Raw genomic sequence first — 112,733 nt, forward strand, 5'->3', positions numbered from 1 at the left:
CACCTACCAGCAGTGGGTCCATGACTACAATCACCACAGACCCCACAGCGGCATCGGAAACACCCCACCCATCAACCGCGTTCACAAGGTCTCTGGGAGTTACAGCTAGTCGTCCTGGCCGAGGGTGCCGAGGTAGAGGCCGATCACCTTGGGGTCGTTCAGCAGCTCGCGGCCGGTGCCCGTGTAGGCGTCGCGGCCCTGGTCGAGCACGTAGCCGCGGTCGCAGATCTGCAGGCAGCGGCGGGCGTTCTGCTCCACCATGATCGTGGTCACACCGGCCTTGTTGATCTCCTTGACCCGCAGGAACGCCTCGTCCTGGCGCACGGGGGAGAGGCCGGCACTCGGCTCGTCGAGCAGCAGCACGTGCGGGCCCATCATCAGCGCCCGCGACATGGCCACCATCTGGCGTTCGCCGCCGGACAGCGATCCGGCGCGCTGCTGGAGCCGCTTCCCGAGCTCCGGGAAGATCTCCGTGACGAACTGCAGCCGCTCGTCCAGGCCCTTCGGTTTCAGGAACATGCCCATCTCCAGGTTCTCCTGGATCGTGAGCGTGGGGAAGACGTTGTTCGTCTGAGGCACGAAACCGACGCCCTTGGCCACGAGCTTGTTGGCCTTGAGGTTGGTGATGTTCTCGCCGCGAAGCAGGATCTCACCTTCCCTCACCTTGACCTGGCCGAAGATCGACTTGAGCAACGTGGACTTGCCGGCGCCGTTCGGGCCGATGATCCCGATCAGTTCGCCGTCGTAGGCGGTCAGGGAGCAGGCGTTGAGAATGTTGACGCCCGGCAGGTAGCCGGCCGTCACCGTCTTGACCTCGACGACGGGCTGCCCGCTGGGGGTGTAGGCCGGCGCGGCGGCAGGGCTAGTGTTCGTCAATCGAGCAGCTCCTTAATGGCTTCGACACGTTCTTCTTCGGCGGCCGGATCCTCGCCGAGGTCCTCGTCGTGGTGCTGGCCCAGGTAGGCGTCGATCACGGCGGGGTTGCGCATCACCTCGTGCGGGTCACCCTCGGCGACCACGCGGCCCTCGGCCATCACGATGACCCAGTCGGCGATGTGGCGCACCATGTGCATGTCGTGTTCCACGAAGAGAACCGTCATGCCCTCCGCCTTCAGGTTCAGGATGTGGTCCAGCAGCGACTGCGTCAGCGCCGGGTTCACCCCGGCCATCGGCTCGTCGAGCATCACCAGGCTCGGCTCGCTCATCAGCGCCCGTGCCATCTCGAGAAGCTTGCGCTGCCCGCCGGAGAGGCTGGCGGCGTAGTCGTCCTTCTTGGAGTCGAGCTTGAACCGTTCGAGGATATCGAGGGCCCGCACCCTGTTCGCCTCCTCCTGCTTGCTCCAGAAGAAGGGGAAGACCGCCCGGAACAGGTTCTCGCCGGCCTGGCCCTTGGCGCCGAGCAGCATGTTGTCCATGACGGTCAGCAGGCCGAGCGCCTTGGTGAGCTGGAAGGTGCGCACCTGGCCCATCCGTGCCACCTTGAACGCGGGCATCCCCGACAGAGGGCGGCCCTCGAAGGTCCATGACCCGGTGTCGGGCTTATCGAAGCCCGTCAGCAGGTTGAACAGGGTGGTTTTGCCGGCTCCGTTGGGCCCGATCAGCGCCGTGATGGCGCCGCGCGGGATCTCGACGTGGTCGACGTCGACGGCCTTGAGACCGCCGAAGGTGCGGCTCACGCCGTCCGCGACCAGGATCGGATCGCGCTTCTTGCAGCCCGGTGCGGCCTCGCCGATGTGCAGGTCGGTCGACTTGACCGGCTTGTTGCTGGGAACTGTGTTATTTGACAAAGGCCAACTCCTTCTTGTTTCCGAAGATGCCTTGCGGTCTGAAGATGACTATAAGCATGATCGCCACTCCCACCAGGATGAAGCGCAGCTGGCCCGCCTGGATGCTGGTGATGAACGGAATCCAGCCTGCCTCCACCGCACGGGCGATGAACCCGGAGAAGAAGGACAGCAGAACCCAGAAGACCATCGAGCCGATGACCGGCCCGAGGATCGTGGACGCGCCGCCGAGGAGGAGTATCGCGTAGATGAAGAACGTCAGTGACGTCTGGTAGTTCGACGGAACCACGGCACGGGGGAGCACGAAGATCATGCCCGCGATCGTGCCGAATGCGCCGCCGAGAATCAGAGACTGCATCTTGTAGGAGTAGACGTTCTTGCCGAGCGCGCGCACGGCATCCTCGTCTTCACGGATTCCCTTGATCACGCGACCCCAGGGGCTGCGCATGATCTGCCACGTGAACAGGCAGGCGAGGGCCACGATCGACCAGGCCACGATCCGCAGCCACCAGTCGTACTCGTTGTACTCGAACGGGCCGAAGCCGTAGCGCCCCTCCGGGATCGGGTTGAGGCCCGCAAAACCGCCCTTATACCCGCTCAGCCCGTTCGCGGAGCCGGTGAAGGACTGGAACGTGTTGGTCGTGAACAGGAGGCGCACGATCTCGGCCGCCGCGATCGTCACGATCGCGAGGTAGTCCGCCCGGAGGCGCAGGGTCGGTATACCCAGGATCAGGGCGAAGATGACGGATGCGCCGATCCCCACCAGCACGGCACCCCAGACGGGGAAGCCGAAGCTGAGGGTGGAGATGGCGAAGCCGTAGGCGCCCAGGGCCATGAAGCCGGCCTGGCCGAAGTTCAGGAGGCCGGTGTATCCGAAGTGGATCGCCAGCCCGAGCGCCGCGAGGGCGTAGGCGGCGGTGGTCGGGCTGATCAGCTCGACGGCTGCGTTGCTAAAGATTGCTCCCCAGTCGATCATCGGATGCCCTTCTAGCCAATTCTCTCTTTGCGACCCAGGATGCCTTGCGGCCGAAGCAGCAGCACCAGGATCAACACGACAAGTGCACCGACGTATTTAAGGTCGGAGGGAAGCCACAGCGTCGACAGTTCGACGAACAGGCCGACGATGATCGAACCGATCAGGGCGCCGAAGGCGGTGCCGAGACCGCCGAGGGTCACGGCCGCGAAGACGAGCAGCAGGATCTGGAAACCCATGTCCCAGCTGACACCCGGCCGGAAGTAGGCCCACAGGATGCCGCTGAGGCCGGCGAGGGCTCCACCGACCACCCAGACGATCCGGATGACGCCGTCGACGTCGATCCCGCTGGCGGAGGCCAGGCTGGGATTGTCGGAGACCGCGCGGGTGGCCTTGCCGATGCGGGTGCGCAGCAGGAAGTAGGAGACGGCCAACAGCACCACGATGCTGATGCCCATGCTGGCCAGGTCGATCATCGAGAGCCGGATCGGTCCCAGCTTCATGTCAGCCAGGCCGGAGCCCGGAAGCTGGCTCGTTCCGCCGCCGACGAAGATCTGGAACACGTACCGCAGGGCGAGCGAGAGCCCGATGCTCACGATCATCAGCGGGATCAGACCCACGCCCTTGCGGCGCAGCGGTTTCCAGATCACCGCGTCGAGGCTCCAGCCGAGACCTGCGCTCAGCACGACGGCGATGATGATCGCCAGCCAGATCGGCACGCCCAGCGTGACCGAGAAGAGCAGGGCCATCAGCGCGCCGAAGGTGATCATCTCGGCATGGGCGAAGTTGCTCAGCCCGGTGGTGCCGAAGATCAGGGACAACCCGATCGCCGCGAGGGCCAAGAGCAGGCCGAAGTTCAGCCCGTTGACGAAGCGGTTGACGAACTGGTCGAAGAAGCTGACCGTGGTGCGCGTGCCCTCGCCGAGGAAGAAGTTCACCGACTTCACCTTCGTGAGCGCGAACTCCGCCTCAATCACGTTGCCGCCCTTGGCAACGACGACACCCTTCGGAAGGGTCTCCTCATCGAGGCTGACCGTGTACGTGGCCTTCTCGGGCACGCCGACTTTCCACTTGCCCTCGGCGTCCGTTTCCACGGATGCCTCATAACCGCCGCCTTCGACGGTGATCAGCACGTTGTCGAGCGGTTTCTGGTCGAACTGCACGTTGCCAGTGAGCACGAACTCGTACTCGTCGGTTCCGACCTCGTCGGCGTGAGCCGGACCGGCGGAGACTGTGGCGAACGTGGACATCGTCAAGGCTGCGAAGAGCAGGCCGAGGAAGATCACCAGCATTCTGGGTGAGAATCTGCGAACAGCTTCAGGGGAATTCACTGCACCTCCATGGGGGCACCGTTGGGTCTGTCACCGAGCGTGCCCCGGGTCTCACCTACCAACATCTTTGTTGACAGTAAGTGACGATTATGTCCCATATGTGACGACGGCGGTCGGAACTGCCCAGATTCTCTTCCGAGGAATGCGTGGAGCGCGACGTCGCTTAACATTGACAAGACCGGTGATCGACTTGGATTGCCGGATTTTCTCCACTTTCCTGCATCTGTAAAAGGGGTTTCATGGATCAGCCAGATCCGTTCGGTTTCACCGGGCTCACCTACGACGACGTCCTGCTTCTTCCGGGGCATACCGACGTCATTCCCAGTGAAGCCGAGACCCTGTCTCGGTTGACGCGCCGAATCAGCGTGGCCACGCCGCTGCTGTCCAGCGCGATGGACACCGTCACGGAGACCCGGATGGCCATCGCGATGGCCCGTGAGGGCGGCCTCGGCGTGCTGCACCGCAACCTCTCGATAGTCGACCAGGCCGAGCAGGTCGACCTCGTCAAACGCAGCGAATCCGGCATGATTACCAATCCGGTAACAACTTCGCCCGACGCCACTGTTGCGGAGGTCGACGCCCTCTGCGGGCAGTACCGCATCAGCGGTCTTCCGGTCATCGACGCCGACGGCGTGCTCGTGGGAATCATCACCAACCGGGACATGCGGTTCGTTTCCAACATCAAAAAGCACACGACGCTCGTGCGCGAGGTGATGACGAAAGGCCCTCTGATCACGGGCAAGGTCGGCATGGCGCCGATGGACGCCGTCGCCATCTTCGCCACCCACAAGATCGAGAAGCTTCCCCTCGTCGACGACCACGGCCGCCTCACCGGCCTGATCACGGTCAAGGACTTCGACAAGAGCGAGGAATACCCCTTCGCCACCAAGGACGACGCCGGACGTCTGCGCGTCGGCGCGGCCATCGGCTTCTTCGGCGACGCCTGGCAGCGCGCCACCGCACTGCTGGACGCGGGCGTCGACGTTCTCGTGGTCGACACCGCCAACGGCGACAGCGCCGGGGTGCTCGAGATCATCCGTCGCCTGAAGTCCGACCCCGCGTTCGAGGCGGTCGACGTGATCGGCGGCAACGTGGCCACCCGCTCCGGCGCCCAGGCCCTCATCGACGCGGGCGCGGACGCGATCAAGGTCGGCGTCGGCCCCGGCTCGATCTGCACCACCCGCATCGTCGCCGGCGTGGGCGTGCCGCAGGTCACCGCCGTCTACCAGGCGTCGCTTGCGGCCAGAGAGACCGGCATCCCGGTGATCGCCGACGGCGGGCTGCAGTACTCGGGCGACATCGCCAAGGCACTGGTCGCCGGCGCGGACACCGTCATGCTCGGTTCCCTGCTCGCCGGTTGTGACGAGAGCCCCGGCGAGCTCGTCTTCGTCAACGGCAAGCAGTTCAAGACCTACCGCGGCATGGGTTCGCTCGGCGCGTTGCAGAGCCGCGGCACGAAGACTTCCTACTCCAAGGACCGCTACTTCCAGTCGGATGTCCCCTCCGACGACAAGCTCATCCCGGAGGGCATCGAGGGCCAGGTGCCGTATCGCGGACCGGTGTCCGCCGTGGCTTACCAATTGATCGGCGGCCTGCGCCAGTCCATGTTCTATGTGGGCGCGCGCACGATCGACGAGCTCAAGCAGAAGGGCAAGTTCGTTCGGATCACCGCCGCCGGGCTGAAGGAGTCGCACCCGCACGACGTGCAGATCGTGGTCGAGGCTCCCAACTACCGCCGTTAGCGCGCTGCGGCCAGCCGGGAGACGGCTTCCGCGAGTACCTCGGGTGAACAGCCGAAGTTGAGGCGCGCGAAGCCCCGGCCGGGTTCGCCGAACATCGGGCCGGGGCTGAGCGCGACCCGCGCCCGCTCGAGTGCGACCAGGGCCGGGTCGTCACCCCAGTCCAGGCTCCGCAGGTCGAGCCAGGCCAGATAGCCGGCCTCGGGCGGCCGGTAGCCGACTCCGGGCAGCTGCGCGTCGAGCAGTGCGGTGAGCCGGTGGCGGTTGCCGTCGAGAGATTCGAGCACCCCGTCCAACCACGGCTCCCCGTCGCGGAACGCCGCGATGCCGGCGATCAGCCCGAACTGGCTTGTGCGCCAGGACACCTCCTGGGGCAGGGCGGCGAGCCCGCCGCGCATCCTCTCGCCGGCGGTGACGATTAGCGCGCATTTGAGGCCGGCCAGGTTCCAGGCCTTGCTCGCGCTCGTCACGCAGACGCCGTGGTCGGCGGCCTCGGGGGAGACGGTCAGGTAGGGCGTGAAGGCGGCGTCGGAGTAGGTCAGCGGGGCGTGCACCTCATCGCTGACGACGGTGACGCCGTAGCGGGCGGCGAGCCCGGCCAGCGCCGCCAGGTCCTCGACGGTGTGCGGATGACCGATCGGGTTGTGCGGGTTGCAGAGCAGCACGCAGCGCACTCCGGCCGCAAAGGCGCGTTCGAGGCCGTCCAGGTCGAGGGTCCAGCCGGTCTGGCCGTCGAGGAGCGGCACGGCGTGCACCACCCCGCCCGCCTCGGGTACGAGGTCGAAGAACGGCGGGTAGACCGGGGGAGTGATCACCACCCGGTCGCCGGGCCTGATCAGCATCCGCAGGGTCTCCACGATCGCCACGCTGACATCGGTCGTGGTGGTCACCTGCTCGGGGTCGACCGGCCAGTCCCAGCGGCGGCCGGCGAAACCCGCGAAGGCGGCGCCCAGCTCGGTGTCGGGTGCGACATAGCCGGTGTCGCCGTGGCGCACTGCCGCGGCGAGCGCCTCCCGGACGGGTTCGGCGAGCGGGAAATCGGACTCGGCGACGAAGAGCGGCAGTACATCGGCGGGGAAACTGCGCCATTTCCTGCTGGTGCGCTCGCGCAGGAGGGACAGTGGGTCGGCGGTGACGTCCATCACCTCAGGATGCACCCCGCGGCATCCGTCGTCGAGGAGCCTCGCGGCACCTAAACTGGAACCATGGAAATCGAGATCGGCCGCTCCAAGCGCGCCCGCCGCGTATATGCCTTCGACGACATCGCGATTGTGCCCAGCCGGCGCACCCGCGACCCGGAGGATGTGTCGGTCAACTGGACCATCGACGCGTACCAGTTCTCGATCCCGTTCCTCGCGGCTCCGATGGACTCCGTGGTGTCCCCGAAGACGGCCATCATGATGGGCCAGCTCGGCGGCGTCGGTGTGCTCGACCTCGAGGGTCTCTGGACCCGCTACGACGACCCTGAGCCGCTTCTCGCGGAGATCCGCGAGTTGCCCGCCGACCGGGCCACCGCCCGGATGCAGGAGATGTACTCCGAGCCGATCAAGCCCGAGCTCGTCACGGCGCGCCTCGCGGAGATCCGCGCGGCCGGCGTGACCGTGGCCGGCGCCCTGTCGCCGCAGCGCACGCAGGAGCTGTACGAGACCGTCGTCGCCGCCGGCGTCGACCTGTTCATCATCCGCGGCACCACCGTTTCGGCCGAGCACGTCTCGCAGAACCAGGAACCCCTCAACCTCAAGAAGTTCATCTATGAACTCGACGTGCCCGTGATCGTGGGCGGGGCGGCGACCTACACCGCGGCCCTGCACCTCATGCGCACCGGTGCGGCCGGCGTGCTCGTAGGCTTCGGCGGCGGCGCGGCCTCGACCACGCGCGCCTCCCTCGGCATCCACGCGCCCATGGCCACGGCCGTGGCCGATGTCGCCGGCGCGCGGCGGGACTACATGGACGAGTCCGGCGGACGCTACGTGCACGTCATCGCCGACGGCGGCCTCAACACCTCCGGTGACATCGTCAAGGCCATCGCCTGCGGCGCCGACGCCGTCATGCTCGGCACCGCGCTGGCCCGGGCGACGGATGCCCCCGGCGGCGGCTTCCACTGGGGTGCCGAGGTGCACCACTCGAAGCTGCCCCGCGGCAAGCGGGTCGAGGTGGGCGCCCTGGCGCCGCTCGAGACCATCCTCTACGGTCCGACTCCGATCGCAGACGGCACCGCGAACCTCGTCGGCGCGCTGCGCCGCTCGATGGCCACCACCGGCTACTCCGACCTGAAGGAATTCCAGCGCGTCGAGGTGGTCGTCGCCCCGTACCGGGTGAATTAGGCGGTTGTCGCGCCGCACCGAGTGAACTAGCGTCTGTGTACACACCACACCATCCGAAATGGGAGTGAGCACATGGCAACTGGCAACTCTGCGTCGCGATCCACGAAACTGGGTCCGGAAGAACGGGCCGCGGCCCTCGAACGGCTGAAGGGCAAGGAGCTCGACATCCTGGTGGTCGGTGGCGGCATCGTCGGCACCGGGGCCGCCCTGGACGCGGTCACCCGCGGCCTGAGCGTGGGCATCCTCGAGGCCAGGGACTGGGCCTCGGGAACGTCGAGCCGGTCGTCCAAGCTGGTGCACGGCGGCATCCGATATCTGGAGCAAGCCGACTTCCGGCTGGTGCGCGAGGCTCTGACCGAGCGTGGCCTGCTCCTGCAGCGCATCGCCCCGCACCTGGTGAAGCCGGTGCGGTTCCTCTACCCGCTCCGGAAGCGCGTCACCGAGCGTTTCTACGTGGGCGCCGGCATGCTGCTCTACGACCTCTTCTCCTACACCGGCGGGCGCGGCCCCGGTGTGCCGCACCACCGCCACCTGTCCAAGCGGCAGGTGAAGGGGCTCCTGCCGAGCCTGAACACCGACACGATCGTCGGCGGCATCACCTACTACGACGGCCAGGTCGACGACGCGCTCTACGTCGCCTCGCTCGTGCGCACGGCCTCGTTCTACGGCGCGCACGCGGCCAGCCGGGTGCGGGTCGAGGGATTCATCAAGGTCGGCGAGCGGGTGGTCGGCGTGCACGCCCACGACCTGCAGACCGGCGAGCGGTTCGAGGTGCGGGCCCGGCAGGTCGTGAACGCGACCGGAGTCTGGACAGACGACACGCAGCGCATGGTCGGTGAACGCGGCACGTTCAAGGTGCGGGCGTCGAAGGGCATCCACCTGGTCGTGCCGCGGGACCGGTTCCAGTCGGCCATGGGGCTGCTGCTGCGCACCGAGAAGAGCGTACTGTTCGTGATCCCCTGGGGACGGCACTGGCTGATCGGCACGACCGACACCGACTGGCACCTCGACAAGGCCCACCCTGCCGCCACCGCCGCGGACATCGACTACCTGCTCGAGCATGTGAACGCCGTGCTGCGGGTGCCGCTGACCAGGGAGGACGTCGAGGGGGTCTACGCGGGTCTCCGGCCGCTCCTGGCCGGCGAGTCGGAAAGCACGTCGAAGCTGTCCCGCGAACACCTCGTGGGTCATTCCGTGCCCGGACTCGTGGTGATCGCGGGCGGCAAATGGACCACCTATCGGGTGATGGCGAAGGATGCGATCGATGCGGCCGTCGACGCCTTCGACGAACGGGTCCCGGCCTCCACCACGGCGGACATCCCACTGCTCGGCGCCGAGGGCTATCAGGCCGCCTGGAACAAGCGCGGCCGGATCGCCCGGGCGTTCGGTCTGCACACCGTTCGCATCGAGCACCTGCTCAACCGGTACGGCACTCTGACCGACGAGTTGCTCGACCTGATCCGCACGACCCCGTCGCTCGCGGACCCGTTGCCGGGGGCCGACGACTACATCGAGGCGGAGGTCGTCTACGCGGCCTCGCATCTGGGTGCCCTGCACCTCGAGGACGTGCTGGCCCGCCGCACCCGCATCTCGATCGAGGCCTGGGACCGCGGCGTCTCGGCGGCGCCCGTGGCCGCCCGGCTGATGGCCGGGGTGCTCGGCTGGGACGAGGCCAGGGAAGAACGTGAGGTGGGCCACTACCTCAAGCGGGTGGCGGCGGAACTCGCGTCGCAGCAGCAGCCCGACGACGAGTCCGCCGACCGCGTGCGGCTCGAGGCTCCGGACATCGTCGCCACGAAGTAGCAGCCGCCGGCCGGCATCCGTCACATTCGCTCGGCGCGCGCGTGGCTAACTCAGGACATCCATTGCAGGGGTAACCGGGCCGCCACGAACGAGTGCGCAGCACGTGCGGATGCCCGGCCCGGGCGGTCGGATCTCCTGAGTTCGCCACGACACCCGAAGGAGGTGCCGCAGCGGAAGCATCCCACCCGGTGCGGGCGCTGCGGGCAGGGGGCACCCGAACTCGCTCCGGTAGACTGGGCTGACTGCCCATAAACCTCAGGAGTCGCACCATGGTTGACGTTCGGCGGGTCAAACTTCCCGGGGTGGGAGTGCTGCACACCTTCATCACGGATGACGGCGGCAAAGTGGGCGTCATCGCCCACCGCTCGGGGCACAGCGACCTCATCACCTTCGCGGACGACGAGGGTGGCCCCGATGCCGCCAAGGTGTCCCTACGCCTGAGCGAGGACGAGGCGCATACCCTCGCCGAGCTCCTCGGCGGCACCCAGATCACCGAGTCGCTCACGGCGCTCGACCAGATCCCGGGCCTGAGCATCGACTGGTTCACCGTGGACTACGAGGACCACATCGCCGGCCAGGCGTTGGGCAACCCCGCCGACCGCGGCATCGCCGGCCTGACCGTCGTGGCCGTCGTGCGCGGAGAGTCCGCCAACCCGGCACCCGCCCACGACTTCCGCGTTTTCCCCGGTGACACGCTCGTCGTCGCCGGCTCTCCCGAGAAGGTAGCGAAGGCTTTCGCGTTCTTCCGCACCGGCGAGGTTAAGGCCAAGTCCGTCGACGCGCCGCCCGGGGGGTAGTCCATGCATCTCGGCGAAGACCTCATCACTCTTGGCATCCTGCTCGTCGTTGCCTACCTCCTCGGCCGCGCCGGAAAGTTGATCGGGCTGCCGTCCATCCCGCTTTACATGATCGTCGGGCTCCTCGCCAGCCCGAACACCGGCTGGTTCCCGCTGGACTTCCAGTCGGCAGACATCGAACTGATCGCCATCTTCGGCCTGATCCTGCTTCTGTTCAGCCTGGGCCTCGAATTCGACCAGGAGGCGTTCTTCGGCGACGCCGGAAAACTCCTGATCTCCGGCGGATCCTACGTTCTGATCAACATGGGCGCCGGCTTCGCGTTCGGTCTGATGGTCGGCTGGGGCAGCCGGGAGGCCCTCGTGATCGCCGGCATGACCGGCACCTCCTCGAGCGCCATCATCACCAAGCTCCTGATCGAACTGCGCCGGCTGGCCAACAAGGAAACCCCGATGATCCTCGGCGTGACCGTCGTCGGCGACATCTTCATCGCCGTCTATCTGGCGATCGTCTCCGTCGTTCTCAGCGGCAAGACCGAGGTCTGGCCGATCGTGCTGCAACTGAGCATCGCCTTCCTCTTCCTGGTCGTGATGTTCTCCGTGGCCCGCTGGGGAGCCAAAGTCGTGTCCCGGCTGATGCGCACCAAGGACGACGAGCTGTTCACCATCCTCTTCTTCGGGCTCGCCGTGCTGTTCGCCGGGATCGGCGAGATCATCGGCGTGACGGATGCGATCGGTGCCTTCCTGATCGGGGTGGTGCTTGGCGCGAGTACATACCGCGGCCGGATCGAACGCGTCGCCGTGCCGCTCCGCGACGTGTTCGGGGCGTTCTTCTTCCTCAACTTCGGACTCGCGCTGAACGTGGCCGAATTCGGGTCGGTGATCACCATCGTCGTCGCGGCCGTGGGGATGACCTTCGTTCTCAGCCTGATCTCCGGCATGCTGATGGCGCGGCTGCACGGGATGGGCCCGCGGGAGGGACTCAACACCGCGGCCATCTTCGTCAACCGCGGCGAATTCACCCTGATCCTGGCGACCCTGTCGGTGACCGCGGGTCTCGATCAGCGGCTGCAGTCCTTCGCCGGGCTCTACGTGCTCACCATGGCGATCGTGGGACCGCTCTTCGCGGCGAACTCGGAGAAGATCGGCTCGGCCCTGCGGCGGCACCAGAATGCCGTTCCGGCGCGGAAACGCGCCCACGACGTGATGCTGGCCGAGGAAATCGCCCTGGTCGACGCGGCCACCGCCGCCGGAACCGGAACGGATGCCCAGCGGGCCGCCGACCGCCTCCTCGCCGACCACCGCAAACGCCCGGCCTCCGCCGCGCCTGCCGCTCGGCCTGCCACGACGCCTGCGGCAGCGCCGGTCGGCGTGCCGGGTGCCGACGCGGACGCGAACTCCGACGCCGACTCCGACTCCGACGAGCCGGGGTCCGCGGCCAGCGACTCGATGCTCGACTTCATCTCCGGCCGGCGTACGGCCGAAACCGGCCCGGCCGACAAGCCGGCGCGTGACACCGCTTCAGGGGACTACTCATGATCAAGACCATGCTCCGCCCGCGCTGGCTGCTCGCGCTGTTGCTGGCGCTCGCGATAGCCGCGGCCTTCGCGCTGCTCGGCCGGTGGCAGCTGGAACGCGCCATCGCGTCTGGCGAGGTCGTGGAGCGCAGCACCGAGACCGTGCTGCCGCTCAGTGACGCCGTCTCACCAGACGGTCCGCCGCGCGAGGCCGCGACCGGTCAGCTGGTCACCGTGGACGGCTCCTTCGTGCCGGGGGACGACGTGCTGATCAGCGAACGCCTCAACGGGGGCGAGCGCGGTTTCTGGATGGTGAGCCGGTTCGAGACGGTGGCAACGGCATCCGTGCCCGTCTCCACCATCGCCGTGGCTCGCGGCTGGTCCGCCACGGAGGCGGAGGTCCAGGCGGCGATCGACGAGCTCGCGGCCCAGGCCGCCGGGCAGCAGCAGACCGTGACCGGCCGGTTCGTACCCTCCGAGGCCCCGGCCGTGCCGGACTCGGAGCTGGACCCGCGCACCCAGGCCACGGTCTCCACCGCCGCTTTGATCAACCAGTGGACTGACTTCACCGACCAGTCCGTCTACGCCGGCTACATCGTCGACACGGATGCCGTCGCGGGCCTGACCGTGATCGACTCGCCGGTGCCCGGCAACGACGCGTCGGTCAACTGGCTGAACATCTTCTACGCCCTCGAGTGGGCCGTCTTCGCCGGGTTCGCGGTGTTCCTCTGGTACCGCCTGGTCCGGGACGACTGGGAGCGCCACCAGGAGCAGGCCGCCATCGACGCGGCGGAGGCCGTCTAGAATTGGCCTATGCCACTTGACCCCAAGCCTGCCGACATCCCCAAAATCCCCGGCGCGCTCCGGCTTTACAAGATCTCCTCGGTGATCACCGGTGTCTTCCTCCTGCTGCTCTGCGTCGAGGTCTTCCTGAAGTTCGTGCTTCAGCTCGAAATCGAAGTCGGCGGCCCGAACGGGATCATCGCCCTCGTGGCGCGGGACTCGGTGACCGCCTTCAACCTGAGCACCGGCATCCTGATCGTGCACGGCTGGCTGTACGTGCTCTACCTGTTCAGCGACTTCCAGCTGTGGAGCCTGATGCGCTGGTCATTCCCCAGGTTCCTGCTGATCGCACTCGGAGGCATCATTCCTACTCTGTCCTTCTTCCTCGAGGTGCGCGTCGCGCGCGAGGTCAACGCCTTCCTGGCGACGCACGCCGCCGTAGACTCGACTGCCGCGTCGGCCGAGGCCCGCCCGTGAGCGCCGCGGTGAGCGCGCAGACCGGGGCCCGCCCCGTTCTGGTGGTCGACTTCGGCGCCCAGTACGCGCAGCTGATCGCGCGCCGGGTGCGTGAGGCATCCGTCTACTCGGAGATCGTGGCCCACTCGATCTCCGCGGCCGAGGTCGCGGAGAAGAACCCGCTCGGAATCGTGCTCAGTGGCGGGCCGTCCAGCGTCTACGCCGAGGGTGCGCCCACCTTCGATCCGGCCATCTTCGATCTCGGCATCCCGATCCTGGGCATCTGCTATGGCTTCCAGGTGATGGCCACGACTCTCGGCGGCGAGGTGGCCCGCACCGGACTGAGTGAGTACGGCGCGACCCCGGTCAGCGTCACCGACAGCGGCAACGCGCTCCTGGCCGGCCAGCCGGCCGAGCAGACCGCGTGGATGAGCCACGGCGACTCCGTGTCGAAGGCCCCCGCGGGCTTCACCGTGCTGGCCTCCTCCGAGTCCACGCCCGTCGCCGCGTTCGCGAACGACGAGCGCCGGCTCTACGGCGTGCAATGGCACCCCGAGGTCAAGCACTCCGAATTCGGCCAGAACGTGCTCGAGAACTTCCTGCACCGCGCCGCGGGCATCCCCGCCGACTGGAACAGCGGCAACGTCATCGCCGAACAGGTGGCCCGCATCCAGGCCCAGGTCGGCACCGGAAAGGTCATCTGCGGGCTCTCCGGCGGAGTCGACTCCGCCGTGGCCGCCGCCCTCGTGCACAAGGCCATCGGCGACCAGCTCGTCTGCGTGTTCGTCGACCACGGCCTGCTGCGCCAGGACGAGCGCCGCCAGGTGGAGGAAGACTATGTCAAGGCCACCGGCGTGCGGTTGGTCACCGTCGACGTGCGGGAGCAGTTCCTGACGGCCCTCGAGGGCGTCAGCGACCCGGAGACCAAGCGCAAGATCATCGGCCGCGAGTTCATCCGCACCTTCGAGCAGGCCCAGGCGGAGCTGATCAGGGAAGCGGCGGCGACGGATGGCGACCCGATCCGCTTCCTTGTGCAGGGCACCCTGTACCCGGACGTGGTCGAGTCCGGCGGCGGTAGCGGCACGGCCAACATCAAGAGCCACCACAACGTCGGCGGCCTGCCGGAAGATCTGCAGTTCGAACTGATCGAACCGCTGCGCACACTGTTCAAGGACGAGGTGCGCGCGATCGGCGCCGAATTGGGGCTGCCGGCCGAGATCGTGCAGCGCCAGCCGTTCCCCGGACCCGGCCTCGGCATCCGTATCGTGGGCTCGATCACCCAGGACCGGCTTGACCTGCTGCGCCACGCAGATGCGATCGTGCGCGCCGAGCTGACCGCCGCCGGACTCGACCGTGAGATCTGGCAGTGCCCGGTGGTGCTGCTCGCCGACGTGCGCTCCGTGGGAGTGCAGGGCGACGGCCGAACCTACGGGCACCCGATCGTGCTGCGTCCGGTGTCGTCGGAAGATGCGATGACGGCCGACTGGACCCGTCTGCCCTACGACCTGCTGGCACGGATCTCGAACCGGATCACGAACGAGGTGGACGGGGTGAACCGCGTCGTGCTCGACGTGACTTCCAAGCCGCCGGGGACGATCGAATGGGAGTAGGCGCTGCGCGCTCCTCCATGTTGTGAAAGAAAACACCCTCGACTTGGTCGGGGGTGTTTTTCATTCGCGGGGAGTGGGCGAGCGCGGGGCGGGGAGGACGACAGAAGGGCCGCCCCGATGGGGCGGCCCTTCTATCGTGCGGTGGTGCGGGGGTGCTACTCGCGGGCGATGGCGAAGATGCGGAGCATCTCGACGTACAGCCAAACGACGGTCAGCATGATGCCGAAGGCACCGGTCCAGCCGTACTTGCGGGGGGCCCGGTTGTTGACGCCGCGCTGGATGAAGTCGAAGTCGAGCACCAGCGAGTACGCGGCCATGATCACGGCGAGGACGCCGATCAGGAGGCCGATCGGGATGCCGAAGATCTCGGCGCTGCGGAGGCCGAAAGCGTTGTCGGTCGCGCCGAAGACCATCATGCCGAAGTTGACTAGGGAGAACACGGCGTAGCCGACCATGGCGATCATGAAGACCTTGGTGGCCTTAGCCGAGGCACGGATCTTGCCGTTGGCGAAGAGGGCCAGGGTGACTCCGACGACGACGAGCGTGGCCAGCACGGCCTGGGTGACGACACCCGGGTAGATCTGCTCGAAGACGATCGAGATGCCACCGACGAAGAGACCCTGGGCCGCGGCGTAGGCGAGGATAAGGGGCGGCGACGGCTCCTTCTTGAACGCGTTGACCAGTCCGAGGACCAGACCCGCGATCGCGCCGACGATCAGCGGCAGGATCGTCACCGGGGTGACGATCCAGCCGATGGCCGCGGTGACCAGCAGCAGGGCGAAGCTGAGCACCGTCTTGCGGATGGTGTCGTCGTAGCTCATGCGGTCGGTGTCCTGCGAACCGGCGGAGGGCGCGTTGAACATGCCCTGCAGGTCGCTGTCGGAGAGCACCTTGCCACCTGCAGTGGCGCCGGGAGCGCCGAACGCGGCGTTTCGGGAGAATGCGGGGTTGGAGGATGCCATGGGTGCCGTAGCTCACAATCACGTGGGTAGGTAGCGGAGCCAGCACCGGTAAGTGCTGGACAGTTCCTAGATTCTATTCAGATCTGCTGGGGATCCGCCGTATTCCGGTTGCGACCCGCGGTGACCGAGGACGGTGCCCCGCGGACCAGCCGGCCAGCCACCAGGCGAGCCAGGACGCGGCCACCGTGGTGAGGAAGCCGACCAGGTAGCCGACCCAGTTCTGGTCGTAATTGTTCAGTGCGTCCTTGAGCAGGAAACTCATCGCGATCGGCGGGATCAGGGCCAGGTAGCTCAGAAGCGGGCGGTGCCGCACGAGCAGCCAGCAGGCCAGCAGGGCCGCGAAGACCCCGTTGAAATCGGCGCCGCCCAGCAGCAGGATGCTGCAGAGTAAGGCCGGTACCAGAACCGTGAGCCGCCGCCACAGCACCCCGGGCAGGATCAGCCAGCCCAGCACGTGCAGGGGCGGTCCGATGGCCAGGAAGAAGAGGCTGTAGGTGCTGGTGAAGTTCGTGGCGAGCACGCCGAGCACGACCAGGGTCAGCCCGGCGACGTAGCGGGCGCGGTAGCTGCCCCACCGGTGCAGGCGGGTCGGGGGAACGGTCCAGGGTGTCATCGCCTCGATTCTGGCAGTTGCACGCGTAGGGTTGGGAAATGCAGCCGATCGTGATCGGTCACCGCGGGGCGAGCGGTTACCGTCCAGAGCACACCCGTTCCGCCTACGAGCTGGCCGTCGCCCTCGGGGCGGATGCCGTCGAGCCCGACATCGTCGCCACCCGCGACGGCGTTCTGGTGGTGCGCCACGAGAACGAGATCGGGGCGACCACGGATGTCGCGGCGCACCCCGAGTTCGCCGGCCGCCGGACCAGCAAGGTGATCGACGGCATCCGTCTGACCGGCTGGTTCACCGAGGACTTCACGTGGGCCGAGCTGCGCACCCTGCGGGCCCGGGAACGCCTGCCCGAGGTGCGCAAGGCGAGCGCGACCTTCGATGACCGGTTCCCCCTGCTGCGTCTGCGGGACGTGTTCAAGCTGATGGACCGGCTCTCCGGGCGGGCGCGCCGGCCCATCGGCGTCGTCGCCGAGCTCAAACACGCCACCTACTTCGAGTCGATCGGACTGCCGCTCGACGAGCTGTTCACTGCCGAGGTCAACGACGCCGGCTGGAACGCCGGCGACGGCCGCCTCACCATCGAGAGCTTCGAGCGCAGCCTGCTTGACAAGGTCTACGCGCGCGGCATCTACGGCAAGCGCATCTTCCTGCTCGAGGCGCGCGGGAAACCCTACGACGAGGTCGCGCTCCTCGGGCCGAAAGCGCCCCACTACGCCGACTACCTCTCCGACACCGGGCTCTACGGGCTCAGCGGCAAGGTCGACGGGATCAGCGTGCCCAAATCGTTGATCCTGGCCACGGATGCCGACGGTCACGTGTCCGGCGCCTCCGACCTGGTCGACGCCGCCCACGCCGCGGACCTGGAGATCTACTGCTGGACCCTGCGCCCTGAGAACCGGTATCTCGCGAAGACGTTCCGCCGCGGGCGGCTGCGGGCCGACTTCGGCGACTGGCAGGCCGAGTTCCGCACCATCCTCGGAACCGGGATCGACGGGGTCTTCGCCGACCACCCCGACCTGGCGGTGCTCGTGCGGGACGAGCTGGCCGCCGAGGACTGACCTGCGCCCTCGGCCGGCACGCCGGGCCGGGTAGGGCCGTGCCGCGCCGTGCCGCGCCGTGCTAGGTCGTGCCCGGTAGGGCCGTGCCGCGCCGTGCCGGGTAGGGCCGGGTAGGGCCGTGCCGCGCCGTGCCGGGTAGGGCCGTGCCGCGCCGCGCCGTGCCGGGTCGTGTCGGGTCGTGCCGGGCCGCGCCGAGGCCCTGTCAGACGCAGCACCTAGAATTGTGAGCGATATGACGACCCTCTTCGACCCGGATCACACGCCCGCCCGCCAGGTTCCCTCCATGGTGCCCATCATCCTCGACGGTCAGGCTTCGGGCGACCGTGAGAGCCCGCTGCTGGAAGGGCTCAACCCGCAGCAACGGGAGGCCGTGCTCTACCGCGGCCCGGCGCTGCTGATCATCGCGGGCGCAGGGTCCGGCAAGACCAGCGTGCTCACCCGCCGGATCGCCAGCCTGCTGGAAAGCCGCGAGGCCTGGCCGAGTCAGATCCTCGCCATCACCTTCACCAACAAGGCCGCGGCGGAGATGCGCGAGCGGGTGCGGGCCATCCTCGGCCAGGGGGCCGACGGCATGTGGATCTCCACCTTCCACTCCTCCTGCGTGCGGATCCTGCGCCGCGAGGCGGAAAGCGCCGGCCTCTCCGCCACGTTCAGCATCTACGACTCGGCCGATTCCAAGGTCACGCTCAAGCGCATCATCAAGGCCCTCGACGCCGACACGCTCGGCTTCACGCCCGGCAACGCGTCTGCGAAGATCTCCAAGCTCAAGAACGAGCTCGCGGATGCCGACTCCTACGCCCGCAACGCGAACATGAGCGACCCGCAGGAGGTCATGTTCGTCGAGATCTTCCGGCAGTACACCCACCGCCTGCGCGCGGCCAACGCCCTTGACTTCGACGACCTGATCGGGGAGACGGTCTACCTGTTCCGCGCGTTCCCCAAGGTCGCGGCGCTCTACCGGCGCCGGTTCCGCCACATCCTGGTCGACGAATACCAGGACACCAACCACGCGCAGTACTCGCTCGTGCGTGAGCTGACCCGTCCCGTCGAGGCCGATCTGGCCGAGGAGATGGAGGCGACCGGCGTGCACGTGCGCAATCTGCGTGACGCGACCGGCGGCATCCCGGGTGCCTCGCTCACCGTGGTCGGCGACTCCGACCAATCGATCTACGCCTTCCGCGGCGCCGACACCCGCAACATCAGCGAGTTCGAACGCGACTTCCCGGGCACCCGGGTGATCCTGCTCGAGCAGAACTACCGCTCGACCCAGAACATCCTCTCGGCCGCCAACGCCGTGATCGGCCACAACTTCGACCGCAAAGACAAGAAACTGTGGAGCGCTGGCGGTGATGGCGAGAAGATCGTGGGCTACACGGCCTACTCCGGCCACGATGAGGCCCAGTTCGTGTCCGACGAGATCGAGGTGCTGCACCGGGCCGGCATGGCCTACCGCGACATGGCGGTGTTCTACCGCACTAACGCGCAGACGCGTGCGCTGGAAGAGATCCTGGTGCGGTCCGCGGTGCCCTACCGGGTCGTCGGCGGCACCAAGTTCTACGAGCGGGCCGAAATCAAGGATGCGCTGGCGTACCTGATATCCGTCGCCAACCCGAACGACGAGCTGGCCCTGCGGCGCATCCTGAACACCCCCAAGCGCGGGATCGGCCCGGCCACCGAAACGGCGTTGGCCGGCTTCGCGGAGGCGAACCAGATCAGCTTCCGGCAGGCCATGCGCGATTCCGCGTCGCTCGGGCTGGGCCCGAAGGTGACCGGGGCGATCCTGAAGCTGGCCACCCTGCTCGACGAGGCGGCGCTGAGGCTCGTGCCGGACAACCCGGCCGGCACGGCGAACGTGTCCGAGCTGCTGACCTTCCTGCTCGACGGCAGCGGGCTGCTCACCCTGCTGCGGAACAGCCGAGACCCGCAGGACGAGGCGCGCGCCGAGAATATCGAGGAGCTCGTCGCCCAGACCAAGGACTTCAACAAGGAGAACCCCGACTCGGGGTTGGTCGACTTCCTCACCCAGGTGTCGCTGGTGGCCGCCGCCGACGACCTCGACGACGCCTCCGGCACGGTGTCGCTGATGACGCTGCACACGGCGAAGGGTCTCGAATACGAGGCCGTGTTCCTGACCGGCGTCGAGGAGGGGCTGCTGCCTCACCAGATGTCGGCTAACGAGCCCGGCGGTCCGGCCGAGGAGCGGCGCCTGTTCTACGTGGGCATCACCCGTGCCCGGCAGAGGCTCTACCTCTCGCTGGCGATGACCCGGGCCCAGTTCGGCGACATCAACGTGGCCATGCCGAGCCGCTACCTGCAGGAGATCCCCGCCGACCTGATCGACTGGAAGCAGTCCCCGGGCATGGCGAACTCCCGCGGCGGCACCCAACCCCGGGCCTTGAACGCGAGACGTGACGGCTTCGGTGGCGGCTTCGCCAAGCGCGGTGAGGTGCAGGCGCTGCCACCCGCGCCGAAGAAGAAGACCGAGTGGGCCAGCCGGGTGCCGAGCCAGGTGCGCGACAACGGCGACCTCACCGTCGAAGCGGGCGACCGCATCCGTCACGTCGATTTCGGCGACGGTCGCGTCAACCAGGTCACCGGTGACGGCACCAAGCGCATCGCGCACGTGCAATTCGACACGGCGGGCGCAAAGAAGCTATTGATCAAGATCGCGCCGATCGAGAAGATCTAGTGGCGGGCCCGGCAAGCCGGCCGGAGACCCTGCTCGAACGGCTGAAGTCGTTGCGCGCCCTTGACCTCGAGGTGGCATCCCGGGCCAGCATCGCCGTCGTCGTGCCGCTGGTGGTGCTCGTGCTGGTGGGCCGGATCGACTGGGCGGCTTACGCGTCGTTCGGGGCGATGGCGTCGCTCTACGGCCGGAATGAGCCCTACCGGCTGCGCGCCCGCACGGTCAGCGTCGCCGCGGCCTTCCTGCTGGTCAGCGTCGCGGCGGGGCTCGCACTGAGCGTGACCGGGGCCTCTCTGCCGGTCCTGGTGCTCGGGCTGATGCTCGTGATCACGGCGGGGATCCTGCTGGCGTCGACGTTCGGCCTGTTCCCCGGCACGCCGATCTTCTTCGTGTTCGCCTACCTGGTTTGCGCGCAGGTGCCCGCACCGGCCCACGAGCTGCTGCCGCGACTGTTGGTGGCCGTCGCGAGCGCCGCTCTGGCCTGGCTTCTCACCATGTCCGGCTGGGCAGCTCGGCGCCTGGCCGGCGACCGCTTCGGCGACCTGTTCAAGCAACTGCCCCGCATGCCGCTGCTGCGCCCGGCCGCCTTCCGCGACGCCCAGGTGTGGTTCACCATTCTGCAGAACCTGGTCGGCGTGCTGCTGGCCGGCGGCCTCGCCCTCTCCGTGGGAATCGGGCACCCGTACTGGGCCGTGGTGAGCGTGGTCGCGGTGCTGCCGCCGCCCCGCGCCGCGCACTCCCTCTCCCGGGCCGGGCACCGCATCGTCGGAACCGTGCTCGGGGTGGCGGTGACCGCGCTGGTGCTGCTGCCCGGGCCATCCGTCTGGGTGCTGATCCTGGTGATCGCGATCGGCCAGTTCGGTGCGGAAATCCTGATCGGCAAGCACTATGGCGCCGCCCTGTTGTTCGTCACGCCGCTGGCGCTCACCGTGGCGCACCTGGCCGACCCGGTGGCCGTGCCGACGCTGCTGGTCGACCGGGTAGTGGAGACGGCGCTCGGCGGCGTGGTCGCGGTGCTGATCGTGCTCACGGTGCGCGGTCTGGCCCGGCGGCGTTCGCGCCGGCTCGCCTAGCCTCGGCCGTGCCTTTCATCGCCCCGGTCCAGCCGAACGCGGTGCAGCCGAACGCAGTGCAACCGAACCCATTGGAACGGCAGAGGTTGCTCTCGGCTTCTCGATAGCCGGTCGATTGGTACGTTCGCCAAGCTCCCCTGATCAGCATCGACACCCGCACCACCCCGAATCGTTGGCGGACCGCACCCGCGCTGGGCGTTCGCCTCGAATACCGGCGACGGATGCGGCTGGCCGACACCCTGCAGATACGCTGCACCGTCTCCGTCTCCGTCTCCGTCTCCGTCTCCGTCTCCGTCTCCGTCTCCGTCTCCGTCTCCGTCTCCGTCTCCGTCTCCGTCTCCGTCGCCCTCGTCATCGCCTTGTCGCTTGCGACCCGGGAGCGTAGCGTTGCCGCCGCGGGGATGCCCAGAGGGGCGGCTCCCATCGAACTGGAGGTGCCATCATGGCGAGCGACCCGAACGGACTCTGGCCGCGTCGAGCGGATGCCGCGAGCGACGGACTCGACGAGAATCGCGCGATCGATGACATCGAACTGACCCTCGAAGAGGAGGCGCCGATCATCGAGGAAGAAGACCCGGAGTGGATGGCCGACGCCGATCAGCGTGCGGTCAAACAGGGTGATGAGGACGAGGACCGCGAAGCCGAGGAGCCCGTCGAGCCCGAGCCTCGGGAATAGCCGAGGCGGTTCATCTCGGGCGGAGCACCGGGCCCGGCGTTGTACCAATTCGACGGAGATTCTCGTGAAAATCGTCAATTTCGGCGTGTTCAGGGCTGTTTTAGCCAAAATCTCCGTCGAATTCGTTCGGGACGGAGGCGCTTGCGAACCCCGGACACGACAGGCGCATGCTGGTGCTGGTGCTGGTGCTGGTGCTGGTGCTGGTGCTGGCGTGGCTACGCGACGGCGTGGGTGCGCGCCTGCCCGCGGCGGAGGAGCACGGCGATCCCGCGCCAGCCGAGCAGGAACACCCCGAGCACGACGGTCGTGACGACGACGAAGCTGAACTCCGTGCCCTGCCCGGTCACGGTGCGCAGCAGCATCCCGACGCCGACGGAGAAGAGCCAGATGCCGGTGCCCGTCCAGGCGATTTTCTGCGGGCTGCGCCAGGCGCGCATGACGAGCCAGCCCACGAGGAGGCCGCCGAGGAACGGCAGCCCGGTGAGCAAGGTGCCGAGGAGCCCCTCGCCGTGGCTGGCCCGGCCGATCAGCACGAAGATCAGCACCAGGGCGGCATCGAGCACTGCCGCGAGGAGGAGACCGGACCGACTGTTCTGCTGGATTGCCATGATTCCAGCCTACGTGTCACCGGTCGCACGGCGGCCCGGCGGCTGAGGTCGCGGCGCTGGGACCGCAGGCCGGGAACGCGGGCTGGGACCGCAGGGCGGGACTGCGGGCTGGGACCGCGGGCTGGGACCGCGGGCTGGGACCGCAGGGCGGGACTGCGGGCGGGGAACGCGGGCTGGGACCGCAGGGCGGGACTGCGGGCGGGGAACGCGGGCTGGGACCGCAGGGCGGGACTGCGGGCGGGGAACGCGGGCTGGGACCGCAGGGCGGGACTGCGGGCGGGGAACGCGGGCTGGGACCGCAGGGCGGGACTGCGGGCGGGGAACGCGGGCTGGGACCGCAGGGCGGGACTGCGGGCGGGGAACGCGGGCTGGGACCGCAGGGCGGGACTGCGGGCGGGGAACGCGGGCTGGGACCGCAGGGCGGGACTGCGGGCGGGGAACGCGGGCTGGGACCGCAGGGCGGGACTGCGGGCGGGGAACGCGGGCTGGGACCGCAGGGCGGGACTGCGGGCGGGGAACGCGGGCTGGGACCGCAGGGCGGGACTGCGGGCGGGGAACGCGGGCTGGGACCGCAGGGCGGGACTGCGGGCGGGGAACGCGGGCTGGGACCGCAGGGCGGGACTGCGGGCGGGGAACGCGGGCTGGGACCGCAGGGCGGGACTGCGGGCGGGGAACGCGGGCTGGGACCGCAGGGCGGGACTGCGGGCGGGGAACGCGGGCTGGGACCGCGGGCTGGGACCGCAGGCTCAGACCGCGGTGCCGATCAGGGAACCGATCGCCCAGGTGACGCCGAGCGCGAGCAGGCCGCCGATCAGTACCCGGGAAATCGCGCGGGCCTTCGGGCTGCCGCCGAGGTAGGAGCTCAGCCAGCCGGTGATGACCAGGGCGATCGCGACGGCGAGGAAGGTGGCCGGCAGTCGCCACTCCGGCGGCGGCAGCAGCACCGCCAGGAGCGGCAGGATCGCGCCGACCGTGAAGGCGATCGCGGAGGCGAAGGCGGCGTGCCACGGGTTCGACAACTCATCGGTGCCGATGTGCAGTTCCACCTCCAAGTGCGCTCCGAGGGCGTCGTGCGCGGTCAGCTCGAGCGCCACCTGGTTCGCCGTCTGCGCGGTGAGCCCCTTCGCCTCGTAGAGGCCGGCCAGTTCGGCGAGCTCCTGCTCGGGCATGGTCTCGAGTTCCCAGGTCTCCTTGGCGATCAGGGCGCGCTCGGTGTCGCGCTGGCTGCTCACCGAGACGTACTCGCCCAGGGCCATCGAGATCGCCCCGGCGAGCAGGGCCGCGACACCCGCGATCAGGATCGCCGAGGCATCCGTCGTCGCCGCCGCGACGCCGACCACCAGGGCCGCCACCGACACGATGCCGTCATTGGCTCCGAGCACTCCGGCCCGCAGCCAGTTCAGGCGCGAGGCGTGGTCGGCGGAATGGGGATCGACGCCGTGCTCGGGTTCAGTCATGACTGAATCCAAGCAGTCGGATGCGCGGCGCGCCAGCCGGACCCGATGGCGTCACGCGCGGCGCCGGCGTGTGCTCGGCGCCGACGTGTGTGCGATGCCGACGTGTTCGCGATGCCGGTGGGGACCGATAGAGTTTCACATGGTACTTATGTCTTGATGTCGAGCTATCTGCGGCGCGGGCATCCGTGCCCCTTGCCCCTCAAGACCTTGCAGGAACGCTACGAAGCGGATTGGAAGAGCAGCGTGGATCTTTACGAATATCAGGCACGAGACCTGTTTGAACAGTATGGAGTTCCGGTTCTTCCGGGCATCATCGCGGACACTCCGGAGGAGGTGCGTGCTGCGGCCGAGAAGCTGGGCGGCGTTGTCGTTGTCAAGGCCCAGGTCAAGGTCGGCGGACGCGGCAAGGCTGGCGGCGTGAAGGTGGCGAAGACCCCGGACGACGCTGAAGCCGCCGGGCGTGCCATCCTCGGACTCGACATCAAGGGCCACACCGTCAACCGGGTCATGGTTGCCGGTGGAGCCCGCATCGCTCAGGAATTCTACTTTTCCGTGCTGCTGGACCGCACCAACCGCTCCTACCTCTCGCTCGCGAGCTACGAAGGTGGCGTAGAGATCGAGATTCTCGCTGTTGAGAAGCCCGAAGCGCTCGCCTACACGGCCATCGACCCGATTGCCGGGATCGATCTGGACACGGCCCGTCAGATCGCGGTCGCCGCGAAGTTCCCGGCCGACCTCGTCGACAAGGTCGCCCCCGTCTTCGTGCAGCTTTACAACGTGTTCACGGGTGAGGACGCGACCCTGGTCGAGGTCAACCCGCTCGTGCTGACCGAAGAGGGCGACGTCATCGCCCTCGACGGCAAGGTCACGATCGACGAGAACGCCGGCTTCCGCCACCCGAAGCATGCCCTCCTCGAGGACGCCGCCGCCGCCGACCCGCTCGAGGCGAAGGCCAAGGCGAACGACCTGAACTACGTCAAGCTCGACGGCGAAGTGGGCATCATCGGCAACGGTGCCGGACTCGTCATGAGTACCCTGGACGTCGTCGCCTACGCCGGCGAGAACCACGGCGGCGTCAAGCCGGCCAACTTCCTCGACATCGGGGGCGGAGCATCCGCCGAGGTCATGGCCGCCGGCCTGGACGTCATCCTCGGTGACCCGCAGGTCAAGGCCGTGTTCGTCAACGTCTTCGGCGGCATCACCGCCTGTGACGCTGTCGCCAGGGGCATTGTGGGTGCGCTCGCCGAACTCGGCAGCGCAGCGAACAAGCCGCTCGTTGTGCGCCTCGACGGCAACAACGTCGAGGAAGGCCGTCGTATTCTCGCCGAGGCCAACCACCCGCTCGTCACACTGGCCGCCACCATGGACGAGGGCGCCGCCAAGGCCGCCGAACTCGCCCACGCCGCGAAGTAAGGGATTTTCGAACATGTCAATCTTCCTCAACAAGGACTCCAAGGTCATCGTGCAGGGCATCACCGGCGGTGAGGGCACCAAGCACACCGCCCTCATGCTCAAGGCCGGCACCCAGGTTGTCGGTGGCGTGAACGCGCGCAAGGCCGGCACCACGGTGCTGCACGGCGACGCGGAACTGCCCGTCTTCGGCACGGTCGCCGAGGCCATGGAAAAGACCGGGGCGGATGTCTCGATCGCCTTCGTGCCGCCGGCCTTCACCAAGGACGCCGTCATTGAAGCCATCGACGCCGGCATCCCGCTGCTCGTTATCATCACCGAGGGCGTGCCGGTGCAGGACTCGGCCGAGTTCTGGGCCTACAACATCGCCAAGGGCAACAAGACCCGCATCATCGGTCCGAACTGCCCCGGCATCATCACCCCCGGTGAGGCGCTCGTAGGCATCACGCCGGCGAACATCACCGGCAAGGGCCCGGTCGGCCTCGTCTCCAAGTCGGGCACCCTGACCTACCAGATGATGTACGAACTGCGCGACCTCGGCTTCTCCACCGCCATCGGCATCGGCGGCGACCCCATCATCGGCACCACGCACATCGACGCGCTCGAGGCGTTCGAGGCTGACCCCGAGACGCTCGCCATCGTCATGATCGGCGAGATCGGCGGCGACGCCGAGGAGAAGGCGGCCGAGTACATCAAGGCCCACGTCACCAAGCCCGTCATCGGCTACGTCGCCGGCTTCACCGCCCCTGAGGGCAAGACCATGGGCCACGCCGGCGCTATCGTCTCCAACGGAGCCGGAACCGCCCAGGGCAAGAAGGAGGCCCTCGAGGCCGCCGGGGTCAAAGTCGGCAAGACGCCGAGCGAGACCGCCACCCTGCTGCGCGAGGTTCTCGCGGCGCTGTAACCGGCACCGCTGCAACCGGCTCCGCTGCACGGTGGTGCCGCTGATCAGCGAGGCCACTGGCACCGAACGAAAGGGCCCGCCTCATCAGGCGGGCCCTTGTGCGTTGCCGGCTGCCGGCATCCGTGCCCGAACGAATTCGACGGAGATTCTGCTCTCAACCGCCCGATACGCCCGTTTTAGCCTGGACCCAAGCAAAATCTCCGTCGAATTCGTCAGTGTGCGGCGGGGGCCGGGGAGCGAGGGTGCGGGAAACGGTAGGCTCCGATCGGATGAAACGCATAACCACCGCTCTGCTTGCCGCGCTCGACGCGCTCATTGTCGTAGCCATCGGGATCGGCATCGCACTGGTTCCGCTCACGGTCCTGTGGGCAACGCAGTTCGGCCTGGACGTCAACTGGCTCGTCTTCTGGCGTGCCGCGGTCGACGTCTGGCTCGTCGGCAATGGGGTCGACCTGATCGTGCAGTTGGACCCGACCCTCGTCGCGGCCCTGAACCTTCCCGGCTCGGACGCCCCGTTCCCGATCACGATCGCGCTGCTGGGCTTCGCGTTGATGTCCGTGCTCTTCGGCCTTCGCACCGGCCACCGCGCGGCGGAAACACCCCATCGCTGGATCGGGGTGACAGGCGCCACCGTCAGCTACGCGCTCCTGACCGCCCTGCTCGTGCTGTCGGCAGGCACGGATGCCGTGCGCCCCGTGGCCGCGCAGGGTCTGCTTCTGCCGCCGCTGATCTTCGCGGCCGGGGTTCTGATCGGCGCGGGTCAGGGTCAGCTGGGCCGGCTGCTCGGCCGTATCCCCGGCCTGTCCGGCCGCCTTCCGGGAAAGAACAGCAACAGCAACAGCAACAGCAACAGCACCAGCACCAGCACCAGCACCAGCAACAGCACCGACAGCACCGCAGCCGCGCTGCTCCCGATCGCGGTGCGCCCGGCCGTCTCCGCGGCTGTGCGCAGCGGAACAGCCGCGGCCGCCGGCATCCTCTGCGTCGCCGGGATCGCCGTGTTCGTGTTGATCCTGACCCACTACGCCACCATCATCGGGCTCTACGAGACCGTGCAGGCCGGTGTTCTGGGTGGCATCGCGCTCACCCTGCTGCAACTGGCGTTGATCCCGAACCTGGTCATCTGGGCCGCGTCCTGGTTCGTCGGCCCCGGCATCGCGGTGGGCGTGGGCACCAGTGTGTCCCCGGTCGGAACCTCGCTCGGCACCGTTCCGGGTCTACCGATCCTCGGGGTGCTCCCGCAGGGCAGCCTGGCGTATGGGTTCGTCGGTCTGCTCGTGCCGCTGCTGGTCGGCTTCCTCGTCACCGTCGTCCTGAGGCAGCGGGCGGCAGCGGATGTCCCTCCGCCCTCGATCACCGAACGCCTGCTCACCGGCCTCGGCACCGGAGTCGTCGCTGGCGTGCTGCTCGGGCTGCTGGCCTGGTGGTCTGGCGGAGCTGTCGGCCCGGGCCGCCTCGTTCAGGTCGGCCCGAACCCGCTGCTGGTCGGTGCGCTGGCCGCCGCCCTGGTCGGCTTCGCCGCCTGCCTCGGCCTTCTGACTCCCGCGCCTCCCGTGCGCGCCAACGGCTCCGGGCGCACCGGCGCGAGCGGTGCGACGCCCAGCGCGACGCCCAGCAGGACAACCGGCACGACGCCGGGAGCGGTGTCGCGTGCCGTGCGCAGCGGGGCGAACGGTGCCGGACGTCTCCTCGGCCGGCTGCGCGACCTGCTCCCACGCCGGTAGGCTTCTCCCGTGCTGAACTTGGTCGTATTGATCTCCGGCGGGGGATCCAACCTTCGCTCCCTGCTCGAGGCCTGCCGGGATGCTGACTACCCGGCCCGCGTGGTGGCCATCGGCGCCGACCGCGACGCCGACGGGCTCGAGCTCGGCGAGGAATACGGCATCAGCACGTTCACGGTGCCGTTCACGTCGCATCCGTCCCGGGAGGCGTGGGGCGACGAGCTCCTCGCGCAGATCCAGCAGTGGGACGCCGACCTCGTCGTGCTCAGCGGCTTCATGCGCCTGCTGCCGCCCCGCGTCGTGGCCGCGTTGGCCCCGAACCTGCTCAACACGCATCCGGCCTACCTGCCCGAATTCCCCGGGGCGCATGGGGTGCGTGATGCCCTCGCCGCCGGGGTCGACGAAACCGGTGCGAGCCTGATCGTGGTCGACACCGGTGTCGACGACGGACCGATCATCGCGCAGGAACGAGTGCCGGTGCTGCCGGATGACACCCAGGCATCCCTGCACGACCGCATCAAAATCGTCGAGCGTCGCCTGCTGGTGCAGGCTGTGCTCGATATCGCCAACGGACACGTCGATCTCAAGGAGCATCCCCACATATGAGCGGTCCCACCAACGCCCAGAGTCTGTACCGCCACCGCGACGTCGTGCCCGTGCGGCGTGCCCTCATCTCGGTGAGCGACAAGACCGGTCTGGTCGAATTGGCCGCCGCCCTCGCGGTGACCGGCGTCGAAATCGTGTCGACCGGCTCGACCGCGGCCACCATCCGCGCCGCCGGCCACGACGTGACGGATGTCTCCACCGTCACCGGCTTCCCCGAATCCCTCGACGGCCGGGTCAAGACCCTGCACCCGGGAGTGCACGCCGGCATCCTCGCCGACCTGCGCCTCGAGGCCCACGAGGCCCAGCTCGCCGAACTCGGCATCGACGCGTTCCAGCTCGTCGTCGTGAACCTGTACCCGTTCGTCGAGACCGCCCTGTCGGGCGCGGCCCCGGCCGACGTGATCGAGCAGATCGACATCGGCGGACCGGCTCTCGTGCGTGCCGCAGCCAAGAACCACGCCAACGTCGCCATCGTGGTCGACCCCGACAACTACGACGAGATCATCGCCGCCGTCGAGGCCGGCGGCACCCCGCTGAAGCTGCGCCAGAAGCTGGCCTCGCTCGCCTTCGAGCACACCGCCGGCTACGACCTGAGCGTCTCGGCCTGGTTCACCGAGAACGTCTACGACCAGTGGCAGGACGATGCTGCGGCCCTGGACGAGGACATTCTCGAGGAGTTCGACGCCGTGATCGGCGATGCCCTCTCCGACGAGATGCCGTTCCCCGAGACTCTCGTCATCGAGGCCACCCGCAGCGCGGTGCTCCGCTACGGCGAGAACTCGCACCAGGCCGCGGCGCTCTACCTGGGCGAAGGCGGCCAGGGCATCGCGCAGGCCGTGCAGCGCCACGGTAAGGAGATGTCGTACAACAACTACGTCGACGCGGATGCCGCCGTGCGCGCCGCCTTCGACTTCGCCGAACCGGCCGTGGCCATCATCAAGCACGCCAACCCGTGCGGCATCGCCGTCGCCAACCCCAAGGCGCCCGACGCGATCGCCTCCGCGCACCACCGCGCGCACGACTGCGACCCGATCTCGGCGTTCGGCGGCGTCATCGCGGCCAACCGCACGGTCACCCTCGGCATGGCCGAGACCGTCAGCCAGATCTTCACCGAGGTGCTCGTCGCCCCGGGCTTCGAGCCGGCCGCGTTCGAGCTGCTCAGCGCCAAGAAGAACATCCGCCTGCTGGAACTGCCGGCCGACTACCACCGCTCCTCGCTCGAGCTGCGCCAGATCTCGGGCGGCCTGCTGGTGCAGGAGTCCGACACGTTCGACAACCTCGACTCGTCGATCTGGACCCTCGCGGCCGGCGACGAGGTCGACGCGGCCACCCGGGCGGACCTCGAGTTCGCGTGGAAGGCCTGCCGCTCCGTGAAGTCGAACGCCATCCTGCTGGCGCGCGGCGGGGCATCCGTCGGCGTGGGTATGGGCCAGGTCAACCGGGTCGACTCCTGCCACCTCGCCGTGCTGCGCGCCGGCGACCGTGCAGCCGGCTCGGTCGCGGCCTCGGACGCGTTCTTCCCGTTCGCGGACGGCCTGCAGGTGCTGCTTGAGGCGGGCGTGACGGCGGTCGTGCAGCCCGGCGGCTCGGTACGCGACGCCGAGGTCATCCAGGCGGCCGCGGATGCCGGCGTCAGCATGTACTTCACCGGAGAGCGCCACTTCTTCCACTAGGCGCCCCGGTGCCCTGTGCCCCTGTGCCTTGCCCTGTGCCCCTGTGCCCCTGTGCCTTGCCCTGTGCCCCTGTGGCTAACTCAGGAGATCTGCGGATGCCGTTGGTCGCCCGCCGCGGAATTCCGGGGCGGTAGCCATGCGGCATCCGTTTTCTCCTGAATTCGCCACGGACTCTGGCACGATTGAAGGGTCCGTGGCTTCGCCAGAACCGTCCCGGCCAGAAGGAGCGCCGTGCCCGATTTCGAGGGATTCATCCAGACCGACTACCTGATCGCCCTTGCGGTCGCGGTCGTGGCCGCCGTGGCCGTCACGGCGATCATCGCCCTGGTCTTCCGGGTGGTCGGCCGTAAGGAGGCCTGGGCCCGCACGCTCGTCGGCCTGGTCAGGGTGCCGTTCCGGCTGACGCTGCTCGTGGGCGCGATTTGGACGGTGAACACGCTGTTCCTGCAGACGTCCGAGGAGATCGAGCGCCTGGTCGACTTCATCTTCCGGGCCCTCTTCATCGGCGCGGCCACCTGGCTGGTCTGTGCGCTGCTCTACTTCTTCGAGGAGGTCGCCGCCGCCCGCTACCGCATCGACGTGCGCGACAACCGAGTTGCCCGGCGCGTGCGTACCCAGCTGCGGATGCTGCGCCGCATCGGCGTCGTGGTGATCATCATCTGCGCGATCGGCGCCGTGCTGCTCAGCATCCCCGGCGCGGCGACCCTGGGTGCGAGCCTGTTCGCCTCCGCCGGCCTGCTCAGCGTCGTGGCCGGCCTGGCCGCGCAGTCCACGCTCGCGAACGTGTTCGCCGGCATCCAACTGGCCTTCAACAACGCCCTGCGCGTCGACGACGTCGTCATCGTCGAGACCGAGTGGGGCAAGATCGAGGAGATCACCCTCACCTATGTGGTCGTACACATCTGGGACGACCGGCGCATGGTGCTGCCGTCGACCTACTTCACGACCAACCCGTTCCAGAACTGGACCCGCCACAACAGCGAACTGCTCGGCGCGGTCGAATTCGACCTCGACTGGCGTGTCGACCCGGCCGGCATGCGCGTGGAACTCGACCGCATCGTCGCACAGACCGAGCTCTGGGACGAACGCGTGGTCGTGCTCCAGGTGACGGATGCCGTGGGCGGCTTCGTGCGCGTGCGCGTGCTGGTCTCCGCCGCCGACGCTCCCACCCTGTTCGACCTCCGCTGCCTCGTGCGTGAAAACCTGATCGACTGGCTCAACACCCATAACCCGGAGGCGCTGCCGGTGGGCCGGATGGAGCTGCGACGGGAGTCCGCGCGCTCGAAGGCGCCCGCCCGCACCGAGCCGGCGCACCCCGTCACCGCGCCCATCGGGCTGTTCTCCGGCGACGAGAACGCCAAGGCGCGGGCGGCCGAGTTCACCGCGACCATCCCCGTGCAGAAGGGGTCGGCCGAGGAGCGCTGACCGGCCGATGGTCACGGCGCGCGCGTGCTGCGCCGAGCCGACCGACAGATCCCGGTGCCCGTGAGAGTGCCGATTCCGGTCGAGAGTGACCGGCGGAATGGACACTCTCGTCCGGAACGGCAACAGGAGGGCGATCGGGGGAGAGCCCTACACTGGCGGGATGGAAACTGCCGACTCCGAGACCTTGCCCGCCGCATCCGTTTCCGCGCCGGCATCCGATGCCGCGGGGCGGCGCGCGCTGGTGCGCCGACCGGCTCGGAACCTGGCCGAGGGACAGTTGACGCATATCGAGCGCAGCCCGATCGACCTGGCGCGCGCCGACGAGCAGTGGCTGGGCTATGTGGCGGCGCTGGCCGCCGCGGGGTGGGACACGGTCGAAGTCGAGCCGGCCCCCGACCTGCCCGACTCCGTCTTCATCGAGGACGCCGTCATCCTCTTCGGCGACCTGGCCGTCGTGGCCAAGCCCGGCGCCCTCAGCCGCCGCGGCGAGACCGAGGCCGCCGAGGCCGCCGTGCGGGCCCTGGGCCTCACCGTGTACCGCCTCGAACTGCCGGGAACCCTCGACGGCGGCGATGTGCTCAAGGTCGGCCGCACGGTCTACGTGGGCCGGAGTCTCCGCACGAACGCGGAGGGCATCCGTCAGTTGCGCGCCATCCTCGAACCCCGCGGTTACACGGTCGTCGCCGTGCCGATCACGAAGGTGCTGCACCTCAAGACCGCCGTCACGGCCCTGCCCGACGGCACCGTGATCGGCTACCGGCCGCTGATCGACGACCCCAGCGTGTTCCCGCGCTTCCTGCCGGTGCCCGAGCCGGAGGGTACCGCGGTCGTCGTGCTCGACCCCGGGACCGTGCTGATGTCGAGCGCGGCGCCGCGCTCGGCCGCGCTGTTCGCGGGTCTCGGCTACCAGGTGATCACCGTCGACATCTCCGAGTTCGAGAAGCTCGAGGGCTGCGTCACCTGCCTGAGCGTGCGGGTGCGCTGACACCCCCACCACCCCCGCGAGATGCGGACAAAACACCCTTGATTGCGCGGCGAGGGTGTTATGTCCGCAATTTTGCGGTTGCGCCCACGGCTCCGGAGCCGTATCCTGAAAGGCTGCCTGAACAGGGGGGGCACAGCTCAGACACGACGCGCTCAGGAGGCCGACATGACCAAGACAGCACCGCACCCGATCGCAAAGCCTGCGAACGACGGCGCCCGCCTTGGCGCAGCCATCCCGTTCAGGCGTTCCGCCTAGCGTCCTTCCCGCGCACACTCGCCCCGCCTCGCGCCTGACGCCTGGCCGTTGAAACCAGCGCCCCGCCGACCGCAGGCCGGCAGCACCGCTGCCCACCGGAAGCGAGAGCTTCCACCCCGCCGACCGACTCGTTCGTTATCGGCTTCCCGGCGCCCCGTGGCGCCGTTGCCCGGAAACAGACTGTTCAGGACTCACTCGTGACCACGCTCAGCGACCACAGCCATCCGCCCGATCCCGACCCCGCCGCGGGAACCGACCTGGTTCCCGCACCTCGGCGGAACACACTCCAGGTGCTGCTGCGCCTCTACCCGTTCGCCCGGCCGGCCCTGCCGCGGCTCGCGCTCGGCATGCTCGCCGCCCTGCTGGCGGCGCTCGTCGCGCTCGCCATCCCGCAGGTGCTCCAACGCCTCGTCGACGGGGCGCTGACCCGGCAGGATGCCGAGCAGATCTGGCCGGCCGTGATCGTCGTGCTCGCTCTCGGCGTGATCGAGGCGGTGCTGATCGCGCTGCGTCGCTGGTTCGTGCTCGGCCCCGGCACCCACATCGAGGCCCGGATGCGCAACGCGCTCTACGCCCGGCTGCAGGACCTCCCGGTCACGTTCCACGACAAGTGGCCGAGCGGCCAGCTGCTCTCCCGCGCCGTCAGCGACCTCAACCTGATTCGCCGGTGGATCTCGTTCGGGCTGGTGCTGCTCATCGTCAACGTGGTGACCATCGTGATCGGCGCCGTCATCCTGGTGTCGATGAACTGGATCCTCGGCCTCATCTTCCTCGTCTGCTCCGTTCCGCTGTGGATCGTCGGCTACCTGTTCGAGGAGAAGTACTCCGTCGTCGCGCGGCGCAGCCAGGATCAGGCCGGCGACCTTGCGACGGCGGTCGAGGAGTCGGTGCACGGCATCCGAGTGCTCAAGGCCTTCGGGCGCGGCAAATTCGCGTTGAAGAACTTCGCCGACCAGGCCGAGAGCCTGCGCGGCACCGAGATCGAAAAGGCGCGCGCCATCGCCGGCATCTGGCTGTGGCTGCTGATGATCCCGGACGTGGCCTTCGCCCTCTGCCTCGTGGCCGGCGTCTGGTTGGCCAGCCAGGGCGAGTTCAGCGTGGGTGGGCTCGTGGCCTTCTTCGCGACGGCCACCGTGCTGCGCTGGCCGATCGAGTCGGTCGGGTTCCTGCTCTCGATGACCTTCGACGCCCGCACGGCGACCGACCGGTTCTTCGACGTGCTCGACGCGCCGAACGCGATCACCGACCCCGAGCATCCGGTCACCATCGACTCGCCCCGTGGCCGGCTGGCGTTTGAGGACGTGCACTTCCGCTACCCCGACTCGCCCAGCCGCTTCCCGGACCTGCTCGACGGCGTGGACCTCGTGCTCGAACCGGGGGAGACCATGGCGCTGGTCGGCCTGACCGGCTCCGGCAAGTCCACCCTGACGGCGCTGACCACCCGCCTCTACGACGTGACTGCAGGGCAGGTGACCCTGGACGGTGTCGACGTGCGCCACCTCGGCCGCGAGGAGCTGCGCCGGCACCTGTCGATGGCCTTCGAGGATGCGACGCTGTTCTCGGCATCCGTGCGCGACAACGTGCTGCTCGGCCGCCCCGAGTGGGCCGAGCGCTCACCCGAAGCGGATGCCGCACTCGAGGAAGCGCTGATGGTCGCCCAGGCCGGCTTCGCCCACGACCTCCCGGAGGGTGTCGACACGCTCGTCGGCGAGGAGGGAATGAGCCTCTCCGGCGGCCAGCGGCAGCGGATCGCGCTGGCGCGTGCGGTGGCGGCCAAGCCGGCCGTGCTGGTGCTCGACGACCCGCTGTCGGCCCTCGACGTGGACACCGAGTCCCTCGTCGAGGCCGCCCTGCGCGAGGTGCTCTCCGCGACCACGGCGCTGATCGTGGCGCACCGGCCGTCGACCGTGATGCTGGCCGACCGGGTTGCGCTGCTCGAGAACGGGCGCGTCACCGCGGTCGGGCGCCACTCCGACCTGCTCCGCGAGAGCGAACACTACAAGTTCGTGATCTCGAGCCTGGAAGACGAAGAACGACGAGAGTCCGCACGAGAGGAGGTGGCGCGATGAGCGTCACCGGTGTCGAGGGGGAAGACCGCAGCAATTTCAGCGCCGTGGAGAGCAAGCAGATCCGGCGCCGTTCGCTGCGCCTGCTCGGGTCGCTGCTGCACCCGGTGCGCCTCCCGGTCGTCGCCGCGATGCTGATCGTGGTCGTCTCCACGGCCGCGCAGGTGGCCGGCCCGGCCCTGATCGCCTACGGGATCGACCAGGGTCTCCCCGCGCTGATGGAACAGGACTGGGTGCCGCTGGCCGCGACCGGGGTGGTGTACCTGGCCACCGGCGTCGTCGGTGCCATCCTGATCGCCTGGTACACGATCATGTCCGCCCGGATCAGCCAGGCGGTGCTGATCGACCTGCGCAAGCGGGTCTTCCTGCACACCCAGCGGCTCAGCCTCGAATTCCACGAGTCGTACACCTCGGGTCGCATCATCTCGCGGCAGACCAGCGACCTCGACGCCATCCGGGAGCTGCTGGACTCCGGCATCAACCAGCTCGTGCAGGGGCTGCTCTACATGGTGTTCACCGCGATCGCCCTGTTCCTGCTCGACGGCACGAGCGGGCTCGTGCTGTTGGCCTCGATCGTGCCGCTGGCCCTGCTCACCCGCTGGTTCCAGGTGCGCTCGCAGGCACTCTTCCGCCGGTCGAGAACGGCGTCGGCGAGTCTGATCGTGCAGTTCGTGGAGACCATGACCGGCATCCGTGCGGTCAAGGCCTTCCGGGCGGAGAAGCGCAACGAGAAGGTGTTCGGCGAACTGGTCGAGGACTACCGGAAGGTCAACTCGCGGGTCATCCAGCTGTTCGGCATCTTCGACCCGGGTCTCGTCCTGATCGGCAACGTGGCCGTCGCGGTCGTGCTGCTGGTCGGCGGGTTCCGCGTCGTCGACGGCCAGCTCGCTATCGGCGCGCTGCTCGCTGCGCTGCTCTACACCCGCCGGTTCTTCGACCCGATGGAGGAGATGGCGATGTTCTACAACTCCTACCAGTCGGCCGCCGCGGCGCTGGAGAAGATCTCCGGGGTGCTCGAGGAACACCCGGGGGTGCCGGACCCGGTGACGCCGGTGGACCTCTGGTCGTCGCAGGGGGCGGTCTCGTTCGAGGGCGTGCAGTTCGAGTATCAGGCCGACCGGGTCATTCTGCCGCGGTTCGATCTGGCCATTCCGGCCGGGCAGACCATCGCCCTGGTCGGTTCGACCGGAGCCGGCAAGTCCACCCTGGCCAAGCTGATGGCGCGCTTCTACGACCCCTCGACGGGCCAGGTGACCCTCGACGGCGTCGACCTGCGCGACCTGCACCCCAAGGACCTGCGCCGGGCGATCGTGATGGTCACCCAGGAGGCGTACCTGTTCAGCGGCTCGGTCGCCGACAACATCTCGATCGGCAAACCGGAGGCGACGCCCGCCGAGATCGTGGCGGCGGCGAAGGCGGTGGGTGCGCACGACTTCATCGCGGGGCTGCCGAACGGGTACGACACCGACGTGAACAAGCGCGGCGGGCGCGTTTCCGCCGGGCAGCGGCAGCTGATCTCGTTCGCACGGGCGTTCCTGGCCGACCCCGCGGTGCTGATCCTCGACGAAGCCACCTCGAGCCTGGATATCCCGAGCGAACGCCTGGTGCAGCAGGCCCTGCAGACCCTGCTCGGGGGGCGCACCGCCGTCATCATCGCGCACCGCCTGTCGACCGTGGCGATCGCCGACCGGGTGCTCGTGATGGAGCATGGGCGCGTCGTGGAGGACGGCACGCCCGACCAACTGATCGCCGGCACCGGACGGTTCGCGCAGCTGCACGCCGCCTGGCGCGACTCGCTGGTGTAGCCGCGGGTCGCATCCGCGTCACGCGGCGCAGGGCTCGCGGCGCAGGGTGCGCCTCGGCGACGACGGATGTCCGGCCGCGCCGGAACGGAAAAGCCCGGCACCTGGACCCCGCGGGTGCGGGCGACGGATGCCGGGCGATGCCGGGCGGGGGAACCGTGAGCGGTTAGGCGAACCCCCAGGCCTTCTCCTCGTCGCTGGAGGCGTCGGAGAGCGGCGTGCCCGACAGGGGGCGGTTGGAGGCCACCGGCCCGAGCGGGTGCTCGCTGGGATCCCGGGGGGTCACGGGAGCCTGCTTGAGCTCGACGAAGATTGCGTGCGACGGCGTGCTGCCGATGTTCAGGCCGGCGTGTTCCTGGGCCGGCAGCCACCGGGTCTCGCCGGCCGGCAGCTCGACGTCGACCTCGCGGCCCTCCGACGACAGGCGCCGGGCGTAGGCGTTGAGCGTGATCATGACGCTGTCGGGATGCGCGTGGGGCTTGGTCGCGTCGCCGGGAGCGTCGAGGAACTCGAGCACGCGAACGCGGTCGTTCTCGAGCAGTACTCGGTAGGCGCCCGGGTCGGTGATGAGGGGATCGAGGGAGGTCTGTGCGGCTGAGTTTTCGCTGTCCATGGAAAAACGCTAGCACCCGGAACAGCCCGGAACCTAGGGTTTCCGGGCAACCCAGCCGGAGAGCGTCAGGCGGGACTCCAGCGCGCCGCCGTGTAGTCGACGCGGTAGCCGTGCGGCCCAGTCTTCAGCGGTGTGCCCTCCGCCCGGTAGCGGGGGAGGGCGCGCTCCTCGTGCCCGATCGGCGGGTGTCCGCCGGCCCGGATCACCCGCCACCACGGCAGGTCGGCGCCGTGACGCGCCATGATCTGCCCGACCAGGCGGGCGCCGCGCGAGCCGAGCACGGCCGCGACGTCGCCGTAGGTCATCACCCGCCCGGGCGGGATCGACTCCACGATGCCGAGAACGTGCGTGACGAACGCTGGTTCGCGGGCGGCATCCGTCATCGGATCCCAGTCAGAGCTGCAGTGCGCCGATGGTCTCGCCGTAGACGGTCTGGCCGATGTCGCTGAAGCCGAGGTGGTGGAAGAACGACTCCGGGCCCTCCTCGCCGGGCTCCCAGATCACCGTGACGTGGTCGAAGCCGCGCTTGCGGGCCTCGTCGGCCAGGGCATCGGCGGCGAACTTGCCGACGCCCTGGCCCTGGGCCTCCGCGTCCACGTTGATGCGCCAGATGCAGGCGCGGAATTCCTCGTGCGGTGAGTCCGGGTCGAAGTTGCCGTGGATGAAACCGACGACGTCTCCATCGAGCACGACGACGCGCTGCCAGGCGGTGGCCGGGTTGATGACGGATGCCGCAACCGCATAGGACACGGGGGCGATGAACTGCTCCTGCCCCGGCTTCAGGCTCAGGCCGTTCGCCGCGACAATGTTTCGCGCGGACAGTTCTTCCAGTCGTAGTTCACCCATGCGAACAGGCTAACGTGCACCGGAGCCGGTGGGGTAGTCGGGCTTTCGGACGACACGGCGTGCGGGCGGCTGCAATTCGGGACATCCGGAAACTGTCTCGATGTCAAGATAGTTGCGACCCTCCACTAGAATCGACGTGGCTATTCTTGCCCCCCGATATTCTGAGGAGATTTCCATTGGCGAAGATCAAGGTTGAAGGCACTGTCGTCGAACTCGACGGGGACGAGATGACCCGCATCATCTGGCACGCGATCAAGGAGACCTTGATCCACCCGTATCTCGACATCGACCTCGAATATTACGACCTGTCGATCCAGAAGCGTGACGAGACGGACGACCAGATCACCATCGACTCGGCCCGCGCCATCCAGAAGCACGGCGTCGGCGTCAAGTGCGCGACCATCACGCCCGACGAGGCGCGCGTCGAGGAATTCGGCCTGAAGAAGATGTGGGCGTCGCCCAACGGCACCATCCGCAACATCCTCGGCGGCACCATCTTCCGCGAGCCCATCATCATCTCGAACATCCCGCGCCTGGTGCCGGGCTGGAACAAGCCGATCATCATCGGCCGGCACGCGTTCGGCGACCAGTACAAGGCCACCAACTTCCGTTTCGAGGGCGAGGGCACGCTTAGCATGACCTTCACCCCGAAGGACGGCTCGGCTCCGCAGGAGTTCGAGGTCTTCCAGGCCCCCGGCAGCGGTGTCGCCATGGGAATGTACAACCTCGACAACTCCATTCGCGACTTTGCCCGCGCCTCGCTGAACTACGGCCTCGAGCGCAAGTACCCGGTCTACCTGTCGACCAAGAACACGATCCTCAAGGCGTACGACGGTCGTTTCAAGGACATCTTCCAGGAGATCTTCGACGCCGAGTTCAAGGCCCGCTACGACGCGGCCGGCCTCACCTACGAGCACCGCCTCATCGATGACATGGTCGCTTCGGCCATGAAGTGGGAGGGTGGCTACGTCTGGGCCTGCAAGAACTACGACGGCGACGTGCAGTCCGACACCGTCGCGCAGGGCTTCGGCTCGCTGGGCCTGATGACCAGCGTGCTCTCCACGCCCGACGGCAAGGTCGTCGAGGCCGAGGCGGCGCACGGCACGGTGACGCGCCACTACCGTCAGCACCAGCAGGGCAAGCCCACTTCGACCAACCCGATCGCCTCGATCTACGCGTGGACGCGCGGCCTCGCGCACCGCGCCAAGCTCGACGGCAACCCGGCCCTCGCCGAGTTCGCGAACACGCTCGAAGACGTGGTCATCACGACCGTCGAGAGCGGCAAGATGACCAAGGACCTTGCGCTGCTCGTGGGCCCGGAGCAGGCCTTCCAGACGACCGAGGAGTTCCTCGCGGCCATCGCGGAGAACCTGCAGGCTCGCCTGGCGTAACCCGCAGAGAGGGGCGGCAGCCTCACCTTCGGGTGAGGGTGCCGCCTTTTTTGTGCGCGTTGCCGGGGTTTTTCTGGGCGCTGAGGGGAGGCTTTCCTTGCTGGCGGAGCCCGGCCAGCGAGGCAAGAATATGACCATGTCGTCTCTGGTTGCCGCCGTGCGCCGTTACCCGCTGGTCACCACGACCGTGCTGATCGGGCTCATCGGCGCGGTACTCGTCTCGTTCGGTCACACGGATGCCGTGCGCTGGCTGTTCAGCGGATTCGGCCTGCTGGTCGCCGGTTACGAAACGATCGGCATGGTGCGACGGCTGCGACGCGGCACCCTCGGTATCGACGTGCTCGCGATCATGGCCATCGTCGCCACGGTCCTGGTGGGCGAATACGTCGCCACCCTCATCATCGTATTGATGCTCACCGGGGGCGCTGCCCTGGAGGACTTCGCCGTGAACCGCGCCAAGCGCGAACTCGACGCCCTGCTCCGGCGGGCCCCGCAGATCGCGCACCGGCTCGTCGCCGCGAACGGTGCCGGTCCGAGCGACGACACCGGTGCCGCTGCAGTCACCGGCGCCGCTGCAGGCGCCATTGCCATTGCCATTGCCATTGCCGTTACCGGTACCGGTACCGGTTCCGGCTCCGGCAACGGTAACGGTGAGGTCGAGGACGTGCCCGCCACCGAGGTGCGGCCGGGTGACCTGCTCCTCGTGCGCCCGGCCGAGATCGTTCCCGTCGACGGAGAACTCGTCTCCGTCAGCGCTGCCTTCGATGAGTCGTCGCTCACCGGGGAAAGCCTCCCGGTGGAGCGCGAGAACGGGGACGCCGTGCTCAGCGGGTCAATCAACGGTCAGGCCGCCGCCACCATCCGGGCCACCGCGACTGCCGCGAACAGCCAGTACCAGCAGATCATCGCGCTGGTCGAGGAGGCCGCGGCCAGCAAGGCGCCGGTGGTTCGCCTGGCCGACCGCTACGCCGTGCCGTTCACGGCGGTGTCGCTCTCGATCGCTGCCCTGGCCTGGCTCCTCAGCGGTGACCCGGCCCGTTTCGCCGAGGTTCTGGTGGTCGCCACCCCCTGCCCGCTGCTGATCTCCGCGCCGGTCGCTTTCATGGGTGGCATGAGTCGTGCCGCCCGCAACGGCATCATCGTCAAGGGTGGCGGTGTGCTCGAGATGCTCTCCCGCGCCAGGACCGTCGTCTTCGACAAGACCGGAACCCTCACCCACGGCACACCGACCATCGCCCGGGTGCTTCCCGAACCCGGCTTCGACGAGGACGAGCTGCTCGCGCTCGCCGCATCGGCGGAGCAATACTCGTCGCACGTGCTCGCGGCATCCGTCATCGCGGAGGCCCGTGCCCGCCGGCTCGAGCTGACCGGTACGGAGACCGCGAACGAGGTTCCCGCGCACGGGGTGGTGGCCCGGCTGGGTTCCCACGAGGTCACGGTCGGCAAGCTGTCGTTCATCAGGGAGCAGGCGACGGATGCCGCGGCCGCCCCCCTCGAGGGCGGCGAGCTGGCCATCTACATCGCCGTCGACGGCCGCTTCGCCGGCAGCATCGTCGCCAGCGACAGACTGCGGGAGAACGCACCGCAGACACTGGCCGACTTCCGGGCCCTCGGACTGCGGGACACGGTCATGCTCACCGGGGATGCCCGGCCGGCCGCCGAGCACATCGCCGCGCTGGTGGGAATCTCGCAGGTGCAGGCGGACTGCCTGCCCGCCGACAAGGTCAATGCGGTGCGCGCCCTGGCCCGCCGCCCGGTGATCATGGTCGGCGACGGGGTGAACGACGCGCCCGTACTGGCCGTCGCCGACGTCGGCATTGCCATGGGAGCCCGCGGAGCCACGGCCGCCAGCGAGTCGGCCGACGTCGTCATCCTGATCGACGATCTGACCCGCGCCGCCCGCGCGGTCGCGATCGGACAGGACACCATCCGGATCGCGCTGCAGAGCATCTGGCTTGGAATCGTGATGAGCCTCGGCCTGATGCTCCTGGCCGCGTTCGGCTTCATCCCCGCCACCGCGGGGGCGCTCCTGCAGGAATTCGTCGACCTGGCCACGATCCTGAACGCGTTGCGGGCAATCGGCGGCCGCCGGGATGCCGCCGTGCAGGCCCGGGTCGCGGCCCGCACGCCGGCTCCAGCCGGCGCCCTGAGCTGCTGAGCTGCTGAGCCGCTGAGTCGCCGAGGTGCTGAGCCGCTGAGTCCGTGCCGTTCGCCGGTTGGGTCGGGTCACGCTTCCCGGATCGGCGCCGAGAGCGGCGGCGAGTACCTCTCGCCGCGCGACGGTGACGGCCACGGCTCACACACCGGTGGCACCGCGGCCGGCAACCACGCCGTCGCCGCGTCGGTCGGCGGCATCGACTTCGGCACCATCGCGGGGGTCGCGCCCGCGGCGAAGATCGCCGCGTACAAGGTCTGCTGGTCCGGCCCCGACCCGGTCAGCCAGGACGACGACGGATGCGCCACCAGCGACCTCCTGTCGGCGATCGACCAGGCCACGGCCGACGGTGTCGACGTGATCAACTTCTCGATCGGCGGCGGTGCGGCGCAGACCACGGTCTCCGCCACCGAGGTCGCCTTCCTGGGTGCGGCCTCGGCCGGCATCTTCGTGGCGGCCTCGGCCGGCAACTCCGGACCCGAAGCGTCCACGCTGGACAACGCGTCGCCGTGGATCACGACCGTGGCGGCCAGCACGATCCCGAGCTACGAGGCCACCGCCACCCTCGGCAGCGGTCCGGCATATGCCGGCGGCTCGATCACGGTCCCTGCGGCCGGCGTGACCGGTGCGCTGGTGCGCGGTGACCTCGTCGCCGCCCGACGCGGCACGGACCCGCTGCTCTGCGGGCCGGACTCGCTCGACCCGGCCAAGGTGGCCGGCGCTATCGTGTTCTGCCAGCGCGGCGTCTACGACCGGGTCGCCAAGTCCGCCGAGGTGAAGCGGGCGACCGTGACCCTCACGCCGGGCAACGCGCTCGGCACCACCCCGCCCGCCCCGCAGGTCGCCGGTTTCTCCTCGCGCGGACCGGTCCTGGCCGACGGCAGTGACATCATCAAGCCGGACGTCTCGGCACCCGGGGTCGCGATTCTGGCCGGCGGCGCCAACGCCGCGGGCGCGCCAGGCACGGACCAGTTCCTGTCCGGAACGTCGATGTCGTCGCCGCACGTCGCAGGGCTCGCCGCCCTCTACCTGGGCGAGAAGCCTGCGGACACCCCGGCCGAAGTGAAGTCGGCCTTCATGACCACCGCCTACGACACGGTCACCGCGTCCGGCATTGCCGTGACCGACCCGTTCGTTCAGGGTGCTGGCCAGGTCGATCCGACGACGTTCTTCACGCCGGGACTCGTCTACCTGAACGGGGAGAGCGACTGGAGGTCCTACATCAAGGGCGCCGGCTACACCTGGGAGGGCGACGGGGGTGTGGCCTCGGTCGACCCGTCGAACCTCAACCTGGCCTCGATCGGCATCGGCTTGCTCACTCGGCCGGAGACGATCACCCGCACGGTGACATCGACGCAGGCAGGCTCCGTCGACGCCTCGGTGTCGGGCCTCGCCGGCATCGACGTGGCCGTAGAGCCTTCCACGCTGACCTTCGGTGCGGCGGGGGAGACGCAGTCCTATACGGCGACATTCGCCCGAACGGATGCGCCCGTCGACACGTTCGCGACCGGCTCGCTCGACTGGACCAGCGGAGCGACGGTCGTGCACAGCCCGGTGGCGGTCAAGCCCGCCACGCTCGAGGCGCCGGTCGCCGCCGACGTAACCGGTGTGGCCGGATCCGTCGACATCAGCGTGACGACCTCGATTCGCTGGCCGACGCCGCCGACCTGGACCTCCTGGTCAACCGGCTGAGCGGCAAGGGCGGCACGCCGCTCGAAGGTGGCAGTCGGCCACGGCTGCGACGGACGAGCACGTCGACCTGCTGAACCCGACGGCCGGGTACTACCAGATCATCGTGTCGGTCTTCAGCGGCACCGACCGGTACGACCTGACCACTTTCACGGTCGCGCCGGGTACCGGCGCTGGGGCGTTCACCGTTGCCCCGAACCCTCTGCCGGGAGTGCAGGGCGTCGAGGCGACCTACACGGCCTCGTGGAGCGGCCTGGCCGCGGCCTCGGATTACCTCGGGCTGGTGCGCTACGGCGACAGCGGCTTCTCGACGGTCGTGGCGGTGGAGAACTAGCAGCCGGCGGGTTCGGAACGGCGGCAGAGGGTGACGGATGCGCGGCATCCGTCACCCTCGCGTCGTCGGCTCGACGAGGGTGCCCCTGCCCGCTGGGCCGCTCGTCCGGTGTGCCTGCCCGTGAACCAAATCGACGGAGATTTTCGACCAGAAGCGTGTTTCGGGCTGTTTTCGGGTCGTTGTGGGCAAAATCTCCGTCGAAGTCGTTAGGGGCCCAGGGGTGAGCGCGGGGCGGGCGGACTCCGGGCCAAGGCTTACCCTGAGGTAATGCGATTCGTGCGAATCCGCCGAGGCGGCGAGACCCCCGGCGTGAGCCGACCGCGGCTGTCCCGAGAGGTCTACGTGCTCGGCGTGATCGCGTTCTTCGTGATGGTGGGCTTCGGTGTCGTGGTGCCGGTGCTGCCCGTCTATGTGCGCAGCTTCGGGGTTGGCTACCTGGAAATCGGTGCCGTCGTCTCCGCCTTCGCGCTGATGCGCTTCGTGTCCAGCCCGTTCACCGGGCGCCTGATCGACTGGGCTGGCGAGCGGATGATCCTGGCCTCCGGTATCGGGATCGTCGCCGTCTCCAGTGGGCTGGTGGGCGTGGCCCAGAACTATCCGCAGCTGCTGCTCCTGCGCGGTGCCGGCGGCGTCGGTTCGGCCATGTTCACGGTGGCAGCCATGACCCTTCTGCTCGGCTCCACGGCGCCGGGATTCCGGGCCAGGGCCATCGGGTTCTATCAGGGCGGGTTCCTGCTCGGCGGGATGGCCGGCCCCGCACTCGGCGGACTCCTCGCAACGATCTCGCTCACCGCGCCCTTCTTCTTCTATGCCGGCACGCTTGGCGTTGCCGGCATTCTCGGGCTGGTGCTTCTGCGCCCGGTGCGGGGCGGGGTCGTCCCCGCGTCCGGCCCGCCGCCCGAGCGCATCCCGTTCCGAACGGTGCTGCGGGACACCCGGTTCCGCGCGGCGTGCATCGCCAACTTCGCCACCGGTTGGAACTCGTTCGGCGTGCGCAACGCGCTGATCCCCGTGTTGATCGTCGAGGTGCTGCGGGGCCCGACCGCCTGGACCGGCATCGCTTTCGCCGTCGCGGCCGTCGCCCAGACGGTCGCGCTCGCGCCGGCTGCGCGGTTCGTCGACACCGTTGGCCGCCGCCCGGCCATCATCGGGGCGTTCCTGGTCGCCGGCCTCACGATCCTCGCGGTCCCGTTCGCGCCGAACATCATCGTGCTCACCGCACTTCTCTGCCTCTACGGCGTGGCCTCGGCGTTCATGGGCACCGCTCCGGCCGCGTCCGTCGGTGATGCGGCCGGGGCCGGCGGCGGACGTCCCGTGTCGGTCTTCTCGATGTTCTCCGATCTGGGTGCCATCGTCGGACCGCTCGCCGCCGGGTTTCTCGTCGACAGCGTCTCCTATCCGGTGGCCTTCGGCGTCGGCGCCCTGCTGTTCTTCGTGACCTCCGCCTACGCGCTGCGGATGCCGCGGCAGACCCGCGCGGCATAGTCCGGGCGAGGGATTGTCTCGAATTCGGGTTCGAAAATACTTGCACAAAAAGTGACAAACTCTCGACTGTACGTGCGTCATGGGCTAAAATTGGAACATGATGAACCTCGCGGAAGACCTCAGGCAGGCGGCCGAGGCTGTGGCCCTGTTGGGCTCCTCGAGTACGGACTATGAGGCTCTGCCCGATGCCGCCCTGTTGGCTGGTCAGGGGCAGATCGCGTCGGCCCGACGGCTGCTCGACACCCGCGCCGCGTGGATGGCGGGCACCATCGCCCGCCGGTCCCGGCCGGAGCTTGGGCACTCCGGGTTGGCGGCGCGGCAGGGGTTCCTGTCCCCGGAGGCTTTGATCCAGAAGTGGACCGGGTCGTCGAAGGGCGACGCGTACAAACTGGTCGCGGTCGGCACGATGATGGCGGATGCGGAGGCGGCGGAGAAACTGGTCGAGGCGGCGGTCTCGTCGCCCGGTACGGATGCCGCCGTGGTCGCCGCGTTCGTCGCGAAGGTGCCGTGGCAGGCGCCGATCGCCCGGGCCGTCACGGCCGGGACCCTTTCCGTCGACGCGGCGGAGTCGATCCGCGCCGGGCTTGGCCAGATCGATGCCGCGGTGACCGCGGAAAAGCTCGCGGCGGCGCTTGAAGCCCTGTTGATCGAGGTGTCGTCGCTGAATGCGGACCAGGTCTTCAAACGTGCGAGGCGGATGCGTGACTCGCTCGACGAGGCCGGTATCGCCGCCCGGGAGAAGCAGGCCTATGACGACCGTTACCTGCGCGTGTACCGGCTGAATAACGGCAATGTGCGCCTGAATGGGCTGTTCTCGCCCGAAGATGGCGAGTTCGTGCTCTCCACCTTCGACTCCATCACCGGCCCCCGCCGTGGCGGGGTGCGCTTCGTGGACACGGAGCGGGCCGCTTGGGCCAAGAAAATGCAGGACGACCCCCGCAGCAACGAGCAGATCGCCGCGGACTCACTCGTGCAACTGCTCAAGATCGCCGGCGAGGCCGACCCGGGCCGGATGTTCGGCGGGCGCCGTCCGTCGGTGCGGGTCATCATGACCCAGAAAGCGCTCACGAACCGTCAGCCGGACCAGCCGGATCAGCCGGGTCAGCCGGGTCAGCCGGGTCAGTCGGGTCAGGCAGGTCAGCCGGGTCAGCCGGATCAGCCGGGTCAGCCGGGTCAGCCGGGTCAGGCAGGTCAGGCAGGTCGAGCAGGTCAGCCGGGTCAGCCGGGTCGAGCAGGTCAGGCGGGTCAGTCAGGGGAGGCTGGGCAGGTCAGCGACCACGGGCCGGGCGAACCGGCCGCGCATGGGCAGATCGAGGGCAGCCCGGTCCCGATCTCGCAGGAGAGCATCGACCGGCTCCTCTGCGACACCGGCTCCCGCGGCATCACGTTCGACGGCAACGGCCAGATCATCAACGTCGGCCGCGACGAACGCCTCTTCACCGAGGCACAGCGAGCCGCGATGGCCGTTCGCGACGGCGGATGCCTCTGGATCGACTGCGACAGACCACCCGCCTGGAGCGAAGCGCACCACATCAACCAATGGCTCACAGACAACGGGCACACCAACCTCGCCGACGGAATACTCCTCTGCCACCCACACCATCTACTGCTGCACAACCAGCACTGGAGCATCATCCGAACCGGCACCCAGTACTGGCTCCGGCCACCGGGCGAGGTCGCCCCGGAACAGACGCTGATCGCACTGCCCAGCAAGCGAGCGAAGCTGTAGGCAGGGAGTGCGGCCCATGGTTCCAGGCCTCTGGTCCCTGGTTTCGACAGGCTCAACCACCGGGGTGGGAGCCTTCGGAGGGCGGTGCACCGGGTCTCGACAGGCTCAACCACCGGGACGAATCGGCAGTGCGCCGGCAGTGCTGCGTCGGTGGTTCTAGCGCAGTTCCGCGCGACCGGAGATGACGCCGCTGACCGTGGCCACCAGGGCGAAGACCACCGCGACCAGCGGCAGGCCGAGGTCCCACCAGGCCAACGCGGCGGCACCGAAGACACTGATCTCGATGATGGCCTTGCCGAACGGGTCGAGGCGGAAGACCGCCTTGGGCGAGCGGAACAGCGCCCAGATCAGAATGGCGAAGGCCGGGGCCAGGATGCCCACAAGCACGCCCGGCCACGGTAGCGGCCACGCGGCGAAGCCCCAGATGCCCAAGCTGATGAACGCGAACAGTTCGAGCAGGAATCGCAGAATGTCGTTGGGGCTGGTCTTCGCGCTCGTATCGGTCACTCGCCCCATCCTACCGAGCCTACGGAGCCTGCCAGAGGCTACCGGAAGATGATGGTCCGGGCGCCGTCGAGCAGCACGCGGTGCTCGGCGAACCAGGTGACCGCCTGCGTCAGGGTGCGGCTCTCCTCGTCCTGTCCGATGGCGACGAGCTCGGCCGGGCTGCGCGAGTGGTCCACCCGCACGACGTTCTGCTCGATGATCGGACCCTCGTCGAGGTCGCCCGTGACGAAGTGGGCCGTGGCCCCGATCAGCTTCACGCCGCGGGCGTGCGCCTGCTTGTACGGGTTGGCGCCCTTGAACCCGGGCAGGAAGGAATGGTGGATATTGATGGCGCGGCCTTCCAGCAGCGTGCAGAGTGCGGGGGAGAGGATCTGCATGTACCGGGCGAGCACCACCAGCTCGATGTCGTGCTCGGTGATGGCGTCGACGACGCGGGCCTCGAAGGCGGCCTTGCTGGCGGCATCCGTCACCGGGCGCGACTCGAACGGCACCCCGTAGAAGCCGACCAGGTCGCGCAGCGTGCCGTGGTTGCTCAGCACCAGAGGCACCTCGATCGGCAACTGGCCGCCGCGCTGGCGGAAGAGCATGTCGTTGACGCAGTTGCCGGCGGTCGACGCCAGGATCAGGGTGCGCTTGGGCCGCCCGACGACATCGATGACGGAGTCCATGGCGTACCGGCGCGCGACCGGGGCGAGCTCGTCCGCCAACTCCGCCTGGGTCGCCGGCGACTCCACCTGCAGCCGCATGAAGAACCGGCCGGTGTCGGCGCTGGTGAACTGCTGGCTCTCGGTGATGTTGCCGCGCGCCCGCACGATCGCGCCGCTGACCGCGTGCACGATACCCGGCTGGTCGACGCAGACGAGGGTGATCACCCAGTGGTGGCGCGGGTTCGGAGCAAGGAGAGAAGTCATCGGACTAGATTACCGGCCCCCTGCCGCCTGCTCCGCCCGTCGGCTAGGCTGGGCAACGGTCGGCGCAACACGCCGGCCCCGGGCGCGCACGTCGGCGCGCAGTCGATCCGGACCGGCCCCGCGGCATGCCCGCGCTGCCACTGTTCCCGTCTGTGAGCCACAGAGCAATGTCATTCACCGCACCCATCAACCTGCCCGCGCGGGACGCGCCGGATGCGCCGGAAAGCCCCTTGGCCGCCGCCCGACCCTTCCCGTGGGTGGGTCTGCTCGCTCTGGCCGCCGCAGTCTTCCTCTCCGTCACGTCCGAGATGCTGCCCACGGGCCTGCTGCCCGACATGAGCCGGACGCTCGGCGTGACCGAGGGGCAAGTCGGCCTGCTCGTATCCTGGTTCGCGTTCACCGTGGTGCTCACGAGCACCTCGCTCGCCCACCTCACCCGTCGCCTCCCGCGGCACGGCCTGATCGTGTTCGTTCTCGTGGTGCTCGCGATCAGCAATGTGCTCACCGCCATCGCGCCCAACTACGCCTTCATGGTGGGCGGGCGCATCATCGGCGGCATGGCCCACGGTCTGTTCTGGGCCGTCGTCGGCGCCTACACGGCGCATCTCGTTCCGCGGGAGCAGATCGGCCGCGCTGTGGCCATCACCGTCTCTGGCGGAACGCTCGCCTTCGTGTTCGGGGTCCCCATCGCCACGGCAGCCGGGCATCTGCTCGGCTGGCGACTGTCGTTCCTGGCCCTCGCCGCGCTCATGATGGTCGGCGCGATCGTCGTCTGGCGCTTCCTGCCGCCGGTGTCGCACTACGGCGCCCGCGCGACGGATGCCGCGGCAGCCACCCCGGGGAGGGCCGACGGCGCCGCCGTGGTCCCGCCGCGCCGCGACCCGACCATGCGCGCCGTGATCCTGCTCTCCACGATCACCGGCCTGACCATGGTCGGGCACTACACGTTCTACACCTACATCGCACCGTTCCTGATCGACGAGATGGGTGTGGACTCCGCCGCGGTCGCCCCACTCCTGTTCGCCTACGGCATTGCCGGCGCGGTCGGCCTGGTGCTCTCCGGAACGGTCTTCGGTCCCCGGCCGCAGCTCGGACTGGTGATCGGCATCGCAGTGTCGGCGCTGAGCGTGACCGTGCTGGCCCTCTTCGCGGCGACACTGCCGGTGGCCGTGACCGCCTTCGTGCTCTGGGGTCTGGCCTTCGGCATGCTGCCGCCGCTGCTGCAGACGCGGCTGCTGCGCACCGCCTCACTCCGCATCCGTGACACCGCCAGCGCCATCTACACGACCGCGTTCAACGCCGGGATCGGCGGCGGCGCCCTCCTCGGCGCCGCGCTGCTCAGCTCGGCGGGAATGCAGGCCGTGCCACTGGCCTACGTCGGGATCCTGATGCTCGCCTTCGTGCTCGTGATCGTCAGCGACGTGGTCGTGCGCCGCCGGGCGGCCTGACTCAGCGCTTCCGACGCGGCCGACACGACGGAAAAAAGGGGTGCGGACGCATCCGCACCCCTCAATCTCGTCGGTTCAACGACCGCCGGTGTACGGGACTGCTGCGAGGATCTCGATCTCGATGCGGGCGTTCGTCGGCGTCGTGTACGCGACGGTGTCGCCGACGTATGATCCGAGGATGGCCTGGCCGATCGGCGAGGAGGGGGAGTACACCTCGACTTCCACCTCAGGGTCGAGGGAGACGAGTTCACGCTCGCCGAGCAGGAACACGGTCGCCCGGGTGTCACCGGAGAGCATCGCTGTGATCCGCATCCCGGGCTCGACCAGGCCGTCGTCCGGTTTGATCGAGGCCTCGGCCTGGCTGAGGGTCTTGCGCAGCTCCCGGATCCGCTCCTTCGTGGCCGCGTCCGGGCTGGGCTGACTGGCCAGCACGGCGAGTTCCTCGATCAGGAGAGCGAGCGAGCTGGGTGGCATCCACACCGATTCGGTGGTCATAGTGTTCTCCGTTAATCGCGAGACAATCTGCCGCGCAGTGATCAATCGGCCATGTTAGCCGCCCGGGCTCCCCGCACGGGGAAACGGCGATCGGTGGCGTGGCGGCTACTCCGTGCGGTCGGTGTCCGTGTGGTCGGACTCGCGCAGCTGGTCCGACAGTGGGCGGCTGGGCAGGATCGGCACCAGGCCGGTGAACCCCTCGCGGGCGGCGGCGATCTCGAGGATGCGGCCGCGGCAGGCGTACCAGCCCACGATCAGCAGCGGGATGATGATCACGAGCGAGCTGATCGTGAGCGTGCCCACCGGCCAGTCGAATGCCATCAGCACGAGCACGGCGACCAGGAAGGCCAGGCTGGCGTAGCCCGTGTACGGAGCCCCGAACATCCGGAACGCGGGACGCTGCAGGATGCCGAGCTTCGACCAGGCGTGCAGGCGCAGCTGGCAGAGCACGATCATGCCCCAGGCGCTGATGATGCCGATGGCGGCCATGTTCAGCACGATCTCGAAGGCCTTGTCGGGCACGACGGCGTTCAGGCCGACGCCGAGCAGGGTGACCACGCCGGTGAGCAGGATGCCGCCGAACGGCACACCCGTGCGGCTCACCTTGCCGGCGAAGCGCGGCGCCGACCCTGCCAGCGCCATCGACCGCAGGATGCGCCCGGTCGAGTAGAGCCCCGCGTTGAGCGAGGACAGGGCCGCCGTGAGCACGACCAGGTTCATGATCACGTCGACGCCGCCGACGCCGATGGTTCCGAAGAACGTCACGAACGGGCTCTCGCCGGCCTTGTACGCGGTGTACGGCAGCAGCAGCGAGAGTAGAAGGATCGAGCCGACGTAGAAGACGGCGATGCGAATGATGACGGTGTTGATCGCCTTCGGCATCACCTTCTCCGGATTCTCGGTCTCCCCGGCGGTCGTGCCGACCAGTTCGATCGAGGCGTAGGCGAAGACGACGCCCTGCACCACGAGAACGGATGCGATCAGGCCGTTCGGCAGCCAGCCCCCGTTGTCCCCGATCAGGCTGAATCCCGCTTCCTGGCCGGGGATCGGAGTGCCGAAGATGACCATCCAGGTGCCGACCAGCAGGAAGGCCACGATGGCGAGGACCTTGATCAGGGCGAACCAGAATTCGAGTTCGCCGAACACGCTCACTGACAGCAGGTTCAGGGAAAGGACGACGGCAAGGGCAGCGAAGGCGTACAGCCACTGCGGCACGTCGCCGAATGGGGCCCAGTACTTGGCGAAGAATTTCATGTAGATCGCCACGGCCGTGACGTCGACGATCGCGGTCATCACCCAGTTCAGCCAGTAGAGCCAGCCCGTGACGAACGCCGTTTTCTCGCCGAAGAACTCGCGGGCGTAGGAGACGAACGAGCCCGACGACGGGCGGTGCAGCACGAGCTCCCCGAGGGCGCGCAGGATCAGGAACGCGAAGAAACCGCAGATCGCATAGACGAAGACCAGGGAGGGCCCGGCCGTGGCCAGGCGTCCGCCGGCCCCGAGGAACAGGCCGGTGCCGATGGCCCCGCCGATGGCGATCATCTGCACCTGGCGGGCCTTGAGTCCCTTGTGCAGCCCCTCGTCCTCGTGAACGCTCAGGGCATCCGAGATGTGCTCGAACGGCGTCTCCACGCCACGACCGTGGTACTCGGAGTGGTCAAGTTTCTGGGGGAGTTGAGGCCCCCGGTTTGCACGCGTCATGGGGCTCTTCCGATTATCGGGTTTTGGCCAACCCTAGCGGCCCTCGGACGGGGCCGACGTCCACGGCCTCCGGTAGACTCGCCCTGACACTCTGACTTCGAGAAAGCCGGGAGGCCTCATGGCGACAATCCTCCTGGCTTTCGCCGCCCTTTCCGCGCTCACGCCGCTGCTGACCCGGTGGCTCTCCATCCGCGTCTTCTACGTCGTCGCACTGCTCCCCGCGGCCGCCTTCGGCTTCACGCTCACCCAGACCCGGGCCGTGTCGGCAGGTGAAGCGATCACCGAAAGCATCCCGTGGATCCCCGCGCTGGGCATCTCGCTCTCGTTTCGCGTCGACACCCTTGCCTGGTTGCTCGCCCTGGTCGTGACGGGGGTCGGCGCCCTCGTGCTGGTCTATTGCGTCCGCTACTTCAGCGCCGACGAACCCGCGCTGGGCCGGTTCGCGGCCAGCCTGCTGGCGTTCGCCGGGGCAATGTACGGCCTGGTGACATCCGACGACATCGTTGTCATGTTCATCTTCTGGGAGATCACGAGCGTGCTCTCCTACATTCTGATCGGGCACTACACCTTCAAGCGGGCGAGCCGCGGCGCCGCCCTGCAGGCGTTGCTGGTGACCACCTTCGGCGGCTTGATCATGCTGGTCGGGGTCGTCATCCTCACCGTGGAGGCCGGCACCACGTCGCTGGCCGTGATCGTCGCCGACCCTGTCACCGGCCCGGCCACCACCTGGGCGGTGCTGCTCATCCTGGTCGGCGCGCTGTCGAAGTCCGCGCTCGTGCCCTTCCACTTCTGGCTCCCGGCCGCGATGGCGGCGCCGACCCCGGTCAGCGCCTACCTGCACGCGGCGGCGATGGTCAAGGCCGGCCTCTACCTGGTCGCCCGTCTCGCACCGGGCTATGCCGACACTCCGGGCTGGATGCCGGTGCTCGTCACCCTCGGCGTCGGCACCATGCTGGTCGGTGCGTGGCGTTCGCTGCGCCAGTACGACCTCAAGCTGGTGCTGGCCTACGGCACGGTCAGCCAGCTCGGGTTCCTGATGGTCGTCGTCGGCTTCGGCACCCGGGACGCGGCGCTCGCCGGGGTCGCGCTGCTCCTCGCGCACGCCCTCTACAAGTCGGCGCTGTTCCTGACCGTGGGCATCATCGACCACCGCGCCGGCACCCGCGACTGGCGGCAGCTCTCCGGCGTGGGGCGCAACGCGCCCGTGCTGGCCGCGATCGCCCTGGTGTCGGTCGCCTCCATGGCGGGCATCCCGCCGCTGCTCGGCTTCGTCGCGAAGGAAGCCGTGTTCACGGCGTTCCTGGAAGCCGCTCTGGCCGGTGACGGATGGGGCTGGGTCGCTCTGATCGGCACCGTGCTCGGCTCGGTGCTGACGGTCGCCTACAGCGCCCGCTTCCTCTGGGGTGCCTTCGGAACCCGGGTGACCCTCGCGGACACCGCGCTGCACCCCGCCCGCTGGGACTTCCAGCTGGCGCCGGGGCTGCTGGCCGTGGCCACCGTCCTGCTCGGCCCACTCGTCTTCCTGCTCGACCCCGTGCTCGCCTCCTATGCCGACACCGTGCCCGGCGTCGGCGACTACCACCTCGCGCTCTGGCACGGCTTCGAACCGGCGCTCGCCGTGAGCGCCGCGGTGGTCGTTCTCGGCCTCGCACTGTTCTGGAAGCGGCGAGGGGTGGCCCGGTTGCAGGGCATCGTGCCGGCCTACGTCGACGCCGGGCAGGGCTACGGCTACACCGTGCGCAGCATCGACCGGGCCGCGGCGCGCATCACCCATTTCGCCCAGATCGGCGGACTGCCGCAGTACCTGTCCACCATCCTCATCGTCTTCGTGCTGGCGCTCGGGTTCGCGGCCTTCGTGAACCGCAGCTGGCCGGACCAGGTCGTGCTCTGGGACTACCCCGGCCAGGTGGCGATCGCCCTCACCATGGGCATCGCCGCGGTGATGGCCGCGCGCGTCGGCGAGCGGATCACCGCCGTGCTGCTGGCCGGAGTCACCGGCTACGGCCTGGTCGCTCTGTTCGCGTTCCACGGCGCCCCCGATCTGGCCCTGACCCAGGCGCTCGTGGAAACCATCACCATCGTCGTCTTCGTGCTGGTGCTGCGTCGGCTGCCCCAGAAGATCGCCCAGCGCAACCGGCCCGTTCACCCGCGGCGGCGCGCGGTGATCGGCGTGCTGGTGGGCGCCGTGATGGGCACCATCGGTGTGATCGCGCTCGGCGCCCGGCAGGCCCCGAGCATCGCCGCGGAGCTGCCGCGACTCGCGGTCGAGGAGGGGCACGGACGCAACATCGTGAATGTGATGCTCGTGGACATCCGTGCCTGGGACACGATGGGCGAGATCTCCGTGCTGATCGTGGTGGCCACCGGCGTCGCCAGCCTGCTGTTCGTCTCGGGCCGCAACACGGTCGTGCCGCGGCTGCGCGAATCGCGGAAGCTCCGATCTCTGCCGCACCGGCGCACGGTGGTCGCCGACCCGGCCGCGCCCTCCGAGGGGCATGCCGTCACCCGCCAGTCCTGGCTCCTGGCCGGTCGCACGGTCGCCGAGAAGGACCGCTCGATCATGGTCGAGGTGCTGGTTCGCCTGCTCTTCCACCCGGCCATGATCGTCTCGGTCTACCTGCTCATCGCCGGGCACAACGCGCCCGGCGGCGGTTTCGCCGGCGGACTGATCGCCGGCCTGGCCCTCGTCTCCCGCTACCTCGCGGGAGGCCGCTACGAACTGGGCGAGGCGGTGCCCGTCCACCCCGGCAAGATCCTCGGGCTCGGCATCGTGCTGGCCGTCGGGATGGCCGTGGTCTCCCTCTTCTTCAGCGGCATCCCGTTGGAATCCGCCTACTTCGAAACCACGGTGGCCGTGCTCGGTCCCCTGTCCTTCGGCACCTCGACGATCTTCGACGTCGGCGTGTACCTGGTCGTGGTCGGTCTGGTGCTGGACATCCTGCGCAGCCTCGGTAGCGAGGTCGACCGCCAGCAGGAAGCCGGCGAGACCGAGCCCCGCTCGCAGTCGCAGCAGGGTGCGGAGGCCTCGGCATGAGCGTCTCCCTCACCCTCGTGATCGTGATGGCGGTCATGTACGCCGCCGGGGTCTACGTGATGCTGGAGCGCAGCCTCACCCGGGTGCTGATCGGATTCCTGCTGGTGGGCAACGCGACGAACCTGTTGATCTTCATCATGAGCGGCCGCCCGGGCAACTCGCCCATCGTCACCGGAACGGCCGCCGACGCCGCGATGGCCGACCCGGTGCCGCAGGTGCTCATGCTCACCGCCATCGTGATCAACTTCGGTATCACGGCGCTGATCCTCGCGCTCATCTACCGGTCCTGGTGGCTGGCGCGTCTGGGTGACGAAGGCGACACGCTCACGGATGAGCACGCGGCCGAGACCTTCGCAAGCACCGAGGAGTCCTTCCGCTCGGTGACCGAAGATGAGGCGGCCAGCCAGGAAGACCTCGACGCCAGCGAGCGCGGGACCGAGCACGAGCACCAGCACGGGCACACGGGCGAGCGCGGCGACCCGGCCAACGCGCCGGGCGAGGGGATGAACCGATGAACCTTCCGGCGAACATTCTCGTGCCCCTCGTCGTCACGATCCCGCTTCTGGGCAGCGCGCTGACCCTGGCCTTCGGCCGGCGCCGACCCCAGCAGATCGCGGTGAGTGTCTTCGCCCTGACGATGGTGGCCGTCATCGGCGCCGTGCTCCTGATCCAGGTCGATCAGGGCGGCACGGCCGTCGTTCATGTGGGCGGCTGGGACGCCCCGTGGGGCATCGTGCTCGTCGTCGACCGTCTGTCCGCGATCATGCTCCTGGTCTCGGCGCTGATGCTGCTCGGCGTGCTCCTGTTCGCCGTGGGGCAGGGCATCGTCGACGGCGACCGGGAAACCCCCGTCTCGATCTTCCACCCCACTTACCTTGTGCTGGCGGCCGGGTTGTTCAACGCGTTCATCGCCGGGGACCTGTTCAACCTCTACGTCGGGTTCGAGATGCTGCTCTCGGCGAGTTACGTGCTGCTGACGCTCGGCGGCACGGGTGCGCGCATCCGGGTCGGTGTCACCTACATCGTGGTGAGCCTGGTCTCCTCCATTCTGTTCCTCAGTGCGATCGCCCTGATCTATGGCGCCACGGGCACCGTGACCATGGCGCTGATCGCCGACCGGGTGGCGGACCTCCCGCCCGACGTGCAGCTGATCCTCAACTTGCTGCTCCTGCTCGCCTTCTGCGTGAAGGCCGCGGTCTTCCCGCTGTCGTTCTGGTTGCCCGACTCGTATCCCACCGCTCCGGCCCCGGTCACGGCGGTGTTCGCGGGTCTGCTCACGAAGGTCGGCATCTACGCGATCATCCGCACGCAGACCCTGCTCTTCCCCGACAGCGTGCTGTCGGTGCCGTTGATGGTGGTGGCCTTCCTGACCATGATCGTGGGCATCCTCGGGGCGCTCGCGCAGGCGGACATCAAGAGACTGCTGTCGTTCACTCTGGTGAGCCACATCGGCTACATGATCTTCGGCATCGCGATGGGCACGCCCCTGGCGATCGCGGCCACCATCTTCTACGTCGTGCACCACATCACGGTTCAGACGACCCTCTTCCTCTGCGCGGGGCTGATCGAGCGGGTGGGCGGCACCACCTCGCTGGCACGGTTGGGCGGGCTGCTGAAAGCGGCGCCGTTCGTGGCCTTCCTGTTCTTCGTGGGGGCGCTCAACCTCGGCGGCATCCCGCCGTTCTCCGGTTTCCTCGGCAAGATCGCCCTCTTCCAGGCCGGCGCGGACATCGCCGAACCGGTGACGTACATCCTGATGGGCGCCGGAGCCGCCACCTCGCTGCTCACGCTCTACGCCCTGGCCCGGGTTTGGAACATCGCGTTCTGGCGCGGGGCAGGCGAGGTCGAGGACTACGAGTCGCCGATGCTCGATGCGCTCCTCGAGGATCCCGACGACGAGGGCGCGGTCACGACCCGCACCATCTCGCCGCTGATGACCGCTGCGACGACTGCGCTGCTGCTGCTGACCGTCTCGCTCACCGTGTTCGCCGGGCCGGTTTTCGCACTCACCACCCGCGCGGCCGCCGACATCGAGACCCCCGCCACCTACATCGACGCCGTCTTCCCGAACGGCACGCCATGAGCACCCCGAAGCAGCGCCTCGCCACGTTCGCGAATCAGGTGCCTCTCTTCCTCGGGCTCGTGCTGCTGTGGATGCTGCTCTGGGGTTCCTTCTCCTGGCTCAACCTGCTCACCGGAATGTTGCTGGCCGCCATCGTCTCTGTGGGCTTCTACCTGCCCGCGGTGGAACTGGGTCTGCGCCTGAACCTCTGGTACACGCTCACCTTCCTGGTCCGGCTCGGCTTCGACATCGTACGTGGTTCGCTGCAGGTGGCCGTCCTCGCGCTCTCCCCGCGCTACACGCCCAGCAACGCCATCGTCGCCGTGCACCTGCGCACCCGCAGCGATTTCATCCTGACGCTGACCGGGGTGTCGACGTCGATCGTCCCGGGCGCGATCGTGGTCGATGTGGACCGGGTGCGGTCGACCCTGTACCTGCACGTGCTCAACGTGCATCGGCCGGACCAGGTGGAACGGTTCCGGAACGGCGTCCTGGACGAGGAACGCCGGATCGTGATGGCCCTTGGGTCCCGGGAAGACGTGGAACGCCTCCGCCGGGTCCGCGGCGAGGACAGGAGCGTGCAAGACCAACGCGCACGCGACCAGCATGCGCACGAGAAACGAAAGCGGGGAGGAACCGCCTGATGCTCATCGTCGCCGTTATTGCCGGGGTGCTGTTCGGGGCCGGCGCCCTGTGCGCCCTCTATCGAATCGTGCGCGGCCCGACCGTGCTGGACCGGGTCATCGCCTCGGATGTCCTGGTCGCGACCGTGATCTGCGCGATGGGCGCTGAGATGGCGTTCAACCGGCACACGGACACGCTGCCGGTGCTGCTCGTTCTCGCCCTCTTCGCGGTGCTCGGGTCGCTCAGCGTCGCACGCTTCCTTCCCGTGGAGGACAGCGAATGAGCGACGAACTGCAAGACGTGATCTCGGCGGTTCTGGTGCTCGCCGGGGCCGTGATGTGCCTCGCGGCCGGGATCGGCGTCATCCGTTTCCCCGACGTGTTGTCGCGGCTGCACGCCGCTACCAAGCCGCAGATCTTCGGGCTGATGGCAATCACGGCCGATGTGGCCCTGAACAACTTCACCGTGGGCACCGTCACCCTCGTCATTGCGATCGTCGTGTTCCAGGCGTTGACAGCCCCGGTGGCCGCGCACATGGTGGGCCGGGCCGCCTATGACACGCACCATGTGCGCGTCGACGTGCTCATAATCGATGAGCTGGGCACCCGGCCCGACTGATAAGATCGAGCCTGTCGCGACTGGCGTAGCACGAAAGATGGGTCACCATCGGGGAGCGACTGACACGGTTAGTGACCGCACGCCTGGGCCACGACGATTGATCATCACGTCGTAATCACAAAGTCTGAGGAGACCCCCGTGCCCGATTCCGTGCCATCCACCGTTCTGCGGTCCACGTTCAACGATCCTCTGGAGGTTGTCGACCCCGAGATCGCCGCCGTCCTCGAGCAGGAGCTCGGACGCCAGCGCGACTACCTCGAAATGATCGCCAGCGAGAACTTCGTGCCGCGTGCAGTGCTGCAGTCGCAGGGCTCGGTGCTCACCAACAAGTACGCCGAGGGCTACCCGGGACGCCGTTACTACGGCGGCTGCGAGTACGTGGACGTCGCCGAGCAGCTCGCCATCGACCGGGCCAAGTCCCTCTTCGGCGCCGCCTACGCCAATGTGCAGCCCCACTCCGGCGCCACCGCGAACGCCGCCGTGCTGTCGGCCATCGCGACGCCCGGCGACACCATCCTCGGGCTGGAACTGGCCCACGGCGGCCACCTCACCCACGGAATGAAGCTCAACTTCTCCGGTAAGCTCTACAACCCCGTCGCCTACGGCGTCGACCCGACAACGTTCCTCGTCGATATGGACGTCGTGCGTGAGAAGGCGCTCGAGTCCCGCCCCCGGGTCATCATCGCCGGCTGGTCCGCCTACCCCCGCCACCTCGACTTCGAGGCGTTCCGCAGTATCGCCGACGAGGTCGGCGCCATGCTCTGGGTCGACATGGCCCACTTCTCCGGACTCGTCGCCGCGGGCCTGCACCCGTCCCCGGTTCCCTACGCGGATGTCGTGTCCACCACGGTGCACAAGACCCTCGCCGGTCCCCGGTCCGGTCTGATCCTCTCGCGCGACATGGCGCTGGCGAAGAAGCTCAACTCGAACGTGTTCCCCGGCCAGCAGGGCGGCCCGCTGATGCACGTGATCGCAGCCAAGGCGACCGCGTTCAAGCTCGCGGCCGAGCCCGAGTTCAAGGAACGTCAGGAGCGCACCCTGCGCGGTGCGAGCATCCTCGCCGACCGTCTGATGGCGGATGACTCGCGCGCCGGCGGTGTCGACGTGCTCACCGGCGGCACCGACGTGCACCTCGTGCTCGCCGACCTCCGCAACTCGCCGATCAACGGCCAGCAGGCCGAGGACGCCCTGCACGCGGTCGGCATCACGGTCAACCGCAACTCGGTGCCGTTCGACCCGCGGCCGCCGATGGTCACCAGCGGATTGCGCATCGGAACCCCCGCCCTGGCCACCCGCGGCTTCGGGGACGAGGAGTTCACGGTCGTCGCCGACGTCATCGCCGAGGCGCTCAAGCCCGACGCCGACGTCGAGGGCCTCCGCGCCCGCGTCAAGGTGCTCACCGAAGCTTTCCCGCTGTACCCCGGCCTGCAGCAGTAGCGCCCGCCGCGCCGGGGCTCAGCGCCCTGCGTGTAAACGAATTCGACGGAGATTGTGCCTTGAAAGCCCGCTGGCGGCATCCGTCACCGGCGTGTCGCCCAAAATCTCCGTCGAATTCGCACGCGCCTCCGGCACCAGAGCATCAGAGCATCAGAGCACCAGAGCACCAGAGCACCAGGGCATCAGAGCAGCAGGGCATCAGGGCAGCAGAGCATCAGAGCATCAGGGCATCAGGGCACTTGAGCACGATCGATTGAATGGAACCACAATGACGGCAATCATCCTCGACGGAGTCAAGACCGCCTCCACGGTCAAGACCGAGCTCATCGACCGGATCGCGGAGCTGCGCGCGCACGGGATCGTGCCCGGGCTCGGCACGCTCCTGGTCGGCGACGACCCGGGATCGCGCTCGTACGTCGCCGGCAAGCACCGCGACTGCGCCGAGGTCGGCATCGAATCGATCCGCGTCGACCTGCCCGCGTCGGCGACCAGCGCCGATGTGCGCGCCGCGATCAAGGACCTGAACTCCGCTCGCGAGGTGACCGGCTACATCATTCAGCTACCGCTGCCGGTCGGCCACAACGACAACGCCATGCTCGAATTGATCGACCCGTCGAAGGATGCCGACGGCCTGCACCCGACGAACCTCGGCCGCCTGGTACTCGGCATCGAGGGCGAGCTGGACTCGCCACTGCCATGCACCCCGGCCGGCATCGTCGAGCTGCTGCGCCGATACGACGTTCCGATCGTCGGCCGGCGCGTCGTCGTCGTCGGACGCGGCCTCACCGTCGGGCGCCCGCTCGGCCTGCTGTTCACCCGCAAGGGCCTGGATGCCACCGTCACCCTGACTCACTCCCGCACGGTCGACTTGCCCGGCGAGGTACGCCGCGCCGACATCGTCGTGGCGGCCGTCGGCGTGCCGCATCTGATCCAGGCCGACTGGGTCAAGCCAGGCGCCGCGGTGCTCGACGTGGGAATCACCCGCGTGACCGACCCGATCACCGGCACGGGCACTCTGACCGGTGACGTGCACCCGGATGTCGCGAACGTCGCCGGTCATCTCTCCCCGAACCCGCGCGGGGTCGGCCCGATGACCCGTGCCATGCTGCTCTGCAACGTGGTGAAGGCCGCCGAGCTGTCCCTCATCCGCTAATCCGGCACGCTCGCTCGTCGTCTCTGGTCTCTGGTCTCTGGTCTCTCGTCTCTGGTCTCTCGTCTCTCGGCGACCGGGACCCGCTAGGACCAATGATGATGCCGTCGCAGCGCACGCCGTGGGCACCGACGCACGTTAGAACTTGCGCCGCGAGCCCGAGTCCGCGCCGGGAGCCCAAGTCTGCGCCGGTGGTCGAGCCTGTCGAGACCCGTTCCGACTCAGTCCTCGGGCGGCGCCGCCACCGAGGCATGCAGGGCGGAGTGGCGCAGGTACTCCTCGGCGTTGTGGCCGAGGCCGGCCACCTCGTCATCCGTCAGGGGGCGCCGCACCTTGGCGGGAACGCCGGCGACCAGCGACCGCGGCGGCACGATTGTGCCCTCGAGCACCACGGCTCCCGCGGCGACCAGCGACCCGGAACCGATGACGGCGCCGTTCAGTACGGTGGCCATCATGCCGATCAGCGAGCCGTCCTCGACCGTGCAGCCGTGCAGCACGGCTCCGTGCCCGACGGACACATTCCGGCCGACGATCAGCGGGAAGCCGTGGTCCACGTGACAGGAGACGTTGTCCTGAAGGTTGGAGCCGGGGCCGATGCGGATGGGCTCGGCTTCGGCGCGCAGCACGGCGTTGTACCAGATGCTGGCGTGTTCGGCGAGGGTGACGTTGCCGACGAGCACGGCCCCCGGGGCGACGAAGGCGGTCTCGGCGACGACCGGTCCGGGTCGGTCGGGCAAGATGATGATGCGGGCGGCGCTGTCGGCAGTCATACGCGTCAGCCTATCGGGCGCGCCTCGCACAGGCCCTAGGCTTCCGGCATGGTGAATACCGCGCATCCGTCCGTCGATCGGGTTCGGCAGGCTCTTCGCGCCCACGGAACAGACCCGGAGATCCGCTGGTTCGACGCTGCTGCCCCAACGGCCGCCGCCGCCGCGGAGGCGCTCGGAATCGAGATCGGCGCCATCGCGAATTCGCTCGTCTTCACCCTCGACGGCGAGCCGCTGCTCGTGCTCACCTCCGGGGCGCACCGAGTCGACGCGGCCTGGCTGGGGGACAGGCTGGGCGGCACGATCGGACGCGCCTCGAAAGATGTCGTCGAGCAGGCCACCGGTCAGGTCATCGGCGGGGTCGCGCCGCTGGGGCATCCGTCGTCGCTCCGTACCCTGGTGGACGTCGCGCTCGCCGAATTCCCCGTCGTCTGGGCCGCGGCGGGACACGCGCACACCGTGTTCCCCACCACGTTCGACGAACTCGTGCGGATCACCGGCGGCGAGCCCACCGCGGTCGCGCCGTGAACGCACGCGGTGTGGGTTTTTTTGTGGCTAACTCAGGAGATACGGATGTCCCGAGTCACGTCGGCCCCGTAATCCGCGGGTACTGCCGACGGTCCGGTCAGTTTCTCCTGAGTTAGCCACTAAGCCAAGCGGAGCCAAGCCGAGCGGAGCCAAGCCGAGCGGAGCCAAGCCGAGCGGAGCCAAGCCGAGCGGAGCCAAGCCGAGCGGAGCCAAGCCGAGCGGAGCCAAGCCGAGCGGAGCCAAGCCGAGCGGAGCTAAGCCGAGCGGAGCTAAGCCGAGCGGAGCTAAGCCGAGCGGAGCGCGTAGCCCGGCGCTACTGCTGCCGGGCGGCCCCATCGGCGGCGCGCACCACGAACAGGTCCGGCACCGCGAAGCCCCGGGCCGCGAACGCGGCGGTGACCGCGGCCGTGACCGCGGGGATCAGGTCGCTCGGAGTCAGGGCGATGGCCGCGCCGCCGAAGCCGCCGCCGGTCATCCGGGCGCCGATGGACCCGGCGCCGCGCGCGGTCTCCACCGCGAGGTCGAGCTCCGGCACCGAGATCTCGAAGTCGTCCCTCATAGACAGGTGCGACGCGTCCAGGAGGGCGCCGATCGCGGTCGGTCCCTGCTCGCGCAGGGTGCGCACGGTGTCCTGCACGCGCTGATTCTCGGTGACCACGTGCCGCACCCGGCGGAACGTCTCGTCGTCGAGCACGTCGGAGGCGGGGCCGAGGTCGTCCACGGTGAGGTCGCGCAGGGAGGTGACCCCCAGCATCCGTGCACCCAGCTCACAGGAGGCCCGGCGCGAGGCGTACCCTCCGGTCGAGTGGGCATGGCTCACCCGGGTGTCGATGATCAGCAGCTCGAGTCCGGCGGCGTCGAAGCCGAGCGGGATCACCTCGGCCTCGAGGGTGCGGCAGTCCAGGAACACGGCCGAGTCGGCCTCGCCGAGCAGCGACGCTGACTGGTCCATGATGCCGGTGGGAGCCCCGACGGCCCGGTTCTCGGCCAGCTGGCCCACCCGGGCGAGCACGCGCCGGTCGAGCCCCAGATCCCAGAGGTCGTTCAGGGCAACGGCGACCGCGCTCTCGATCGCGGCGGACGACGACAGCCCGGCCCCGATCGGCACGTCCGAGTCGATGAACACGTCGAAGCCGGGGACGACGGCCAGGTCGGCGCCGAACTCGCCGAGGGCCCAGGCCACGCCGAGCGGGTAGGCCGACCAGCCCGCCAGGTTCTCCGGGGTCAGCTCGTCGAGGGACAGCTCCACGGTCTCCGTGGCGAACGAGCTCGCGACCCTCAGCAGGCGGTCGCCGCGCAGGCGGAGCCCGACGAGCGTGCGCCGGTTGATCGCGAAGGGGAACACGAAGCCGTCGTTGTAGTCGGTGTGCTCGCCGATCAGGTTGACGCGGCCGGGGGCCGACCAGAGTCCGGCCGGGGACGCGTCGAAACGGCTCGTGAAGCCATCCGTCACGGTCTGGATGAGATCGGTCATGCGCGGGCCTGCCCTTCGAGCGTGGTGCTGGGAGTGGGAACGGATGCCGCGGCGCCGGCCTGCTCGACGGCCGCGTCCGCCACGGCGGAGCGTTCGACTGCACGGCGAATGTTGTCGGCCGCCTGCTCCGGTGTGACATCGCCGATCCAGGCGCCCATGGCGGCCTCCGACCCGGCCAGGAACTTGAGCTTGTCCTCGGCCCGGCGGGGGCTGGTCACCTGCAGCATCAGCCGGATCTCGTCGCGGCGCACCGAGACCGGGGCCTGGTGCCAGGCCGCGATGTACGGAGTCGGGGTGTCGTAGAGGGCGTCGATTCCGCGCAGCAGCCGCCGGTAGAGCACGGCGAGCTCATCGCGCTCGGCCAGGCTGGTCGCGGCGAAGTCGGGAACGTGGCGGTGCGGCAGCATGTGCACTTCGATCGGCCAGCGGGCGGCGAACGGCACGAAGGCGGTCCAGTGCTCACCGGTGAGGATGACCCGGCCCCCGGCCTGTTCGCTGGCGAGGATGTCGGCGAACAGGTTCGGCCCGTACTGGTCGAGGGAGGCGATCACGCGCTGCGTGCGCGGCGTGACGTAGGGGTAGGAGTAGATCTGACCGTGCGGATGGTGCAACGTGACGCCGATGGCTTCGCCGCGGTTCTCGAACGGGAAGACCTGTTCCACGCCGGGCAGCTGGGACAGGGCATGCGTGCGCTCGGCCCAGGCCTCGATCACGGTGCGGGCGCGCACGACCGACAGGCTGGCAAAAGAGCCCTCGTTCTCCGGGCTGAAGCAGACGACCTCGCAGCGGCCGACCGAGGTGCGGATGCGGTTCAGGCCGATGGTGTTCAGGTCGTCGAGTCCTGCCGGGGCATCGGCGTCGGTGAGGAGCGGACCGAACGAGGGCGACTTGTTCTCGAACACGGCCACGTCGTAGTTGCTGGGCACCTCGGACGGGTTGCCCGGCGTCGACGGTGCGAGCGGGTCCAGGTGCGCGGGCGGCAGGAACACGCGGTTCTGGCGGGCGGCGGCGATCGAGACCCACTCGCCGCTGAGCGGGTCCTGGCGCATCCGGGCGGTGGCGGGGCGTGGGTCGAGTTCGCGCAGGTCTGCCGCGCGTTCCGGCGGCAGGGTGGTCTGCGGGTCATCGAAGTAGATGAGATCCCGACCGTCGGCGAGGGTGTGGCGGTGACGGATGATGCCGGTATCGGCTACGAAGTCTGGTGTGTTCATGGCAAAAACCACGCTATCTGATTTTCGCAGATGAAACCAGAACTTTCAGATTGAAAACTAAAGCAAACTAAGTGAAGATTATGTATGGCCACTCCTGAACGGACAGATCCGGACATCCTCCCCGCCCACCAGCGCCGGGAGCAGATCCAGCGCCTGATCGGGGAGCGCGGCTTCGTGCGGGTGAGCGAGCTGCGCGACGCGTTCGGGGTGTCCGGCGTCACGGCTCGGGCCGACCTCGATCTGCTCGAGTCCGCCGGAACGCTGCAGCGCGTGCACGGCGGGGCGGTTCCGGCGGCGCCTGCCAGTGGCCGTCCGCTGCGGGAGTCCTCCTTCGAGGAGGCGCTCGCGTCATCCGTGCTCCCTAAGCAGCAGATCGGCGCGCTCGCCGCGTCCCTCGTGACGAGCGGGCAGAGCATCATCCTCGACGTCGGCACGACCACCCTCTCCATCGCCCACGCCCTGCTGGCCCGCGCCGAGCTGACCGACGTGGTCATCATCACGAACGGGCTCAGCATCGCCCTCGCCCTCGAGCCGGCCATCCCGCGGTTCACCGTGATCGTCACGGGCGGCTCACTCCGCCCGCTGCAGCACTCGCTGGTCGAGCCGCTCGCGGCGACCGTGCTCAGCCAGGTGCACGCCGACCTCGCCTTCATCGGCTGCAACGGCGTCGAGGCCGGCCGCGGTGTCACGAACATCAACCTGCCCGAGGCCGGGATCAAGGCGCTCATGCTCGCCGCCGCGACCCGGGCGGTCGTCGTGGCCGACGCCTCCAAGCTCGGCCAGGTGCACCTCGGGCAGGTCGGTCCGCTGCGCGCGTTCCACACACTGGTGACGGATGCCGCGGCCGGCGAGGCCGTGCTGTTGCCCCTCCGCGAGGCCGGCCTGACCGTTCTGCGGCCGGAGTAGGTTGATATCATGCGCGCTGCAACGGGTTTTCAATATGAGCTGAGGTCGGTCACGCCGAGTGGGGCCGCCTTGGCGGTCATCACCGAGGTGGCCGCCGGGCTCCGACTGTATTCCGTGGACGGCATCGACCTGGTCGAGCCGTTCGCGGCCGAGTCCACCCCGCCGTGGGGGGCCGGGATCGTGCTCATGCCGTGGCCCAACCGCATCCGGGATGGTCTTTGGCAGCACGAGGGCATCGTGCAGCGGCTGGCGCTCACCGAGCCGGAACTGTCCAACGCCATCCACGGTCTCCTGCGGTATTCGTCCTATCGCCTGCTCGAGCGCAGCCCGAGCTCGGTCACCCTGGCCGCCACCGTCTTCCCTCAGGCCGGCTACCCGTTTCTGCTCGACACGACCGTGCGGTACACGCTCACGGACGACGGTCTCGAGGTCACCCACACGGTGCGGAACGTGGGCAGGGACGCGGCCCCGGTCGCGCTTGGCGCGCATCCGTACCCGAAGATCGGCGGCGTCGCGACCGAGGATCTCGTGCTCACGATCGCGGCGCACACCCACATCGATGTCGACGACCGTCAGAACCCCATCGGGGAGTCCTCCGTCGCCGGCACCCGGTTCGACCTGCGGGCGGGGCTCCGGGTGGGCGACATCGATCTCGACGACGGTTTCGGCGGGGTGGGCTCCAAGTCGGTCGAGGACCGGTCCGACGTGGCCGGCGAGCATGCCGGCGTGGCCGGCGAGCATGCCGGCGTGGCCGGAGTGGCCGCGTTGACCGCACCCGACGGCCGCAGCGTCACGATCTGGGGTGACCGGAACATCCGCAACGTGCAGGTCTTCACACCGCGCAACTTCCCCTTCGACGGGCCGGACGGTCCGTCCCTGGGGCTGGCGGTGGCGATCGAGCCCATGACAGCCCCCGCGAACGCCTTCAACTCGGGCGCGGGCCTGAGCTGGGTCGAGCCGGGGGAGTCCTGGTCTGTGCGCTGGGGCATCCGTCACTCCGGGTTCGGACTCTGACCCGGCATCACGTACCCATCACGGTCCGCTGGGCAGAGAGAAGGGGCGCCTGCCTCGCGGCCGACGCCCCGTTTCACGGCTCGCCGGCTACGAGAGGACGTCCTTGACCAGAGCCTCGTTCTCGGTGTGCGACCACAGCGAGTGCAGGTAGCCGACGAGCAGCAGCACGAAGGGCAGGGCGACCAGCACCCAGCCGATCGGGCTCAGCCCCCACGACGACACCGTGGGGTCCACGCCCTCGGCGACCGTGCCGGCCAGCAGCCCGAAGCGGCTCATCAGCAAGTACTCGCCGAGAACCAGCCCGATGGTCGCCAGCACGGGCGCGACGATGGTCTGGAACACGTTCTCGTTGCCTGCATTCCGGCGGAAGAACACGATGACCGCGATGCAGACGAGGATCTCGATCAGCACGATCGCCACCACGGCGAGGCCGCTGAACCAGTAGAACATGTTGAGCACCGGGTCGAGCCGGAAGACGGCGAAGGTCACGATGACGAGACCCGTGAGCACCGACGTGGCGAGGGAGGCGGTGCTCGGGGCGCCGCGACCGTTGACGTGGCTGAGTGGGGTGGGCAGCGCACCGCCGCGGCCGAGGGCGAACAGGTAGCGGCTGGCCGCGTTCTGGAAGGCCAGCAGCCCGGCGAACAGGCTCGAGACCACCAGGATGCCCATCACGGTGGCCATCCACGGCGCCACGTACTGGGTCGCGAGGGAGAAGAGCACCGCGGCCGGGTCGGCCAGGGGCACACCGTCGAGCGTCGACAGCTCCACGGTCTTCTCGACGACCGAGGATGCGCCCATTCCCGTGACCATGGCGAATGCCGTCAGGGCGAACAGTACCGTGATCACTCCGACCGCCAGGTAGGTGGCCCGGGGGACCACCGTCTTCGGGTCCTTGGATTCCTCGCCGTAGATCGCGGTGGCCTCGAAGCCGATGAAGGACGCGAACGCGAAGGCGAAGGCGATGCCCGCCGAGCCGGCCAGCCCGCCGGCGAGGATCGCCGCCGGGTTGAACGAGGCCCAGACGTTGAGGCCCTCCGGGCCGCCGTCGGCAAGGATGGCGACCGAGGTGACGACCAGGGCCAGGAGCTCGAGCAGCATCAGCACGCCGAGCACCTTGGCGCCGACGTCCACGCTGAGCAGCGAGAGCAGGGTGACGGTTGCCCAGGCCAGCAGTGACCAGGCCCACCAGGGCAGCAGCCCGACCTGGGAGCCGAGCAGTCCGCCGAAGAAGCCGTAGATGGCCAGCTGGATGGCCAAGTAGGCGAGGATCGAGACGAAGGCGGACGCGCTGCCGAGATGGCGGCCGAGGCCCCGGCCGATGTAGGCGAAGAAGGCTCCGGCATTGGTGACGCGCTGGCTCATCGCCGCGTAGCCGACGCTGAACAGGAGCAGGGTGATGCCCACCACGAGGTAGGCGCCCGGGGCGGCCGCGCCGTTGCCGAGAACGATTGCGACCGGAACGGCGCCGGTCATTCCGACCAGCGGTGCCGCGGCCGCGACCACGAAGAAGACGATGCCGATGACGCCCAGACGGCCCTTGTGCAGGGTGGCTGAGTCGGTCTCGGGGGTGCTGCTGGTAGTCGTCATGGGTTTACTCCTCGTTGAGTTGACGATCGGGCGGGGGAGCCGGTGAGATGACTCTCGCCGAATGCCGGGTCCGGAACTTGTCTTTCAACGAACGGAACTTGCCGGAGCGGGACGGCTCGTCGCCGCTGACGACGCTCAGCCCCGCCGGTAGGTGCTGGGCGGCTCACCGAATGCGGTGCGGAAGATGCGGCTGAAGTGCGCGGCATCCAGGAATCCCCAGCGTGCGGCCACGGTGCCCACGGAGCGGTCCCCGAGGATCGGGTCGCGAAGGTCACGCCGGCAGCGTTCGAGCCGGCGCATCCGGATCCAGCTGGAGACCGTCGTGTCGGCCTCGTGGAAGACCTTGTGCAACTGCCGGGTCGAGATGAAGTGCGCGGCGGCGATGCCGGCCGGGGAGAGATCGGGGTCGCCGAGTTCGGCTTCGATGTATTGACGGATGCTGGTGAGCAGATCCGCGTGCGTGCCGGGGGTGGTCGGATCGCGCCGGATGCTCAGTTCGTTCTCGAACATCGTGGCGATGAGGTCGACGGCGTTGTAGGCCAGGCGGTGTCCGGTGGTGCCTGACAGTGCGTCGAGATTCTCGGCCAGCTGGGCCATGAAGGGGCTGATCAGGCGGCCCAGCCCCTCGTCGCCGGCCATCCGGCGGGCGGTGAGCTGGGCGACGGAGTCCGCCGGCAGGTCGAGGGCGTCGTGCGGGAACATCAGCACCAGGGTCCGGAAGTCCTGCTCGAAGGCCAGGGTGTACGGCCGGTGCGTGTCATAGACGGCGAGGTCGCCCGGCCGCAGGGTGGCCTCCCGGTTGTCCTGGATCAGGATGCCGTGACCGGAGAGCTGGAGATTGAGCTTGAAGTAGTGCCGCTCGGAGCGCGCGATCAGCGCGGGGGTGCGCAGTACCTGGTGCCCGTTGGCGGTGACCTCGACGATGGACAGTTCGTCGAGCACCCGCGAGCGCAGGACCCCCCGGAACTCCGACGCATCGGAGCGCACCTCGAGCGGCACGAAGGAGTCCGAGACCAGGGTGCGCCATTCGACGAAACTGTTCGCCTGGGCGCGCTGCACGGGGTCGAAGGACGTGTTGGAAGGGAGGCGGACGGTTGTCATGGTCACGGGTGGCTCCTTTGCCGACGTGATCGGACACACATATTCCCAGTAACCTAGCCGAGGATCGGAGTACCTGTCACTATTTTTCCACGGTTGTCGAAAAAAGATTTTGAGGCCGTGCGGGTGCCGGAGTGTCAGACTCCCGTGCTGATCAGTCGAAGTGCCGCGTCCAGTTGGGCAACGAGCTGGTTCGGTGAATTCTCGGCCGGGGAGAGCACTGCCGTGATCTGAGCGCCCAAGACCAGGTTCATCAGCAGCCCCGCGATGTCCTCGTCCGGAGCGCTGGTGCGGAGTTCGCCTGCGGCCCGGCCTTCGCGCAACTGCGCGCAGATGGTGTCGCGCCACTCCAGCATGGCCGCGGCATGCAGCTCGGCCTTGGCGGCATCCGTCAGCGCCTTCTGCCAGAACGGGATGACGATGCGCGCCTCGCTGATCCGGATGTCGTCCAGCGGCAGGATCTCGAGGCAGAAGGCCCGGAGGGCGCCCAGTCCCGACCTGCCCACCGTGGCGTCGATCATGCGCCGACTGGTCTGGCTGAACACGTGGCTGAACGCAAAGGTCAGGAGGTCGTCCTTGGTTGGGAAGTAGGGCTTGAGGGCTCCGTTGGCGAAGCCGGCCTCGGCGGCGATGTCTCGCATGGTGGCGCCCTCGATGCCGTGCCGGGCGATGATCCGCCAGGTCGCCTCGACCAATTCGACTCGGCGCTGGTCGTGGTCGACAACTTTCGGCATGCTGCCCTCCTGCTGCATCGGGCCAAAAAAGCCCTTGCCAGCGAGCTTAGTGACCGCTTATGGTTCTACAACCATAGAAAAAAGAATCCGGATGGATGCTTTCGTCTCGCCGCCCAATAGCCCTGGAAAGGGGAACCATGACTTCCGTTTCACTCGCAGTCACCGCCGCGTACGCCCTGGCGTCGGCGGAGGAGATCCTCTCGGTGCGCGGCCTCCTGGCCGACGCCGGGCTGCTCGATGAGAGCATCCGGGTGGCCTACCTCGGTCTGCTCGACCCACCGCGCGGCGCCACGGGGGAGCCCGACCGGCGTTTCCGGGTGTTCCTGCACGACGTGTCGGGCTGCGCCGCGCCCCGGGACGTCACCGTGTCCGCCACCCGGCAGACGGTCGAGTCCGTGATCGTGCTCGACACCGCGGTGACCGGAGAGCTTCCCGTGCTCGAGGAGGAATTCGCGGCGGTCGAGGAGCTCCTCACCCACGACGAACGCTGGCTGAAGGCCCTCGCCGACCGCGGCCTCGACGTGGCCAGCGTGCGGGTGGCGCCGCTGTCCGCGGGCGTCTTCGAATACCCGGAGGAAAAGGGACGGCGCATCCTGCGCGGCCTTGCCTTCGTGCAGAATTTCCCCGAAGACAGCGCCTGGGCGCATCCCATCGACGGCCTCGTCGCGTATGTCGACATCGTCAGCAAGAGCGTCGACCAGGTGATCGACTACGGCGTCGTGCCGATCCCGGCCGAGCACGGAAACTACACCGATCCGACACTGACCGGGCCACTGCGGGAGACCCTCAAACCGATCGAGATCACCCAGCCGGAGGGCCCGAGCTTCACCGTGACCGGCGGCAACCACGTCGAATGGGAGAAGTGGAGCCTGGATGTGGGCTTCGACGTGCGCGAGGGCGTCGTGCTGCACAACATCGGCTTCGACGACAACGGAGCCCGTCGATCCATCATCAACCGGGCGTCGATCGCGGAGATGGTCGTTCCCTACGGCGACCCCGCTCCCGTGCGGTCCTGGCAGAACTACTTCGACACCGGCGAGTACCTGGTCGGACAGTACGCCAACTCGCTCGAGCTCGGCTGCGACTGCCTCGGCGAGATCACCTACCTGAGCCCGGTCATCACGGACGGGTTCGGCAACCCGCGCACGATCAAGAACGGCATCTGCATGCACGAGGAGGACTGGAGCATCCTCGCCAAGCACAGCGACCTCTGGTCGGGCATCGAATACACCCGCCGCAACCGCCGTCTCGTGATCTCCTTCTTCACGACCGTTGGCAACTACGACTACGGCTTCTACTGGTACCTCTACCTCGACGGCACGATCGAGTTCGAGGCCAAGGCGACCGGCGTCGTGTTCACCAGCGCCTTCCCCGGCAAGGGCTACCCGTATGCCTCGGAACTGGCCCCGGGCCTGGGCGCGCCGTTCCACCAGCACCTGTTCAGCGCCCGCTTGGACATGGCGCTCGACGGCAACACCAACCGGGTCCAGGAGGAGGAAGCCGTACGCGTCCCGATGGGGCCCGGCAACGAGCGTGGGAACGCCTTCACGCGCCGGCGCACGCTCCTCGCCCGGGAATCCGAGGGGGTGCGCGAGGCCGACATGCGCAGCGGGCGCACCTGGCTCGTCTCCAACCCGAACGTGCTCAACCGGCTCGGTGAACCGGTCGGGTACAAGCTGTACCCCGAGGGGCAGCCGACCCTGTTGGCCGACGAGAACTCGTCCGTGGCCAGGCGGGCGACCTTCGCGACCAAGGACCTGTGGGTGACCCGCTACGCCGAGGACGAGCGCTACCCGACCGGTGACTTCGTCAACCAGCACGCGGGCGGTGCCGGCCTGCCGGCGTACATCGAAGCCGACCGCGACATCGACGGCCAGGACATCGTGCTCTGGCACACGTTCGGCCTCACCCACTATCCGCGCATTGAGGACTGGCCGATCATGCCCGTGGACACCGCCGGTTTCAAGCTGAAGCCCGATGGCTTCTTCGATCGCAGCCCGGTACTCGATGTGCCGGCGTCGACGCCCGCCCCGGAGGGCCACTGCCACTGCTGAGAGAGCGCTGACGGCCCCCAACCGTGCATCTGTTCCCCAGACGGACAACTGTTGCCGCACCGCCGGCAACAGTTGTCCGCCTGGGCGACACCTGTCGCAGTTTCCCTCCCCGGCCCCGATCGGGCAGTCTGGGAGGATGGCCGAGAAGCTGAGGCAGAACCTGACCGAGACCGTTCCCCGCGGAGCACGGGCCCGAGCACGGGCCGCAGCCGGCGCCCGGCCGCCGCTGAGCCCGCAGGACGCCGTGCGCCTGACGGCCCTGATTCGCATGAAACGGCTCGCGATCGGACTGCTGCTCCTGATGGCGGTGGTGTTCGCGACCTCGTTCGCCCTGCAGGAGACCTACCCGTGGCTGCAATATGTACGCGCAGCGGCCGAGGGCGGCATGGTCGGCGCCATCGCCGACTGGTTCGCCGTGACGGCCCTGTTCCGCTACCCGCTCGGCCTGCGCATCCCGCACACGAACATCATCGCCGGCCGCAAGGACGAGATCGGTGCCAGCCTGGGCGAGTTCGTCGAAACGAACTTCCTCTCCGAGACGGTCATCCGCGGCAAGCTGGAGTCGCTGGGGGCGTCCCGGAGGCTCGGCGCCTGGCTCTCCGAGGAGGAGAAAGCGCGCCGGCTCACCGACGAGGTCGCGGTGGCGGGCGCCGGGCTGCTCAATCTGCTCAGCGACGACGCGATCAAGGACCTGATCGAGACCGTGGCGCGCGAGAACCTGTTGACGCCGGAGTGGGGCCCGCCGATCGGGCGCGTCGGGGCGCGGCTGGTCGAGTCCGGGCAGCAGCACGCTGCCGTCGATCTGCTGATCGAACGGGCCGAGGGCTGGCTGCTGGTGCATCCGGAGGCCTTCGGGCGGGCCGTGTCCCAGCGGCTGCCGGGCTGGCTGCCCGGCTTCGTCGACAAGCTGGTCGACGACAAGGCGCACCGGGAGGTGCTCGCCTTCGTGGCGAACGTGAGGGCCGATGCCGCACACCCGCTCCGCCTGGCGATCGACCGCTACCTGATCGAGCTGACCGAAGACCTGCAGCACGAGCCGGCGATGATCGAGCGGGTGGAGGCGCTCAAGCTGGAACTGCTCGACAGCGCCCGGCTGCGCGAATTCGCGAGCGAGACCTGGGAGGCGGTCAAGGTGTCCCTGGCGGCGGCGCTGAGCGATCCGTCGAGCGGGCTGCGCACGGGCATCCGCTCGTCCGTCATGGAGGTCGGCGGGCGGCTTTCCACCGACCCGGCCCTCGGCGCCCGCATCGACCGGTGGCTGGCGGACAGCGCGAGCTACGTCGTGCGCCGGTACCGGCACGAGATCGCCGGGGTGATCACCGAAACCGTCGGGCGGTGGGATGCGGCCGAGACGGCCGAGAAGATCGAGCTGCAGATCGGCAAGGACCTCCAGTTCATCCGCATCAACGGCACCGTGGTGGGTGCGCTGGCCGGCCTGGTCATCTTCGCGCTCGCCCAGGCGGTCGTGGCCCTGCTGTAGACCGCCGCCCGACGTCCCGCACCCTGCCCTACCGGTCCGCGCCCCGGAAGGGGGATACTGGGCATCTGGTCCTGGGATACACCCTGGTGTCTGAGCAACACAGGGGCGTCAGTGCGGGAACTCATACGGTGGGCGCTGGCTCCGGGCACGCGCACCTGGGCCGCCGCGTCCGAGCGCGGTTTCGGTGACGTCTTCATGCCCACGGATGCCCCGCAAGCGCACTCCGCCGGCGTCGAATCCGACCGCATCCTCATCCTCGGTTCGGGGCTGGCTGTCGGCCGCGGCGTGGTAAGCCACAACCTGGCCCTTCCCGGTTCGACGCGATCGTGCTGGTCCTGGGGGTGAACGAGGCCGTGAACCTGGTCTCCACCCGTGCCTGGCGGCGAGATCTGGCGAACCTGCTCACTTTCCTTTCGGCCGCAGCATCCTGCAGCACCTGCATCATCGTGGCGGGCATCCAACCCATCCGGTCCATCCCGGTGTTCGACTCCCGGGTCGGAAACCTGGCAGACAAGCACGGCCGGCTCTTGAATCGGGTGACGATGCGGCTCGTCGCCGACGGCGGCGACCGGGTCGCCTTCGTGCCGTCCAGCGCGGCGCCGACGCCGCCACCGGGCCGGTACCGGTCCACGGAATCGTACGCGTACTGGGCCGACGTCCTGGCGTCCCGGATGGGGCCCCTCCTGGGCGCCGACCGAATCGCGACCTCTGACGCCGAACCGGCGCCCTCCGCCGACCGGGCGACGGTGGCGGAGGCGCGGCGCCAGCTCGCGGTCGACGAGCTCGGGATCGTGGACCCCCGCCCGAGGAGCGTTTCGACCGCATCACGGCACTGGCGCGAACCCTGTTCGGCACCCAATCGGCGGCACGCACCGTGATCGACCACGATCGTCAGTGGCACAAGGCTCGCATCTGCGTGGCCGATGCCGAGTTGCCGCGGTCAAGTTCGTTCTGTGCGGTCACCATCCCGCACACGTCGGCGACGGTGATCCCGGACACCCTCCTCGACGAACGATTTCGCAGCAACCCGCTCGTGGTGGGCGAGCCGAAGATCAGGTTCTACGCCGGATTCCCGCTCGAATCGCGGTCGGGGGAGTTCATCGGCGCTCCCTGCGTGTTCGATACTGAGCCGAGGTCGGCGGAGACAGTCGACTTGGTGCTGCTGCGCGAGCTGGCGCTGATGGCGCAGCGAGAGCTCGCGATCCCCTTCGCCGTCGAGTAGCGTTCGCCGCCGCGCAACGGTCGCGCCGCGCGACGGCGGCGCCGCGCAACGGCGGCGCCGCGCGGCACGGCGGCCACGCCGCTAGGCGGCGTGGCCGAGCCCGGCGGGTGCCGATCCGGGCGACAGGCGCGTGCGCGGTGCCGCGTCGATCACCGCGTCGTCCGGAACCCGCAGGTCGCGTTCAACGACCGCTCCGGGGCTGATCTGTGCGTGTCGGCCGACCCGCACATAGCTGCCGAGCCGGGCGGCGCTGCCGACGACCGCGTCCGGACCGACGTGCACGCTCTGGCCGATGAAAACGTGCGATCCGACGACCGCGCCCTGGTCGATCCAGCTGCCTGGACCGATCCACGCCTCCGCGCCGACCCGGGCGCCACTCTCCACGTAGGCGGTGCGGGACACGAATGCCCCGGGGTGCACGCGCGCTCCGGGGGATACCAGTCCGCGCCCGTTCGGGTGACGCCGGTACCGGGTGACGATCCCGGTCTCGATTTCGACTTCCTCATTCACTCTGCCCATGGGTCCTCCTTCTGCTGCCGCCGACACCGGGCATGCCGACGACCGGTCACAGCAGTATGGAGGAGCTACCCGAACGCGGCCCGAATCATCGCTGGGTGCGCGCCGGGAGTCTGGAACCGAGCCGGGCCCCGGGGATTGACGCGTGCGCCACGCCCCGGGCATACACCGACCCTGGTTCTCTGGGTGGGCCCCGTCGGGCTCGAACCGACGACCCAAGGATTAAAAGTCCTTTGCTCTACCAACTGAGCTAGAGGCCCGCGGTTAATAATCTACAGGGGATTCCGGATCGGTATTTCTAGGTACCGTGGGAGAGGGGCATCCGCAGACGAGACGGATGTGCCCACAGCGAACACAAGCGACGAACCCAGGAGGATGCGATGGCCGAGAATTTTCACAAGCCGACCCAGTTCTCCGGCAGTAAATTCGAGTCGTTCCAGGGCGGCGAAGATCCGGCGATGATCAGCAGAGTGGCGCACGAGACCGCGCACGCGCTCCTGGCCCGGGTGCGCAGCGACCCGGACCCCGACATCGTGGAGCGGCTCGTGGCCTACACCGATGAAAACGGCGTCGATGCGGTGGCCGAACTCTGGTCGAGGGCGTCGCCGCGCAGCCTGCCCGGGGCACTCTGGCGGATCTACCTGGTGCGGCTTCTTATCCGCCAGGATCCCGAGGGCACGGCATTCCTCTACCAGCGTGGAACCGAGGTCACCGTGGCGATCGACCCGGTCATCGCCGGTGCGGCGGTTCCCACGGGCACGGCCGAGATCATCGTGCTGGCCGACCAGATCCTGCGCGGAATCTTCACCGGCGACTTCGCCGTGGCGCTCGACCGCGCGGCGGCGTTCTGCCGTGTCATCTCCGTCGGCTGCACCAGCGCCGCGGACGACCTGGAGACGACCGAACCGCTCCGATCCACCGAACTGACCACCCGCGCCCTCCGGTTCTCCACCACGGCCCAGGAGTTCGGCTCCTGCGCGCGGCTCTGGCGCAGCGACTCCCTGGACTGACAGACCTTCGACCGGTGACGAGCCGCTCCACTCGGTGCGCAAACGTATCCGCGTCGTTTACACTGGTTTCTGGTCGGGCCGCAGTAACCCCGGGCTCCAATATTCGCCGCTATGAGCGGCCTCGCGCCGAGAGGCGTTCTGCGGTCCGGCCTTCACTCTTCCCCGGTCTGTCGTGACGTACCAATCCGATCCGTGCTCCGTGACGAACTATGAGTCATGGACACAGACAAGACCTGAGATGCTTGTTCCCATGAGCGCTGAATTCGACATCGACCGGGAGTCGACTGTTCCTGCCTCCCAGGAGGAACTGCTGGGCCGGGTGGCGCAGGGAAACGAAGGGGCATTCGGAGAGCTGTACGACCGAATGGCTCCGCGCGTCCTTGGTCTCGTCCGGCGCCTGCTGGTCGACCCCTCCCAGTCGGAGGAAGTGACCCAGGAGATTTTTCTGGAGATCTGGCAGACGGCGACGAGGTACGAAGCCCAGCGCGGCGGGGCCGCAACCTGGATCCTGACCATGGCGCACCGCCGTGCGGTCGACCGGATTCGGTCGTCGCAGGCAAGCCGCGACCGGGACATCAAAATCGGCATCCGTGATCTCGCGGTGGCCTACGACGAGGTGTCCGAAACAGTCGGAGTACGAATCGAGCACGAAAGGGTGGAGAGGGCGATGGCCAGATTGACGGAACTGCAACGCCAGGCGATCAGCCTCGCCTACTACGGCGGTCTCAGTCAGAGTGAAGTCGCTGAGCGGTTGCAGATCCCTCTCGGAACGGTGAAGACAAGGCTGCGCGACGGCATGATCCGCCTGCGTGATGAATTGGGAGTGGCGTCATGAGCGACAACGAACGGAATGACGATGGGCGCAAAGCCGTTGGGATGAACCCGGGCGAGCTCTCCGGCGCCTACGCCCTCCACGCCCTGGGCGCGGAGGACGCCGCCGACTATGAGGAGCACCTCGCGGCATCCGAGCAGGCCCGCATCGAGGCGGCCGAGTTGAGCGATACCGCGGTGACTCTGGGCCTTGCCGCGGCCCCCGTGCAGCCCTCGGCTGGGCTCAAGGCCGCCCTGATGGCCCAACTCGCCTCCACACCACAGCTCGCGCCCCGTCCGGCAAGCCAGGCCGCGCCGGCTGCCACTCACCGCACCGCTCCCGAGGAGGCCGCGGTCCCCAGGCTCGGAGCGGCCTCGCAGCCTGAGCCGACCCAGGCCCAAGCGACGGATGCGCCCGCGCCGTCCGCCGAGCCCGCGCCGACCCGCGCGGGCGCCCCGGCGCACACCGCCGCCGAGCGCGCCCGACTGCGCTGGTTCCAGCGGCCCGTCGGCGTTCTCGCGGCGGCCGCGGCGGCCGTCGCCCTGTTCGCGGGTGGCACCTTCGTCGGCCAGTCCTCGGAAACCGGCCAGTTCGAACAGGATCAGGCGGCCCGTCTCGTGCAGATCACGGCGGCCGCCGACACGCAGCGCGCGTCGGCGACCACCGCCGACGGCCAGGAAGCCACCCTGGTCTGGTCCGAAGACAGCGGCCTCTCCGCACTCCTCGTCGATGATCTGCCGGCCTTGCCGTCCGATCAGGACTACCAGCTCTGGTACATCGGCGGCTCCGGCGCGGTTCCGGCCGGAACCTTCGATTCGTCCGGCACCGGCACCGCCTGGCGTGTGCTCGACGGCAGCCTCACCGCGGGCGACACGATCGGAGTCACGGTCGAACCGAAGGGCGGCTCCGAGCAGCCCACCAGCGACCCGATCCTCGCCATCCAGAGTTCCTGACCCGATCCTCTATGATCGGGAAATGACTGCTCGGAAGATAACTGATCGGCGAATGACACTGCCTTTCACCCTGCTCCTCGACCCCGTCTCCGCCGATGCGCCGCAGACGGATTTCGGAGACACGTTCCACGAGGTCGACTCGAGTGCCCCGGCGCTGCGCGTGGGGGAGCTGAGCGCCCAGCGGGGCGACGGCGTCTTCGAGACGATCGGCGTCGTCAACGGCCACCCGCAGGCGGTCGGCCCGCACCTGGCCCGGTTGGCCAACTCGGCTTCGATCTGTGAGCTTCCCGAGCCGAACACTGCCCAGTGGCAGGCCGCGATCGCGCACGTGGTCGACCGTGTCCCGCACGAGGGGGAAATCGTGCTCAAGCTCGTCTACAGCCGCGGCGTCGACTCCGGCCCGGCGCCCACGGCCTGGCTGCACGCGACCGCCGCACCCGACTTCGCCGCCGTCCGCGCGGGCGGCATCCGGGCGGTCACCCTGGACCGGGGCTACCCGCACGGCGTGGCCGAGCAGGCGCCTTGGCTTCTGATGGGTGCGAAGACGCTCAGCTACGCGGTCAACATGGCAGCCCTCCGGGAAGCTCGCCGACGGGGCGCCGACGACGCGATCTTCCTCACCCACGACGGCTTCGTGCTGGAGGGTCCCACCTCCACGGTGGTGCTCCGCACGGGCGGGGTCTACGTCTCTCCCGTGCCGAGCGGGGCCATCCTGCACGGCACCACCCAGCAGAGTGCGTTCGAGCACCTGCGGGCGGCAGGGGAGCGCACGGAGTACCGCGACGTCAGTGTCGCCGAGTTGCGGGCGGCGGATGCCGTCTGGCTGCTGTCCAGCCTGCGCCTGGCCGCGCAGATCACCGAACTCGACGGCAGGCCGCTGCCCGTCGAACGAGAGCGCACCCGCGCCCTCAACGCCGCCCTGCTCGCCCGCACCGTCTGACACCCGCCGCTAACCAATTCGACGGAGTTTCTGCACGAATGTTGCCGTTTCAGTCGAAAACGGCACGTTCAGAGCAAAATCTCCGTCGAATTCGTTCAGGGTACGGAGCACGAGCACGAGCACAAGCACGAGCACAAGCACGAAGTACGAGCACGAAGCACGAACCACAGGCACGGAGCTGGGGCCTGCGGAACCCGTGAAGTCGGCGCAGGGAGCCGAGCTGAGGCCTAACCGAAGCGGCCGGAGACGTAGTCCTCGGTGGCCTGCACGCCCGGGTTGGAGAAGATTGTGGTCGTGTCGTCGTACTCGATCAGCCTGCCGGGCTTGCCGGTTCCGGCGATGTTGAAGAATCCGGTGCGGTCGGAGACCCGGGATGCCTGCTGCATGTTGTGAGTGACGATCACAATTGTGTAGTCGGCCTTCATCTCCTCGATCAGGTCCTCGATCGCCAGCGTCGAGATAGGGTCGAGGGCCGAGCAGGGCTCATCCATCAGGATGACGTCGGGCTCCACCGCGATCGCGCGGGCAATGCAGAGACGCTGCTGCTGCCCGCCGGAGAGGCTCGAGCCGGGCTTGTCGAGGCGGTCCTTGACCTCTTTCCAAAGGTTCGCCCCCATCAGCGACTTTTCGATCAGGGCGTCGGCGTCGGACTTCGCCATTCGGCGGTTGTTGAGCTTCACACCGGCCAGCACGTTGTCGCCGATCGACATGGTCGGGAACGGGTTCGGGCGCTGGAACACCATGCCCACTTGGCGGCGCACGAGCACGGGGTCGACGCCCGGGCCGTAGAGGTTGTTGCCATCGATGAGCACCTCGCCCGTGACGTACGCCCCGGGGATGACCTCATGCATGCGGTTCAGCGTGCGCAGGAACGTGGACTTGCCGCATCCGCTGGGCCCGATCAGGGCCGTCACAGTGCGAGGCTCGATCACCAACGACACCTCTTCGACAGCGAGAAACTTGCTGTAGTAGACGTTGAGGTCGTTGACTTCAATGCGCTTGGACATGCATTCCTTTGGTTCAGACGGCCGTAGGCCGGGAGGTGGAGCCTAGCGGCCGAGCTTGGGGGAGAAGATTCTGGCGATGACGCGCGCGCCGAGGTTCAGCAGCATCACGATCAGGATGAGCGTCAGGGCACCGGCCCAGGCACGGTCGAGGTACGACTGGGTGTCCGCCCCCTGATTGGCGTACTGGGTGTAGACGAACACGGGCAGGGTCATCATGCGCTCGTTGAACAGATCGTAGTTCATGCTCGCCGTGAACCCGGAGATGATCAGCAGCGGGGCCGTCTCCCCGATCACTCGGGAGATCGAGATCATGATCCCGGTCACGATCCCGGCGAGGGATGTCGGCAGCACCACCTTGAGAATGGTCAGCCATTTCGGCACACCCAGGGCGTACGCCGCCTCGCGCAGCTCGTTGGGAACGAGCTTGAGCATTTCCTCGCTGGAGCGGACGACGACCGGGATCATCAAAACCGTGAGCGCGATTGCGCCACCGAACCCGAAGCGGATGCCGGGGTCGTTGAACAGGAGTGAGAACAGGGCGAAGGCGAAGAGACCCGCCACGATCGACGGGATCCCGGTCATGACGTCGACGAAGAAGGTGATCGCCCTTGCGAGCCGGCCACGGCCGTACTCGGTGAGGTAGATCGCACTCAGCAGGCCGATCGGAACCGAGATGAGTGTGGCCACACCGGTGATCAGGAGCGTTCCGATGACCGCGTGCAGGGCACCGCCGCCCTCGCCGACGACGTTGCGCTGGGACTGAGTGAAGAAGCTCGGCGTGAGGAACGCCGGAAGACCGTTGACCAGGGTCGTGAACACGAGGGAGAAGAGCGGCAGCAGGGCCACCACGAAGGCCACGGTGACGAGGGCGGTGACCAGGCGGTCCTTGGCTTTGCGCACACCCTCGACATAATACGAGAGGAGGAAGATGGCGACGCAGTAGACGACGGTGCCGAAGAAGAGCGTTCCGACGATGGTGAATCCCTCGGCGGCCCCGGAGAGCATGAGCACGAAGAAGAACGCTCCGGTGACCAGCCAGCTGGCCAGCAGCACGATGAGTGGGGAATGCCGGGGGAGCTTGCCCGCGGTGAGGGAGTTCGTCAGCGGCGCGGCCGTGGCTGCGGTCGTTCTCGTCAGGCTCATCAGTTCGCTCCGGAGAATGCCTTGCGGCGGTTGATGATGACGCGGGCGATCATGTTCACCACGAGAGTGATGACGAAGAGGATCAGGCCTGTCGCGAGCAGGATGTTGACGCCGACGCCGTTCGCCTCCGGAAAGTTGAGGGCGATGTTGGCGGCGATCGTGGTGGGGTTCTGCGAGGTCAACAACTGGAAGATGACGTCCCGGCTCGGTGAGAGCACCATGGCGACGGCCATGGTCTCGCCCAGGGCCCGGCCGAGGCCGAGCATCGATGCGGAGATGATGCCGGCGCGGCCGAAGGGCAGCACGGCCATGGTGATCATTTCCCAGCGGGTTGCGCCGAGCGCCAGCGACGCCTCCTCGTAGAGCACGGGGGTCTGCAGGAAGATCTCCCGCGACAGCGCGGTGATGATCGGTAGCACCATCACGGCGAGCACGATGGCGACGGTGAGCGTCGTGCGCCCGGTGCCGGAGACCGGGCCGGCGAAGAGAGGGAACCAGCCGAACCACTCGACCAGGTTCGTGTAGAACGGCTGCACGAGCGGGGCGAGCACGCCGATGCCCCACAGCCCGAACACCACGGACGGCACTGCGGCGAGCAGGTCGATCAGGTAGCCCAGGCCCTGCGCGAGCTTGCGGGGGGCGTAGTGCGAAATGAAGAGCGCGATGCCGATGGCGATGGGGACGGCCATGAGGAGGGCGAGGAAGGCCGACCAGAGCGTGCCGAAGGCGAGCGGTCCGACGTACTGCCAGAAGTTGGTGGCGTCGCCCTTGAACTTCTCCGGATCGGCCACGAAGGCCGGCAGACTCTGCACGAGCAGGAACACGGCGACGGCGGCGAGGATGGCCAGGATAAGGCTGCCGGACACGATCGTGCTGGTGGAGAAGATGCGGTCGCCGGGGCGTTCCTTGGCCTTGAGCGTGGGGCGCTCGACTGCGGTCGTCATGCCGTGTAACTCCCTGGGAGGGTGGGGGCGAAAACTGGGTGGGAGAGGTTCATGTAACGGGGCACAAACCCCAGTCTGCCCGACCCGGTGTTCGCAAGCGATGCGAGCACAGGGTCGGGCAGCTGTAAAGCGGTGGAGCGGGTGCTACTTGATGGTCTCGAGAACCGCTGCGACCTTGTCCTGCAGTTCGGTCGTCATCGGTGCGGCGCCGGCGGATGCCTCAGCCTCGGCCTGTCCTTCGGCGCTGGCCATGTAGCCGACGTAGGCCTTGACGAGCTCGGCCTGGGCGGCGTCGGCGTACTCGGTGCAGACAACCGCGTAGCTGACCAGAACGAGCGGGTACTCTTCCGGGTTGGTGGTCGTGCGGTTGAGGTCGAACGCGAGGTCGTTGGCTTCGCGGCCCTCGACCATGGGCGAACCGTCGACGACGGCGGCGGCGGCTTCGGCGGTGTACGCGACGAACTCGTCACCGACCTTGAGCTTGGCGACCCCGAGGTCGCCGGCACGCGAGGCGTCGGCGTAGCCGATGGTGCCCACGCCGTTGGTGACGGCGTCGACGACACCCGAGGTGCCCTGGGCGCCCTCACCGGTCTGGAACGGGAACGTGTCGGAGGCCTTCTCGGTCCACACGTCCGGCGCGTTCTGGCCGAGGTAGTCCGCGAAGTTCTTCGTGGTGCCCGAGTCGTCCGAGCGGTGCACGGCGGTGATCGCGGTCGACGGGAGCGAGACGCCCTCGTTCAATGCGACCAGGGCCGGGTCGTTCCAGGTGGTGATGGTGCCGGCGAAGATCTTGGCCAGCGTGTCGGCGTCGACATTGAGGTCGTCGACCCCTTCGACGTTGAAGATCACGGCGATCGGGGAAATGTACGTGGGCAGGTCGACCGCGGTGGTGTCCGCTGCGCAGGAAGCAAAGGTGCCGGCGAGTTCTTCATCGCTCAGGTAGGAGTCGGAGCCTGCGAAGTCCAGGCCACCGGCGATGAACGCCTCGCGACCCGCGCCGGAACCGGACGGGTCGTAGTTGATGGTGACGTCGGGGTTCGAAGTCTGGAAGGCGGCGATCCAGGCTTCCTGGGCTGAGCCCTGGGAGGAGGCGCCGCCGGCGTTGATCGTGCCGGTGAGGGCGCTGGCGGAGTCGGACTCCGGTGCGGCGCCTTCATTCGCGGCGCAGGAAGACAGAGCAAGAGCGGCGACGACGGCGATGACCGCGGGTCGGCCAAAACGCGTGAAATTCACAGAGATCCCTTTCGAGGGTTTTTTCAGAAAAGTGACTGCAAGTTCGAGGCCGGTGCTGGCCTCGGGATGACCATATTCCGCCGGGTTAACGACACCCCTGCGAAAAGGTTAACGGCGGGTGAACGCGGCGGGGCAGGGCAGGACAAGCAGCCGGTGATTCAGTGAAATGCCTGGTCAGTAGACAGGCGAATGAGTCTCAATCGCGACAATCCCCGCGCTCGGATTGTCGGCGGACAGGTGCACCACCGAGAAAGACCCCGTTTCGAGGGCCGCCGCGTCGGAGATGTACGCGCCGTGGGTGGTCCCGGTGGCCAGCGCGATCTCGTGCAGGATCTCGGGGAGAACCGGCCCGTGGCTGCAGATGACGGCCGTCTTGCGCGACCGCACCCGCTTGCCGATGCCCGAACGGACATCCGCCAGGCCCTGCTGGAACGCGTCCTGGCTGTAGCGGTCGGTGCGCTTGATCTCGATGCCGGTGGCCGCCGCGAGCGGGGCGACGGTGGTCACGCAGCGGGTCGCCGTGCTCGACACGATCCGCAGGGGCTGCCAGGCGGTGATCGTGGGCACGATCGCGGCGGCCTGCTTGACGCCACGCTCGGTCAGCGGGCGGCTGCAGTCGGGGCCGTCCCAGTTGCCGGGCTGCACGGCCCTGCCGTGGCGCAGCGCGATCAGGGCGAAGGTGCGCGTGACACCGGTGTCCACGAGCTTGGCGAACGCGTCGATGATCTCCACGTCGGGCGTGTAGCTGAGATAGGTGCGGGCCTTCTTGATGGTGACCCACTCGATCGCTGCGACCTCGCCGTTGGGCACGAAGGTCGAGTGCTGGATGGCCTCGGTCGAGATCTCCGCGGCCCAGTAATGCACGATCTTCTCGCGACCATTGAGCAGCGAATAGGTGGAGACGCCCAGTGGCACTCCGAGGGCCACGGCCAGGCCGGTCTCCTCCTCGATCTCGCGCACGGCCGTCTGCGGCAGGGTCTCGCCCGGGTCGACCTTCCCCTTGGGGATGGTCACGTCGCCGTACACGGTGCGGTGGATCAGGAGAACGTGGATCTTGCCGTCGATCAGGCGCCAGCAGACGGCGCCCGCGGCGTAGACCGCGGGGTCGCTCATCGGCGGCCCGTCGGGCGCTTGCGGTGGGAGATCTGCTGCATGAGCCGGTCCTGCATGTCGTCGAGCGGGTGGCCGGAGTCGTCCAGGTGGTGGCGCGTCCATTCGCCCGAACTGTCCAGCCACCACGATGAGGTGCGGTCGTCCATCGCCCGGGTGAAGAGGGCGTCGATTTCGGCGAGGTGGTCAGGGTCGACGAGGCGCACCAGGGCCTCGACCCGGCGGTCGAGGTTGCGGTGCATCATGTCGGCGCTGCCGATGTAGACCTGCGTGTCGCCATTGGTGTGGAACGAGAAGATCCGGGAGTGCTCCAGGTACCGTCCGAGAATCGAACGCACCTTGATGGTCTCGCTCATCCCGGGGACCCCGGGCTTCAGGCTGCAGATGCCGCGCACCCAGATCTCGATCGGGACACGCGCCTGGCTGGCCCGGTAGAGCGCGTCGATGATGGCCTCGTCGACCATGGAATTCACCTTGATCCGGATGCCCGACGGTTTGCCGGCCTGGGCGGCCGCGGTTTCCGCAGCGATGCTCTTCAGCAGGCCACGGCGCAGGTGCAGGGGAGCGACCAGCAGGCGCTTGAACTTCTTCTCGATCGCGTAGCCGGAGAGTTCGTTGAACAGACGTGTGAGGTCCTTGCCGACCTGCGGGTCCGTTGTGAGCAGCCCGAGGTCTTCGTAGAGCCGGCTGGTCTTGGGGTTGTAGTTGCCGGTGCCGATGTGGCTGTAGTGGCGGAGCACGCCGTTTTCGTTCCGCACCACGAGGGCGAGCTTGCAGTGCGTCTTCAGGCCCACGAGTCCGTAGACCACGTGCACGCCGGCCTTCTCCAGCTTGCGGGCCCAGGTGATGTTGGCCTGCTCGTCGAAGCGGGCCTTGATCTCCACCAGGGCGAGCACCTGCTTGCCCGATTCGGCGGCCGCGATGAGTGCCTCCACGATGGGGCTGTCGCCGGAGGTGCGGTACAGGGTCTGCTTGATGGCGAGCACGTCCGGGTCGGCCGCCGCCTGCTCGAGGAACGCCTGCACGCTGGTCGCGAACGATTCGTACGGGTGGTGCAGCAGGATGTCCCGCCGCGAGATGGCACTGAAGATGTCCGGTTCCGCGTTCGGCTCCGGGGCCAGCAGCTGCACGGCCGTCGTCGGCACATGTTTCACGTAGCGCAGGTCCGGCCGGTCGATCCGCAGGTCGAACAGGCCGCCCAGGTCGAGCGGGGCCGGCAGGCGATACACCTCCTGCTCGGTGACGTCCAGCTCGCGCACGAGCAGGCCGAGGGTCACCTCGTCCATGTCCTCGGTGATCTCGAGCCGAATGGGCGGGCCGAACCGGCGGCGCAGCAGCTCCTTCTCGAGAGCCTTGATCAGGTTCTCGGTCTCGTCCTCTTCGATCTCGACGTCTTCGTTGCGGGTGACCCGGAAGATGTGGTGCTCGAGGATGTCCATGCCAGGGAACAGGTCCCCGAGGTGGTTCGCGATCAGGTCCTCCAGCGTGATGAAGCGCACACTGTCGGCCTTCTCGCGGCGGTCCACGCGCACGAAGCGGGGGAGCATGGTGGGCACCTTGAGCCGGGCGAACTCCTGCTTGCCGGTCTTGGAATTGCGCACCCGGACCGCGAGGTTGAGCGAGAGCCCGGAGATGTAGGGGAACGGATGCACCGGGTCGACCGCCAGCGGCATCAGCACCGGGAAAATCTGGTTCGAGAAGTAATCGCGCAGCGAACGGCGGTCGGCGTCGTCGAGGGTGTCCCAGTTGACGATATCGATCCCGGCCCCGGCGAGGGCCGGGCTGACGAGGTCCTGGAAGGCGTGGGCGTGCCGGTCCTGCAGCACATGGGCCATGGCAGAGATATCGGAGAGGGCGTCCTGCGGGGCGCGCCCGATGTTGGTCGGCACGGCCAGCCCGGTGAGGATGCGTCGTTTCAGGCCGGCAACCCGCACCATGAAGAACTCGTCGAGGTTGCTGGCGAAGATCGCCAGGAAGTTCGCCCGTTCGAGAACAGGGAGATCGGGATCCTCCGCGAGCTCGAGTACCCGCTGGTTGAAGGCCAGCCAGCTCAGTTCCCGGTCGAGGTAGCGCTCGGTGGGGAGCGCCGGATCGTTCTCGCCGATCAGGGGATCGAAATCATCGTCAAAGTCGCTGCCCAGGCCCGAGTCGGTCTGGATGTTGTCGCCGTCCATTCGTCCATCTTGACACTGCCGACCGCGCGAATGCGACGATCTTGGATGAACACTCGTTAACGCGGGCGCCGGCGGTACTGGACATCAACGGTTCGCTCCGTGAAACCGATCGAACGGTACAGAGCGACCGCGGCGGCGCTATCGGCCTCCACGTAGAGGTCGGCAGTGCGGCAGCCGCGTTCGCGGAGGCGGTCGAGTCCGGCCAGCATCAGTCGGCGGCCGACGCCGCGACCGGCGGCATCCGGGTGCACGCCGACGACGTAGATCTCGCCCACCGGGGAGTCCGGCTCGATTTTGACCCAGTTGTAGCCGATCATCCGTTCAGTGCCGGCCTCGCGGGCCACCAGGAAGTCGACGGCCGAGAACCACGGTTCGGCCTGGCGGGCGGCCAGATCGCTCACGGTCAGCGCCCCCTGCTCCGGGTGCGCGGCGAACACCAGAGCGTTCAGCGCCACCCACTCGCCGTCGTCCTGGCCGGGCCGGAATGCGTCGATCCGAAGATCGGCACGGATGCCGGCGCGGGCTGGGTCTCCGGGCTCGGCCGCGGCACCGGCCGGCGCCGCCGTCGACAGGTCCATTCGCAACTGCAACAGGGTGCGCTCGGCTGTGAACCCGAAACGGTCGGCGAGCACCCGGGCGGCGGGGTGGTCGCCGTGCGACCAGATTTGAAGGTCCCCGGTGGCGTCGGCCAGGAGAGCGGCCAGGGCGGCCGCGCCGTGCCCGAGCCGACGCCGGGACGGTTCGACCACGAGGTCGAGTTCGCCGGCGCCGAGGATGCCCGCGCCGACGACGGCGTCCTCGCCCGCGTCCTCGCTGTCCATGACCAGGAACGGGGTGCGGTGTCCGGCTGCCACGTCGAAGAGGGACTGCTCGTTGAACGGCGCGTAGCCGTCGGCCCGGGTGGCGGCGGCGCCGACCCGGTGGAACTCGGCCGCGAAGGCGGCATCCGTCAGATCAGGCGCGAACCGGATGAATGCCACGGGTACCGTCCTGTTCCTGCACATTGAACCGGTAGCCGACGTTGCGCACCGTGCCGATCAGGGATTCCTGGACGCCCAGTTTCGCCCGCAGCCGCCGCACGTGCACGTCCACGGTGCGGGTGCCGCCGAAGTAGTCGTAACCCCAGACCTCGCTGAGCAGCTGCTCGCGGGTGAAGACCCGCGACGGGTGGGCGGTCAGAAAGCGCAGGAGTTCGAATTCCTTGTAGGTGAGGTCCAGCGGCCGGCCGTGCACCTTGGCGGAGTAGCTGGCTTCGTCGATGACCACCCCGGCGACGCGGATGGTGGCGGACTCCTCCGCGCGGGGCACGCGCCCGGCGGCGAGACGGATGCGCGCGTCCACCTCGGCCGGCCCGGCCGTCTCGAGGATGACGTCGTCGACGCCCCAGTCCGGGCTCACCGCGGCCAGGCCGCCCTCCGTGATCACGAGGAGCAGCGGGACCGTGCTTCCCGTGGTGCGCAGAATCTGGCAGAGCGACTTGGCCGCCATGAGATTGGAACGGGCGTCTACGAGCATCAGGTCGGCGTCGGGCGCGGTCACGAGCTGTTCCGGCTGTGCGGGGATGACGCGCGTACCGTGTGACAGCAAGGCGAGAGCAGGAAGGACATCACTGTTGACCGCCGAGGTCAGGATCAACAATTGGGCCACGCGCACCCTCCAAGGATTGTGCGGCTAATCCTAGCGTGCCACGGAAAGGGTCCCAGGCAAGGCAGAATGGGAGGGTGAGCTGGCAGTGGAAGAGCGTCGTCGTGGTGTGGTCGTTCGCGCTCGCCTGCGCCGTGTTGACCGGCTGGCTGTCCCTTTCCGGCCAACACTTGGTCTGGATCAGCCTCGCCTTCGCCGGCTGCACGATCGGAACGCTGAGCGTGCAGCTCGCGACCGGACGCAAGGAAGGCTATGTGGATCGGGTGACCACCAGCCTCGTCGGAGCCGTGGCCGTGCTTGCCGCCGCCACCGGAATCTTCGCTCTGACCGGGCTTCTCTGACACTGAATCGACTCTGCTCCGCCTCTGCGAGGTACGGCCTGGTTCCGTACGGCCTGCCGCGGGGTTATCGGTCGCCGGCGGACTAGAATGGATCGCATGTCAATCCTCGCTATCGAAATCTTCTTCCTGGGGCTGCTCGCGCTGGCGAGCCTGTCGATCGCCTGGGTGTCCGGACTGGTCCTGTTCAAGCTGTACCGGGGGCAGCGGTAGCCTTCGATGTTTGAGCTCCCCACTCAACTCCCCTCCGAACTCGTGCCGCTGTCGTGGCTGCTCGGGGTGTGGGAGGGGTCGGGAGTCATCGACTACCAGGTCGGCGAGGAATCGGTCAGCCAAGAGTTCGGCCACCGGTTGAGCTTCAGCCACGACGGCTTGCCGCATCTGAACTACAGCTCTTATACCTGGCTCGAACCCGCGCCCGGCTCCGTCGGCGACGAGAAGACTCCGCTGATGACGGAAACCGGGTATTGGCGGCTGAGCCGTACCCAGGGGCTCGGCGATCCCGGTCCGGGACTGCTGCCGGCCGTGGGCGAGCATCCGTTCGTCACCGCCGCCGCGGTCGAAACCCTCCGCAACGCGGACAACGCCTTCGACATCGACGTGACCATCGTGCACCCCGGCGGAGTCGCGGAAATCTATCTCGGCCAGGTCAAGGGCCCGCGCATCGACCTGGCGACGGATGCCGTGATGCGCACCCAGGGTGCCAAACCCTACTCCGCCGCGACGAGGCTCTACGGTCTGGTCGACGGCCACCTGCTCTGGGCCTGGGACATCGCAGCCCTCGGCCAAAGCCTGCGCACGCACGCGTCCGGCCGCCTCAAGCGGGTCGAATAGCCCGCGCGCTCCGGCGCCCCACACCCCGGCGCCCGGCGCCGAACCGTCCGTTGGAAAGAGTTCCCATGACCGATGCACCTCTGTCGCCCGGCCCCTCCCCTCAGCTCACGTCCCCGCTGCTCGAACTCGACGGCGCCGTGCAGGCCGAGAGCCTCGATGCCGGCGTGGCCGCGCACTATGGCGGACCTCTCACGGAGCAGCGCCGTCTCCTCGCCGGGGGAGCGGTCGTCGACCTGTCCCACCACGGCGTGCTGAGCGTCGCCGGCCCGGACCGGCTGACCTGGCTCAACTCCATCTCCAGCCAGGAGTTGCGCCGCCTAGCGCCGGGGGAGTGCACCGAGACGCTTCTGCTCGATCCGAACGGCCACGTCGAATACGCCATGGGGGTTGTCGACGACGGGGTCGAGACCTGGCTACTGGTCGAGGCGGCGCAATTGCCCGGGCTGCACGCGTGGCTGGACAAGATGCGTTTCACCCTGCGCGTGCAGGTCGTCGACCACACTCTCGCCTACGCCGTGATCGGGGCGATGGGTGACCCGTCGACGCTGCCGCTGACCCCGGCGGCGCCGAACGGAGTGCCGCTGGTGTGGCGCGACCCCTGGACCCAGGTCGCCACGGGCGGATACCAGTACGCGCCGGGACCCGTGCACCCGGCCGCCGCGTGGCACTGGACCGAGACCCTGGTTGCGCGCGCGTCCCTGCCTACCCTGCGCGACGCCGTGCGGAACGGCGAGGTCGGCGCCGCCGGGCTTCTCGCCCTCGAGGCCCTGCGGATCGCAGCCTGGCGCCCGCGCCGCGCCACGGAGGTCGACGAGAAGAGCCTGCCGCACGAACTCGACTGGCTTCGCAGCGCCGTGCACCTGAACAAGGGCTGCTACCGCGGCCAGGAGACCGTGGCCAAGGTGCACAACCTCGGGCATCCGCCGCGCCGGCTGGTGCTGCTGCACCTCGACGGCTCCGATGCGGTGCTCCCCGTGCACGGCGACGAGGTGCAGGCGGTGAAGCAGCTGGCCGATGGAACGACCGAGCACCGCGGAATCGGCAAGATCACCTCCAGCGCCATCCACTACGAGCTCGGCCCGATCGCGCTCGCCACGGTCAAGCGCACCGTGCCGGCCACGGTCACCCTGTACGTGGCATCCCAGGGCATCCTCGTCGCGGCCGCCCAGGAGGTCATCGTGCCGCAGTCGGCCGGCTCGGTCGCCGACATCCCGCGCCTGCCCCGGCTCGGCATCCGCACGCCCGGACGCTGACTCCGCCCCGGCGCGCCCGCCACGTCGGTAGAGTTGGACGCATGTCAGATGCATACAATCTCATCCTTCTCCGTCACGGCCAAAGCCTATGGAACCAAGAAAACCTCTTCACCGGCTGGGTGGATGTCAGGCTGAGCGAGCAGGGCGCGGGCGAAGCCAAGCGTGCCGGCGAGCTTCTCGCCGAGTCAGGCCTGCTGCCCGACATCCTGCACACCTCATTACTTACCCGCGCCATCCAGACCGCGAACATCGCGCTCGAGGAAGCCGACCGGCTGTGGATCGACGTCAAGCGTTCCTGGCGTCTTAACGAGCGCCACTACGGCGCCCTGCAGGGCCTCGACAAGGCGGAGACCCTCGCCAAGTTCGGTCCCGAGCAGTTCCAGCTGTGGCGTCGCTCGTTCGATGTGCCGCCGCCCGTGCTGGCCGACGACTCACAGTGGTCTCAGGCTCACGACGCACGGTACGCGGCCCTGGGTGACGACCTGCCCCGCACCGAATGCCTTAGCGACGTCGTCGACCGGATGCTGCCCTACTGGGAATCCGACATCACTCCCGACCTGCGTGCGGGCAAGACGGTTCTCGTCACCGCCCACGGCAACTCGCTGCGTGCGCTGGTCAAGCACCTCGACGGCATCAGCGACGCGGACATCGCCGAGCTGAACATCCCCACCGGGATCCCTCTGGTCTACCGTCTCGGTGCCGACATGATGCCGCTCGGCCCCGGCCGTTACCTTGACCCCGAGGCTGCTGCAGCCGGTGCCGCAGCGGTCGCGGCCCAGGGCAACAAGAAGTAGTCCCTCTCACCCACCACGAACGAGAAAGCCCCGGAAGCGATCGCTTCCGGGGCTTTCTCGTTCGTGCGCTGCGGGACCGCCGGGACCCTAGGCGCTCGTGTTCTGCTGCCAGGCGCCGGTGCCGAGGTACTGCACCTTCTTCGCGATCGAGACCGCGTGGTCGGCGAAGCGCTCGTGGTAGCGGCTGGCGAGGGTGGAGTCGACCGTGTCGGCCGCCTGGCCCTTCCACGTCGCCCCGAGCACGGCGTCGAACACGCTGAGGTGCAACGCATCGACCTTGTCGTCTTCGTTGCGGATGGTCTCGGCCAGAACCATGTCCTCATTGGTCAGGAGCTCGGTCAGCATGAGCGCGATCGCCGTGACGAGCGTGCCCATCTCCGCGAACGTGCCGCGCAGGCTCTTCGGCACGACCTTGTCGGGGAACCGGTAGCGGGCCAACTGCGCGATGTGGGTGGACAGATCGCCCATCCGTTCGAGCGAGGCACTGATACGCAGGGCGCTGACGACGATCCGCAGGTCGCGTGCGACCGGCTGCTGGCGGGCGAGGATCGTGATTGCCAGTTCATCGAGTTCGATGGTCAGCTCGTCGATCTTCTCGTCTTCGGTGATCGCTTCCTCGGCCAGGCCGACGTCGGATTCGTTGAAGGCGCGCGTCGCCTTGTCGATGGAGATCGCCACGAGACGGGAGATCTCGACGAGGCGATCCTGCACTTCGGCGAGTTCCTGCTGGAATACTTCACGCATGGTGTGTGGTCCTTCCTGGGCGCGCGTAACGCGCAGACACGTGAGACCTGCCCGGCCTCCACCGAATCATGGGGGAGCGAGGTTAACGGCAGGTGCCGTGGTCTTGAACACTACCCAAAGTAGCCTGCGCGTTGCGACGGCCATGTCACCCGCCCGGAATAAGTGTCAGTAATCTGGATAAATGGAATCCACAGGGCTTGTGCTGCTGGCGCTGGCTCTCGGCCTCACTGTCGGTGCCGGATTCATGACGCTGTTGCACGTGGCAGAACGCCACGGCCGGCGCGCCGCCGAGGTGGTGAACCCGGCCGTCCCCGACGGGATCGACCAGGTGCTCGACGCTCTCGAGACGGCCGGGGCCGTGGTCGACCCGTCCAACAACGTGATCAAGGCATCCCAGGCCGCGGTGTCCATGGGGCTGGTCTGGAACCGGCAGCTGGTGCACACCGAGCTCCTGGACCTGATCAGCCAGGTGCGCCGTTCCGGTGAGCCGATCTCGGAGAACCTGGTTCTCTCCCGCGGACCGTTCGGCGATGCCAGCATGCGCGTGCGGGTGCGCCTGGCCCGGTTGGGAACACGCTATGTCCTGGTGCTGGCGGAGGACCGCACCGAGGCCTTCCGACTCGACGAGGTTCGCCGCGACTTCGTCGCCAACATCAGCCATGAGCTGAAGACGCCCATCGCCGCCGTAGGACTGCTGGCCGAGGCGCTCAACCAGGCGGCCGACGAACCGGTGCAGGTGCGCCGCTTCGCGAACCGCCTCACCACCGAGTCCGGGCGGCTCACCCGCCTGACCCAGGAGATCATCGAACTGTCCCGCCTGCAGGCGCAGGACTCCCTCACCGAGCCCGAGATCGTCAACGTCGACGCCATCGTGGCCGCGGCGGTGGACCAGAGCCGGGTCACGGCGGAGGCGGACCAGATCACGATCGCCGTGGGCAAGAAATCGGGTGCCGAGGTCAGCGGCGACGATCGGCTCCTCGTGATGGCCGTGCACAATCTCGTGGCCAACGCCGTGAACTACTCGGCGGAGGGTTCCCGGGTCGGGGTCGGCGTGCGCAAGAACGCCGGAGTCGTCGAAATCAGCGTGACCGACCAGGGCGTGGGCATCGAGGAAGCCGATCTCGATCGGATCTTCGAACGATTCTTCCGCGTCGACCAGGCCCGGTCGCGGCACACCGGCGGCACGGGGCTCGGCCTTGCGATCGTCAAACACATCGTTCAGATCCACGGCGGCGACATTCGCGTCTGGTCGCAGCCGGGTAGCGGTTCGACCTTCACCATCCGCCTCCCGGAGGCGCCGCACCCCGCTCCGGCGGCGATAGGAGACACCCCATGACCCACATCCTTCTGGTCGAAGACGAGAGCGCGCTCAGTGAGCCGCTCAGCTTCCTGCTCGAGCGGGAGGGATACGAGGTCACCGTCGCCGAAGACGGGCCGAGCGCCATCACGGAGTTCGACCGCACCGGCGCGGACCTGATTCTGCTCGACCTCATGCTTCCCGGCATCCCGGGCACGGAGGTGTGCCGGGAGATCCGCACGCGGTCGTCGGTGCCGATCATCATGCTGACCGCCAAGGACTCCGAGGTCGATATCGTCGTCGGGCTCGAGCTCGGCGCCGACGACTACGTCACCAAGCCGTATTCGACCCGGGAACTGCTCGCCCGCATCCGTGCCGTCTCCAGACGCCGCACCGACGAGGTCGGCGAGGACCTGAGCCTGCTGTCGGCGGGCACCGTGCGGATGGACACCGAGCGGCACACCGTGACGGTGTCCGGCGAGATCGTGAACCTGCCGTTGAAGGAATTCGAGTTGCTGGAGTTCCTGCTCCGCAACGCCGGCCGGGTGCTCACCCGAGGCCAGCTGATCGACCGGGTCTGGGGCAGCGACTACTTCGGCGATACCAAGACCCTGGACGTGCACATCAAGCGAATCAGGTCACGGATTGAGGCCACGCCGTCCGATCCGGCCATGCTGGTCACCGTGCGCGGCCTCGGCTACCGCTTCGACGCCTGAGCGGCATTCCTCCGAACGAATTCGACGGAGATTTTGCCGAAATTGGACCTAAACGGCCCGATAAGGCTGTTCCGCGGGAGAATCTCCGTCGAATTGGTTCGACGTTTAAGCAGGGACGCGGGCGGCGCACCCCGTGGGCCTGACCCTCAGCGTGTTGGGCGACCGTGAACCGGCGGTCGGCCTCGCCCTACGGGGCGGGGGTCGGCAGCAGCGTCGAGTACTCCTCGAGCGAGCCGTCGAGAACCGGGACGAGAACCTCGACGCCGGTCTCGTTGCCGTACTGGAAGAAGACCGGGAACAGCGACCCCGGTGCGACGTCGGCACTGACGGTGACCGACGGAGCATCCGTCGTGCCAATCGTGACGCTGGAGTTCGCATCCACGTTGACGTCCTGAGTGACCTTCTCGGTGCCGTCGTCATACTGCACGCTCAGGCTGTGCGCTGAGTCCCCCTTGTTGACGACGGTGACCACGAGGTTTGCGACGGCGCCGTCGTTGGAGAGGAGCATGGCGTTGCGGATGGCAAGGTCGCCGACGTTGCCGCTGACTCCGTCGCTCGCGTCGTACATTGTGGTCGTCGACTGCGGTGCCCACAGGTTGCAGCCGCTGGTACCCAATAGGATGCCGGCCGCCACGACGACGGACACGATGATTCGAGCTTTCACAACGCCTCCAACAGTTCACCGTTCCGCCTGACGGCCAAACGCTGCAAATTTAGCTTTCGCTTCAGCCTACTGGCTCCAGCCGGTCCGGACGGTGCGCGCCGAGCGCGGCGAACCCTACCATCGATGGCTGTGGTATTGTAGACGCTGCTGAAGGGATATACACATGCTGTTTGAGGTTGGCGAAACCGTCGTTTATCCCCACCATGGTGCCGCGACGATCACCGAGGTGAAGACGCGCATGGTCAAGGGTGAAGAGAAACTGTACCTGAAGCTCAACGTCACCCAAGGCGATCTGACCATCGAGGTGCCAGCCGAGAACGTCGACCTGGTCGGCGTTCGCGATGTGATCGGCCAGGAGGGTCTCGACAAGGTGTTCGAGGTGCTGCGCGCACCGTTCACCGAAGAACCCACCAACTGGTCCCGCCGGTACAAGGCCAACTTGGAAAAGCTGGCGTCCGGTGACGTCATCAAGGTGTCCGAGGTTGTTCGCGACCTGTGGCGCCGCGATCAGGACCGCGGCCTGTCCGCTGGGGAGAAGCGGATGCTGGCCAAGGCCCGCCAGATTCTGATCTCCGAGCTGGCCCTCGCCGAGAAGACAGACGAAGAGAAGGCCTCCACGGTCCTCGACGAGGTCCTGGCGTCCTAACCCACGCAACCCGAACCCACGTAGTCAGAAATGCTTTCGTTGGAAGGCGGCGCCGCGAGGTGCCGCCTTTCGCGTTTCGGGCTCCCACCGCCCGCACCACATCTTCACCCATCGTCCCGCGTCCACTCGTCGCCGACCTCACCAGATAGCCTCCAGACATGACTGAAACCCCTGCGCCAGCGGTCGCGGTCATCGTCGTCGCCGCCGGGAGCGGCAGTCGCCTCGGCCACGCCGAGCCGAAGGCGTTCGTCTCGCTGGCCGGACGCACCCTGCTCGAGCGCGCGCTGCTCTCCGTGTTCGGGATGAGGGACCCGGTGCAGGTCATCGTCGTCGCGCCCGACACCCATCTGGCCGACGCCCGCCGGATCGCCTCGGCAGTCGGCGGGGCGGCATCCGTCGCCGTGGTGGCAGGCGGAGTGACCCGGCAGGAGTCGGTGAACCGCGGACTGGCCATGCTGCACCCGGCAGTGCGCACGGTCCTGGTGCACGACGCCGCGCGCGCCCTCACCCCGGCCGCGCTCTGCGACGCAGTCGTCGACGCGGTGCGGGCCACCGGCCACGGCATCGTGCCTGGCTTGGCCGTGGTCGACACCATCAAGAGCGTTTCCGCGGCCGGCGAGATCCTGGGCACGGTGGACCGCGCCGGACTCTCCGCCGTGCAGACCCCGCAGGGTTTCCCGAGGCAGATGCTCGTCATTGCGGCTGCCGCGGCATCCGCCGGTTCGTCGCTCGAGACGAGCGACGACGCGGGAGTGGTGGCCGCGGCCGGCCACCCGGTCAGCGTCATCGCCGGTGACCCGCTCGCGTTCAAGATCACAACCCCGTGGGACCTCGCCCGGGCCGCGGCCCTGCTCGGTGCACGGCGACCGGCTGACTCCGCTCCCGGCACCGACGCCGTGCCCCGCGTGGGCACCGGGCTCGATGTGCACGCCTTCGACGACGGCTCCGAACTGTGGTTGGCCGGCCTGCACTGGCCGGGGGAGCGCGGACTGTCAGGGCACAGTGATGGCGACGCCGCCGTGCACGCAATCTGCGACGCCCTGCTCTCCGCAGCCGGGCTGGGCGATATCGGCGGCGTCTTCGGCACGTCCGATCCGCGCCTCGACGGCGCCCACGGCGATGTGTTCCTGCGCGAGACCTTGCGCCTGCTGGCGGACGCCGGGTTCCGGGTCGGCAACGTCTCGGTGCAGATCATCGGCAACCGACCCAAACTCAGTCCCCGCCGGGCCGAGGCCGAGGCTCTTCTCGGTGCGCTGCTGAACGCGCCGGTCGCCGTCTCGGCGACGACGACGGATGCCCTGGGGTTCACCGGTCGAGGAGAGGGCCTCGCCGCCATCGCCACGGCTCTCATTCTCCCGAGACGTCCGGCAGACCCTGACCTAAGCTGGGAGGTGTGACCATGCGACTCTACGATTCCAGGGCCCAGGCCCTCCGCGACTTCATACCCGTCACGCCCGGCGCGGTGGGTATCTACGTCTGCGGACCCACCGTGCAGTCCTCTCCCCACATCGGCCACCTGCGCAGCGCTCTCGTGTATGACCAGTTGCGCCGTTGGCTCACCTACCGCGGCTTCGACGTCACCTTCGTGCGAAATGTCACCGACATCGACGACAAGATCCTGGACCACGCGGCCGGCGGCACCGAGCAGTGGTGGGCACTCGCCTATCGCTACGAGCTGGAGTTCACGGCCGGATACCAGCGGCTCGGAATCCTCGCCCCCAGCTACGAACCGCGGGCGACCGCCAGCATCCAGCAGATGCAGGACCTGATCACCCGTCTGATCGAGCGCGGGCACGCGTATCCTGCCGATGACGGGTCCAGCGACGTCTACTTCGACACGGCGAACTGGGCCGACTACGGCGACCTCACCCGTCAGCGCCGCGGCGACATGGAGCCGGCAGCGGATGCCGATCCACGCGGCAAGAAAGACCCGCGGGACTTCGCCCTCTGGAAGGGCCGCAAGGCCGCCGAGCCGGAGTCCGCCTCCTGGCCGTCCCCGTGGGGAGCCGGCCGGCCCGGCTGGCATATCGAGTGCTCAGCCATGGCGTCCCGCTACCTCGGCGCCCACTTCGACATCCACGGCGGCGGGCTCGACCTGCGTTTCCCGCACCACGAGAACGAGCTGGCCCAGTCCGCCGCCGCCGGCGACGGCTTCGCGAACTACTGGGTGCACAACGGGCTGGTCAACGTGAACGGGCAGAAAATGTCCAAGTCGCTGGGCAACTCGGTCTTCGCGGCGGAGCTTCTCGATCAGGCGCGCGCCATCGTCGTGCGTTACTACCTGGGGGCGGCCCACTACCGGTCCACCATTGACTACCACGAGGGTTCCCTGGTGGAGGCCGAAGCGGCCCTCGAACGGATCGAGAGCTTCCTCGACCGCGCCGACCGCCGCTTGGCAGACACCCGTTTCGCCGGATCCGGCGTCGAAATCGTCCCCGACGAGTTCGCGTCGGCCATGGACGACGACCTGGCCGTGCCTCAGGCTCTGGCCGTTCTGCACGACACTGTGCGCACCGGCAACGCGGCCCTGGATGCCGAAGACCTGCATGCGGCGGCCGCCGCGCGGGGTCACGTGCTGGCCATGAGCGAGGTACTCGGGATCAACCCGCTCTCGTCGGGCTGGTCAGTGGCAACGGATGAACCGGCCATGATCGCACTCACGGCCCTGGTCGAGCGCCTGCTCGACGACCGCGAGATCGCAAGGCAGGGCCGCGACTACGCGGCCGCAGACCGTATCCGGGACGAGCTCGTCGCCGCCGGAATTACCATCGAAGACACCCCCTCGGGTGCCCATTGGAGTTTTGACTGATGAAGAACACAGACCGCAAGTCACGCACCGGGGCCGTGCGTAAGGGCAGCCGGGGACCGCAGGTCGGTTCCGGCGGCCAGGGACGCCAGGCGCTCGAGGGCAAGAAGCCCACACCCAAGGCGGAGGACCGCCCGTACCACCCCGCAGGCAAGCGCAAGCTCGCTCAGGACCGCTTCGTCGCGGCCGGCGGCGGCCGCAGCCGGGGCTCCGCGGGACCCAAGAGCGCGCCTCGCGCCGCCACCACCGGCAACACCGGCGGCGGCGGAGCGTCGACGCGGCGAGCCAAGCAGATCGACGAGCATGAGGTCGTGACCGGGCGCAACTCGGTGCTGGAAGCGTTGCGGGCGAAGATCCCCGCCACAGCCCTGTACATGGCCACGCGGATTGAAATGGACGTACGGGTGAAGGAAGTCCTCACCCTGGCGACGACCCGCGGCATCCCCGTGCTCGAGGTCATGCGCCCGGAGCTCGACCGTCTGGCCGGGCGAGACTCCGTGCACCAGGGCCTCGCGCTGAAGGTGCCGGCCTACGAGTACGCCGAGCCCCTCGAGCTGCTGGAACTGACGATCAGCCGCGGCCACAAGCCGCTCTTCGTCGCCCTCGACGGCATCACCGACCCCCGCAACCTCGGTGCCATCATCCGCTCGACGGCCGCGTTCGGCGGACACGGCGTGATTGTGCCGCAGCGTCGGTCCGTCGGCGTGACTGCGTCGGCGTGGAAGACCTCGGCCGGCGCCGCGGCCCGCCTGCCCGTCGCCATGGCCACCAACCTGACCCAGTCGCTCAAGGCGCTCAAGGAGCGCGGTGTGCTCGTGATCGGCCTCGCCGGAGACGGCGACACCCAGTTGCCCGAGCTCGGCATCGGGTTCGCCGAGCGCCCGATCGTGATCGTCGTCGGCAGCGAGGGCAAGGGGCTGTCCCGCCTCGTCACCGAGACCTGCGACGCGATCGTGTCGATCCCGATCAGCGCCTCGACCGAATCCCTCAATGCGGGAATCGCAGCCGGAGTGACGCTGTACGAGGTCTCCCGCCTGCGCGCGGCCGCGAAGGCCGCCAAGGCTGCGAAGCAGGCCGCCTCAGCCGCGGCGGCAGCCCCCGCCTCCTGACCCTCGTCCCGGCAGGAGGGCCCGTTGGCTAAACCTTGAGGCGCCAGTCGGCCTCGTCGTCGGCAGCGGACTCGGCCGCGTCCGCGAGGGCGGCGCTCTCATCGTCGGTCACGTCGATCGGGATGGTGATCTCGCCGGTAGCCGGCTCGATCACGGTGGCCTCGTCGCGGCGGTGTCGCAGCACGTTCTGGACGTAGGAGGTGACGGCCTCGGCCAGCGGGATGTCCCGGGATTGGTTCTGGGCCATGAACCAGCGGTGGTCGAGCATTTGGTGGAAAATCTCGGCGGGCTCCAGCTTGCCCTTGAGGTCGCGGGGGATGGCCCGGATGACGGGTTCGAAGACGCGCACCAGCCACTCGTGTGCCAGCATTTCCTCGTCGGCCTCCGGATCGCCGTAGGAGACCCGGTAGGAGTCGAGGTCATTGAGCAGGCGCCGGGCCTGGTTCTCCTCGGCGTCGAGCCCGGTCAGCCGCAGCAGGCGCCGTTGGTGGTGACCGGCGTCGACGACCTTGGGCTGGATGCGCACGGTCGTGCCCGTGTTGTCGGTCTTGATGGCCAGTTCCTCGATGTCGAACCCGAGGTCGTTGAGGCGTTCGACGCGTTCCGTGATGCGCCAGCGCTCGGAGCTGGCGAAGGATTCGGATCCGGTCAGTTCCTTCCAGAGCAGCCGATAGGCGGCGACGATGCCGTTGCTCACCCGGATGGGGTCGAGCTCGTCAGCCGCGCGGCCGCCGGCCTCGAGGTCCATGAGCTCACCGGCGATGTTGACGCGCGCGATCTCCAGGTCGTTCTCACGCTGGCCATTGGACAGCCCGCCCGGGTACAACTGCCCGGTCTCGGCGTCGACGAGGTACGCCGCGAACGCGCCGGCGTCACGACGGAAGAGGGTGTTAGAGAGTGACACGTCACCCCAGAAAAGGCCGGCCATGTGCACGCGCACCAGGAGCAGGGCGAGGGCGTCGACCAGCCGGGTGGCGGTGTCGGGCCGCAGCGTCTGCGAGTAGAGGGCTCGGTAGGGGAGCGAGAACTTCAGGTGCCGGGTGACGAGCACCGAGTTCAGCGGCTCGGCGTCGTCATCGGTGCGGTTCGTGATCACGGCGAGCGGCTCGACGCAGGGGATCTCCAGGCCCTGCAGGGTGCGGAGCATGTCGTACTCTCGCTTGGCCATCTCGCTGGTGGTCTCCTTGATGGCGACGACGCGGCCGCTCAGGTGCGCGAAACGAACGAGGTGGCGGGAGATGCCCTTGGGCAGGGCCGCGATGTTCTCGTTGGGCCAGGCGTCCAGCGGGAGGTGCCAGGGAAGATCAAGCAGGGCTGGATCGGCAGTGGCCGACGTGATGTTGAGTGAACCGCTCATCCGACGAGTTTACCGGTGTGCTCCGCGGTCGGAGAACGAGAAAACGGCCGGGTGGAGCAAGCTCCATCCGGCCGTTCATTGACGAGCGAGTGCCTAGTCGGCGACTGCTCCACCGAGGCGGAGGCCGGTCTCGGCGTCGAACACGTGCATGTGGTGCGGCGTCGGGGTGAGGTAGACGGTGTCCCCGGCGGACGGGTGCGAACGGCCATCGACGCGAGCGACGATGTCGGTGCGCTTGCCCTCGACCGTGGAGTGCCCGTAGAGGTAACCGTCGGCGCCGAGCTCCTCGACCAGGTCGACGGCGACCTCGAGGCCCTCGCCGTGCGTGGTGGAGAGGTGGATGTCCTCGGGCCGAACTCCGATGGTGACCTTCTTGCCGGTGGAGCCGGCCAGGGTCTCGCGGGGCACGGGGATCGTCGCCGTGCCGAACTTGATGCCGCCGTCGATGGTGTCAGCCAGGAACAGGTTCATGGCAGGGCTGCCGATGAAGCCGGCGACGAAGACGTTGTTCGGCTTCGAGTACAGGTCGCGGGGGGTACCGACCTGCTGGAGCACGCCATCCTTCAGGACCGCGATGCGGTCGCCCATGGTGAGGGCTTCGGTCTGGTCGTGGGTCACGTAGACGGTCGTGACGCCGAGACGACGCTGGAGCGAGGCGATCTGGGTGCGGGTCTGCACGCGCAGTTTGGCGTCGAGGTTCGACAGGGGCTCGTCCATGAGGAACACCTGGGGCTGACGCACGATGGCGCGGCCCATGGCAACGCGCTGACGCTGGCCACCGGAGAGCGCCTTCGGCTTGCGGCTCAGGTACGGCTCGAGGTCGAGCAGCTTGGCAGCTTCGAGGACGCGGGTGGCGCGCTCATCCTTGTTGACGCCGGCGATCTTGAGCGCGAAGCCCATGTTCTCGGCGACCGTCATGTGGGGGTAGAGGGCGTAGTTCTGGAAGACCATGGCGATGTCGCGGTCTTTCGGCGGGACATCCGTCACGTTGCGCTCACCGATGAAGATGTTGCCGTCGTTGACCTCTTCGAGGCCGGCGAGCATGCGCAGAGACGTGGACTTGCCGCAGCCGGACGGACCGACCAGCACGAGGAACTCGCCGTCGGCAACCGACAGGTCGAGCTTGTCGACGGCAGGGATCGCGGAACCCGGGTAGAGGCGGGTCGCCTTGTCGAACGTGACTGAAGCCATGGTTGTTTTCTCCTTCACCGGCAGGTACGTGCCGGACGATCCGTTGTGATGGGTTGCTACGCCTGCCGCGAGCGACAGGTCAACGTTTTCAGTATGTCATGTCGGGGGAACGCAGCGTCGGCGGCAATGGTGCCGCGGAGGGCGGCAACAGGTGCCGTCTGGTCGTTTCCCAGAAAGGGGACCTACTATTTGGGAGGCATTCGCAAATGGCTTGCCTCTGCACTTACCTATTCGGAGCGAGCATTCATGACTATTGGCGGATCGGGCGATAGCCGTCCCTCTAAGAATCAGCGACGTGACGCGGTTCGCACCAAGGCCAAGCGGATCCGCGAGGAGCAGAAGAAGAAGGACCGCCGCAACCGGGTCGCCCTGCGCGGCGGGACAGCCGCCGCGGCCGTCGCCATTGCCGCGGTCGTCGTCGTGGTCATCATCAATTCGATTCCGCCGGTCGGCCCCGGCCCGGCGAACATGGCCAGCGACGGCGTGCTGATCACCGAAGGAATGACTCCGGTCACGACCTCCGCGCTCCAGCCCGAGGCCAAGCCGATTCCGTCCAAGCCGGATGGGACCGGCACCGTCGCCGACATTCGCGTCTACGCCGATTACCTCTGCCCGTTCTGCAGCGAGTTCGAGGCAGCCAACAGCGAGCAGATCAGTCAGTGGGTCACGTCGGGTGCCGCAACCGTCGAAATCCACCCGGTCTCGATCCTGACCCACAAATCTTCCGGCACGAAGTATTCACTACGGGCCGCGAACGCCGCCGCCTGCGTGGCGAATTTCGCTCCCGAGAACTTCTACGATTTCAACGCCATCCTGTTTCGGGAGCAGCCCAAGGAAGGCACGGCCGGTCACGACGACGCGGCCATCAAGGGACTCGTGAAGGACGCCGGCGTGAGTGACGCGGTATCGCAGATCAACGAGTGCATCGACGACACGACCTTCAAGTCCTGGGTCATCGCCTCGACGGACCGAGCTCTATCCGGTCCACTGCCGAACACCGAGGTGGAGGCCATCACGGGCACACCGACCGTGCTCGTGAATGGAAAGCAGTACGTCGGCGCCCTCGACGACCCGAAGGAGTTCGCAGCCTTCGTGCTCCAGGCCGCCGGTGCGACCTACTCCACATCGACGCCGACCCCGGAGCCGGTGCCCGCCGGGTGAGCTCCCGACGATCTGGCCCCACAGCTCAGGTTCGTCATTTAGGATGGTGTGTCGAGGCGACAATCACCTCATGCCGGCCTGGCGCAATTGGTAGCGCACCACTCTTGTAAAGTGGGGGTTACGGGTTCAAGTCCCGTGGCCGGCCCTCTTTTCGTCGGATTGAGGTCCGTCCGATCGTGCAGCGCCGGTTCGCACGTTCCCACAATTACGCGTCTTCAGAACGACTCGTCACTGGAACGAACTGAGGAAATCGCCCGGATCGATCGACTGGCGGACGCCCGGTTTCGCATCGTTCGGCACGCCGCCGACATACAGCCAGCCGAGCAGTGCTTCCGAAGCGGCGAGCCCATGGGCGTCGTGTACGGGCCGGGTGCGGGTCAATGAGCCGGAGCGCCACATGACGCCCCAGCCCTGCTCGGACAAGAGCAGGCTGAGCATGTGGGCGACGCCGGCCGCGACGGCGTCCTGTTCCCAGACCGCCACGCTTTCGCTCTCGCGACGGCTCGCGACCACGGCGATCAGAAGCTCGGCGCGTAGGGGCTTCGCGGCGAGCCTGGCAGCCTCGGGGTCTGCGCCGGTCAGCCCGGCGGCCCGCACCATGGCCTCGCCCAGGCGGCGGCGCGCCTCGCCGCGCAGCTCGATCAACCGCCACGGTCGCAGCGCGCCATGGTCGGCCACGCGCGCCGCGACAGCCACCAGCGGCAGCAGTTCAGCGTGGGTCGGCACCTGGCCGGTGACTTTGGAGTGGGACCGCCGCCGACCGACCGCCTCGAGGAGGTCGGACAACGCTTACTCGACCGGCTTGAAGTTGAGCGAGATGGAGTTCATGCAGTACCGGTCACCGGTGGGTGTCCCGAATCCGTCGTCGAAGACATGGCCCAAGTGTGAGCCGCAATTGGCGCAGCGTACCTCGGTGCGCACGACGCCGAGGGTGCGGTCTTCGAGGAGTTCAACCGCCTCGGGGCGCACCGACTCGTAGAAGCTGGGCCAGCCGCAACCGGAGTCGAACTTCGTGCCGCTCTTGAACAGTTCGGCGTTGCAGGCCCCGCAGGTGTAAATCCCGGACCGGCCCTCGTCGAGGAGCTCGCCGGTCCACGCCCGCTCGGTGGCGGCGCCGCGGAGGACGGCGTACTTCTCGGGGCTCAGTTCCGCTCGCCACTGGGCATCCGACTTCTCGACCTCGTAGTCCATGTTCCGTTCCTTCCTGCTCGGCCCCGAAAGGCCGAAGTCTGCTGTACCAACACTAAACTCGCCGGACCGCGGCGGTATTCCTCGATCAGGAGTCAGGCCGTGTTATGCGCCGAGGCGGAACGCTGCCGAACGGTCCAGCCTGTACGCAGGCGCCGACAAATATGATTGCAGAGAACGAGGGAGGTGGCACGTGGACGGAATGCCCGTTTCGCCGACTCCATCGGCTTCGGAATCGGAGTCCCCGGCCGGCCTGTCCGCCCGTGACCGGTCGATCCTCGCCTTCGAGCGTCAGTGGTGGAAGCACGCCGGCGCCAAGGAGCAGGCGATCCGGGCCGAGTTCGGCCTGTCGGCCGCCCGGTACTATCAACTACTGGGTGTCCTGATCGACTCTCCGCTGGCCGTGGCCCACGATCCGATGCTGGTGAAACGCCTGCAACGGATGCGTGATGCCCGGTCGCAGGCGCGGGAGCACCGATCGCTTCATTCCACCGATTGACACCCTGACCTTCACCCCCACCGTCATCACCGCACATTGAGGATCGAACCAGCCCGACGATGCCGAACTCCTACGCGAAAGACCGCTTCGACCACCTCCCGCACTCTCTGGAGCGGGTGGGGGCGCACCGCGCTCCCGGCAAGAAGGGCCGTGGCTGGGTCGCGTTGTGGTGGGCTCTTGGAGCAACCGTCGTGCTGGTCGGCACGGGAGTCGTCGGCCTGGCCGTGCTGAACAATAATCTGAGTTTTGAATTGCCGGGCACGACGCCGACCGCCGAGAGTACTGCGGAGCCGAGCGTCACCCCGAGTGACGCTGCGGCGGCAACGCCGACGCCGGCCGCGACAGTGGACCCTGACGTGACCGTGACCGTTCTGAACGGAACGGCCGGCGAGGGCATTGCCCGGTCCGTCGGCGAGATCCTCGAAGCGGAGGGCTGGACGATCGAAGCGCTGGATAACGCGAGCACGGAGGATGTGGAGACCACGACCGTCTACTACGCCGAGGCTGCTTTGGAGGGGGCGGCGCGCGGAGTCTCGGAGTCCCTGCCCGGCGCGGAGGTGCTGCTTTCAAGCGATTTCGCCGATTCCGCTGCGGACCTGACCGTGGTCGTCGGCACCGACTACGAGCCGGCCGAGTAGCCGCCGCTTATACGCCGCGCGCTTGCGCGTCAACCCCCTTTCGTTCTTCCTCAGCTTCCGTAAATTGGTCGTTGGTCGCTCATTTGTTCGTTCGGACGTTCTCCCACGAGGCGTATTCCACCGGTTGAATGCAATGGACGCAGTCACTGCGCCAGGCCCGGTACGGCCAACGGGCGCGTGTCGACGAATTCAAAGCAACAGGGAGTTACACATGGCGAACGGAACCGTCAAATGGTTCAACGCTGAAAAGGGTTTCGGCTTCATCACGGTCGACGGAGGTGGCCAGGACGTCTTTGTCCACTACTCGGCCATCGACATGCACGGCTACAAGGTTCTGGAAGAGGGACAGCACGTCATCTTCGAACTGGGTACAGGGGCGAAGGGGCCCCAGGCAGAATCGGTTCGTCCGGTCTGATCCAGCGGGGGGTGTTCCAGCGGTCGACCGAAAGGTCATCGGCAACGGCGGTTCACGACGTATTTACGGGTTCTGCCCCGAGCGGCACGGGCGCGGCATTGATGCCGCGTTAGTGTGTGGGGCGTGACAGTGAAAACAGTGGTTCCAGCACGGCGACGAAGCACGACGCCGGGAATCCGGTCCATCCGGATGCTCGGGGTCGTGCTTCTGCCGTCTCTCCTTCTGGTGTCGGCCTGCGCCGGCACCGGTGACGCATCGAAGCCGTCGGCGAGTTCCACGCCGTGGGACTCCACCTACGATTCTGCAGCGGACCCGGCGGTTGCCCCGCTGCGCGGTACGAGTGTGCCGGCCGAGAGCCTCCAAAATCCGGCGCTCTCGGTGAAAATCGACAACCACGAAGCGGCCAGGCCGCAGCTCGCACTCGAGCGGGCGGACATCATCTTCGAAGAACTGGTCGAGGGAGGGCTGACCCGGTATGTCGCGGTTTGGCAGTCCGATGTGCCGGAACACGTCGGGCCGGTGCGCTCGATCCGGCCCATGGACCCGGACATTATCGCGCCGTTCGGGGGAATCGTGGCCTACTCCGGCGGCCAGCAGAAATTCATCGACCTGATGGACGCCACCGACGTCGTCAGTGCCGTCTTCGATGCCGACGACACCGGTCTCTTTGCGCGTTCGGATGACCGGGAAGCCCCGCACGACGTCATCCTCGAGGCCGCCGCTCTCGTCGAACGGAACGACACCCTGCCGCCGCCCGTGCAGCAGTTCGCCTACACCGCGACCGTGCAGGGATCGTCGGCGGCCGTCGACGGAACGCCTGTATCGGCGATCAACTCCACCTTCTCCGCCGCACGCTGGCCCGGCTGGACGTGGGACGCGGCCGGTGCCGCGTATCTGCGTTCCCAGGAGGGAGCCCCTGACCTCGACGCCACCGGGGCACAGCTCCGAGCGATCAATGTCGTGGTGCTGCGGGTCATGATCGACGCTACCTATGGAGACGTTCCCAAGACGACCATGATCGGGTCGGGTGAGGCCTGGGTCTCGGCGGGCGGCAAGTCAGTGCATGCCGTCTGGTCCAAGGCCGACCAGGACGCGCCCATCCGACTCGTCGATGACTTCGGCGTGACGATTCGCCTTGCCGCCGGCAACACCTGGATCGAGCTGGTGCCGTCGGACCGAGGCACGGTCGTGCTGGTGCCGTAGCCGAGGCCGCAGCCCCCTGCCGTTCACTTGCACTCTCGACCCCAGAGTGCCAGAATCGACTTGGCACTCTCTCTGTTTGAGTGCCAACCCATCACCGTTTTGGTAACGTCCGGGAGGGACGAGAAACACATATGGCAAAGATCATTGCTTTCAACGAAGAGGCCCGTCGCGGCCTTGAGCGTGGCCTGAACATCCTCGCTGACACTGTCAAGGTCACCCTCGGCCCGCGCGGACGTAACGTGGTGCTGGAGAAGAAGTGGGGCGCTCCCACGATCACCAACGACGGCGTGTCCATCGCCAAGGAGATCGAACTCGACGACCCGTACGAGAAGATCGGTGCCGAGCTCGTCAAGGAGGTCGCCAAGAAGACCGATGACGTCGCGGGCGACGGAACCACCACCGCCACCGTCCTGGCTCAGGCGCTCGTTCGCGAAGGCCTGCGCAACGTCGCAGCCGGAGCAGACCCGATCAGCCTCAAGCGCGGCATCGAGAAGGCCACGGCTGCAGTGATCGCCGAGCTCATCGCCAACGCCAAAGAGGTCGAGACCAAGGAAGAGATCGCGGCCACCGCGTCCATCTCTGCCGGCGACGCCGAAATCGGCGCCATCATCGCCGAGGCAATCGACAAGGTCGGCAAGGAGGGTGTTGTCACCGTCGAGGAGTCGAACACTCTCGGCACCGAGCTCGAGCTCACTGAGGGCATGCGCTTCGACAAGGGCTTCCTGTCCGCCTACTTCGTGACCGACCCCGACCGTCAGGAAGCGGTCTTCGAAGACCCCTACATCCTGATCGTCAACTCCAAGGTCTCCAACATCAAGGACCTGCTCCCCATCGTGGACAAGGTCATCCAGACCGGCAAGCAGCTCCTCATCATCGCCGAGGACGTCGACGGCGAGGCCCTGGCCACGCTCGTTGTGAACAAGATCCGCGGAATCTTCAAGTCGGTCGCCGTCAAGGCTCCCGGCTTCGGTGACCGTCGCAAGGCTCAGCTGCAGGACATCGCCATCCTCACCGGTGGACAGGTCATCAGCGAAGAGGTCGGCCTCAAGCTCGAGAACGTCACGCTCGACCTCCTCGGCAACGCCCGCAAGATCGTCATCACCAAGGACGAGACCACCATCGTCGAAGGCGCCGGAGACCCCGAAGCCATCGCCGGACGTGTTCAGCAGATCCGCAGCGAGATCGAGAACACCGACAGCGACTACGACCGTGAGAAGCTCCAGGAGCGTCTCGCCAAGCTCGCCGGCGGAGTTGCCGTCATCAAGGCCGGCGCTGCGACGGAGGTTGAGCTCAAGGAGCGCAAGCACCGCATCGAAGACGCCGTTCGCAACGCGAAGGCTGCCGTCGAAGAGGGCATCGTCGCCGGTGGTGGCGTCGCCCTGATCCAGGCCGGCAAGACCGCGTTCGAGAAGCTCGAACTGGTCGGCGACGAGGCAACGGGCGCGAACATCGTCAAGGTTGCCATCGACGCCCCGCTCAAGCAGATCGCCCTCAACGCCGGCATGGAGCCGGGCGTTGTCGCCGACAAGGTGCGCAACCTGCCGATCGGTTGGGGCCTCAACGCTGCGACCGGTGAGTACGTCGACATGCTCGCCGCCGGAATCAATGACCCGGTGAAGGTCACCCGCTCCGCGCTGCTCAACGCCGCGTCGATCGCCGGGCTGTTCCTCACCACCGAGGCCGTCGTCGCCGACAAGCCGGAGAAAAACGCTGCTCCGGCCGGCGACCAGGGCGGCGGAATGGACTTCTAAGTCCACACCGCTTCACCGCTTCACAGCACAGGGCGTCTCCTCCGGGAGGCGCCCTGTGGTGTTTAAGCCTGTGTTGTTTAAGCCCGTGTTGTGAAGGCCCGTGTTGTATGGCCCGTGTTGTAAGGCCCGTGTCGCTGAGGCCCGTGTAGTGAACCGGTGGCGCTAGCGCAGGAAGAGACGCGCGTTGGCCTGCTCGATCTCGGCGTACTGGTGGCCGGCCTGGTTCAGAGCCAGGTTCAGCCCCTCCGCGCTCTGCGCGACCTGCTGTTGGGTGGCGCGCCAGTCCGAGACCGCGGCCTGGAACGCGGTCGCCGCCTGGCCCGACCACGACCCCTCCAGCGCGGTCAGCTGGGCGATGAGCCCGGCAACCTCGCTCTGGATGCGCCCGATCGTGGCTCGTGCCACGGAGGTGGTGTGGAGCACTGCTTCGCTGTCGACCTGGTAACGGGTCATGGGGATCCTTTCGGCAGGGGGAGATGCCGATCAGACTACGGAACGACTGACGGCCCCTGCCGCCGACTGCCGCTCAGGCGGGGTAAGTCGCCCGTCCGAGCCTCGGGGGAGGAGCCACCGAGGCGCGCCGAGAGGTGAGGCGCGCTAGGAAGTGATGACGGGGGCGACGCGCTGGGGGGCGCTCGGGGAGCACGCCAACGGGAACCAGACCCGGAAGGTCGCACCGCCGCCGGGGGTTTCCACGACCTGCACGGAGCCATTGTGGCTGGCGACGATCGAGGCGACGATCGCCAGACCGAGACCGCTGCCGCCGGTCTCCCGAGCACGGGAGGTGTCGGCCCGCCAGAACCTCTGGAAGATCTTGTCCCTGATCTGCGGAGGGATGCCCTCGCCATGGTCGATGACGGCGATGGAGGCGCGCTGGTTGTGGCGGTCGACCGCGACCTCGAGTTCGACCGGGCTGTCCGCGGGGCTGAAGCGCAGGGCGTTACCCATCAGATTCGTGATGACCTGGCGGATCTTGTTCTCCTCGGCCATCACCACGGCCTGCACGGTGCACGGCTCGGTGAGGGGAGGGTGTTCCGGCGCCGGCGGCGGGACATCCGTCTTCTTGGGTTTGCGGGTGCGCAGACGCGCCAGGGTGGCCCCGGCGAAGGAGACCGAGCCGCCCACCGCTGGGTTCGGCTCTTCGGTCTTCGGTCCTGGTCCGGGGTCAGAGGGCACCTCGCCCGTGGAGTGGGCGAGATCGATGGCGGGGCGTTCGGTGGTGTCCTCGATCTCGGCGGGGATCGGCGTGATGACGGTGATGGTGCGACCGGGGGAGGAGGCCATGGCGTCGAGCGCCGCGTCTCGGGCGAGTGGCATCAGGTCGACCGGTGCGAGGGTCAGCGGCTTCGTCTCGTCGAGCCGGGCCAGTTCCAGCAGGTCCTCCACAAGACCGCCCATGCGGATCGCTTCCTTTTCGATCCGCTCCATGGCCTGTGCGATTTCTTCCGGCGTCTGCAGGGCACCCATCCGGTAGAGCTCGGCGTAACCGCGCACCGAGACGAGGGGAGTGCGCAGCTCGTGGCTGGCATCACCGACGAAACGGCGCATCTGGTCGATGGTGCGCGCCCGGTCCTTGAAGAGGCGGTCAATGCGGCTCAGCATGGTGTTGAGCGATCGGTTGAGGCGCCCGACCTCGGTGTTCGGGGTGGCACCGCCGAGCCGCTGGCTGAAGTCACCGTCGGCGATGGCCGCGGCAGTGCGTTCCACCTCGCGCAGCGGTGCGAAGGTGGTTGTCACGAGAAGCCGGGTGAGCAGGGCTCCCACCAGCACGACGCCGAGCCCGAAGCCCAGGAATATGGTCAGGTAGGTGGCCATCGTGTTCTCGGTCGGCTTCAATGAGACAGCCATGACCAGCGTACCCAGGGTGCCCTGCGGCGAGATCACGAGCGGAACGGCGACCGCCAGAAACTCGGTGTCGTGCGCCGAGTCTTCCAGCGTCATCGTCCGGCCGTCGAGCTCCATCACCGTTTGCAGGTCGAGCGGTCCGGTCACGGTCGGAATCTCACTGCGCGGGACATCCCGCCAGGTGTGGTCCTTGAGGCTGCCGTGTTCGTCGTACAGGGCGACGTAGTAGTCCGAGGAGACCACGGCCGTCGTTCCCTGGCCGAGAGCGGCGGCCGAGTAGCTGTTCGAGGCCGACTGCGCATCGATCTGCAGCTGGGAATCGACCTGCTGGATCACGTACTGGCGCAGCATGGCCATCGTGCCGATGCCGGAGACAAGCAGTCCGAGCGTGAGCATCAGGACCGTGACGCCCGTGATCTTGGAGCGGAGGGAGACGCGGCTCCATCGCTCCGTTAGTGACTGATGCATAGAACGCCAGTGTATGGGCGCAGCCTGTGACTACGCCTTGGCGGCCTTGAGCATGTAGCCGAAGCCGCGCTTGGTCTGGATGAGAGGTTCGGTCGAATGCGCATCCACCTTGCGGCGAAGGTACGAGATGTAGGACTCGACGATGCCGGCGTCGCCGTTGAAGTCGTACTCCCAGACGTGGTCCAGGATCTGAGCCTTCGACAAGACCCGGTTCGGGTTGAGCATCAGGTAGCGCAGGAGCTTGAACTCGGTGGGGCTGAGTTCAATGGGGGCCTCGCCGACCAGGACCTCGTGGGTGTCCTGGTCCATGGTGAGTTCGCCGGCGCGGATGACCGCGTCCTCGTCGGCGTGCATCGTGCGGCGCAAGATCGCCTTGATCCGGGCGACGATCTCGTCGAGGCTGAACGGCTTGGTGACATAGTCGTCGCCGCCGACCGTCAGGCCGGTGATCTTGTCCTCGGTGTCGTCCTTCGCCGTGAGGAAGAGGATCGGGGCCGTGTAGCCGGCGGAGCGCAGGCGCTTCGTCACGCCGAAGCCGTTCATGTCCGGCAACATGACGTCCAGGATGATGAGGTCGGGTTCTTCCTCGAGCACGGCCGAGATCGCCTGGGCGCCGTTTCCGACGGCTCGCACGGCGAAGCCCGCGAAGCGCAGGCTGGTGGTGAGGAGATCCCGGATGTTGGGTTCGTCGTCGACAATAAGAATGCGAGGGCCGTCAGTCATGACCTTAGTATCTGCGCGTTAGCTGGATGTTCGCTGAAAAAGCCCGGCATGCGCACCGGCGGGTACGTTGGCGGGCAGATCACGCACCGCTCGCCTCCCGGATGAGAGCATGGCACTGGACGAACTGCTCGCCGGCGCACCCGACTGAAGGAACTGACATGGACAACGCGACCACTGAACCTGGCCCGACGCTGCCCGACCTGATCCATC

General features: G+C 68.2%; 106 protein-coding genes, 2 tRNA genes, 1 pseudogene and 1 riboswitch (1 of these 110 running past the window's edge). Of the genes and pseudogenes, 67 read left to right on the forward strand and 42 right to left on the reverse strand.

What is annotated here, in order from left to right; genetic code table 11:
- The coding region (locus E3T28_RS03915) for an integrase core domain-containing protein (protein ID WP_166786917.1) at positions 1-109 on the forward strand (109 nt) is incomplete at its 5' end.
- On the opposite strand, the gene E3T28_RS03920 is transcribed toward E3T28_RS03915, so the two are convergent.
- From E3T28_RS03920 to E3T28_RS03935, 4 genes are read right to left on the reverse strand one after another with little or no spacing between them, the layout of a single operon-like run.
- Entirely contained in the window at positions 106-876 is a 771-nt protein-coding gene (locus E3T28_RS03920; RefSeq protein ID WP_134428154.1) for an ABC transporter ATP-binding protein, read from the reverse strand. The genes E3T28_RS03915 and E3T28_RS03920 overlap by 4 nt on opposite strands.
- Positions 873-1,787 (reverse strand): ABC transporter ATP-binding protein, encoded by a 915-nt coding sequence (locus E3T28_RS03925; RefSeq protein ID WP_134428156.1) that lies wholly within the window; start codon positions 1,785-1,787, stop codon positions 873-875. Before E3T28_RS03925 ends, E3T28_RS03920 begins: the two co-directional genes overlap by 4 nt.
- Entirely contained in the window at positions 1,777-2,757 is a 981-nt protein-coding gene (locus E3T28_RS03930) for a branched-chain amino acid ABC transporter permease (protein ID WP_134428370.1), read from the reverse strand. Before E3T28_RS03930 ends, E3T28_RS03925 begins: the two co-directional genes overlap by 11 nt.
- A gap of 14 nt (positions 2,758-2,771) precedes the next feature.
- Complete coding sequence (locus tag E3T28_RS03935; protein ID WP_134428158.1) at positions 2,772-4,049, reverse strand: branched-chain amino acid ABC transporter permease; 1,278 nt, start codon at positions 4,047-4,049, stop codon at positions 2,772-2,774.
- Between the two features lie 278 nt (positions 4,050-4,327).
- On the opposite strand from E3T28_RS03935, the gene guaB reads away from it, so the two are divergent.
- Positions 4,328-5,830 carry an IMP dehydrogenase gene (gene guaB / locus E3T28_RS03940; RefSeq protein ID WP_134428160.1) on the forward strand — a complete coding sequence of 501 codons (1,503 nt, stop codon included), beginning with the start codon at positions 4,328-4,330 and terminating at the stop codon, positions 5,828-5,830.
- Here the strand turns inward: guaB and E3T28_RS03945 are convergent.
- Positions 5,827-6,969, reverse strand: a complete 1,143-nt coding sequence (locus tag E3T28_RS03945; RefSeq protein WP_134428162.1) for a MalY/PatB family protein — start codon at positions 6,967-6,969, stop codon at positions 5,827-5,829. The genes guaB and E3T28_RS03945 overlap by 4 nt on opposite strands.
- Before the next feature lie 63 nt (positions 6,970-7,032).
- Here E3T28_RS03945 and E3T28_RS03950 point away from each other — a divergent pair, with 63 nt between their 5' ends.
- The 7 genes from E3T28_RS03950 to guaA all read left to right on the forward strand — a co-directional run bounded on the left by E3T28_RS03950 (position 7,033) and on the right by guaA (position 15,114).
- On the forward strand, positions 7,033-8,151 hold the full coding sequence (locus E3T28_RS03950) for a GuaB3 family IMP dehydrogenase-related protein (RefSeq protein WP_134428164.1): 1,119 nt from the start codon (positions 7,033-7,035) through the stop codon (positions 8,149-8,151).
- A gap of 72 nt (positions 8,152-8,223) precedes the next feature.
- Positions 8,224-9,954 (forward strand): glycerol-3-phosphate dehydrogenase/oxidase, encoded by a 1,731-nt coding sequence (locus tag E3T28_RS03955; RefSeq protein ID WP_134428166.1) that lies wholly within the window; start codon positions 8,224-8,226, stop codon positions 9,952-9,954.
- A 269-nt stretch (positions 9,955-10,223) separates the two neighbouring features.
- The gene (locus E3T28_RS03960; RefSeq protein ID WP_134428168.1) at positions 10,224-10,751 is read left to right on the forward strand and encodes a cation:proton antiporter regulatory subunit; all 528 of its coding nucleotides are present in this window, start codon (positions 10,224-10,226) and stop codon (positions 10,749-10,751) included.
- Between the two features lie 3 nt (positions 10,752-10,754).
- Complete coding sequence (locus tag E3T28_RS03965) at positions 10,755-12,287, forward strand: cation:proton antiporter (RefSeq protein WP_134428170.1); 1,533 nt, start codon at positions 10,755-10,757, stop codon at positions 12,285-12,287.
- Positions 12,284-13,069: an SURF1 family protein gene (locus E3T28_RS03970; RefSeq protein ID WP_134428172.1), complete on the forward strand. Its 786-nt coding sequence runs from the start codon at positions 12,284-12,286 to the stop codon at positions 13,067-13,069. Before E3T28_RS03965 ends, E3T28_RS03970 begins: the two co-directional genes overlap by 4 nt.
- Before the next feature lie 9 nt (positions 13,070-13,078).
- Complete coding sequence (locus E3T28_RS03975) at positions 13,079-13,525, forward strand: DUF3817 domain-containing protein (RefSeq protein ID WP_134428174.1); 447 nt, start codon at positions 13,079-13,081, stop codon at positions 13,523-13,525.
- Entirely contained in the window at positions 13,522-15,114 is a 1,593-nt protein-coding gene (guaA, locus tag E3T28_RS03980; protein ID WP_420898258.1) for a glutamine-hydrolyzing GMP synthase, read from the forward strand. The genes E3T28_RS03975 and guaA overlap by 4 nt, the downstream gene beginning before the upstream one ends.
- 155 nt (positions 15,115-15,269) lie before the next feature.
- On the opposite strand, the gene E3T28_RS03985 is transcribed toward guaA, so the two are convergent.
- Positions 15,270-16,076 carry a Bax inhibitor-1/YccA family protein gene (locus E3T28_RS03985; RefSeq protein WP_134428176.1) on the reverse strand — a complete coding sequence of 269 codons (807 nt, stop codon included), beginning with the start codon at positions 16,074-16,076 and terminating at the stop codon, positions 15,270-15,272.
- A gap of 73 nt (positions 16,077-16,149) precedes the next feature.
- Positions 16,150-16,689, reverse strand: coding sequence for a hypothetical protein (locus tag E3T28_RS03990; RefSeq protein ID WP_134428178.1), 540 nt, complete (start codon positions 16,687-16,689; stop codon positions 16,150-16,152).
- A gap of 38 nt (positions 16,690-16,727) precedes the next feature.
- Here E3T28_RS03990 and E3T28_RS03995 point away from each other — a divergent pair, with 38 nt between their 5' ends.
- The 4 genes from E3T28_RS03995 to E3T28_RS04010 all read left to right on the forward strand — a co-directional run bounded on the left by E3T28_RS03995 (position 16,728) and on the right by E3T28_RS04010 (position 22,179).
- Entirely contained in the window at positions 16,728-17,744 is a 1,017-nt protein-coding gene (locus E3T28_RS03995; protein ID WP_134428180.1) for a glycerophosphodiester phosphodiesterase family protein, read from the forward strand.
- Between the two features lie 232 nt (positions 17,745-17,976).
- Positions 17,977-20,433: an ATP-dependent helicase gene (locus E3T28_RS04000; RefSeq protein ID WP_134428182.1), complete on the forward strand. Its 2,457-nt coding sequence runs from the start codon at positions 17,977-17,979 to the stop codon at positions 20,431-20,433.
- Entirely contained in the window at positions 20,433-21,503 is a 1,071-nt protein-coding gene (locus tag E3T28_RS04005) for an FUSC family protein (protein ID WP_241979153.1), read from the forward strand. The genes E3T28_RS04000 and E3T28_RS04005 overlap by 1 nt, the downstream gene beginning before the upstream one ends.
- A gap of 442 nt (positions 21,504-21,945) precedes the next feature.
- Positions 21,946-22,179, forward strand: a complete 234-nt coding sequence (locus E3T28_RS04010; RefSeq protein WP_134428184.1) for a hypothetical protein — start codon at positions 21,946-21,948, stop codon at positions 22,177-22,179.
- Between the two features lie 215 nt (positions 22,180-22,394).
- Here E3T28_RS04010 and E3T28_RS04015 read toward each other — a convergent pair whose 3' ends face one another.
- Both E3T28_RS04015 and E3T28_RS04020 read right to left on the reverse strand, forming a co-directional pair.
- On the reverse strand, positions 22,395-22,787 hold the full coding sequence (locus E3T28_RS04015; protein WP_134428186.1) for a DUF3054 domain-containing protein: 393 nt from the start codon (positions 22,785-22,787) through the stop codon (positions 22,395-22,397).
- A gap of 746 nt (positions 22,788-23,533) precedes the next feature.
- Positions 23,534-24,244, reverse strand: coding sequence for a VIT1/CCC1 transporter family protein (locus E3T28_RS04020; RefSeq protein ID WP_134428188.1), 711 nt, complete (start codon positions 24,242-24,244; stop codon positions 23,534-23,536).
- Positions 24,245-24,487: 243 nt separating this feature from the next.
- On the opposite strand from E3T28_RS04020, the gene sucC reads away from it, so the two are divergent.
- The 9 genes from sucC to E3T28_RS04065 all read left to right on the forward strand — a co-directional run bounded on the left by sucC (position 24,488) and on the right by E3T28_RS04065 (position 37,094).
- Positions 24,488-25,657 (forward strand): ADP-forming succinate--CoA ligase subunit beta, encoded by a 1,170-nt coding sequence (gene sucC / locus E3T28_RS04025; protein ID WP_134428190.1) that lies wholly within the window; start codon positions 24,488-24,490, stop codon positions 25,655-25,657.
- Between the two features lie 13 nt (positions 25,658-25,670).
- Positions 25,671-26,558, forward strand: coding sequence for a succinate--CoA ligase subunit alpha (gene sucD / locus E3T28_RS04030; RefSeq protein ID WP_134428192.1), 888 nt, complete (start codon positions 25,671-25,673; stop codon positions 26,556-26,558).
- Positions 26,559-26,827: 269 nt separating this feature from the next.
- Positions 26,828-28,282, forward strand: coding sequence for a cell division protein PerM (locus tag E3T28_RS04035; protein WP_174843994.1), 1,455 nt, complete (start codon positions 26,828-26,830; stop codon positions 28,280-28,282).
- Between the two features lie 9 nt (positions 28,283-28,291).
- Entirely contained in the window at positions 28,292-28,885 is a 594-nt protein-coding gene (gene purN / locus E3T28_RS04040; protein ID WP_134428194.1) for a phosphoribosylglycinamide formyltransferase, read from the forward strand.
- A complete protein-coding gene (purH, locus tag E3T28_RS04045; RefSeq protein WP_134428196.1) occupies positions 28,882-30,558 on the forward strand; it encodes a bifunctional phosphoribosylaminoimidazolecarboxamide formyltransferase/IMP cyclohydrolase in 1,677 nt (558 codons plus the stop codon). Before purN ends, purH begins: the two co-directional genes overlap by 4 nt.
- Positions 30,559-30,789: 231 nt before the next feature.
- Positions 30,790-31,983, forward strand: a complete 1,194-nt coding sequence (locus tag E3T28_RS04050; RefSeq protein WP_241979154.1) for a mechanosensitive ion channel family protein — start codon at positions 30,790-30,792, stop codon at positions 31,981-31,983.
- 160 nt (positions 31,984-32,143) lie between these two features.
- Positions 32,144-32,968 carry a dimethylargininase gene (ddaH, locus tag E3T28_RS04055; protein ID WP_174776802.1) on the forward strand — a complete coding sequence of 275 codons (825 nt, stop codon included), beginning with the start codon at positions 32,144-32,146 and terminating at the stop codon, positions 32,966-32,968.
- 602 nt (positions 32,969-33,570) lie between these two features.
- Positions 33,571-35,292, forward strand: a complete 1,722-nt coding sequence (locus tag E3T28_RS04060) for an ABC transporter ATP-binding protein (protein WP_134428378.1) — start codon at positions 33,571-33,573, stop codon at positions 35,290-35,292.
- The gene (locus tag E3T28_RS04065; protein ID WP_134428200.1) at positions 35,289-37,094 is read left to right on the forward strand and encodes an ABC transporter ATP-binding protein; all 1,806 of its coding nucleotides are present in this window, start codon (positions 35,289-35,291) and stop codon (positions 37,092-37,094) included. The genes E3T28_RS04060 and E3T28_RS04065 overlap by 4 nt, the downstream gene beginning before the upstream one ends.
- 163 nt (positions 37,095-37,257) lie before the next feature.
- Here the strand turns inward: E3T28_RS04065 and E3T28_RS04070 are convergent, their stop codons facing one another.
- From E3T28_RS04070 to E3T28_RS04080, 3 genes are all read right to left on the reverse strand, one after another.
- The gene (locus E3T28_RS04070) at positions 37,258-37,704 is read right to left on the reverse strand and encodes a cupin domain-containing protein (protein WP_198417150.1); all 447 of its coding nucleotides are present in this window, start codon (positions 37,702-37,704) and stop codon (positions 37,258-37,260) included.
- Positions 37,705-37,769: 65 nt separating this feature from the next.
- A complete protein-coding gene (locus tag E3T28_RS04075) occupies positions 37,770-38,087 on the reverse strand; it encodes an MGMT family protein (protein WP_134428202.1) in 318 nt (105 codons plus the stop codon).
- Between the two features lie 10 nt (positions 38,088-38,097).
- On the reverse strand, positions 38,098-38,550 hold the full coding sequence (locus E3T28_RS04080) for a GNAT family N-acetyltransferase (RefSeq protein ID WP_134428204.1): 453 nt from the start codon (positions 38,548-38,550) through the stop codon (positions 38,098-38,100).
- Positions 38,551-38,726: 176 nt separating this feature from the next.
- Here E3T28_RS04080 and E3T28_RS04085 point away from each other — a divergent pair, with 176 nt between their 5' ends.
- The 6 genes from E3T28_RS04085 to E3T28_RS04105 all read left to right on the forward strand — a co-directional run bounded on the left by E3T28_RS04085 (position 38,727) and on the right by E3T28_RS04105 (position 47,333).
- Positions 38,727-39,941: an NADP-dependent isocitrate dehydrogenase gene (locus tag E3T28_RS04085; protein ID WP_134428206.1), complete on the forward strand. Its 1,215-nt coding sequence runs from the start codon at positions 38,727-38,729 to the stop codon at positions 39,939-39,941.
- Between the two features lie 136 nt (positions 39,942-40,077).
- Positions 40,078-42,099: a heavy metal translocating P-type ATPase gene (locus E3T28_RS04090; protein WP_134428208.1), complete on the forward strand. Its 2,022-nt coding sequence runs from the start codon at positions 40,078-40,080 to the stop codon at positions 42,097-42,099.
- Between the two features lie 81 nt (positions 42,100-42,180).
- A complete protein-coding gene (locus E3T28_RS04095; protein ID WP_241979162.1) occupies positions 42,181-43,788 on the forward strand; it encodes a S8 family serine peptidase in 1,608 nt (535 codons plus the stop codon).
- Between the two features lie 103 nt (positions 43,789-43,891).
- Positions 43,892-44,119, forward strand: coding sequence for a hypothetical protein (locus tag E3T28_RS17280; RefSeq protein ID WP_241979155.1), 228 nt, complete (start codon positions 43,892-43,894; stop codon positions 44,117-44,119).
- Positions 44,120-44,386: 267 nt separating this feature from the next.
- Entirely contained in the window at positions 44,387-45,604 is a 1,218-nt protein-coding gene (locus E3T28_RS04100; protein ID WP_134428210.1) for an MFS transporter, read from the forward strand.
- Between the two features lie 97 nt (positions 45,605-45,701).
- The gene (locus E3T28_RS04105; RefSeq protein ID WP_134428212.1) at positions 45,702-47,333 is read left to right on the forward strand and encodes a DUF222 domain-containing protein; all 1,632 of its coding nucleotides are present in this window, start codon (positions 45,702-45,704) and stop codon (positions 47,331-47,333) included.
- Between the two features lie 156 nt (positions 47,334-47,489).
- Here the strand turns inward: E3T28_RS04105 and E3T28_RS04110 are convergent, their stop codons facing one another.
- Positions 47,490-47,840, reverse strand: coding sequence for a YrdB family protein (locus tag E3T28_RS04110; RefSeq protein WP_241979156.1), 351 nt, complete (start codon positions 47,838-47,840; stop codon positions 47,490-47,492).
- 38 nt (positions 47,841-47,878) lie between these two features.
- Positions 47,879-48,751 carry a formyltetrahydrofolate deformylase gene (locus E3T28_RS04115; protein ID WP_134428216.1) on the reverse strand — a complete coding sequence of 291 codons (873 nt, stop codon included), beginning with the start codon at positions 48,749-48,751 and terminating at the stop codon, positions 47,879-47,881.
- A gap of 167 nt (positions 48,752-48,918) precedes the next feature.
- Between E3T28_RS04115 and E3T28_RS04120 the strand changes: the two genes are divergently transcribed.
- A complete protein-coding gene (locus E3T28_RS04120) occupies positions 48,919-50,199 on the forward strand; it encodes an MFS transporter (protein ID WP_134428218.1) in 1,281 nt (426 codons plus the stop codon).
- 75 nt (positions 50,200-50,274) lie between these two features.
- Here the strand turns inward: E3T28_RS04120 and E3T28_RS04125 are convergent, their stop codons facing one another.
- Positions 50,275-50,694, reverse strand: a complete 420-nt coding sequence (locus tag E3T28_RS04125) for a GreA/GreB family elongation factor (protein WP_134428220.1) — start codon at positions 50,692-50,694, stop codon at positions 50,275-50,277.
- A 105-nt stretch (positions 50,695-50,799) separates the two neighbouring features.
- Positions 50,800-52,395, reverse strand: a complete 1,596-nt coding sequence (locus E3T28_RS04130; RefSeq protein ID WP_134428221.1) for an amino acid permease — start codon at positions 52,393-52,395, stop codon at positions 50,800-50,802.
- A gap of 118 nt (positions 52,396-52,513) precedes the next feature.
- Between E3T28_RS04130 and E3T28_RS04135 the strand changes: the two genes are divergently transcribed.
- The 8 genes from E3T28_RS04135 (at position 52,514) to E3T28_RS04170 (ending at position 61,323) form a co-directional block, all read left to right on the forward strand.
- The gene (locus E3T28_RS04135; protein WP_134428223.1) at positions 52,514-55,429 is read left to right on the forward strand and encodes a Na+/H+ antiporter subunit A; all 2,916 of its coding nucleotides are present in this window, start codon (positions 52,514-52,516) and stop codon (positions 55,427-55,429) included.
- Entirely contained in the window at positions 55,426-55,944 is a 519-nt protein-coding gene (locus E3T28_RS17135) for a sodium:proton antiporter (RefSeq protein ID WP_198417151.1), read from the forward strand. The genes E3T28_RS04135 and E3T28_RS17135 overlap by 4 nt, the downstream gene beginning before the upstream one ends.
- The gene (locus E3T28_RS04145; RefSeq protein ID WP_134428225.1) at positions 55,941-57,512 is read left to right on the forward strand and encodes a Na+/H+ antiporter subunit D; all 1,572 of its coding nucleotides are present in this window, start codon (positions 55,941-55,943) and stop codon (positions 57,510-57,512) included. Before E3T28_RS17135 ends, E3T28_RS04145 begins: the two co-directional genes overlap by 4 nt.
- Entirely contained in the window at positions 57,509-58,135 is a 627-nt protein-coding gene (locus tag E3T28_RS04150) for a Na+/H+ antiporter subunit E (protein ID WP_134428227.1), read from the forward strand. Before E3T28_RS04145 ends, E3T28_RS04150 begins: the two co-directional genes overlap by 4 nt.
- A complete protein-coding gene (locus E3T28_RS04155; protein ID WP_134428229.1) occupies positions 58,135-58,398 on the forward strand; it encodes an MrpF/PhaF family protein in 264 nt (87 codons plus the stop codon). Before E3T28_RS04150 ends, E3T28_RS04155 begins: the two co-directional genes overlap by 1 nt.
- A complete protein-coding gene (gene mnhG / locus E3T28_RS04160; RefSeq protein WP_134398020.1) occupies positions 58,395-58,733 on the forward strand; it encodes a monovalent cation/H(+) antiporter subunit G in 339 nt (112 codons plus the stop codon). The genes E3T28_RS04155 and mnhG overlap by 4 nt, the downstream gene beginning before the upstream one ends.
- 6 nt (positions 58,734-58,739) lie before the next feature.
- Positions 58,740-58,829: riboswitch (ZMP/ZTP riboswitch) on the forward strand.
- Positions 58,830-58,871: 42 nt separating this feature from the next.
- Entirely contained in the window at positions 58,872-60,170 is a 1,299-nt protein-coding gene (gene glyA / locus E3T28_RS04165) for a serine hydroxymethyltransferase (protein WP_134428231.1), read from the forward strand.
- 268 nt (positions 60,171-60,438) lie between these two features.
- Positions 60,439-61,323, forward strand: a complete 885-nt coding sequence (locus tag E3T28_RS04170; protein WP_134428233.1) for a bifunctional methylenetetrahydrofolate dehydrogenase/methenyltetrahydrofolate cyclohydrolase — start codon at positions 60,439-60,441, stop codon at positions 61,321-61,323.
- A 218-nt stretch (positions 61,324-61,541) separates the two neighbouring features.
- On the opposite strand, the gene E3T28_RS04175 is transcribed toward E3T28_RS04170, so the two are convergent.
- Positions 61,542-62,090, reverse strand: coding sequence for a gamma carbonic anhydrase family protein (locus E3T28_RS04175; protein WP_134428235.1), 549 nt, complete (start codon positions 62,088-62,090; stop codon positions 61,542-61,544).
- A 48-nt stretch (positions 62,091-62,138) separates the two neighbouring features.
- Here E3T28_RS04175 and E3T28_RS04180 point away from each other — a divergent pair, with 48 nt between their 5' ends.
- Positions 62,139-62,615: a YbaK/EbsC family protein gene (locus E3T28_RS04180; RefSeq protein ID WP_134428237.1), complete on the forward strand. Its 477-nt coding sequence runs from the start codon at positions 62,139-62,141 to the stop codon at positions 62,613-62,615.
- 112 nt (positions 62,616-62,727) lie between these two features.
- Here the strand turns inward: E3T28_RS04180 and E3T28_RS17845 are convergent.
- From E3T28_RS17845 to galT, 3 genes and pseudogenes are all read right to left on the reverse strand, one after another.
- Positions 62,728-62,898 (reverse strand): annotated as a pseudogene (locus E3T28_RS17845) (hypothetical protein); the annotation flags it as partial.
- 30 nt (positions 62,899-62,928) lie between these two features.
- Positions 62,929-64,089, reverse strand: coding sequence for a galactokinase (gene galK, locus E3T28_RS04190; protein ID WP_134428239.1), 1,161 nt, complete (start codon positions 64,087-64,089; stop codon positions 62,929-62,931).
- Positions 64,086-65,300 carry a galactose-1-phosphate uridylyltransferase gene (gene galT / locus E3T28_RS04195; RefSeq protein ID WP_134428241.1) on the reverse strand — a complete coding sequence of 405 codons (1,215 nt, stop codon included), beginning with the start codon at positions 65,298-65,300 and terminating at the stop codon, positions 64,086-64,088. Before galT ends, galK begins: the two co-directional genes overlap by 4 nt.
- A gap of 84 nt (positions 65,301-65,384) precedes the next feature.
- Between galT and E3T28_RS04200 the strand changes: the two genes are divergently transcribed.
- Both E3T28_RS04200 and E3T28_RS04205 read left to right on the forward strand, forming a co-directional pair.
- On the forward strand, positions 65,385-66,206 hold the full coding sequence (locus tag E3T28_RS04200; protein WP_134428243.1) for a DeoR/GlpR family DNA-binding transcription regulator: 822 nt from the start codon (positions 65,385-65,387) through the stop codon (positions 66,204-66,206).
- A gap of 9 nt (positions 66,207-66,215) precedes the next feature.
- Positions 66,216-67,220, forward strand: coding sequence for an aldose 1-epimerase family protein (locus tag E3T28_RS04205; protein WP_134428245.1), 1,005 nt, complete (start codon positions 66,216-66,218; stop codon positions 67,218-67,220).
- 87 nt (positions 67,221-67,307) lie between these two features.
- Here the strand turns inward: E3T28_RS04205 and E3T28_RS04210 are convergent, their stop codons facing one another.
- The 3 genes from E3T28_RS04210 to E3T28_RS04220 all read right to left on the reverse strand — a co-directional run bounded on the left by E3T28_RS04210 (position 67,308) and on the right by E3T28_RS04220 (position 70,642).
- Positions 67,308-68,810 (reverse strand): APC family permease, encoded by a 1,503-nt coding sequence (locus tag E3T28_RS04210; RefSeq protein WP_134428247.1) that lies wholly within the window; start codon positions 68,808-68,810, stop codon positions 67,308-67,310.
- 135 nt (positions 68,811-68,945) lie between these two features.
- Positions 68,946-69,911, reverse strand: a complete 966-nt coding sequence (locus tag E3T28_RS04215; protein ID WP_134428380.1) for an AraC-like ligand-binding domain-containing protein — start codon at positions 69,909-69,911, stop codon at positions 68,946-68,948.
- Positions 69,912-70,045: 134 nt separating this feature from the next.
- A complete protein-coding gene (locus E3T28_RS04220) occupies positions 70,046-70,642 on the reverse strand; it encodes a TetR/AcrR family transcriptional regulator (protein WP_134428249.1) in 597 nt (198 codons plus the stop codon).
- A gap of 137 nt (positions 70,643-70,779) precedes the next feature.
- On the opposite strand from E3T28_RS04220, the gene E3T28_RS04225 reads away from it, so the two are divergent.
- The 5 genes from E3T28_RS04225 (at position 70,780) to E3T28_RS04245 (ending at position 75,398) form a co-directional block, all read left to right on the forward strand.
- The gene (locus tag E3T28_RS04225; RefSeq protein WP_134428251.1) at positions 70,780-72,696 is read left to right on the forward strand and encodes a primary-amine oxidase; all 1,917 of its coding nucleotides are present in this window, start codon (positions 70,780-70,782) and stop codon (positions 72,694-72,696) included.
- A gap of 136 nt (positions 72,697-72,832) precedes the next feature.
- A complete protein-coding gene (locus E3T28_RS04230) occupies positions 72,833-74,176 on the forward strand; it encodes a DUF445 domain-containing protein (RefSeq protein ID WP_134428253.1) in 1,344 nt (447 codons plus the stop codon).
- A gap of 111 nt (positions 74,177-74,287) precedes the next feature.
- Positions 74,288-74,521, forward strand: coding sequence for a hypothetical protein (locus E3T28_RS04235; RefSeq protein ID WP_134428255.1), 234 nt, complete (start codon positions 74,288-74,290; stop codon positions 74,519-74,521).
- Positions 74,503-75,054 carry an SGNH/GDSL hydrolase family protein gene (locus E3T28_RS04240; RefSeq protein WP_134428257.1) on the forward strand — a complete coding sequence of 184 codons (552 nt, stop codon included), beginning with the start codon at positions 74,503-74,505 and terminating at the stop codon, positions 75,052-75,054. Before E3T28_RS04235 ends, E3T28_RS04240 begins: the two co-directional genes overlap by 19 nt.
- A complete protein-coding gene (locus tag E3T28_RS04245) occupies positions 75,021-75,398 on the forward strand; it encodes a GAF domain-containing protein (RefSeq protein ID WP_241979163.1) in 378 nt (125 codons plus the stop codon). The genes E3T28_RS04240 and E3T28_RS04245 overlap by 34 nt, the downstream gene beginning before the upstream one ends.
- 81 nt (positions 75,399-75,479) lie before the next feature.
- On the opposite strand, the gene E3T28_RS04250 is transcribed toward E3T28_RS04245, so the two are convergent.
- Both E3T28_RS04250 and E3T28_RS04255 read right to left on the reverse strand, forming a co-directional pair.
- Entirely contained in the window at positions 75,480-75,917 is a 438-nt protein-coding gene (locus E3T28_RS04250; protein WP_134428261.1) for a hypothetical protein, read from the reverse strand.
- Between the two features lie 184 nt (positions 75,918-76,101).
- Positions 76,102-76,174 (reverse strand) — tRNA-Lys (locus E3T28_RS04255).
- 120 nt (positions 76,175-76,294) lie between these two features.
- Here E3T28_RS04255 and E3T28_RS04260 point away from each other — a divergent pair.
- The 4 genes from E3T28_RS04260 (at position 76,295) to E3T28_RS04275 (ending at position 79,628) form a co-directional block, all read left to right on the forward strand.
- Positions 76,295-76,924, forward strand: coding sequence for a DNA-directed RNA polymerase subunit beta (locus E3T28_RS04260; protein WP_134428263.1), 630 nt, complete (start codon positions 76,295-76,297; stop codon positions 76,922-76,924).
- A gap of 250 nt (positions 76,925-77,174) precedes the next feature.
- Entirely contained in the window at positions 77,175-77,759 is a 585-nt protein-coding gene (gene sigK, locus E3T28_RS04265) for an ECF RNA polymerase sigma factor SigK (RefSeq protein WP_241979157.1), read from the forward strand.
- Positions 77,756-78,688, forward strand: coding sequence for an anti-sigma factor (locus E3T28_RS04270; RefSeq protein WP_198417152.1), 933 nt, complete (start codon positions 77,756-77,758; stop codon positions 78,686-78,688). The genes sigK and E3T28_RS04270 overlap by 4 nt, the downstream gene beginning before the upstream one ends.
- 52 nt (positions 78,689-78,740) lie before the next feature.
- Complete coding sequence (locus E3T28_RS04275; protein WP_134428267.1) at positions 78,741-79,628, forward strand: aminodeoxychorismate lyase; 888 nt, start codon at positions 78,741-78,743, stop codon at positions 79,626-79,628.
- 227 nt (positions 79,629-79,855) lie between these two features.
- On the opposite strand, the gene pstB is transcribed toward E3T28_RS04275, so the two are convergent.
- The 8 genes from pstB to E3T28_RS04315 form a co-directional block, all read right to left on the reverse strand.
- The gene (pstB, locus tag E3T28_RS04280) at positions 79,856-80,635 is read right to left on the reverse strand and encodes a phosphate ABC transporter ATP-binding protein PstB (RefSeq protein WP_134428269.1); all 780 of its coding nucleotides are present in this window, start codon (positions 80,633-80,635) and stop codon (positions 79,856-79,858) included.
- A 42-nt stretch (positions 80,636-80,677) separates the two neighbouring features.
- Complete coding sequence (gene pstA, locus E3T28_RS04285) at positions 80,678-81,778, reverse strand: phosphate ABC transporter permease PstA (RefSeq protein ID WP_134428271.1); 1,101 nt, start codon at positions 81,776-81,778, stop codon at positions 80,678-80,680.
- Positions 81,778-82,722, reverse strand: coding sequence for a phosphate ABC transporter permease subunit PstC (pstC, locus tag E3T28_RS04290; RefSeq protein ID WP_134428273.1), 945 nt, complete (start codon positions 82,720-82,722; stop codon positions 81,778-81,780). The genes pstA and pstC overlap by 1 nt, the downstream gene beginning before the upstream one ends.
- A 144-nt stretch (positions 82,723-82,866) precedes the next feature.
- Complete coding sequence (gene pstS, locus E3T28_RS04295; RefSeq protein WP_134428275.1) at positions 82,867-83,955, reverse strand: phosphate ABC transporter substrate-binding protein PstS; 1,089 nt, start codon at positions 83,953-83,955, stop codon at positions 82,867-82,869.
- A gap of 174 nt (positions 83,956-84,129) precedes the next feature.
- Positions 84,130-85,068, reverse strand: coding sequence for an NUDIX hydrolase (locus tag E3T28_RS04300; protein WP_134428277.1), 939 nt, complete (start codon positions 85,066-85,068; stop codon positions 84,130-84,132).
- Positions 85,065-87,239 (reverse strand): RNA degradosome polyphosphate kinase, encoded by a 2,175-nt coding sequence (locus tag E3T28_RS04305; RefSeq protein ID WP_134428279.1) that lies wholly within the window; start codon positions 87,237-87,239, stop codon positions 85,065-85,067. The genes E3T28_RS04300 and E3T28_RS04305 overlap by 4 nt, the downstream gene beginning before the upstream one ends.
- 56 nt (positions 87,240-87,295) lie before the next feature.
- The gene (gene mshD, locus E3T28_RS04310; RefSeq protein WP_241979158.1) at positions 87,296-88,219 is read right to left on the reverse strand and encodes a mycothiol synthase; all 924 of its coding nucleotides are present in this window, start codon (positions 88,217-88,219) and stop codon (positions 87,296-87,298) included.
- Entirely contained in the window at positions 88,194-88,886 is a 693-nt protein-coding gene (locus E3T28_RS04315; protein WP_134428283.1) for a response regulator transcription factor, read from the reverse strand. The genes mshD and E3T28_RS04315 overlap by 26 nt, the downstream gene beginning before the upstream one ends.
- Positions 88,887-88,960: 74 nt before the next feature.
- Here E3T28_RS04315 and E3T28_RS04320 point away from each other — a divergent pair, with 74 nt between their 5' ends.
- The 4 genes from E3T28_RS04320 to E3T28_RS04335 all read left to right on the forward strand — a co-directional run bounded on the left by E3T28_RS04320 (position 88,961) and on the right by E3T28_RS04335 (position 92,102).
- Positions 88,961-89,224, forward strand: a complete 264-nt coding sequence (locus E3T28_RS04320) for a hypothetical protein (RefSeq protein WP_134428285.1) — start codon at positions 88,961-88,963, stop codon at positions 89,222-89,224.
- Positions 89,225-89,440: 216 nt separating this feature from the next.
- Positions 89,441-90,055, forward strand: a complete 615-nt coding sequence (locus E3T28_RS04325) for a heme-binding beta-barrel domain-containing protein (protein ID WP_134428287.1) — start codon at positions 89,441-89,443, stop codon at positions 90,053-90,055.
- 65 nt (positions 90,056-90,120) lie between these two features.
- Complete coding sequence (ygfZ, locus tag E3T28_RS04330; protein ID WP_134428289.1) at positions 90,121-91,308, forward strand: CAF17-like 4Fe-4S cluster assembly/insertion protein YgfZ; 1,188 nt, start codon at positions 90,121-90,123, stop codon at positions 91,306-91,308.
- Positions 91,309-91,349: 41 nt separating this feature from the next.
- The gene (locus tag E3T28_RS04335; RefSeq protein WP_134428291.1) at positions 91,350-92,102 is read left to right on the forward strand and encodes a phosphoglyceromutase; all 753 of its coding nucleotides are present in this window, start codon (positions 91,350-91,352) and stop codon (positions 92,100-92,102) included.
- A gap of 87 nt (positions 92,103-92,189) precedes the next feature.
- Here E3T28_RS04335 and phoU read toward each other — a convergent pair whose 3' ends face one another.
- Positions 92,190-92,846 carry a phosphate signaling complex protein PhoU gene (gene phoU / locus E3T28_RS04340; protein ID WP_134428293.1) on the reverse strand — a complete coding sequence of 219 codons (657 nt, stop codon included), beginning with the start codon at positions 92,844-92,846 and terminating at the stop codon, positions 92,190-92,192.
- Positions 92,847-93,027: 181 nt separating this feature from the next.
- On the opposite strand from phoU, the gene E3T28_RS04345 reads away from it, so the two are divergent.
- Both E3T28_RS04345 and E3T28_RS04350 read left to right on the forward strand, forming a co-directional pair.
- Positions 93,028-94,182 (forward strand): sensor histidine kinase, encoded by a 1,155-nt coding sequence (locus tag E3T28_RS04345; protein ID WP_134428295.1) that lies wholly within the window; start codon positions 93,028-93,030, stop codon positions 94,180-94,182.
- Positions 94,179-94,859, forward strand: a complete 681-nt coding sequence (locus tag E3T28_RS04350; RefSeq protein ID WP_134428297.1) for a response regulator transcription factor — start codon at positions 94,179-94,181, stop codon at positions 94,857-94,859. The genes E3T28_RS04345 and E3T28_RS04350 overlap by 4 nt, the downstream gene beginning before the upstream one ends.
- A 187-nt stretch (positions 94,860-95,046) precedes the next feature.
- On the opposite strand, the gene E3T28_RS04355 is transcribed toward E3T28_RS04350, so the two are convergent.
- Entirely contained in the window at positions 95,047-95,523 is a 477-nt protein-coding gene (locus E3T28_RS04355) for a hypothetical protein (protein WP_134428299.1), read from the reverse strand.
- 163 nt (positions 95,524-95,686) lie between these two features.
- On the opposite strand from E3T28_RS04355, the gene E3T28_RS04360 reads away from it, so the two are divergent.
- The 4 genes from E3T28_RS04360 (at position 95,687) to rlmB (ending at position 100,084) form a co-directional block, all read left to right on the forward strand.
- Positions 95,687-96,169: a CarD family transcriptional regulator gene (locus tag E3T28_RS04360; RefSeq protein WP_104100144.1), complete on the forward strand. Its 483-nt coding sequence runs from the start codon at positions 95,687-95,689 to the stop codon at positions 96,167-96,169.
- Between the two features lie 158 nt (positions 96,170-96,327).
- On the forward strand, positions 96,328-97,566 hold the full coding sequence (gene ispD, locus E3T28_RS04365; RefSeq protein ID WP_134428301.1) for a 2-C-methyl-D-erythritol 4-phosphate cytidylyltransferase: 1,239 nt from the start codon (positions 96,328-96,330) through the stop codon (positions 97,564-97,566).
- Positions 97,563-98,978, forward strand: a complete 1,416-nt coding sequence (gene cysS, locus E3T28_RS04370) for a cysteine--tRNA ligase (RefSeq protein WP_134428303.1) — start codon at positions 97,563-97,565, stop codon at positions 98,976-98,978. Before ispD ends, cysS begins: the two co-directional genes overlap by 4 nt.
- Positions 98,978-100,084: a 23S rRNA (guanosine(2251)-2'-O)-methyltransferase RlmB gene (rlmB, locus tag E3T28_RS04375; protein ID WP_134428305.1), complete on the forward strand. Its 1,107-nt coding sequence runs from the start codon at positions 98,978-98,980 to the stop codon at positions 100,082-100,084. The genes cysS and rlmB overlap by 1 nt, the downstream gene beginning before the upstream one ends.
- A 28-nt stretch (positions 100,085-100,112) precedes the next feature.
- On the opposite strand, the gene E3T28_RS04380 is transcribed toward rlmB, so the two are convergent.
- Both E3T28_RS04380 and E3T28_RS04385 read right to left on the reverse strand, forming a co-directional pair.
- Positions 100,113-101,441 carry a DUF4032 domain-containing protein gene (locus E3T28_RS04380; RefSeq protein WP_134428307.1) on the reverse strand — a complete coding sequence of 443 codons (1,329 nt, stop codon included), beginning with the start codon at positions 101,439-101,441 and terminating at the stop codon, positions 100,113-100,115.
- Positions 101,442-101,534: 93 nt separating this feature from the next.
- Positions 101,535-102,632: an ABC transporter ATP-binding protein gene (locus E3T28_RS04385; RefSeq protein WP_134428309.1), complete on the reverse strand. Its 1,098-nt coding sequence runs from the start codon at positions 102,630-102,632 to the stop codon at positions 101,535-101,537.
- Positions 102,633-102,878: 246 nt separating this feature from the next.
- On the opposite strand from E3T28_RS04385, the gene E3T28_RS04390 reads away from it, so the two are divergent.
- Positions 102,879-103,793: a DsbA family protein gene (locus E3T28_RS04390; protein WP_134428311.1), complete on the forward strand. Its 915-nt coding sequence runs from the start codon at positions 102,879-102,881 to the stop codon at positions 103,791-103,793.
- A gap of 72 nt (positions 103,794-103,865) precedes the next feature.
- Positions 103,866-103,938, forward strand: a tRNA-Thr gene (locus E3T28_RS04395).
- An 83-nt stretch (positions 103,939-104,021) separates the two neighbouring features.
- Here the strand turns inward: E3T28_RS04395 and E3T28_RS04400 are convergent.
- Complete coding sequence (locus tag E3T28_RS04400; protein WP_134428313.1) at positions 104,022-104,579, reverse strand: nitroreductase family protein; 558 nt, start codon at positions 104,577-104,579, stop codon at positions 104,022-104,024.
- A gap of 3 nt (positions 104,580-104,582) precedes the next feature.
- On the reverse strand, positions 104,583-104,984 hold the full coding sequence (msrB, locus tag E3T28_RS04405; protein WP_134428315.1) for a peptide-methionine (R)-S-oxide reductase MsrB: 402 nt from the start codon (positions 104,982-104,984) through the stop codon (positions 104,583-104,585).
- 199 nt (positions 104,985-105,183) lie between these two features.
- Between msrB and E3T28_RS04410 the strand changes: the two genes are divergently transcribed.
- The 5 genes from E3T28_RS04410 to groL all read left to right on the forward strand — a co-directional run bounded on the left by E3T28_RS04410 (position 105,184) and on the right by groL (position 109,487).
- Positions 105,184-105,480: a DUF3263 domain-containing protein gene (locus E3T28_RS04410; RefSeq protein ID WP_134428384.1), complete on the forward strand. Its 297-nt coding sequence runs from the start codon at positions 105,184-105,186 to the stop codon at positions 105,478-105,480.
- A gap of 59 nt (positions 105,481-105,539) precedes the next feature.
- On the forward strand, positions 105,540-106,118 hold the full coding sequence (locus E3T28_RS04415) for a LytR C-terminal domain-containing protein (protein WP_134428317.1): 579 nt from the start codon (positions 105,540-105,542) through the stop codon (positions 106,116-106,118).
- Positions 106,119-106,329: 211 nt separating this feature from the next.
- Positions 106,330-106,533: a cold-shock protein gene (locus E3T28_RS04420; protein WP_134362230.1), complete on the forward strand. Its 204-nt coding sequence runs from the start codon at positions 106,330-106,332 to the stop codon at positions 106,531-106,533.
- Positions 106,534-106,656: 123 nt separating this feature from the next.
- Positions 106,657-107,736 carry a DUF3048 domain-containing protein gene (locus E3T28_RS04425; protein ID WP_134428319.1) on the forward strand — a complete coding sequence of 360 codons (1,080 nt, stop codon included), beginning with the start codon at positions 106,657-106,659 and terminating at the stop codon, positions 107,734-107,736.
- A gap of 131 nt (positions 107,737-107,867) precedes the next feature.
- Positions 107,868-109,487 (forward strand): chaperonin GroEL, encoded by a 1,620-nt coding sequence (gene groL, locus E3T28_RS04430; protein WP_104100131.1) that lies wholly within the window; start codon positions 107,868-107,870, stop codon positions 109,485-109,487.
- Positions 109,488-109,649: 162 nt separating this feature from the next.
- Here the strand turns inward: groL and E3T28_RS04435 are convergent, their stop codons facing one another.
- The 3 genes from E3T28_RS04435 to E3T28_RS04445 all read right to left on the reverse strand — a co-directional run bounded on the left by E3T28_RS04435 (position 109,650) and on the right by E3T28_RS04445 (position 112,523).
- On the reverse strand, positions 109,650-109,940 hold the full coding sequence (locus tag E3T28_RS04435; RefSeq protein ID WP_134428321.1) for a WXG100 family type VII secretion target: 291 nt from the start codon (positions 109,938-109,940) through the stop codon (positions 109,650-109,652).
- A gap of 144 nt (positions 109,941-110,084) precedes the next feature.
- Positions 110,085-111,800 (reverse strand): sensor histidine kinase, encoded by a 1,716-nt coding sequence (locus E3T28_RS04440; RefSeq protein WP_134428323.1) that lies wholly within the window; start codon positions 111,798-111,800, stop codon positions 110,085-110,087.
- A 30-nt stretch (positions 111,801-111,830) separates the two neighbouring features.
- Complete coding sequence (locus E3T28_RS04445; RefSeq protein WP_134369100.1) at positions 111,831-112,523, reverse strand: response regulator transcription factor; 693 nt, start codon at positions 112,521-112,523, stop codon at positions 111,831-111,833.
- A 158-nt stretch (positions 112,524-112,681) separates the two neighbouring features.
- On the opposite strand from E3T28_RS04445, the gene folP reads away from it, so the two are divergent.
- On the forward strand, positions 112,682-112,733 hold the 5' end (the start) of the coding sequence (gene folP, locus E3T28_RS04450) for a dihydropteroate synthase (protein WP_134428325.1). Its footprint extends 857 nt past the window's final position; only the first 52 of its 909 coding nucleotides appear in the window; the start codon lies at positions 112,682-112,684; the stop codon falls past the right edge of the window.

Origin of the sequence: Cryobacterium sinapicolor (assembly GCF_004403465.1) — a bacterium.
Classification (GTDB): Bacteria; Actinomycetota; Actinomycetes; order Actinomycetales; family Microbacteriaceae; genus Cryobacterium; species Cryobacterium sinapicolor.

What these genes read in the sequence shown, in the direction of transcription:
- E3T28_RS03935 (WP_134428158.1), bottom strand. Translation starts at nt 4,049, where the DNA reads ATGCTGGTGATCTTCCTCGGCCTGCTCTTCGCAGCCTTGACGATGTCC.
- guaB (WP_134428160.1), top strand. Translation starts at nt 4,328, where the DNA reads ATGGATCAGCCAGATCCGTTCGGTTTCACCGGGCTCACCTACGACGAC.
- E3T28_RS03945 (WP_134428162.1), bottom strand. Translation starts at nt 6,969, where the DNA reads ATGGACGTCACCGCCGACCCACTGTCCCTCCTGCGCGAGCGCACCAGC.
- E3T28_RS03950 (WP_134428164.1), top strand. Translation starts at nt 7,033, where the DNA reads ATGGAAATCGAGATCGGCCGCTCCAAGCGCGCCCGCCGCGTATATGCC.
- E3T28_RS03955 (WP_134428166.1), top strand. Translation starts at nt 8,224, where the DNA reads ATGGCAACTGGCAACTCTGCGTCGCGATCCACGAAACTGGGTCCGGAA.
- E3T28_RS03960 (WP_134428168.1), top strand. Translation starts at nt 10,224, where the DNA reads ATGGTTGACGTTCGGCGGGTCAAACTTCCCGGGGTGGGAGTGCTGCAC.
- E3T28_RS03965 (WP_134428170.1), top strand. Translation starts at nt 10,755, where the DNA reads ATGCATCTCGGCGAAGACCTCATCACTCTTGGCATCCTGCTCGTCGTT.
- E3T28_RS03970 (WP_134428172.1), top strand. Translation starts at nt 12,284, where the DNA reads ATGATCAAGACCATGCTCCGCCCGCGCTGGCTGCTCGCGCTGTTGCTG.
- E3T28_RS03975 (WP_134428174.1), top strand. Translation starts at nt 13,079, where the DNA reads ATGCCACTTGACCCCAAGCCTGCCGACATCCCCAAAATCCCCGGCGCG.
- E3T28_RS03985 (WP_134428176.1), bottom strand. Translation starts at nt 16,076, where the DNA reads ATGGCATCCTCCAACCCCGCATTCTCCCGAAACGCCGCGTTCGGCGCT.
- E3T28_RS03990 (WP_134428178.1), bottom strand. Translation starts at nt 16,689, where the DNA reads ATGACACCCTGGACCGTTCCCCCGACCCGCCTGCACCGGTGGGGCAGC.
- E3T28_RS03995 (WP_134428180.1), top strand. Translation starts at nt 16,728, where the DNA reads ATGCAGCCGATCGTGATCGGTCACCGCGGGGCGAGCGGTTACCGTCCA.
- E3T28_RS04000 (WP_134428182.1), top strand. Translation starts at nt 17,977, where the DNA reads ATGACGACCCTCTTCGACCCGGATCACACGCCCGCCCGCCAGGTTCCC.
- E3T28_RS04010 (WP_134428184.1), top strand. Translation starts at nt 21,946, where the DNA reads ATGGCGAGCGACCCGAACGGACTCTGGCCGCGTCGAGCGGATGCCGCG.
- E3T28_RS04015 (WP_134428186.1), bottom strand. Translation starts at nt 22,787, where the DNA reads ATGGCAATCCAGCAGAACAGTCGGTCCGGTCTCCTCCTCGCGGCAGTG.
- E3T28_RS04020 (WP_134428188.1), bottom strand. Translation starts at nt 24,244, where the DNA reads ATGACTGAACCCGAGCACGGCGTCGATCCCCATTCCGCCGACCACGCC.
- sucD (WP_134428192.1), top strand. Translation starts at nt 25,671, where the DNA reads ATGTCAATCTTCCTCAACAAGGACTCCAAGGTCATCGTGCAGGGCATC.
- E3T28_RS04035 (WP_174843994.1), top strand. Translation starts at nt 26,828, where the DNA reads ATGAAACGCATAACCACCGCTCTGCTTGCCGCGCTCGACGCGCTCATT.
- purH (WP_134428196.1), top strand. Translation starts at nt 28,882, where the DNA reads ATGAGCGGTCCCACCAACGCCCAGAGTCTGTACCGCCACCGCGACGTC.
- ddaH (WP_174776802.1), top strand. Translation starts at nt 32,144, where the DNA reads ATGGAAACTGCCGACTCCGAGACCTTGCCCGCCGCATCCGTTTCCGCG.
- E3T28_RS04060 (WP_134428378.1), top strand. Translation starts at nt 33,571, where the DNA reads ATGCTCGCCGCCCTGCTGGCGGCGCTCGTCGCGCTCGCCATCCCGCAG.
- E3T28_RS04065 (WP_134428200.1), top strand. Translation starts at nt 35,289, where the DNA reads ATGAGCGTCACCGGTGTCGAGGGGGAAGACCGCAGCAATTTCAGCGCC.
- E3T28_RS04070 (WP_198417150.1), bottom strand. Translation starts at nt 37,704, where the DNA reads ATGGACAGCGAAAACTCAGCCGCACAGACCTCCCTCGATCCCCTCATC.
- E3T28_RS04075 (WP_134428202.1), bottom strand. Translation starts at nt 38,087, where the DNA reads ATGACGGATGCCGCCCGCGAACCAGCGTTCGTCACGCACGTTCTCGGC.
- E3T28_RS04080 (WP_134428204.1), bottom strand. Translation starts at nt 38,550, where the DNA reads ATGGGTGAACTACGACTGGAAGAACTGTCCGCGCGAAACATTGTCGCG.
- E3T28_RS04090 (WP_134428208.1), top strand. Translation starts at nt 40,078, where the DNA reads ATGTCGTCTCTGGTTGCCGCCGTGCGCCGTTACCCGCTGGTCACCACG.
- E3T28_RS04100 (WP_134428210.1), top strand. Translation starts at nt 44,387, where the DNA reads ATGCGATTCGTGCGAATCCGCCGAGGCGGCGAGACCCCCGGCGTGAGC.
- E3T28_RS04105 (WP_134428212.1), top strand. Translation starts at nt 45,702, where the DNA reads ATGATGAACCTCGCGGAAGACCTCAGGCAGGCGGCCGAGGCTGTGGCC.
- E3T28_RS04115 (WP_134428216.1), bottom strand. Translation starts at nt 48,751, where the DNA reads ATGACTTCTCTCCTTGCTCCGAACCCGCGCCACCACTGGGTGATCACC.
- E3T28_RS04120 (WP_134428218.1), top strand. Translation starts at nt 48,919, where the DNA reads ATGTCATTCACCGCACCCATCAACCTGCCCGCGCGGGACGCGCCGGAT.
- E3T28_RS04125 (WP_134428220.1), bottom strand. Translation starts at nt 50,694, where the DNA reads ATGACCACCGAATCGGTGTGGATGCCACCCAGCTCGCTCGCTCTCCTG.
- E3T28_RS04130 (WP_134428221.1), bottom strand. Translation starts at nt 52,395, where the DNA reads ATGACGCGTGCAAACCGGGGGCCTCAACTCCCCCAGAAACTTGACCAC.
- E3T28_RS04135 (WP_134428223.1), top strand. Translation starts at nt 52,514, where the DNA reads ATGGCGACAATCCTCCTGGCTTTCGCCGCCCTTTCCGCGCTCACGCCG.
- E3T28_RS17135 (WP_198417151.1), top strand. Translation starts at nt 55,426, where the DNA reads ATGAGCGTCTCCCTCACCCTCGTGATCGTGATGGCGGTCATGTACGCC.
- E3T28_RS04145 (WP_134428225.1), top strand. Translation starts at nt 55,941, where the DNA reads ATGAACCTTCCGGCGAACATTCTCGTGCCCCTCGTCGTCACGATCCCG.
- E3T28_RS04150 (WP_134428227.1), top strand. Translation starts at nt 57,509, where the DNA reads ATGAGCACCCCGAAGCAGCGCCTCGCCACGTTCGCGAATCAGGTGCCT.
- E3T28_RS04155 (WP_134428229.1), top strand. Translation starts at nt 58,135, where the DNA reads ATGCTCATCGTCGCCGTTATTGCCGGGGTGCTGTTCGGGGCCGGCGCC.
- mnhG (WP_134398020.1), top strand. Translation starts at nt 58,395, where the DNA reads ATGAGCGACGAACTGCAAGACGTGATCTCGGCGGTTCTGGTGCTCGCC.
- E3T28_RS04170 (WP_134428233.1), top strand. Translation starts at nt 60,439, where the DNA reads ATGACGGCAATCATCCTCGACGGAGTCAAGACCGCCTCCACGGTCAAG.
- E3T28_RS04175 (WP_134428235.1), bottom strand. Translation starts at nt 62,090, where the DNA reads ATGACTGCCGACAGCGCCGCCCGCATCATCATCTTGCCCGACCGACCC.
- E3T28_RS04180 (WP_134428237.1), top strand. Translation starts at nt 62,139, where the DNA reads ATGGTGAATACCGCGCATCCGTCCGTCGATCGGGTTCGGCAGGCTCTT.
- galK (WP_134428239.1), bottom strand. Translation starts at nt 64,089, where the DNA reads ATGACCGATCTCATCCAGACCGTGACGGATGGCTTCACGAGCCGTTTC.
- galT (WP_134428241.1), bottom strand. Translation starts at nt 65,300, where the DNA reads ATGAACACACCAGACTTCGTAGCCGATACCGGCATCATCCGTCACCGC.
- E3T28_RS04200 (WP_134428243.1), top strand. Translation starts at nt 65,385, where the DNA reads ATGGCCACTCCTGAACGGACAGATCCGGACATCCTCCCCGCCCACCAG.
- E3T28_RS04205 (WP_134428245.1), top strand. Translation starts at nt 66,216, where the DNA reads ATGCGCGCTGCAACGGGTTTTCAATATGAGCTGAGGTCGGTCACGCCG.
- E3T28_RS04210 (WP_134428247.1), bottom strand. Translation starts at nt 68,810, where the DNA reads ATGACGACTACCAGCAGCACCCCCGAGACCGACTCAGCCACCCTGCAC.
- E3T28_RS04215 (WP_134428380.1), bottom strand. Translation starts at nt 69,911, where the DNA reads ATGACAACCGTCCGCCTCCCTTCCAACACGTCCTTCGACCCCGTGCAG.
- E3T28_RS04220 (WP_134428249.1), bottom strand. Translation starts at nt 70,642, where the DNA reads ATGCCGAAAGTTGTCGACCACGACCAGCGCCGAGTCGAATTGGTCGAG.
- E3T28_RS04225 (WP_134428251.1), top strand. Translation starts at nt 70,780, where the DNA reads ATGACTTCCGTTTCACTCGCAGTCACCGCCGCGTACGCCCTGGCGTCG.
- E3T28_RS04230 (WP_134428253.1), top strand. Translation starts at nt 72,833, where the DNA reads ATGGCCGAGAAGCTGAGGCAGAACCTGACCGAGACCGTTCCCCGCGGA.
- E3T28_RS04250 (WP_134428261.1), bottom strand. Translation starts at nt 75,917, where the DNA reads ATGGGCAGAGTGAATGAGGAAGTCGAAATCGAGACCGGGATCGTCACC.
- E3T28_RS04260 (WP_134428263.1), top strand. Translation starts at nt 76,295, where the DNA reads ATGGCCGAGAATTTTCACAAGCCGACCCAGTTCTCCGGCAGTAAATTC.
- sigK (WP_241979157.1), top strand. Translation starts at nt 77,175, where the DNA reads ATGAGCGCTGAATTCGACATCGACCGGGAGTCGACTGTTCCTGCCTCC.
- E3T28_RS04270 (WP_198417152.1), top strand. Translation starts at nt 77,756, where the DNA reads ATGAGCGACAACGAACGGAATGACGATGGGCGCAAAGCCGTTGGGATG.
- E3T28_RS04275 (WP_134428267.1), top strand. Translation starts at nt 78,741, where the DNA reads ATGACACTGCCTTTCACCCTGCTCCTCGACCCCGTCTCCGCCGATGCG.
- pstB (WP_134428269.1), bottom strand. Translation starts at nt 80,635, where the DNA reads ATGTCCAAGCGCATTGAAGTCAACGACCTCAACGTCTACTACAGCAAG.
- pstA (WP_134428271.1), bottom strand. Translation starts at nt 81,778, where the DNA reads ATGAGCCTGACGAGAACGACCGCAGCCACGGCCGCGCCGCTGACGAAC.
- pstC (WP_134428273.1), bottom strand. Translation starts at nt 82,722, where the DNA reads ATGACGACCGCAGTCGAGCGCCCCACGCTCAAGGCCAAGGAACGCCCC.
- E3T28_RS04300 (WP_134428277.1), bottom strand. Translation starts at nt 85,068, where the DNA reads ATGAGCGACCCCGCGGTCTACGCCGCGGGCGCCGTCTGCTGGCGCCTG.
- E3T28_RS04305 (WP_134428279.1), bottom strand. Translation starts at nt 87,239, where the DNA reads ATGGACGGCGACAACATCCAGACCGACTCGGGCCTGGGCAGCGACTTT.
- E3T28_RS04325 (WP_134428287.1), top strand. Translation starts at nt 89,441, where the DNA reads ATGTTTGAGCTCCCCACTCAACTCCCCTCCGAACTCGTGCCGCTGTCG.
- ygfZ (WP_134428289.1), top strand. Translation starts at nt 90,121, where the DNA reads ATGACCGATGCACCTCTGTCGCCCGGCCCCTCCCCTCAGCTCACGTCC.
- E3T28_RS04335 (WP_134428291.1), top strand. Translation starts at nt 91,350, where the DNA reads ATGTCAGATGCATACAATCTCATCCTTCTCCGTCACGGCCAAAGCCTA.
- phoU (WP_134428293.1), bottom strand. Translation starts at nt 92,846, where the DNA reads ATGCGTGAAGTATTCCAGCAGGAACTCGCCGAAGTGCAGGATCGCCTC.
- E3T28_RS04345 (WP_134428295.1), top strand. Translation starts at nt 93,028, where the DNA reads ATGGAATCCACAGGGCTTGTGCTGCTGGCGCTGGCTCTCGGCCTCACT.
- E3T28_RS04350 (WP_134428297.1), top strand. Translation starts at nt 94,179, where the DNA reads ATGACCCACATCCTTCTGGTCGAAGACGAGAGCGCGCTCAGTGAGCCG.
- E3T28_RS04360 (WP_104100144.1), top strand. Translation starts at nt 95,687, where the DNA reads ATGCTGTTTGAGGTTGGCGAAACCGTCGTTTATCCCCACCATGGTGCC.
- ispD (WP_134428301.1), top strand. Translation starts at nt 96,328, where the DNA reads ATGACTGAAACCCCTGCGCCAGCGGTCGCGGTCATCGTCGTCGCCGCC.
- rlmB (WP_134428305.1), top strand. Translation starts at nt 98,978, where the DNA reads ATGAAGAACACAGACCGCAAGTCACGCACCGGGGCCGTGCGTAAGGGC.
- E3T28_RS04380 (WP_134428307.1), bottom strand. Translation starts at nt 101,441, where the DNA reads ATGAGCGGTTCACTCAACATCACGTCGGCCACTGCCGATCCAGCCCTG.
- E3T28_RS04385 (WP_134428309.1), bottom strand. Translation starts at nt 102,632, where the DNA reads ATGGCTTCAGTCACGTTCGACAAGGCGACCCGCCTCTACCCGGGTTCC.
- E3T28_RS04390 (WP_134428311.1), top strand. Translation starts at nt 102,879, where the DNA reads ATGACTATTGGCGGATCGGGCGATAGCCGTCCCTCTAAGAATCAGCGA.
- msrB (WP_134428315.1), bottom strand. Translation starts at nt 104,984, where the DNA reads ATGGACTACGAGGTCGAGAAGTCGGATGCCCAGTGGCGAGCGGAACTG.
- E3T28_RS04410 (WP_134428384.1), top strand. Translation starts at nt 105,184, where the DNA reads ATGCCCGTTTCGCCGACTCCATCGGCTTCGGAATCGGAGTCCCCGGCC.
- E3T28_RS04415 (WP_134428317.1), top strand. Translation starts at nt 105,540, where the DNA reads ATGCCGAACTCCTACGCGAAAGACCGCTTCGACCACCTCCCGCACTCT.
- E3T28_RS04420 (WP_134362230.1), top strand. Translation starts at nt 106,330, where the DNA reads ATGGCGAACGGAACCGTCAAATGGTTCAACGCTGAAAAGGGTTTCGGC.
- groL (WP_104100131.1), top strand. Translation starts at nt 107,868, where the DNA reads ATGGCAAAGATCATTGCTTTCAACGAAGAGGCCCGTCGCGGCCTTGAG.
- E3T28_RS04435 (WP_134428321.1), bottom strand. Translation starts at nt 109,940, where the DNA reads ATGACCCGTTACCAGGTCGACAGCGAAGCAGTGCTCCACACCACCTCC.
- E3T28_RS04440 (WP_134428323.1), bottom strand. Translation starts at nt 111,800, where the DNA reads ATGCATCAGTCACTAACGGAGCGATGGAGCCGCGTCTCCCTCCGCTCC.
- E3T28_RS04445 (WP_134369100.1), bottom strand. Translation starts at nt 112,523, where the DNA reads ATGACTGACGGCCCTCGCATTCTTATTGTCGACGACGAACCCAACATC.